Origin of the sequence: Rhizobium sp. Pop5 (assembly GCF_024721175.1) — a bacterium.
GTDB lineage: Bacteria > Pseudomonadota > Alphaproteobacteria > Rhizobiales > Rhizobiaceae > Rhizobium.
Genome location: NZ_CP099399.1, coordinates 1,754,116 through 1,866,317, shown reverse-complemented (window position 1 = coordinate 1,866,317; position 112,202 = coordinate 1,754,116). Strand labels below are relative to the sequence as shown.

Genomic DNA, 112,202 nt, shown 5'->3' with positions numbered 1-112,202 from the left:
ATAACGGTTTTCATGCAGGCATGAGATAGAGGCGCCGCGATCCACTCGCGGCGCCTTTTCGTTTATGCCGGGTCTCCCGTCGCCAGAGGTTTCCACGATTGTTCGCGGTCGGCCTCCCCGGCGAGGTCAGCCACAACAAGAATCCCGTGTTTGATCCGCCGCCGCATGACGTCGGCATGGTGTGGATCCGTTCGAAGCATGCCATCCTCGTGCAGAGCCTGCAGCCTGGAGCGAGAAAGCTTCAGTTCGGAGGCCAGCAGACGATCGAGACGTGTTCTGATCGGAAACGGAACCGAGAGTTCGATTTCCAAATGCGTCCACTCGGCCGTTTCGCGCTCGATCTGCTTGGCGATTTCGAAGTCGGCGAACTCGTCAACGCGCTGCGACCTGCGTCGAAGAGCGTCGAGATTGAAGGTTTCCGCCCTGATCCATTCCAGATCGTTGGATTGCAGCGCGTCGAGCGTCACGGGATCGATGTCGCGAACGTTGCGACGTTCAAGGAGCGGCCGGTTCCATGTCTTGTCGCATGTCAGGCATTTGTAGATAAGCCAGGCATCCAGCTTGCGGCCGTTGGCGTTGAGCCGGATTTTGTCGCTGGATTGGAATGCTTTGAGACCGCCGCATCCCCCGCATGCAATCCAGGGCTGGGGTGGCGTCTTGGCTATGATGGTCCATCGGACCCGAAGCGTCTTGCACATGTCGTCTTGGTCTTCCCTTCGGAAGTCCACCAAGATGGTGCATGAGAAAACCCTCGCGGGCACGGCGTGGCTATGTCTTGGGCGGCTGAAGAGCTGAGGCAGGGGAGCTGCACATGGCACAATAGAACAATGCCAAACCGGTCTCTCGCCACCACCCGATGAACATGGTCATACCCAGACAGCGCATCGCTGTCCTGAAGTACGGGTGAAACTGGAGTGAGACCGGTATTTACTTAGGCAAAGTGAACCTCGGTGCGCCAACGCTCTTCAACTGTAGGGATAGCAAATGAACGGCGCGAGAGGGAGTCCCCGACATATTCAGAGACAGAAAAGCCGCATTCCTGCGGCTTTTATGCAACTTGCAGCTGGAGCGTTGCGGCGAACCGGCGCGCTCCCTTACTTGTCGCGGTTGACACTCATTTCACCGAAGATACGGGCGACTTCTTTTTGCAGCTCGGTATCAGCGCCGGTGATCGGTGCCATCTCGGGGTCGCGGCGCGGCAGGTTGCCCGGCTGCCCCGGCTGCGGTGTCGTTTGGCGAGGCGGCTGATTTGCCGGGGCCGGCACGATGCGTTCGGCAGTCAGGTTATTCGACATCTCCTGTTCCAGCACGCGCTGGAAGTCACGTCGGATCGCTGCCGATTGCGCCGCCGCATCGTCCACGACCTCGGTCGTGCGCGCGGCTGCCGGCATGTCCTGGGAAGGCGGGGCGGAAACCTCAGGCTCGATGCGCTGCTGCGGCAGCACGCGCTGGCGGGCGGCATCGAGGATTTCGGCCGCACTGGCGGCATCCCGGAACGACGCGGGCTGCGGTGCTGGAGGAGCGGCGGGACGCTCCGGCAGACGCGGCTGCGGCGGGGCAGCACGCAGCGGAATGTCACGTTCGATGGAAGGAGAAGTCGCCACAGGGGGAATCACGGGTTCTGCAGGAAGCGGGCTCGTGGCGACGGGCGGTGCGGCGATCGGCTGGACCGGCGGTTCGGGCCGCGGGCGCGGTTCCGGCGAGACCGGCGTAGAGAAGGCAGGTTCTGCGGCCGGCTCGACGCGGGCTACTACCGGCGGACGGGGCGAAGCAAGGGGCAGCGTATCCGGTCGTGCGGCTGTTATCGCCCGCTGCTCTACCGGTTGCTGGCTAAAGACGCTTTCCGGCTGTTGCGCCGCCTCGGGCAGGATGCGGCTTTCAATGACGATGTCTGTGGGGCCACCGATCATGATCAGGTGCTCGACGTCATCGCGGCGCACCAGCACCAGCCGGCGGCGGGTATCGACGGCGGCGGCGTCCAGCACCTGCAGGCGGGGCTGGCGGTTGCGGCCGCCGCGCACGAAGGGCGAGGGCGCGCGGTTGCGGATCACCCAGAGAACGAGGATGAGCAGGAGAAGCGCCAGGCCGACGCCACCGGCCGCAAGCAGGAAACGACCGCCATAAGCTCCGACAACATCCTCGAACATAGTCACTCACTCCATTTCACATTTGGCACATATTGACGACTTTTCCGTTCCTTAGGCAAGGGCCGCCGGTTTTGTCCAGTCACGTGCAAACGCGATTTCGTGTTGTGCCGGGTCGCGCCTGCCGGCCTTATGCCTTTACCGGCAATGGTGGCGGACTCCGGGGCCAGATGGCGCTCTTGCCTGTGAATTCAAGCAGTCTTGCCTGCTACCGCTGTTTTTGCCGGCGTGGCAAATTGCTAAGAAGGAAAGAGTGCCTGATTCCTGCTTCGTCCTCGTGCTAGGACCAAGACGGAAGGGTTTATGTGAGGAATACATGACGAAACCGCGTCAGGCCGACGACTATAACGCACCGCTTGTGGATCGTGGGGGGCGTTCAGGCACGGTTTTGCGCATTCTTCTTCTGGCGCTCGTGCTGATTGCCGCCGCCGGCGGCTTTGTCGTCTTCAAGCGGTCGCTGGACAACGAGGTCGTGCTCGGCGGCCTCGGCGTGCTCGCCATGGTCGGCATCTTCTTCCTGGTATCCTCGGTCATCGGCTTCATCGAGGTGATGCCGCAGCGCCAGTCCGACAGCCTGGCGCGCTCCTTCCTCAACAGCCACCCCGACGGCACGCTGATCACCGACGATAAGGGCCGGATCATCTACGCCAACGCCGCTTATGGCGCGCTGACCGGTGCGCGCAAGGCGACCGAGGTCCAGACGCTGGAAACGCTGCTGTCTCGCCACCGCGAATCCAACGAGGCGCTTTACAGGCTGGTCAACGGCCTGCGGGAGGGCAAGGAGGGCAGCGAGGAATTCCGTCTGCTGCGCGCCGTCGGGCCGGGCAGCAACAATTCCGGCGCGCACTGGTACCGGCTGAAGGCGCGACTGCTGCAGCAGGAAGACAATGGCGGCAAGCCGCTGCAGATCTGGCAGATTACCGACATCACCGCCGAGCGCGACGACCAGGAACGCTTCTTCAAGGAGCTGCAGAACGCGATCGACTATCTCGACCATGCCCCTGCCGGCTTCTTCTCCGCCGGCAGGAAGGGCGAGATCTTCTATCTGAATGCGACGCTTGCCGAGTGGCTGGGTCTCGACCTGACTAAATTCGTCCCCGGCTCGATGACGATCGGCGACGTCGTGGCGGGCGAGGGGCTGGCGCTGATCCAGTCGGTGCAGGCCGAACCAGGCCTGAAGAAGACCGTCACGCTCGATCTCGACTTGCGCAAGACCAACGGCCAGAGCCTGCCGGTGCAGATCATCCACAGCGTCACCTCGATGCGCGACGGTGCGCCCGGCGAAAGCCGGACGATCGTGCTGGCGCGCGAAAAGAGCGACGAAAACGGCCGCTCCGCGTCAGCCGCCGCCATGCGCTTCACCCGCTTCTTCAACAACACGCCGATGGCGATCGCCTCGGTCGATGGCGACGGACGCATCCTGCGCACCAATGCGCCGTTCCTGAAGCTGTTTTCGAGTGTCGTCTCGCGGGACGATCTCGAAAAGCGGCCCCATCTTGAAACCATCGTCCAGGAAAGCGACCGGCCGCAGCTCACCGAAGCGTTGGCGGCGGCGAAAGACCGGCAGGGCGACATCGCGCCGCTCGACACCCGCACGCCGACCGACGAGGCACGTTATTTCCGCTTCTACGTCAATGCGGTCATCGACCAAAGCGATGAGGCACCGGAGGAAGCGGCGATCGTTTATGCCGTCGAGGTGACCGAGCAGAAAGCGCTGGAAGCGCAGATGGCGCAGACGCAGAAGATGAATGCCGTGGGAACGCTCGCCGGCGGCATCGCCCACGACTTCAACAACGTGCTGACGGCGATCCTGCTTTCTTCCGACCATCTGCTGCTGCAAGCGCGTCCCTCCGATGCAAGCTTCGCCGACCTGATGGAGATCAAGCGCAACGCCAACCGCGCCGCGGTGCTGGTGCGCCAGCTGCTCGCCTTCTCGCGCAAGCAGACGATGCGGCCTTCGGTGCTGAACCTGACCGATGTCGTCGGCGACCTGCGCATGCTGGTCGACCGGCTGCTCTCCGGCACGAATGTCAAGCTCGACGTGCAATATGGTCGCGACCTCTGGCCTGTGAAAACGGACCTTTCGCAATTCGAGCAGGTGCTGATCAATCTCTGTGTCAATGCGCGCGACGCCATGCCGGACGGCGGCACGCTGACGCTGCGCACCCGCAATCTCACTGCTGCCGACGTCGCCGCCTTCAACTATTCCTACATGCCGGCCGAAGACATGGTGCTGGTCGAGGTCGCCGATAACGGCACGGGTATCGCGCCCGAGATCATGGACAAGATCTTCGAGCCCTTCTTCACCACCAAGGACGTCGGCAAGGGCACGGGCCTCGGCCTCGCCATGGTCTACGGCATCGTCAAGCAGTCGGGCGGCTACATCCAGCCGGAGTCCGAAGTCGGAAAAGGCACGACCTTCCGCGTCTTCCTGCCGCGCCATATTCCGGAGCCGGCGGTTGCCGCCGAGGCGGGAGCGATTGATAGCGCCATCGCCGAGGTCGGCATGCAGCCCGAGGCGCCGGCAGCGCAGCAGCCGGAGGACCTGACGGGATCGGCCGTCATCCTTCTCGTCGAGGACGAGGAGGCCGTGCGGCGCGGCGGCAAGCGTATGCTGGAAACGCGCGGCTATACCGTGCACGAGGCGGGCTCGGGCGTCGAGGCGCTCAGCATCATGGAAGAGCTTGAAGGCAAGGTCGACATCGTCGTTTCCGACGTCGTCATGCCCGAAATGGATGGCCCGACGCTGTTGGGTGAGCTGCGCAAGACCTATCCCGACCTGAAATTCATCTTCGTGTCGGGCTACGCCGAAGACGCCTTTGCCCGCAATTTGCCGCCGGATTCTGAAGTTCGGATTTTTGCCGAAGCCGTTTTCGCTGAAGCAGCTGGCGGTGGTGGTGAAGGAGACGCTGGACGGGTGAGGGAAGTGGCTGTCGGAGGGCACGCTGTGCCGTGCAGCACCCCCCTCTGCCCTGCCGGGCATCTCCCCCACAAGGAGGGAGATCGGCTGGGCGCAGCGGCTTTCCCCAACGATCAGCATTGCAATTCAGCGAAACAGGAGAGATGTGGAGGAGCACGCCTCTTGTCGATCTCCCCACCTGTGGGGGAGATGCCCGGCAGGGCAGAGGGGGGTGACCCCACTGCAATCCGGTAAAGACAGGGCGGAACTAGCCCGCCCTCAAAAATTACTCACCCAACGCAACCGCAATCTCCGCCGCAAGCCGCGCATTATTCTCCACCAGCGCAATGTTCGTCTTCAGGCTCTGGCCGTCCGTCAGGTCGAAGATGGTCGAGAGCAGATAGGGCGTCACAGCCTTGCCGGTGATTTCATCGCGTTCGGCGCTGTCAAGCGCCCGTTCGATATAGATCTCCATCTCTTCGCGGGCGATCTCGTCGGCCTCGGGCACCGGGTTGGCGACGAGCATGCCGCCGTCGATGCCGAGCTGTTCGCGCACCGTCTGGAAATTGGCGATTGCCGCCGGGCTATTCAGCGACAGCGGGCTTGGTATGCCGGAGGAGCGCGACCAGAAGGCCGGGAATTCCTCGCTCTCATAGGTGACGACAGGCACGCCGCGGGTTTCCAGCACTTCGAGCGTCTTCGGAATGTCGAGGATCGCCTTGGCGCCGGCGCAGACGACGATGACGCCGGTGCGCGCCAGTTCCTCCAGATCGGCTGATATATCGAAGCTCTCCTCGGCACCGCGATGCACGCCGCCGATGCCGCCTGTGGCAAAGACGCGGATACCGGCGCGGGCCGCCGCAATCATCGTTGCCGCGACCGTGGTGGCGCCGGTGCGGCGCTCGGCGATCGCGAATGCGAGATCGGCGCGCGACACTTTCATCACCTCGGTTGCCTTGGCAAGCTGCTCCAGTTCGGCGGATTCAAGGCCGACATGCAGCGTGCCGTGGATGACGGCGATCGTTGCCGGCACCGCACCCTGTTCGCGGATGATCGCCTCGACGCTGCGGGCCATCTCGATATTGCCGGGATAGGGCATGCCGTGGGTGATGATGGTCGATTCGAGCGCCACGATCGGGGCGCCGCGCTGCTTGGCGGCGGCCACTTCCTTCGAGTAGGAAATGGGCAGCAGGGGCGAGAGGGGTTTGGTCATGATCCGTATCCGTTTATCGATGTTGCCGCTTCATTGCAGAATTCTTGCCGCCGGGACAAGCGAAAGCATGTCGCGGAGCAATTCGGGCGAAAGATTTTCGTTCACGGCATGCCGTGACTGGACGGTGAGGGCCGCTGCGGCTGCGCCATGGCGGACGGCCTCCTCGAGCGGGTGGCCAAGCATGAGGGCCGAGAGCGTACCCGATGCCATAGCGTCTCCCGCCCCAGTGACATCGGCGACGGTGTCTGCGATCGGCGGCTGCAGGACAAACGCGCGCCCGTCCTTGAAGGCGACGAGTTCGCGCTGGCCGCGGGTGACAACCGCGCCGCCGATACCGATGTCACCGAGCAGGGACGGCCAGGCCGCGGCCTCCTCCGGCCGGTGGCCGGTCAAAGCTGCCGCCTCGGCTTCGTTGAGAAATAAATAGTCAATGCCATCGAGGCAGGGCAGGAGGCGCACCACCTTGGCCGGCGAAATGGCGATTGCCGCGACCGGCTTGCGGAGCGCCTTTGCCCTTGCGACGATCGCGGCTGCCGTTTCCTCCGGCAGGTTGGCATCGAAGAGAATGAAATCGGTGGCAGCGAAGGCATCGCGCACCCAGCGGATCGACAGCCGCCGCGGCACGAAGAAGCGGTAGAGCTCCATGTCGGCCAGCGCGATGACGAGATTGCCATCCTTCTCGATGATCGCGGTATAGCTCGGCGTCTTGCGGTCGAGGAAGACGAAAGGCCGGTCGTCAATGCCGGCAAAATCGGCGGCTTCGCCGACCATCTCACCGATGGGATCACCGCCGCGCGGCGAAATCATCGTCACCTCGAAGCCGAGCCGTGCAAGATTGCGCGCCGCGTTGAAACCGCCGCCGCCCGGTTCCTCGAACCATGTGCCTGGGTTGCTGGCGCCTGGTGCCGTCTCGCCGGCAATGCGGCCCCGACGATCGATATGGGCGCCGCCGAGAACAAGAATCTTGCCGCTCATTTCTGCACTCCCAGAGCGAATCGAACGGAGCCCAAAGCGGTCGCATTCACTGCGCGAAGCACACTAAGCCGTTGCTTTGCATCGATAAAACAAAAATAGAACACAGGCCGTTTTACCTTATTCTTTCAATTATTTGCAACCCCATTGCGAAACTAGAACAAATAGGGTACAAACTTCGCATCAGCGGCGACATTGCTTGAGCAGCGTCAATAACCTAAAGGTGGATCGAATGTCTCAGAATTCATTGCGGCTCGTAGAGGACAAATCGGTGGACAAAAGCAAGGCGCTCGAAGCGGCACTCTCACAGATCGAGCGGTCGTTCGGCAAGGGCTCGATCATGAAACTCGGCTCGAACGAGAATGTTATCGAGATCGAGACGGTTTCCACAGGTTCGCTCAGTCTCGATATCGCGCTCGGCATCGGTGGCCTGCCGAAGGGCCGCATCATCGAGATCTATGGGCCGGAAAGCTCCGGCAAGACGACGCTTGCCTTGCAGACGATCGCGGAAGCGCAGAAGAAGGGCGGCATCTGCGCCTTCGTCGACGCCGAACACGCTCTTGATCCGGTCTATGCCCGCAAGCTTGGCGTCGATCTTCAGAACCTTCTGATCTCGCAGCCGGATACCGGCGAACAGGCGCTCGAAATCACCGATACGCTGGTGCGTTCCGGCGCTGTCGACGTTCTGGTCGTCGACTCGGTCGCAGCACTTACGCCGCGCGCTGAAATCGAAGGCGAGATGGGCGACAGCCTTCCCGGCCTGCAGGCGCGCCTGATGAGCCAGGCGCTGCGCAAGCTCACCGCTTCGATCTCGAAGTCGAACACCATGGTGATCTTCATCAACCAGATCCGCATGAAAATCGGCGTCATGTTCGGTTCGCCGGAAACGACGACCGGCGGCAATGCGCTGAAATTCTATGCTTCCGTGCGCCTCGACATCCGTCGTATTGGTTCGGTCAAGGAGCGCGAAGAGGTGATCGGCAACCAGACGCGCGTCAAAGTCGTCAAGAACAAGATGGCGCCTCCCTTCAAGCAGGTCGAATTCGACATCATGTATGGCGAGGGCGTATCGAAGACCGGCGAGCTCGTCGATCTTGGCGTTAAGGCCGGCATCGTCGAAAAGTCGGGCGCCTGGTTCTCCTATAATAGCCAGCGTCTCGGCCAGGGCCGCGAAAACGCCAAGACCTTCCTGCGTGACAATCCGGATCTCGCCCGCGAAATCGAGCTGTCGCTGCGCCAGAATGCCGGCCTCATCGCCGACCGTTTCCTGCAGAACGGCGGACCGGATGCCAATGACGGCGACGACGCGGCGGAAATGTAGTTTTCGCGCGCAGTTCGTCTGCCAGTCTATGTGATAGTCAAAGCCGGCCGCATTCTCAGATCAGAATGTGGCCGGTTTTGTTTGTCGGCTGGACAGTGGCTGAGGTGAACGTTAAAAGCCGATGGATTTAGATTTACCTGCCTAGGGCAGCATTGAAGGGCATAGAATGAGCGGCGTGAACGATATCCGGTCGACCTTCCTCGACTATTTCAAGAAGAACGGCCACGAGATCGTTTCCTCGAGCCCGCTCGTGCCGCGTAACGACCCGACGCTGATGTTCACCAATGCCGGCATGGTGCAGTTCAAGAACGTCTTCACCGGCCTGGAAAAGCGTCCTTATTCCACGGCAACGACCTCGCAGAAATGCGTACGCGCCGGTGGCAAACATAACGACCTCGACAATGTCGGCTATACCGCGCGTCACCTGACCTTCTTCGAGATGCTCGGCAACTTCTCCTTTGGCGACTATTTCAAGGAGAATGCGATCGAGCTTGCCTGGAAGCTTGTGACGGAAGGTTTCGATCTGCCGAAACATCGCCTGTTGGTGACCGTCTATTCCGAGGACGAGGAAGCGGCGGCCCTGTGGAAGAAGATCGCCGGCTTCTCCGATGACAAGATCATCCGCATTCCGACCTCCGACAATTTCTGGCAGATGGGCGATACCGGCCCCTGCGGCCCATGCTCCGAAATCTTCATCGACCAGGGCGAGAACGTCTGGGGTGGCCCTCCCGGCTCTCCGGAAGAGGACGGCGACCGGTTCCTGGAGTTCTGGAACCTCGTTTTCATGCAGTTCGAACAGATCGAGCCGGGCGTCCGCAACCCGCTGCCGCGTCCGTCGATCGATACCGGCATGGGCCTGGAGCGCATTTCCTGCATTCTGCAGGGCGTCCAGAGCGTGTTCGACACTGACCTGTTCCGCACGCTGACCGGCACGATCGAAGATGCCGTCGGCGTTAAGGCCGAAGGTAGTGCCAGCCACCGCGTCATCGCCGACCATCTGCGTTCTTCCGCGTTCCTGATCGCCGACGGCGTCCTGCCGTCGAATGAAGGCCGCGGCTATGTGCTGCGCCGCATCATGCGCCGCGCCATGCGCCACGCCCAGCTTCTCGGCGCCAAGGAGCCGCTGATGTACAAGCTGCTGCCGACGCTGGTGCAGGAGATGGGCCGTGCCTATCCGGAGCTGACGCGCGCCGAAGCGCTGATCTCCGAAACGCTGAAGCTCGAAGAAAACCGCTTTCGCAAGACGCTGGAACGCGGTCTGTCGCTTCTGTCCGACGCAACTGCCGACCTTTCCAAGGGCGACATGCTGGATGGCGAGACCGCCTTCAAGCTCTACGACACCTACGGCTTCCCGCTCGACCTGACGCAGGACGCATTGCGCGCCCGCGAAATCGGCGTCGATATCTCCGGCTTCACCGATGCAATGGAGCGCCAGAAGGCCGAGGCCCGTTCGCACTGGGCCGGCTCAGGCGAGAAGGCAACTGAAACCATCTGGTTCGAGCTCAAGGAGAAGCACGGCGCGACCGAATTCCTGGGCTACGACACGGAGACCGCCGAAGGCGTCGTCCAGGCGATCGTTAGGGATGGTGCGGTTGCGGCTGAGGGCAAGGCCGGCGACAAGGTGCAGATCGTCGTCAACCAGACGCCGTTCTATGGCGAGTCCGGCGGCCAGATGGGCGATACCGGCGTGATCTCCTCCGATCACGGCAAGATCGAGATAACGGACACGCAGAAGAAGGGCGAAGGCCTCTTCGTACATTCCGGAACTGTGGTCGAAGGCGTGATCAAGGCTGGTGACGCCGTCGCGCTGACGGTCGATCATGCCCGCCGTTCGCGGCTGCGCGCCAACCATTCTGCAACCCATCTGCTGCACGAGGCGATGCGCGAGGTGCTCGGCACCCATGTTGCCCAGAAGGGTTCGCTGGTCGCGCCCGAGCGCCTGCGCTTCGACGTGTCGCATCCGAAGCCGATGTCGGCCGAAGAACTTAAGGTCGTCGAAGAGATGGCCAACGAGATCGTGCTGCAGAACGCGCCTGTCACGACCCGCCTAATGAGCGTCGACGACGCCATCGCCGAAGGCGCCATGGCGCTGTTCGGCGAGAAGTACGGCGATGAAGTGCGTGTCGTGTCGATGGGCACAGGCCTTCATGGCGCAAAGAGCAACAAGCCTTACTCGGTCGAGCTTTGCGGTGGCACGCATGTGTCGGCCACCGGTCAGATCGGCCTCGTGCGCATCCTCGGCGAAAGCGCCGTCGGCGCCGGCGTCCGCCGTATCGAAGCGGTGACCGGTGAATCGGCGCGTGAATATCTCGCCGAGCAGGATGATCGCGTGAAGACGCTTGCCGCTTCGCTGAAAGTTCAGCCTTCGGAAGTTCTGTCGCGCGTCGAAGCGCTGATGGACGAGCGCCGCAAGCTCGAAAAGGAACTGGCCGACGCCAAGCGCAAGCTCGCCATGGGCGGCGGGCAGGGCGGTTCTGCCGATGCCGTGCGCGAGGTCGCAGGCGTCAAGTTCCTCGGCAAATCGATATCAGGTGTCGATCCCAAGGATCTGAAGGGGCTTGCCGATGACGGCAAGACCAGCATCGGTTCCGGCGTCGTGACGCTGATCGGCGTTTCCGATGATGGCAAGGCCAGTGCCGTCGTCGCCGTGACGCCCGATCTCGTCGATCGTTTCAGCGCCGTCGATCTGGTGCGCGTGGCTTCCGCCGCGCTTGGCGGCAAGGGCGGCGGCGGCCGTCCCGACATGGCGCAGGCCGGCGGCCCGGATGGCGCCAAGGCAGACGAGGCGATTGAGGCGGTTGCCGTGGCGCTCGCCGGCTGACCTGCCGGTTCACGGGAAGATTTTGAAAGGCGGAGGCTTGGCCTCCGCCTTTTTCGTTTTCCAATTCAGACCCGGGCCAAATCAGCAGGATTTGTCAAATCGGGATATGGTTCTCTGCGGTCGATCGATTTGCATGAGGCGTTGACATGAATGGCGAAACGGCATGGGCACTTTATGAAAGCCGTCTGAGACGGGTTTCGGCCTATATTCACGACCATCTCGACGAGGAGCTGGATATGGAGCGCCTTGCCGAGATCGCCTGCATGTCGAGCTATCACTGGCACAGGATCTACCGGGCGATCTATGGCGAGACGCTGGCGGCCACCGTCAAGCGGCTCAGGCTGCATCGCGCGGCGGGCGAGATCGTCCGTACGGAGCTTACCGTCAGCGAAATTGCGAAGCGATCAGGCTATCCCAATCTCCAATCCTTCAATCGCATCTTCAGGTCGGTCTACGGCATGCCGCCGGCCCGCTACCGGAAAGAGGGAAGCCACACAGCCTTCGAACCCTCACGTAACGGAAAGACCAAAGCCATGTTAGACGTTACCATACGCGCGATCGGACCGATCGAGCTGATCGGTGTTCCCCATACCGGTTCCTACATGCAGATCGACAAGGCCTTCGAGACCCTGTTCGGCACGCTTTACGCCCGCGGCCTCGCCAGACCCGACATGCGGATGATCGGCGTCTATCTCGACGATCCCGACGTCGTGCCGGAGGAAAGGCTGCGCTCGATTGCCTGCGTCACGGGCGCTGCCGAAGTACCGGCCGAGGCGCCGTTCGAGCGGCGCGTGATTGACGGCGGCGATTATGCCGTGCTGCGTCACAAGGGGCCCTATGCGAACATGCCGAAGTCCTATCAGTGGCTCTTTGCCGAATGGCTGCCGAAATCCGGCCGGCAATTGAAGGACAGGGTCATGTTCGAAGAATATCTCAACAATCCGCGCGATGTGCCGCCGACGGAATTGATGACGGATATCCACATGCCGCTTGCCTGACGGCTAATATCCGGAGCGGCAGCCTGGCCGCCGCGCCGGGTTGCGGGTCAGGCAGCCTGCATCGTCTTGCCGGCCTCGTCGTCCAGCGCGCTGGCGCGTTTGTAGGCCTCGCGCTCGCTGATGCGGCCGAAATAATCGATGAAGGCTTGGCGCTTCTCGATACTGCCGAAACCGAGGCCCCAGCCGACATGAGCGCCGACATAGACATCGGCGGCGGTAAAGCGCTCACCGGCGATGTAGGTCGATTGGGAGACGGCCATCTCAAGCGTGTTCATGACGTCGCCGAAACTGCCGCAACCGGCCATGCGCAGGCGTTCCGCAGGAATTTCGAAACCGAGAGCCTTCATCGTCACCGCCGATTCAAGCGGGCCGGCTGCAAAGAACATCCAGCGATAATAGGAGGCGCGCTCCTCCGGCTTGGGCGCCAGGCCTTTTTCGGGAAAAGTGTCGGCGAGATATGCGCAGATCGCCGCGCATTCGGTGACGACGGTATCGCCGTGGCGGATTGCCGGCACCTTGCCCATCGGATTGACCCGAAGATATTCCGGCGCCTTCATGGTTTCGCCGAAAGTCAGCAGTTCGGTGCGATAGGGCTGGCCGATTTCCTCCAGCATCCAGCGCGCGATGCGGCCGCGTGACATCGGGTTCGTATAAAATACCAGTTCTTCGGTCATGACGTCTCCTCGTGTTCCCTTGGCTTTTCTATTGCCGTCGCCAGAATCAATAGAGCGATGAGGTCTTTGTGCAAGTCTCGCGCCTAAAGTGCCTTTCGGTACTGAATGAAACCAGAGCGCTCGGCAATCCTGTCGTAGAGGCGCTGCGCGGTGGCGTTGCTTTCGTGCGTCATCCAGTAGAGCCGGCCGGCGCCGTTTTGCCGCGCCAGCCCGGCGACAGCCTCGATCAACGCGGCGCCGGTACCGAGCCCGCGTTGATCGTTCTCGACATAGAGATCCTGCAGATAGCAGGTCCATTGCGGCAGCCAGCAGGAACGATGGAAGATCGCGTGCACGATGCCGACGAGACGGCCGTTGTCGTCGAAGGCGCCGAGCGCTTGCATCATTTCATCAGGATCGTGGAAGCGGGCCCAGGTAAGATCGGTCGTTTCGGCGGGGATCACGACGTCATAGAACCGCTGGTAGGCTGCCCATAGGGGCTCCCAGGCGGCTCGGTCAGAAGGGTCGAGCAGGCGCACGGTCGTCGTCATTTGCCATTCTCCCAAAATGAAAACGGCGGGGAAATCCCCGCCGCGTCAATGCTATATCGAAAGGACAGGCTTACGCCATGGCCTTCTGCAAGTTCTGGTCGATCTTGTCGAGGAAGGCGGTGGTGGAAAGCCACGGCTGATCCGGGCCGATGAGCAGTGCCAGATCCTTGGTCATGAAGCCGGATTCGACGGTATCGACGCAGACCTTTTCGAGCGTCGAGGCGAAGCGGGCGAGCTCGGCATTGTCGTCGAGCTTGGCGCGATGCGCGAGGCCGCGCGTCCAGGCGAAGATCGAAGCGGTCGAGTTCGTCGAGGTTTCCTGGCCCTTCTGATGCTGGCGGTAGTGGCGCGTCACCGTGCCATGGGCGGCTTCGGCTTCGACCGTCTTGCCATCGGGCGTGAGCAGGACCGAGGTCATCAGGCCGAGCGAACCGAAGCCCTGGGCAACCGTGTCGGACTGGACGTCGCCGTCATAGTTCTTGCAGGCCCAGACGTAGCCGCCGGACCACTTCAGCGCCGAGGCGACCATGTCGTCGATCAGGCGGTGTTCGTAGGTGATGCCGGCTTCCTTGAACTGATCCTTGAATTCGGTCTCGTAGACTTCCTCGAAGATGTCCTTGAAGCGGCCGTCATAGGCCTTGAGGATGGTGTTCTTCGTGGACAGGTAGACCGGCCACTTGCGCATCAGGCCGTACATCATCGAGGCGCGGGCGAATTCGCGGATCGATTCGTCGAGGTTGTACATGGCCATGGCGACGCCGGCGCCCGGCGCGTTGAAGACTTCCTTCTCGATGACGGTGCCGTCTTCGCCGACGAACTTGATCGTCAGCTTGCCCTTGCCGGGGAATTTGAAGTCGGTGGCGCGGTACTGGTCGCCGAAAGCGTGACGGCCGACGACGATCGGCTGCGTCCAGCCGGGAACGAGGCGCGGAACGTTGCGGCAGATGATCGGCTCGCGGAAGATGACGCCGCCGAGGATGTTGCGGATCGTGCCGTTCGGGCTCTTCCACATTTCCTTGAGGTTGAATTCCTTCACGCGGGCTTCATCCGGCGTGATCGTCGCGCACTTGATGCCGACGCCGTACTTCTTGATGGCGTTGGCGGCATCGACCGTCACCTGGTCGTTGGTGGCGTCGCGGTTTTCGACGGAGAGGTCGTAATAGTCGATGTCGAGGTCGAGATACGGATGGATCAGCTTGTCCTTGATAAGCTGCCAGATGATGCGCGTCATTTCATCGCCGTCGAGATCGGCGACGGGATTGGCGACCTTGATCTTCTTCATGTATCTGCCTCGTTCAAGCTTGGATGGGGACGGGGTCCCGGTGGGTGATATGATCCGGAGCGCTATAGCATTGTGAACCGGGAACGCAAAGCTGCAACGGGTCCGGCAATGCGATTTTGCCGGCATTGCCAAGCGCGGAAATCTGACTAGTGTCCGGGCTGATTTGCCCCGCCCGGAACATTCGACCATGAAGACAATTGCCCTCATCATCGCCAGTCTTATCGCCTCTTCAGGCATCGGCCACGCCGCCGACGCCACCGCTCCCGTCAAGGAGGTGATGGAGGCGACCAAGAGCAACTGGGCCGACAACAATAGCGACTGGACCGATATCTTCGATGCGAGCCGGCTCGACCATCTCTACAGCAAGGATTTCGTCGCGAGATATCAGGCGGCCGCGCAGTTTCCTGCCGTCGACGACGACGGCATATCGCCGTTCGACTACGACGTCATCGTCAACGGCCAGGATGCGTGCCCTCTGCAGGACCTGACGATGACCGCGGCGGCGCCGGTCAACGGGGCGACCGAGGTGACTGTTCGCTTCCGGAAATCCGCCTGCTCGGACGCGCCCGACGCCAAGGACTATACGACGGTTCGCTTCGAAGTCATCGAGGAGGGTGGCAATCCGGTGATCGACGACATCGTCACCGAGAATATTGAGACGCAGGCCCGCGATTCCCTGAAGGCGACGATGGCACAGATTGCCAAGGGCCAGTAAGCGCGCGACATTCAAGCGGTGTCGGGGAGAATGGTCTCCGGCGATTTGATTTCCGTTCTATCGATGCTTCATGGCATGAGGGGCTCATGCACCTGTTTTCCGGTTTTCAGTTCCGCGACTGGCTGCTTGCCAACGATCCGGCGCTTTCGCGCCTGCGCATGGGCTTGCGGGTGACGCTGACGATCGTTCTTTCATTCCTCATCCTGCTTGCCATCAAGGCCCTTATCGCGCCGTTGCCGACGGCAGCGTTCGGTCTCGGCATCGTATTGTCGATCGAGGGAGGAGTGGCAGTGCGCGACAAAGGGAGTTCGCGCCAGCTGGTAACGCGGCTCTTCGGCTGTGTCGCAAGCCTTGCCGTCGTCGGCATCGCGGCCGGGCTCGAGGATCGCCGCCTGCTCTCTGATCTCGTTTTCCTCCTCATCATCATGCTCGCATCCGCAGGACGCGTGTTCGGGCCGCGCGGCTTTGCGATCGGCATGTTCGCCTTCACTTCATATTTCATGGGCGCCTATTTCAGGCCATCGCTTGCCCAACTGCCGTATGTGGCGATCGGTCCTGTCGTCTCCGTGCTCGTCGGGCATGTTGTGAGGGCGGTGCTCCTGCCCGACGACTGGCGGCGCGACCTGCTGCGCTCGCTCGAGAGCGTCAGGGGACGCATCAGCCAGATCCTCTTCAAGCTCGCGACCCTTGCAGGCAGCACCGAGATCGGAGAAGCCGATCGGCAGGAACTGCGTCAGCTGGAAGAGCGGCTGAAAGAAGTGGTGCTGATGGCCGAGACCTTCATTCCGCGTCCGCCGGGCGGCGTCTTCGACGGTGCTGCGAATCCGGCTGCTGAGCTGGCGATCCAGCTCTTCGATGCGCATCTGGCCGCCGAGAGTGCCATTGTGCTGAGCTTCCAGAGCCCGCCGCCCTTTGCGCTCGTTCATGCGGTGATCGAAGGCGATGCCGGGGAATTCGCAAGATACGAGAACATCGCCGAAGGCATCGCGGATCGGCCGCAAGAGGAAACCGTGCGGGCGCTTCTCTGGCTTGGCGAAGCGCGGCAGCAATTGACGCAGGCGATCGGCGAAGGGCAGGCATCCGGCTTTTCCGCCATCGATGACGTCAAGGACACGGCGAAGCCGCAGCCGATCGACTTTTCGTTTGCCAATCCGCTGCTGCGATCGGCGTTGCAGATCACGCTCGCATCAGCAATCGCGATGAGCTTCGGCCTGCTCTTGTCGCGCGAGCGCTGGTTCTGGGCGGTGCTTTCCTCCTTCCTCGTCTTCACCAACACCAATTCGCGCGGCGACACGGCGATGAAGGCGCTGTCGCGCTCGCTCGGCACCGTATTCGGAATCGCCATCGGGCTCGGGCTTGCGACGCTGATTTCGGGTGAGCCTGAAATCGCCATTCCGGTTGGGGTCGTCTGCATTTTCCTCGCCTTCTATTTTCTGCAGGTTTCCTATGCGACGATGACCTTCTTCATCTCGATCGTGCTTTGCCTGGTTTATGGCATGACAGGCGTGCTGACGCTCGATCTCCTGAGGCTGCGCATCGGGGAGACCATGATCGGGGCGGCAGCGGGGACGGCGGTCGCCTTCGTCGTCTTCCCCACCCGCACGCGCGGCGCGCTCGATGCAGCACTTGCCCACTGGTTCCAGGCGCTGCGCGAGCTGCTCGGTGCGATCGGCGAGGGCAAGCGTGGTTTCGAGCTGATCGCGCTGTCCCAGAAGATCGATGCCTGCTACCGCGACGTGACAGTGGCGGCCCGGCCACTCGGCTCCTCGTGGTCGATGGTGACGCGGCCGGGCCAGATCCGCCAGACGCTGGCGATCTTCCTGTCTTCCACCTATTGGGCGCGCATCCTGGCGAAGAGCCACGATGCGCCTGCTGTCGACGACGACCAAAAGAGACTGATTGCGGCCGATCTGGCGTTGATCGACGATGCGGCTCCGCGCGGCTCGACCTGTTTCTTTATCAAGCGCAAGACATCGCGGACGATGGGGCGACACCTGCCTGTGTCGCGCGAGGGCGCCAGGGTAGGGCTGGAAATGATCGGTTCGGCCTTGGAAAGGCTCTATCCGCGGGCCGACGTCTTGCCGTTTGCGCCGGGCGAGGCTATTGCGCGCTCGAAACAGGGATAAGACCATGGCAGGCACGAACAGCGAGCGTCAACTTCTGGCCGAAGGGCCGGCCATCATTCTGGTCGAGCCGCAGATGGGCGAGAATATCGGGATGGTGGCGCGCGCCATGGCGAATTTTGGCCTTGCGGAACTGCGTCTCGTCAATCCGCGTGACGGCTGGCCGAACGAGAAGGCGCAGGCGACGGCTTCCAAGGCCGACCACGTGATCGAGGCGACGAAGGTCTACGACACGCTGGAGCAGGCGATCGCCGATCTCAATTTCGTCTATGCGACGACGGCGCGCAGCCGCGACAACTATAAGCCGGTGCGCTCCCCGGTCTTTGCCGCTCAAACGCTGCGCACAAGGTTCCGGGCGGGCGAGGCAACGGGCATTCTCTTCGGCCGCGAGCGTTGGGGCCTGACCAATGAGGAAGTGGCGCTGGCCGACGAGATCGTGACCTTCCCGGTCAATCCCGCCTTCGCCTCGCTGAATATTGCTCAGGCCGTGCTTCTGATGTCCTATGAATGGATGAAGTCCGGCATGGAAGATCTGGAAGCCGTACCGTTCCAGGCGCTCGAGCAGCGGCCTTCCACCAAGGAGCAGCTCTTCGGCCTGTTCGACCAACTGGAAGAAGCGCTCGAGTCACGCAACTATTTTCATCCGCCCTCGAAAAAGCCGAAAATGGTAGACAACCTTCGCGCTGTTCTCTCCCGCCGGGCCTTCACGGAACAGGAAATCAGCGTGCTGCGCGGCGTCATCTCCTCCCTCGATCGCTTTTCCCGCAACAGTCCGCGCAAAGGCGGTTTCACCAGATCCGGCAAGGAAGCGCCAACTGATGACAGCACCGACGCATGAGCTGAAACCCGTCCTTGTCTTCGATTCCGGCATTGGCGGGCTGACGGTGCTGCGCGAAGCGCGCGTGCTGATGCCGGAGCGCGGCTTCGTCTATGTCGCCGATGATGCCGGATTCCCCTATGGTGGTTGGGAAGAACAGGCGCTGAAAGAGCGCATCATCGGGCTCTTCGGCAAGCTGCTTCAGGATTACGATCCCGAAGTCTGCATCATCGCCTGCAATACCGCCTTCACGCTCGTCGGCGCCGATCTGCGTGCCGCTTTTCCCCAGATGACCTTCGTCGGCACCGTGCCGGCGATCAAGCCGGCGGCGGAGCGCACGCGCTCGGGCCTGGTTTCGGTGCTGGCGACGCCGGGGACGGTCAAGCGCGCCTATACGCGCGACCTCATCCAGTCCTTCGCGCAGCAATGCCATGTCCGGCTCGTCGGCTCGGAAAACCTTGCGCGCATGGCCGAAGCCTATATTCGCGGCGACACCGTCTCTGACGAAGCGGTGCTTGCCGAGATCGACCAGTGCTTCGTCGAGAAGGACGGCCACAAGACCGATATCGTGGTGCTTGCTTGCACGCATTATCCTTTTATGGCCAATCTTTTCCGCCGGCTTGCCCCTTGGCCGGTCGATTGGCTCGATCCAGCCGAGGCGATTGCCCGGCGCGCCCGGACGCTCGTGCCGCTGGTTGCCGATGCCGTACATCCCGACAATTTCGACTTTGCCGTCTTTACGTCAGGCAATCCCGATTTTGCCACGCGGCGATTGATGCAGGGATTCGGCCTCAGTGCGTGAAGGAATTGTCCTGTGGGTTGGCAAAATCCGGCCCTGAAAAACCGCGCATTCTTTGATAGACGGGGCGATGCCGCTTCGGAAGAATGGCGTTTCGTTCATGTGAGTCTCTTCGCCGCGAGGATCAGCATTGCAGGTTGGCATCGATATGGGATTGGCGTCCGGCAGCCCGGCGACGCTCGATATCGAGGAGCTGCTGGCGACGCGTCTGCTCGTGCAGGGCAATTCGGGATCGGGCAAATCGCATCTCTTGCGCCGGCTGCTCGAGCAATCCGCACAATGGGTGCAGCAGGTCATCATCGATCCCGAGGGTGATTTCGTCACGCTCAGCGACAGGTTCGGCCATGTCGTCGTCGATGGCGAGCGGACCGAGGCGGAATTGGCGGGCATCGCCAATCGTATCCGGCAGCATCGTGTCTCCTGTGTCTTGACGCTTGAAGGCCTCGATATCGAGCAGCAGATGCGTGCCGCTGCCGCCTTCCTCAACGGCATGTTCGATGCCGATCGCGAATATTGGTATCCCGTCCTCGTTGTTGTTGACGAGGCGCAGATGTTTGCGCCATCCGTCGGCGGTGATGTTTCGGAAGATGCGCGCAAGATGTCTTTGGGCGCGATGACCAATCTGATGTGCCGCGGCCGCAAGCGCGGGCTTGCCGGCGTTATTGCGACGCAGCGGCTTGCGAAGCTCGCCAAGAACGTCGCGGCGGAAGCCTCGAACTTCCTGATGGGCCGCACCTTCCTCGATATCGACATGGCGCGTGCTGCCGACCTGCTCGGCATGGACCGGCGCCAGGCGGAAATGTTCCGCGACCTAAAGCGCGGCAATTTCGTTGCTCTCGGGCCGGCTTTGTCGCGCCGACCGCTGCCGATCCAGATCGGCGCGGTGGAGACTTCGGCGCGCTCCTCCAGCCCGAAGCTGATGCCATTGCCAGATGCGCCGCAGGATGTGGAAGACCTGATCTTCACACCCGATCCGGAGGAATTTCAGCGCCCGATCGTGCGTCGCGTACCGCCGGCGCCGCGACCGACGACTGATATCCTGGCCGAGCTGTCGCGCTCGACGCCAGCGGCGTCCCCGGCGCCGGTAGAGGCGAGGGCGAGCCAGGCGGAGATAACGCCAGAGGAGCGGGAAGAGCGCCTGGCCGGGGTGCTTGCAGAGATCCTGGACGATCCTGCTTCCGCTTTCCGCACTGATTCCGTGCTCTATCAGGATTTTCTCGTGCGGCTGCGCATGCGCCGTGTGCCGGGGCCGCCGATAGCGCTTCCGGATTTCCGCAGGCGGGTGGCGATCTCCCGCTCCGGCGTCGATGCGGCAACAGCCGGATCGGAAGCCTGGGCAACGGCACTGTCGCTGTCGTCTGGTGTCACCGATGATCTGCAGGGCGTTTTCCTGATGCTCGCCAAGGCCGCCGTCTGCGGCGAAGCATGCCCGTCGGATGCGCGCATTGCCCGCGCCTATGGCACCCACTCCGCCCGCCGCGCCCGACGGCTCCTCGGCTATTTCGAGGAGCAGGGGATCGTCGTCGTGCATACGGATTTCTCCGGCAAGCGCATCGTGGCCTTCCCCGACATGAACTGCCAGACAGCGCCCGGCGACGCGAACGCGCCGGATACGGGCGATCAGCCTTTGGCTGCGGAATAGTGGCTCTTTCGAGCTTTAGCGCAGTTGACATTTTCATGACGGCCCTCTAAAGACCGCGCCAAGCACCGGGCAGCAATGTCCGGTGTTTCATTTGACATGTCCCGTGGATCGTTTCTGTTCGCGAAACCGAAACATCCTGTCAGGTCTCGGAAGAGATCAGAGGAGGGCGTGTTTCCTTCGTGCGGTTTGGCAACAGACCGTCATAAACCTTTGAAAGGAAATGCGATGAGCAAGCGCGAATCGTCCAAGTACAAAATTGACCGCCGTATGGGCGAAAACATCTGGGGCCGTCCGAAGTCTCCGGTAAACCGCCGCGAATACGGCCCCGGCCAGCACGGCCAGCGCCGCAAGGGCAAGCTTTCGGACTTCGGTGTGCAGCTGCGCGCCAAGCAGAAGCTCAAGGGTTACTACGGTGACCTGCGCGAAAAGCAGTTCCGCGCGATCTTCGCAGAAGCTTCCCGCCGTAAGGGTGACACCTCCGAAAACCTGATCGGTCTTCTGGAATCCCGCCTCGACGCGATCGTCTATCGCGCCAAGTTCGTTCCGACGGTCTTTGCTGCCCGTCAGTTCGTCAACCATGGCCACGTGACCGTCAACGGCGTGCGCGTCAACATCGGTTCCTACCGCTGCAAGGCCGGCGACGTTATCGAAGTTCGCGAGAAGTCGAAGCAGCTCGTGACCGTTCTGGAAGCTGTCAGCCTCGCTGAGCGCGACGTTCCCGACTATATCGAAGTCGATCACAACAAGATGGTCGCCACTTTCGGCCGCGTTCCGACGCTCAGCGACGTTCCGTTCCCGGTCGTCATGGAACCGCATCTGGTCGTAGAATTCTATTCGCGTTAAGAAGCACCAGGCGTTTTCGCATATGGAAAAGCCGCTCTTTCGGGCGGCTTTTTTGTTATCCGGAGAGAAGCGATGGCGGATTTGCAGGCGACCCTCGACAGCATCTACAGCGATATCCTGCCGCGTGTCGGCGAGGGTAAGGTAGCCGACTATATTCCGGAACTCGCCAAGGTCGATCCGCGGCAGTTCGGCATGGCGATCGTCACTGTCGACGGCAAGGTCTACCGGGTCGGCGATGCCGATATTGCCTTTTCGATCCAGAGCATTTCGAAGGTCTTCATGCTGACGCTGGCGCTCGGCAAGGTCGGTGAAGGCTTGTGGAAGCGTGTCGGGCGCGAACCTTCGGGATCGGCTTTCAACTCGATCGTCCAGCTCGAGCATGAGGGCGGCATCCCGCGTAACCCCTTTATCAATGCCGGCGCGATCGCTGTCAGCGATGTCGTCATGGCCGGCCATGCGCCGCGCGAGGCGATCGGTGAGCTGCTGCGCTTCGTGCGTTATCTCGCCGATGACGAATCGATCACCATCGACGACAAGGTGGCGCGCTCGGAAACGCAGACGGGATACCGCAACGTGGCGCTTGCCAATTTCATGCGCGCCTACCGCAATCTCGACCATCCCGTCGACCATGTGCTCGGCGTCTATTTCCATCAATGCGCGCTGGCGATGAGCTGCGAGCAGCTGGCGCGTGCCGGACTGTTTCTGGCGGCGCGCGGCAGCAATCCGATGACCGGCCATTCCGTGGTCTCGCCGAAGCGGGCGCGGCGCATCAATGCGCTGATGCTAACCTGCGGCCACTACGATGGCTCGGGCGACTTCGCCTATCATGTCGGCCTGCCCGGCAAGAGCGGCGTCGGCGGCGGCATCTTCGCGGTGGCGCCCGGCATCGCCTCGATCGCGGTATGGTCGCCGGGGTTGAACAAGGTCGGTAATTCCCAGCTTGGCGCCGTGGCGCTGGAGATGCTGGCAGCGCGCACCGGTTGGTCGGTTTTCGGCGATTGAGACTGTGTTGGCGAAGGGCTTTCTGCTAAGGCAAGGATGAATCTTCGATAGGACGAAGCAATGAATATCGCAGCCGACATCGCCGATGATCTGGAAGCCGGCGAAGCCGATGGCGGCATCGGCCATGCGCTGTTTTCCCAAGCACCGCGTTCGGTCTCCTTCAACAAGCTGCGCAAACGGCTGCTGCGGCAGGTACGCCAGGCCTTCGACGATTTCGACATGCTGAAGGGACAGAAGCGCTGGCTGGTGGGCCTTTCCGGCGGCAAGGATTCCTACGGGCTACTGGCGCTGCTGCTCGATCTGCAATGGCGCGGCCTGCTGCCGGTCGAGCTCATCGCCTGCAACCTCGACCAGGGCCAGCCCAATTTTCCGAAGCACGTGCTGCCGGATTACCTAACTGAGATCGGCGTGCGGCACCGGATCGAATATCGGGATACCTATTCGATCGTGAAGGAGAAAGTGCCGGACGGCGCGACTTATTGTTCGCTCTGTTCACGGCTGCGGCGCGGCAATCTCTACCGTATCGCGCGGGAGGAAGGCTGCGATGCGCTGGTGCTCGGCCACCACCGCGAAGACATTCTCGAAACCTTCTTCATGAACTTCTTTCACGGTGGGCGGCTCGCCTCGATGCCGGCAAAACTTTTGAACGACGAGGGCGACCTGATGGTTCTTAGGCCGCTTGCCTATGCTGCCGAGGATGATCTCGCCAAGTTCGCCGCCGCCATGCAGTTTCCGATCATCCCCTGCGATCTCTGTGGCTCGCAGGACGGGCTGCAGCGCAATGCGATGAAGGACATGCTCGCCGATATCGAGCGGCGCATGCCGGGGCGCAAGGACACGATGCTGCGGGCGCTTTCGCATGTGAACCCGTCGCACCTGCTCGATCCCAAACTCTTCGACTTTTCCAGCCTTGGCGTCACCGATCCTTCATGAAGGGCCGGCTATGCAGGCTCATCATTGCATGAAGGACCGATTTCGCATGACTATTTCTGACACGGATATTCTTTTCCTCGGCGAGTGCGTCAGGCAAGCGGCGCAAGCCGAGATCATGCCGCGTTTCCGCAATCTGGGCGCTGCCGATGTCTCGGAAAAGACCTCGGCCACCGATCTGGTGACGCAAGCCGATCTGCTTGCCGAACACAGGATCACAGCTGCTTTGAAAGAGCGCTTTCCCGCAGCGCTCATCGTCGGGGAGGAGGCCTATGAGGCCGACAAGTCGGTGGTGCCGGCGCTCGCCGATGCCGAGCTTGCCTTCGTCATCGATCCCGTCGACGGCACGTTCAATTTCGCCGCCGGGCTTCCTGTTTTTGGAACAATACTCGCGGTCACCGTCAGGGGCGAGACCGTCGCCGGCATCATTCACGATCCCGTTCTCGGTGACACGGTGACGGCGATCAAAGGGGCGGGGACCTTCCTAACACGACAGGACGGTCAGTCGAGCAAGCTGAAGGTGGCGGAGCCTGGGGCGCTGGACCAGATGGTCGGCGGCATGTCATGGGGCCATATGGACGAGCCCGATCGTTCACGCATCTGCGCCAACATGGCGAAGGCTCGGATGACCTTCGCTTTCAATTGCTCGGCCTACGAATACTGGATGGTCGCCTCCGGCAAGCTGCATTTCATCGGGCATTCGAAGCTGATGCCCTGGGATCATCTGGCGGGCGTGCTCGCGCATCAGGAGGCTGGCGGCCATACGGCAAAATTCGACGGAACGCCCTATCGTCCGGGCGAAACCACGGGCGGCATCATCTCCGCGCCCGACAGGGAAACCTGGCAGCTGATCCGCCGCGAGATCGTCGGCATCTGATTTGAGGCCTTTCTCGAAAGGCCGGACCCGAAAGGATTTGACATGACAGCGACTGTCGACGTGACCGTTCTTGCCGACCTGCTGCGCCGAGCGGCGAAGGCGGAGATTCTCCCACGCTTCCGCCGGCTCGGCCAGGATGATGTGCGGGCAAAGAGCGAGGCAACGGACCTCGTCACTGAGGCCGACGAGCAGGCCGAGCGGATGATCAAGGCGGAAGCGGCAAAGCTCTGGCCGGAAGCCTTGTTCCTCGGCGAAGAATCGGTCGCTGCCGATGCGGCACTGCTTGGCGGGCTTGAACATGCCGATCTCGCTATCGTCGTCGATCCAGTCGACGGCACGTTCAATTTCGCTTCCGGCATTCCCGCTTTCGGCGTCATGGCCTCCGTCGTTTCCAAGGGCGAGACCGTTGCCGGCATCATCTACGATCCGATGGGCGACGACTGGGTGATGGCAGAAAAGGGCGCTGGCGCCTGGCTGCGACGGCCGGACGGCGAGGCGCAGCGGCTGTATTCGGCCGAGCCGGTTGCGCTCGACCAGATGGTCGGCATGGCCTCGACGGGCTACCTGCCGCAGGAGAAGCGTGCCGAGATCCTCGGCAATCTAGCCAAGGTGCGCTTCCTGACCAACTACCGCTGCGCTGCCCACGAATACCGCACCTTTGCCGGCGGTTACGTGCATTACCTCATGTACAACAAGCTGATGCCCTGGGATCATCTGGCCGGCACGTTGATCTCGCAGGAAGCAGGCGCCTATGCCGCGCGCTTCGACGGCTCGCCCTACCTGCCGCATCATCTCGGCGGCGGGCTGTTGATTGCCCCCGACAAGGCGTCATGGGATGTGCTGCGGCGTGAGGTTTTTACCGTCTGAAGACATGAAAATCCGGCCGCAAAGTTCGGATATCGGCCGGAGCCGTTGGAGGAATTCTTTCATGGCCAGGACGCCGGTCTGTTCCCGCTACCGCGGATCAGCCGTAGAGCTTTTCCATGAGGAAATTTTCCAGGCTTTGCCCACGCTTCTCGACGATTTGCTTCGTTATCACGCGAAACCCTCTGCGCTCGAAAAACGGTCGGGCGGTTCGGCTGGCTTCCGTATGAATTCGTCTGAATCCCAGCTTCAGAGCTTCCTCCTCGACCCGGCTCAATAGGCGGCTTGCAATTCCTAGTCCCTGGAGCTCAGGGTGCACGAACATCATGTCCAGGCATCCGTCGCTGGTAAGATCAGAAAAGCCTGCAGGCCTTCCGACGATTTCTGCAATCCAGGCAGGCCTGCTTATCCTGCGCTCCGCCCACAGGCCGCGATCTTCCACCTGCGCCCAAGCCTCTATCTGAGCGCGGGAATAGTCTTTCAAAGAGACCTCGCGAATGGCGCGCAGGAAAATTTCGATCGTCGCGTCCGCGTCGCCCGGTCCATAAGGCCTGATCGAGATTGGCTCATCCATGGGGATGCCTTTCGCACGTGCCTGCGTCAGAAATGGGCCGCACCCGGATCGAGCTGCGGGCTGTCGCCGGGGTGGGTGAAGAGCTTGCCGTTCTCCGCCCAAAGAGTAGCTGCGATCGTCACCAGACCGAAGAGCGCGAAACCGCCGAAGAGCGGCTGTACCGTGCCGTTAAACATCTGGCCGACCAGGCCACCGAGAATGGCGCCTGCCGTCGTCGAGACGAAGCCGGTGACGGCGGTCGCGGTGCCGGCGAGGTTGCCCATCGGCTCGAGGCTGATGGCGGTAAAATTGGTGGCGATGACGGCGAACATCATCAGCACGATGGTGAAGATACCGTAGGCGACGGCGAAGTCCGGCTTAGCGGCCAGCGAAATGAAAAAGCCGACAGCCGACAGCGCCGTGAAGATCAGCAAAGCGGCATGCGAGATGCGGCGCATGCCGAACTTGCGCACGAAGAAACCATTGGCAAAATTGGCGACGGCAATGCCGCCGGCGGTGGCGGCAAAGGCGATCGGCAACCAGTCACCAAGGCCGTAGACCTCGCCGAAGACCTGCTGCACCGAGATCACATAGGCGCTAATGACGCCGGTGAACATGGTGAGGCCGATCATGTAGCCTGTGGTGACGCGGTTGGTGAGAACGGTCCTGAAACCATCCACGACAGAGCTGACCGAAAGCGGCAGGCGCTCTTCCGGCGGCAGCGATTCCTTCAGCCTGAGAAGAGCCCAGACGAACAGGATGGTGGCGACGATGCCGAGCAGGATGAAGATCCAGTGCCAGTTGGCGTAGATGATGATGAGCTGGCCGACTGAGGGAGCGACGATCGGCACGATCATGAAGACGATCATGACATAGGACATAACACGGGCCATTTCGCGGCCGCCGAAGCAATCGCGGACGATGGCCATGGTGGTGATGCGCACGGCCGCGCCGCCCACACCCTGAACGAAACGCATGACGAGCAGCATTTCGAAGCTGCCGGTTGCCGCAGCGGCAAACATGCCGAGGACATAGCAGGCGAGGCCGCCGAGCAGGATATTGCGGCGGCCGAACGTATCTGAAAGGCTGCCGAAGAATATCTGCGAGACGCCGAATCCCAGGAAAAAGACGCCGATGATGAGCTGCGCGTCGTTGGTGTTGGTGACGCCGAGGGAGTGGCCGATATTGGGCAGTGCCGGCAGCATGCTGTCGATCGCCATGGCGATGCTGGCGGTCATGATGGCGATCGTCACGACGAACTCGCCGAAGCCCATGCCGATGCGGCGGGAGCCCTGGTTTTCCTGGTGCGGTTTATGCGGCGGCGTCATGTGGTGAAATCCCGTATGCGGATGAGGCCGGTCGTTCAGACGGCCGGGTTATGCTGTTGGAAGAGCCGGCCCTTCTCGGCAATCAGCACGAAAATCAGGCCGACGATCGACACGGCAAAATAACCGGCGACCATCGGCAGCGCCGTGCCGTCGAAGGCCTGACCGATGCCGGCGCCGATCAAGGCCCCACCGACCGTGCTCATGAAACCGAGGACGGAGGAGGCGGTGCCGGCGACATGGCCGAGCGGTTCCATGGCGAGCGAGTTGAAGTTTGAGCCGATCCAACCGAACTGGAACATGGCAAGGCCGAAGAAGGAGATGAACAGGGCGAAGGGCATCGGCCCAGAACTCATCATCTGTACGATCAGCCAGATGGTGTTGATGGTGATAAAGCCGAGGAGCGAACCATGCGACAGGCGGCGCATGCCGAGTTTGCCGACGAAGCGCGAATTGAAGAAGGACGATATGGACATGAAGATCGCAACACCGGCAAAGGCAAAGGGGAAATAGACCCCGAGGCCGTAGATTCCGACATAGACCTGCTGCGCGGAATTGATGAAGCCGAACAGCGCGCCGAAGATGAAAGTGCTGGCGATGGTGTAGCAGAGTGCGACACGATTGGTCAGCACTAGTTTGAAGGCGCCGAAGATCGAGCGAGCGGTGAAGGGCCTCACATTGGCGGGATGCAGTGTTTCCGGCAAGCGGAGATAGGCCCAGACGGCGATACCAGTCGCCATGGCGGCGATGAAGAGGAAGATCAGGTGCCAGTTGCCGAAGAACATGACCGCTTGGCCGGTGCCGGGTGCAATGACAGGCACGATCATGAAGACCATCATGATCAGCGACATGACCTCGGCCATCTGCCGGCCACCATAGATGTCACGGACGATGGAGATGGTGATCACGCGGGTGGCGGCGGAACCGACGCCCTGGACGAAGCGCAGTACCAACAGGCCAGCGAATGACGGGACGAAAACGATTCCGATAGCCGACGCGATATAGATGAAGAGGCCGATCAAGAGCGGCAGCCGGCGGCCAAAGCGATCGGAGAGCGGGCCATAGAAAAGCTGGGCGCAGCCGAAGCCGAGGAGATAGGTGGAGACGACGAACTGACGGTGATTCTCGCTTTCGACGCCGAGGCTCGCGCCGATCTGCTGCAGGGCAGGGAGCATGATGTCTATCGCCAGCGAATTGACGGCCATCAGGAAAGCGGCAAGCGCGATGAATTCACGCTTGCCCAGGGGCAGGCGGCCCGCGGACACGGCTTGTGATGAATCTGTCACAAGGAAATTCCCATAAACAGGCCAAGGCGCTGCTCAGCGCAGCGCCTCGGACTCGAGAAACAGATTTGGAAACCGGGCGGACGCCCGGTGACCGGTCAGGTCAGGCGGCGCCGCGCACGGCGATGCCATTTTCCTGGAGATGCTGCTGCAGCTCGCCAGCCTGGAACATCTCCCGGACGATGTCGCAGCCCCCGACGAATTCGCCCTTTATGTAAAGCTGCGGGATCGTCGGCCAGTTGGAATAATCCTTGATGCCCTGGCGGATTTCCGAATCGGCGAGCACATTGATGCCCTTGTAGTCGACGCCGATGTAATCGAGAATCTGCACGACCTGCCCGGAGAAACCGCACTGCGGAAACTGCGGCGTGCCCTTCATGAAGAGGACGACGTCGTTGCTCTTGATTTCGTTGTCGATGAATTCGTGAATGCCGCTCATAGGACCTGATCCTTTCAACAGGCGGGTTAAAGGCCCACCGTTTCAATCGTTGTCCTTAGATAGCATGCGGCAGCAGGAATTCCACCCGCCCGAACCAAAAAAAGACCAATCTGGTCGGACCACTTCAGGATTGTTGCCGTCCCGTTACGGTTGCCGGGCGAGATAGGCTTGAATCTGGTCTATTTCGGCATCGGTGAAGTGGTTGAAATCCGATTGCGAAACCTTGGTCATCAACCCGAGATCACGCCCACCGGCAGCTTTGCCGGTACGCAGCAGCGTCTTGAAATCGGCCGGCGAATAGGATTGTGCCAGTGGCCGCAGCGCCGGCGCCACGAGGACTTCCGATCTCTTCTCCGTGTCGAGATTGTGACAGTGGCTGCAGTCGGTTCGAAAGGCATATTCGCCGATATCGGCCGGACGCGCGGCGATGGGCGTGACAGAGGCGGGGACGAGATCGGCTTCAAAGGGGACCTTGCCCAGCGCGAGGCCAATCCGACCGAGCGGCCCCCATTGCGTCGCTCCCTCGACTGCATCGGGAAGTTGTTTGAGACTGCGTAGCCAGGCGATGATCGCCGCCATATCGTCATCGGCAATATTGGCGAAGTTGCTTGCCGGCATGATGAAGACGCCGGTGCCGTCCTTCTTGACGCCATGGCGGATGAGGCGCACGAGTTCGGCATCGCTATACATCGGCGCGAAGCGGGTCAAATTCGGCGCAATGATGCGACCGACACCAGGCTCCTCGACCAGCACATTCCCGGCATCGTGATGGCAGCCGCCGCACATCAACGTGCGGGCGCGGCGTTCTGCTTCCTCAGGTGATAGCGTCGTCCTGACAGTGAAGTCGGTCGCCGCAAGGTCATATGTCCTGGCAAGGCGCCTCTCCGACAGGGCGTAGACGCTGGCGACTGCAATGAGAGAGATGGTGATGACGGCCGCAAAAGTGATTTTCAGAATGCGCTTCACGGTTCTGATCCTTGGCGAGAGTGCGAAGACGCGTAAGCGGGATGCCGGCTCTTTCGTTACCGGAGTCCGACGCGCCTCAAAGCGGTTATATGTTGATTTCGTGATGCCTCAACTGCGGCGCTGACGGCTGCGGCCGGCGGCGGTGCGGCGTTTGCTGACCTGTTTGCGGACAGGTTTGCGTTTGGTGGAGGTTGTCTTGCGAGAAGCCGGGGTCGGCGCAGCAGCGCGCGTCTTGCGTCTGCTCCGCTTCGTCGTCACGCGGCCGGTGGTTTTCTTCAAGATTTCCTTCAGCACACTGTCGACGACGCCCGATATCAATTCTTTAACAAGATCGGCCACAAACCCCTCCGCTCGCGGTGAAAACGACATAGCCGCTATTGAATTCCGGAAGAGTTCGGTTAGCAAGACGGCTTTGAGATCATACCTGCTTTTTCGCGAAGCCACCGCGACCAGCAGCCGGATCGTATCAACATGCCGGCCATTTGCCCGGCCGGAAGAACAGAATGAAATTGATCGAGAAGCGGGTCGTCCTGCATTTCCCGGGCTTCGAGCCGCTGGACGGCGTTGCCCACAGGGCGCGCTACGAACGTTCGGCCAGGCAGAGCGCCTCAGTGTGGGGCTATTCGGTCGAGGCGGGAGCGCCGGATGAGGGAGGAGATCCCCTCAGCTTCGTGGTCACCACCGGCGCCGCGGCAACCGATGAAACGCCGCCCGAGGAGGAGACCGGATCTGCCGGCTGGCAGACGAAGAGCCGCATCCACATGGTCGATCACGACGTCTTCGTGCGCCGGCTGCGCGCCCGCGGCACGCTCGGCCAGATCATGGCAGGTTTCCGAAGCTGTGCGCAGATCATGCTTGAGGGCGGCATGCGGGGATACTTCCGCCATGCATGGCGTTTCGGCCTGTTCTTCCTCTTTCCATTCCTGCTGACGGCGCTCGCGATTGTGTTGACTGCGCAGATCGCCATCCTGCCCTATGCTCTCGGCTTTTCGCCGTGGCACATGCTCTGGAGCGGGCTGCTCGCGCTCTGCTTCTTTGTCTTCGCCTTTCTGCCGTTTTCCGAACGGTTCCATACGCTGCATCTCTTCGCCGATTGGGAGATGGCCGTAGCTCTTGGACGGATGGACCGGACTGAATTCAACGATTGGCTCGAGGATCGGGCGACCGCCGTGCGTAAGGCGCTGGCGGAAGAGGCGGACGAATATGTGATCTCCTCACACAGCATGGGTTCGAGCGTCGCCGCCCACGTTATCGGTATTCTGCTTGAAAGGGAGCCAGAGATCTTCATGGGCAAGCGCGTGGTTTTTGCGACGCTCGGCAGCGCCATCCTGCAATGCGGGCTGATGTCGTCGGCGACGCTGCTTCGCGCTCGCGTTGGCCTCATTGCCCGGTGTCCCGAGATCTTCTGGCTCGACGTCCAGTGCCTGACGGACTCGATCAATTTCTACAAGGTGCCCGTCGTCGCCGTCTCGGGCCATGCTGACGCGCGCCCTGCGGAGATTCTTCTGATCCGCGTCAAGCAGATGCTGACGCCTGAGCATTATCGCAAGATCCGCAAGGACCAGCTGCGCGTCCATCGGCAATATGTGCTTGGGCCTGATCTCAAGGCGTCGTTCGATTTCACGCTGATGACATCAGGACCGATGCCAGCCTCGGTCTTTGCCGGCACCGACGAAAAGAGGATACCCGGTTGAGGCCGGGCTCACCCATTCCTATAGCGGCGAAATCTCATTCCGGTGCCGAAGTCTGCAGGGCTAGGGCGTGCAGGACGCCGCCCATATTGCCCTTCAGCGCCTCGTAGACCATCTGGTGCTGCTGCACGCGGCTCTTGCCGCGGAAGGCTTCGGCGACGACTTCGGCGGCGTAGTGATCGCCGTCGCCCGCCAGATCGCGGATCGTTACCTTGGCACCGGGAATCCCAGCCTTGATCATGTCTTCGATATCGCCGGGTTTCATGGCCATGATCGTTACTCCTTGCGCATCATTCCGCAGCGAGTTCGCCGCGGCCTTCCATGAAATCAGGGAACCACGATTCATGGGCATCGCGCAATTGCTGAATCGGCAGCGAGATGAGATCGCCGACGACGAGCGCCGATCCCCCGACCGTACCGAGACGGCGGAAGGGAACGCCGGCGCCTTCCGCATTGGCGCAGATGAAATCGGCGACATCGCTCGGGATCGTCAGCACGTAGCGGGCCTGATCCTCGCCGAAGAGCAGCGCATGCGGAGCGCCCTTGCATTCACCGAGATCGATCGTCAGGCCCTTGTCCGATGCCATGGCCATTTCGGCAAGCGCGACGGCAAGGCCGCCCGAGGAAATGTCATGGCAGGCGGTCGCCTGGCCATTGCGGATGACGGAACGGACGAAATCGCCGTTACGGCGCTCGGCGAACAGATCGACCTCCGGCGCAGGACCTTCGCGGCTGGAAAGCACGTCTCTCAGATAGACGGACTGGCCGAGATGGCTGCCGTCGACACCAATCATGATCACTTTGTCGCCGTCATTGGCGCCGCCGATGCGGGCCATTTTGCGCCAGTCCGGCAACAGACCGACACCTGCGATCGTCGGCGTCGGCAGGATGGCGATACCGTTGGTCTCGTTGTAGAGCGAGACGTTGCCGGAGACGATCGGGAAGTCGAGCGCGCGGCAGGCTTCGCCGATACCCTTCACCGCCTGAACGAACTGGCCCATGATCTCGGGCTTTTCGGGGTTGCCGAAGTTGAGGTTGTCGGTGGCGGCAAGCGGCTCCGCGCCTGTCGCGGTGATGTTGCGCCAGCATTCGGCAACCGCCTGCTTGCCGCCCTCAAAAGGATCGGCCTCGACATAACGCGGGGTCACGTCGGAGGAGAAGGCGAGCGCCTTGCTGGGATGGCCGTCGACGCGCACGACGCCGGCATCGCCGCCCGGAAGCTGCAGCGAATTGCCCTGGATCAGCGTGTCGTACTGCTCATAGACCCAGCGGCGGCTCGACTGGTTGGCGGAGCCGACGAGTTGCAGCAGCGCCTGGCCATAATCCTGGGGCGCGGTGACGAGATTGGCGGGCAGGGGAGCCTGCTTGCCCGATTCGCGCCAGGGACGGTCATATTCCGGCGCCTGATCGCCGAGATCCTTGATTGGCAGATTGGCAACTTCCTCGCCCTGATGCACGACGCGGAAGCGCAGGTCATCGGTGGTCTTGCCGACGATGGCGAAATCGAGACCCCATTTAACGAAGATCGCCTTGGCTTCCTCTTCCTTCTCCGGCTGCAGGACCATGAGCATGCGCTCCTGGCTTTCCGACAGCATCATTTCGTAGGCGGTCATCCGCTCCTCGCGCACCGGCACCTTGTCAAGCTCGAGCAGGATGCCGAGATCGCCCTTGGCGCCCATTTCGACGGCCGAGCACGTGAGGCCGGCCGCACCCATGTCCTGGATAGCGATGACGGCGCCGGTCTTCATCAGTTCGAGGCAGGCTTCGAGCAGGCACTTTTCGGTGAAGGGGTCGCCGACCTGAACCGTCGGGCGCTTTTCCTCGATCGATTCGTCAAATTCAGCCGAGGCCATCGTCGCGCCGCCGACGCCGTCGCGGCCGGTCTTGGCGCCGAGATAGACGACCGGAAGGCCCACGCCCTTGGCTTCGGAGAGGAAGATGGCGTTGGATTTCGCGATACCGGCGGCAAAGGCGTTGACCAGAATGTTGCCGTTGTAGCGTGCATCGAACTCGACTTCGCCGCCGACCGTCGGCACCCCGAAGGAGTTGCCATAGCCGCCGACGCCCGAGACGACGCCGGAGACGAGATGGCGGGTCTTCGGGTGATCCGGCTCGCCGAAGCGCAGCGCGTTCATCGCGGCGATCGGGCGCGCGCCCATGGTGAAGACGTCGCGCAGGATGCCGCCGACGCCAGTTGCGGCCCCCTGATACGGCTCGATGTAAGAGGGGTGGTTGTGGCTCTCCATCTTGAAGACGACGCAATCGCCGTCATCGATATCGACAACGCCAGCATTCTCACCCGGGCCCTGAATAACACGATGTCCCTTGGTTGGGAGCGTGCGCAGCCATTTCTTCGAGGATTTGTAGGAGCAGTGCTCATTCCACATGGCCGAGAAGATGCCGAGCTCGGTGAAGGTCGGTTCGCGGCCGATCAGATCCAGAATGCGCTGGTACTCGTCCGGCTTCAGGCCGTGGCTTGCAATGAGTTCCGGCGTGATCGGGATGGTGTTTGGAATGGTCATGAGCGGAAAGTCCCTGGCGCGTTTTGCGCTGTCTTTAGCTTATGTAGCGGCGACGCGCGACAGGAAAATGCCCGCCGTCAACAGAGGGCGGGCATAGTTTTTCAATAAAAGAGAAAGCGATCAGAACTTGTAGCCGATCTGCAGGCCGGCGCGCGTCATGCCGTCGTTCGGTCCGTCGCAGAGATTGGCATGCGAGGAGTGGGCAATCTGGGCCATCACGTTCCAATTGCGGGTGAAACGGTAGCCGGCGCCGAGATATTCGTGAAACAGAACGCGGCAGCCGAGCTCCGGACCGTCGCCGTCGCCATCGAGATCACCGGTGTGGATGACGCCGCCGAAGCCGGCCTCGGCAAAGAGCTTCTCGTTGAAATCGACCGTCCAGGTGAAGCCGGTGAAGAATTGTGTGGCCTCGCCTGATGTGCCGATCGAGGTGCCGAGATGGATACGGGGATGCAGCAATTGTTGCTGCCAGCCGACCGCCTGATTGTAGCCGAAGGGATCGAAGAGGGCCGTGATTTCGGGAAAGATCCCATCTTCCTTGGAATGGCCGGATTGTACCGAGGCCGAGGCGCCGAAGCGCAATTCATCGAATATCTGTTCACCCGCACTTGCGGAGCCGGTCATGGCCGAAAAGCCGATAACCGCTGCCACTGACGCAATACCCAAGAAGCGCAAAGCGACTCCGCCGAAGTCGATCTTCATCTGCTGTCCTTTGATTCCCTCAACTGGGGGTAGGACAGAGGTATCATGGGGGAGCGTTGGATAAAGCGCGGTGGCTCAGCGCCCGCGCATTTCTGGAACTATGATGTGTATTTGCAACAGATCATATTTCGCCGTCATAGGCGGAGCCGCCGTTTTCCAGGAGACGGCGCAGGATCATCAGTCCCGCGGTCAGCTCCTGCCCCGTCTTCGGCGAGGAGAAGCCAACGCGGACGCGATAATAGGTTTTTTCGCCGCGCGCCGTCTTGAACTCGTCCTCGTCGTCGACGAGCACGCCGTCGCGATAAGCGGCATTCTTGAAGGTGCCCGACATCCAGGGTTCCGGAAGTTTCAGCCAGAGGAACGGCGCGTGCTGGTGCGATTCGAAATCGAAGCCCGCCAGTTGTTCACGGGCGAGTTGGACACGCCGGGAGAGATCCTTGACGCTCTCCTTGCGGATCTCGTGCGCCTTGCCGCTTTGGACGAGCCGCGCGCAGGTTTCGGCCAGGATGAAGGGCAGGCCGCCGGTGATCATCCTGTGGGTCACCTTGATGCGCTGGGCAAAATGCGGCGGGCAGGCGATCCAGCCGCCGCGCACCCCGGCGGCGACCGATTTCGAAAGGCCGTTGACGAGGAAGGTGCGATCGGGCGCGATCGAGGCAAGCAGCGGCGTCTCGTCGTCGGCCATGCCGCCGTAGAGATCGTCCTCGATCAGCCAGACGCCGTGATTTCTGGCGATTGCGGCGATTGCCGCGCGCCGCTCATAAGGCATGATCGTCAGCGTCGGATTGTGAACGGTCGGCATGAGGAAGGCGAGCTTCGGATGCTGCTGCTGGCAGAGCCGCTCGAAGTCATCCGGGATCACGCCGTATTCGTCGGAATCGACCGTCAGCGTGCGACGGCCGAGAAGACGGACGCTGCGGCTCACCTGCGTATAACTGAGATTCTCGAAAACGATCTTGTCACCCGGCGCCGAAACGGCGGCGATGACAGCGATCGCCGCGGCATGCGCACCGAGCGTCGGCACGATGTTTTCAGCCTCCGGCGTCCAGCCGCTGCGGGCGAGCCAAAGACGGCCGGCATCGAACCAGTTGCGCGGAAAGCTCCGGGAATACGAGGATATCTCGGCGAGATGCTGCTCGCCGATCTCGGCGAGGATGCCTGATATGATCTTGCCCTGGCCGAGGTCAGGAGCGGCTGTCGTATCGAAGCGAATCTTATTCGGCGGCGCATCCTGGAAACGGGTCCCGCCGAGCGAGATTGCCAACGGATCCACCTGCTCGCCGGGCGGCGTCTCGGAACGGTTCAGCACATAAGTTCCGCGCCCGACTTCGCCGGCGACGAGGCCGCGTTCGTGCACCAGCGCATAAGCGCGACCGATCGTGCCGATCGTCACACCGATATCGTAGGCGAGGTTGCGCTGCGGCGGCAATTTGCTGCCGGCGGGCAGGGCGCCGCTCGATATGGCGGATTCAATGCTGTCCGCAAGCCGGAGATAGACCGGCCCGGAGCCGCGAGAAAGGTCAGGAAGCCAATTTGTCATGGTGACAATTACCTATATTGTCACATTGTTCCTGTCAAGATTAAGAATCAATTCCAACGAATTACCGAAAGGATTCCTGGAATGTCTGCCTTGCCCGAAATCAAAATGCCAATTGTACCGATTGTCTCCTACGAGGACAGGAGAATTGTTGCCGTGCCGTCCGCGCCCGTCGAAACGACAACGCGCTTAGGCCGGATCTGGTCGGCTATTCTTCTCTGGCATCAGAAGCGGGAGGGCCGACGTGCGCTGAGAGGCCTGACGGCGGGTGAGCTCAAGGATATCGGGGTGTCGCAGTCGGATGCGGCCCGTGAGGTCGGCAAGTCGTTTTTCTGGGATTGATCGCTGTGATCAATTGCAGGCTTTGCCGCCTGCTGACCAGCGGTTGACGTCAGCGGTGACGCGACCGGCGACCGGCTCCTGCATCATCGGGCCGAAGGCCTGGAGACGTGCCGGGCTTCCCTCGGCCTGGACCACGAGCAGCGGCCGGCTTTCCGGGCTTCCCTTGTGGACGAGCAGGATGCGCGGCCGGCCAGAGAAGGAATTGAGCTCCGGCGCCAATTTATAGGCAGCAAAGGCCGGGTCGCCCGATTTGAACCAGCACGCATTGGCGCCCAGCGCAACACGTTCCATCGTCGGCAGCGCGCCGCGGTTCGGACCGGCTGTCGGCGCCGGCGACTGGCAGGCGGCCAGAATTGCGGCGAGAACGGTCGCCACGGCGGCGTTTGCGACGGAGAGGCGAGGGCGCATTGGTTTGCTCCAGGGATGAGGACTTGCACGTCGTTCCGCGGCACGCTTGCCGGCGACATGCATCAGGGCGCGAGGCTCAGGCAGCGATGACGTCGAGCGCCGAGGCGAAGAGACCGCGGCCGTCCGAACCGCCGTGGGCGGCTTCGATCAGATTCTCGGGATGCGGCATCATGCCGAGCACATTGCCCTTTTCGTTCATCACGCCAGCAATATCGTTGATCGAGCCGTTCGGATTGGTGCCCTCGGCATAACGGAACACCACCTGGCCATTGCCTTCGATCTTCGCCAGAGTCGCCTCGTCAGCGAAATAATTGCCATCGTGATGGGCGACCGGGCTGCGGATGACCTGACCCTGGGCATAGGCGCGGGTGAAATCCGTATCGGCGTTGACGACTTCGAGCTTGATCTCGCGGCAGACGAATTTCAGCGAGGCATTGCGCATCAGCGCGCCGGGCAGCAGGCCGGCCTCGACGAGGATCTGGAAGCCGTTGCAGACGCCCAACACCTTCACGCCCTTTGCCGCCTTATCGGTGATCGCCTGCATGACCGGCATGCGGGCAGCGATCGCGCCGCAGCGCAGGTAGTCGCCATAGGAGAAGCCACCAGGAATGACGATCAGGTCGACATCGGGGATCTCGGTTTCCGTCTGCCAGATCGTGACCGGTTGCTTGCCTGAGATCTTGGTCAGGGCGGCGATCATATCGCGGTCGCGGTTAAGGCCCGGAAGTTGAACGACGGCTGATTTCATGGGGTCCCCGCGTTTCGCAAAAGATATTGAACTGGAACGCTTTCGGTGAGCCATACTCCATTGTCTGAGACAAAGAAAGAATGACCCTCTGAAAACATGCGGGCCGCATTCACCTGCAGAATGACGTATTCACCCTTGCGGCGCATTGCGACGATTTTCGCCGTTTCGACATCCGCCGACAAATGAACGTGGTGCCGCTGCATCTTCTTCAGGCCGTCACGCTCGATCGAGGACCAGCTCGCCAGGGACGTGCCATGGAAAAGAGCGGCAGGCGGCTCAACCTGCTTCAAGGCGAGATCGACTTCGATGCTATGACCTTGATTTGCGCGAATTCTGTTATCGACGAGCGTGAAGCGCTTCTTGGGATTGTTTTCGACGATCTCGACAATATCGGCACGGGAGACGTCATATTTGGACGTCAGCGCTTTTTCGAGCTCATCGAACGATACCCAGCCTTCTCCGTCGAGCGCCAGGCCCGCAGCCTCCGGCGCATGACGCAAAACATAGCTCATATATTTCGAGACTTCCGTCTCCAGCTTTGCTTCCATCATGACGCCAAATCTTCAAGGTCCGCCGGACGGCAGGGCCGGGATCATCAGTCGATTGCGATTGCGAAGTTCTCGATCACCGTGTTGGCGAGCAGCTTTTCGCACATGGCCTTCAGGTCGGCTTCGGCCTTGGCCTTGTCGGAACCATCAAGTTCAAGATCGAAGACCTTGCCCTGTCTTATATGGCCGACGCCCGAGAAGCCCAGGGCGCCGAGCGCCCCTTCGATGGCCTTGCCCTGCGGATCGAGAACGCCGTTTTTCAGCGTGACGGTGACACGAGCCTTGATCACTTTGTCTTTCCTGCCTTACTTGACGAGAACCGGGCCGGTGCCGCGCACAGGCTCGTTTTCATTGATGATGCCGAGACGCCGCGCGACTTCGGAATAGGCTTCGAGCAGCCCGCCGAGATCGCGGCGGAAGCGATCCTTGTCCATCTTCTCGCGGGTTTCGATATCCCAGAGCCGGCAGCTGTCCGGCGAGATCTCATCGGCGAGGATGATGCGCATCAGATCGCCTTCGAAGAGGCGGCCGCATTCGATCTTGAAATCGACGAGTTGGATGCCGACACCAAGGAAGAGGCCGGTCATGAAGTCGTTGACGCGGATGGCGAGCGCCATGATGTCGTCGAGTTCAGCGGGATTGGCCCAGCCGAAAGCGGTGATGTGCTCTTCGGAGACCATCGGATCGTCGAGCGCGTCGGACTTATAATAGAATTCGATGATCGAGCGCGGCAGGACGACGCCTTCCTCGATGCCGAGGCGCTTGGCAAGAGAACCGGCGGCGACATTGCGCACGACGATCTCCAGCGGGATCATCTCCACTTCTTTGATCAGCTGCTCGCGCATGTTGAGCCGGCGGATGAAATGGGTGGGAATGCCGATCTTGTTCAGATGGCTGAAAATATATTCGGAAATGCGATTGTTGAGGACGCCCTTACCGTCGATGACTTCATGTTTCTTCTTGTTGAAGGCAGTAGCATCGTCCTTGAAGAACTGAATCAAAGTGCCCGGCTCCGGGCCCTCATACAAAATCTTTGCCTTGCCCTCGTAGATACGGCGGCGACGGTTCATCGTGGTTATTCTCTGTTGTTGGCGCTCTTGGGATAGCGCGAGTGGATCGATCTCGTGGCGTCCCCTTAAAGGAAAAGAGAGTGTTTCACAATCCGCCTATAGCTCCTTCCCCGGTTTCCGATTTTCATGGTCCCGATTCCGAATTTTACGGAATACCACCAAGAGAATCGAATGAATTCGCCAGATGAGTCTAGCGCCTTTTCCTTTACGGTGAAATGAAGGCGAAATGGCGGGCCGCTTATGCAGGCTTTTATTTGGCGGCTCTGCTTCGTAGCGCGCGGCGAAGCTGCGTCTGCAGGGCGCGGGCGGCAGCTTCTCCATGGCGCCAGCTTCCGGCGCGGATGAAGGAGGGAATCTGCATGGCCGGCATCGGTCGGGCAAGCGCATAGCCCTGCAGCATATCGCAGTCGAGTTCTTCGAGAATGCGGATATGGTCCGCAGTCTCGACGCCCTCGGCGATGACGAGGATATCGAGCGAGCGGCCGATATCGATGATCGAGCCAACGAGTTTGCGCTGCTCGGCCGATTGCGGCAGCATGCGGATCAGCTCCCGGTCGATCTTCAACGTCTTCGGGCTCAAGCGCAGCAGGCTGACGATCGAAGCATGGCCGGTGCCGAAATCGTCGATCTGGATATCGATGCCCAACTTGCGCAACTTTTTGAGGTTTGCGGCAACTGCGTCGTCGCAATCGTCGAGCGAGATCGATTCCAGCAGTTCGAAGGAGATGGTGCCGGGCGGGATCTTCAGGGCGCGGAGCTTCTTGCCGAGATCGGGATCGGCAAGTCGCCTGGCGGAGACGTTGACCGATATCTTCGGGACCGGCAGCCCGTCCTTGATCCAGGCGCTACGGTCGGCCAGCGCGCGCTCCAGGATCAGGGCGTCGATGGTCGAGACGACGTCGAGATCCTCGGCAATATCGAGGAAGCGGTCGGGCGCCAGCAGCCCGTGCACCGGATGCTGCCAGCGGGCAAGCGTTTCGACGCCCGCGACATCGAGCGTGCGGGCATCGAACTGCAGCTGGTAGAAGGGCACGAACTCATTGCGCTCGAGGCCGATAAGGATCTCATCGGCGAGCTGCTTGGCGGAGACGACGTCGCGTCGGTCGGATGCGGAGAAGAATTCGTAGCGATTGCGGCCGAGGCCCTTGGCCCGATAGAGCGCGATATCGGCGTCGAGCAGTATCTGCTTGGCATCGAGCTTCGGACCGCTGTCGAAGGCGATGCCGATGCTGGCGCCGAAACGGCAGTCGTGCCCCTCAAATCTGACGGGTTTGCGCAATTCGCGGATGACGCGCTCCGCAAGGCTGCCGATCTTCTTCGAGCCTGGATCGACGGCGCAGAGGATGACGAATTCATCGCCGCCGATGCGAGCGACGAAATCGGCCGCGCGGACGGAATTCCTCAACACGCCAGCGGCATGCTTCAGCATCGCATCGCCAGCCCGGTGGCCGAGCGTGTCGTTGATCTGCTTGAAGCGATCGAGATCGATATGCAGGACCGCCAGCCCCAGGCCCTTGGCGCGGCATTCGGCCGAGCGGTCGTCCAGCATCTTATCGAGATAGCGGCGGTTCGGAAGGTCGGTGAGGTAGTCGTGCAGGGCCAGGTGCTCGATGCTCTCCTTGGCGGCTTCGAGTTCAAGATTGCGGGCTTCAGCCAGATCCTTGGCGCGCCGCAGCTCGTCGCGAAGCTTGACCTCCTCGGTCACGTCCCAATTGGCGCCGATCAGCTTGCGATGACCATTGACGTCGATGAAGAAGGCCGAGCGTGCACGGATGACCCGTTCAACACCATCGCCGCGGATGATGCGGTATTCCTGCTGGAAATCGCTGCCGCTTTCGACGCTGCGGTCGGCCAGGCCAAGGACGCGCTCGCGATCATCGGGATGCAGGCTTTTCGCCCAGGCGTCGCCGGCGATCCGGCGAGCGGCGCCTTTCAGCCCGTAAATGGCGATCAGCCGGTCGTCCCACTCGACCATATCCTCCTCGAGATCGGCCTCGAAGACGCCGATGCGGGAAATCTCCAGCGCCAGATCAAGCCTGCGGGAGAGGCGTGACAGCGTCTCCTCGGCCTGCTTGCGGTCGGTGATATCGGTATCCGTGCCGACGATGCGCGTCGGCACGCCTGCCTCGTCCCATTCCACGCACGCGCCCCGGCATTCGATCCAGATCCAGCGGCCGTCCCGGTGGCGTTCACGATATTCGAAGATCTGATAATCGGGATCGCCGGCATTCTGCCGATCGATGGCATGCGCGATGAAATCGCGGTCATCGGGATGGACGAGCTGGAGCCAGGCATCGTAATCGCCGGCGACTTCCTCGTCCGGCGTCATGCCGCGCATGGTTTTCCATGTCGGAGAGTAATATTTCCGGCCGAGCCGATAATTGTGATCCCACACGCCGAGGCCCGAGCCGACAAGCGCATTATTCCAGCGGCTCTCCCGCTCGGCCAGATCGTGGCCGTCGGCCGCTGCGGCATCGCCACGCGGATCGTCGGCCTCTGGATGGGCTTTCTTCACGGACATTCTCACTTATTGCATCTCGAGGCAGTCTGCGGTCATTCCATTAAGAAAGACTTAGAAAGCAATCACTCAATTAGCGAGATGTGGATTTTCCTCAATCAGGCGGTGAGTCGGCTGAGGAACTGGGCAAAGACCATCGTGCCTTCGGGCCAGGGCCCGTGACCGGAATCGGCATTGATATGACCGGCCTCACCTGCATCGACGAGGAAGGAGCCCCAGCTGCCGGCGATATCATCGGCATGGTCGTAGCTGCCGAACGGATCGTTGCGGCTCGCCACCGTGATCGAGGGGAAGGGGAGCGGGTCGCGCGGATAAGGACCGAAGGTCATCAAATGCTTCGGGCGGATATCGGGATTGGTGACATCGGGCGGGGCGACGAGGAAGGCGCCCGCCACCCGTTTACGGAAATGCGGGATGGCGTGGATCGCCGAGGGCACACCCAGAGAATGGGCGACGAGAACGACCGGACGGGTCGAGGCGTTCACTTCCTCGGCGATGCGGGCGATCCAGTCCTCGCGGACCGGCTTCGTCCATTCGGCCTGTTCGACGCGCCGCGCCGTGCTGAGCTTTGCCTCCCAGCGGCTCTGCCAATGGCCGGGGCCTGAATTGGTATAGCCGGGGATGATGAGGATATCTGCGTCTGAGGCTTTCATAGTGCCGCCGATGTGAGAAAGCTTGACTGAGATGTCAAGAGGGGGATGTCAAAAGGGGGAGGTCAAGGGAGAGAGCGACACGGGCGCTGAAAGTTGTTATATTGCTCCAGTGCCGGTTGCGGATTTCGTGTCGGCTTGTTCGCCGATGCGCGCCCGCCGCCGATCATGTCTCGGCTGAGGAGGAGAAAGCCATGGCGGCATTTCATGTCATGACGGGTGCGGGTGAAAGCTTCGCACGGCCCGTGGTCAATCGCATCGGCATCGCCGACGTCTTCGATGCGCTAAGGCGCGGGTACGACGATTTCATGGAGAAACCGTCGCATTATGTGTTCCTCTGCCTGATGTACCCGATCGCCGGCGTCTTCCTGACACTATGGACCTCCGGCGCCAACCTTCTGCCAATGGTTTTCCCGTTGATGGCAGGCTTCGTGCTGCTCGGCCCGATCGCCGCGATCGGCCTCTATGAAATCAGCCGCCGGCGCGAGGCTGGCATCGACACGTCGTGGACCCATGCGCTGGAGGTGCGCCATTCGCCGGCGCTGCCGTCGATCGTGGCGGTCGGGCTGATGCTCTTTGCGCTCTTCGTCGTCTGGCTGGTGACGGCGCAGACGCTCTACAGCAACCTGCTCGGCGAAGTATTTCCGCGCACCATGGGCGATTTCACCCGCCAGGTCTTCGGCACGCCCCAGGGCATGCAACTGATCATCTGGGGCAATCTCATCGGCTTCGTCTTCGCGCTCGTCGTGCTGGCGATTTCAGTCATCACCTTTCCGTTGCTGCTCGATCGCGATGTCGGGGCGGTTTCCGCCGTCGTGACCTCGATCCGCGCGACGGTCGCCAATCCGGTGCCGGTGCTGCTCTGGGGCCTGATCGTTGCTGTGCTCCTCGTGATCGGCACGATCCCGGTCTTTGCCGGGCTTGCGCTCGTCATCCCGGTTCTCGGCCATGCGACCTGGCATCTCTATCGCAAGCTGATTGCACGGGAAGCCGCGTAAGCCACCGCTTCCGCCGGGGATCTCGGCTCCGCCCGGGATCCTTTGGAACCTTCGGACCTGCCTCGGAGTTTTTAGCACGGACTTCGAGGAAGGATTTCAGAGGTAACGATGAAGCATCTGTTTGCCCGCTTCGCAACCAAGACATCGGAATGGGCGGGCAAGCCCGTCGTCTTCATCCTGGCGCTGGCGGTCGTCATCATCTGGGCCGTGCTCGGCCCCTTCTTCGACTATTCGGAAACTTGGCAACTGATCATCAATACCGGCACGACGATCATCACCTTCCTGATGGTCTTCGTGCTGCAGAACGCCCAGACCCGCGATACGCGGGCAATCCAGGCCAAGCTCAACGAGATCATCCTGACAAGCCACGCCGAAAACCGCTTCATCGGCATCGAAAACCTCGACGAGGAGGAGTTGAAGCGTCTCGATGAGCTGGTCGCCAAGGCGGCCAAGGGCAGAGGCGAGACGGAGGCTTGCGCGGTGTCGGAATCAATCGAGGAAGCATCGTCGAAAAAGGACGAGGCGAAGAAACGGCGGGTTTCCGCGAAGCCGGTAAAGCAGAGATAAGGAACCGTTGAAGGTTGGCTGCGAGCTCGCTTGGCAGAATATAGCGCTATCTAGCCTCTTTGAGAGACCGGGTCTCTTTCACTTTTCCAGGGTGTTCACAGCGACGGCGTGCCAAGCTGAAAAGAAGCCGAGCTTAAATTTAAAATAAGATGCCAATTCCAACAGAAACAGCATCGTCAATAAAAAAACTGCGGCTACCGGCCATGCAAAATTTAAATTTGCGACAGACGCGGGATCGATATGTTCTTGCTGCACGTATTTAAGCTTTGCTATAAAATACACAACGAGGGCTGGCGCGAACAATGCCCACAGGACGATAAAGAAATATACCTCACCCGGTAGCTTTTTCACCTGCTCCTCCCTCATTGAGTCGGCCAGCGCCACCTCGGAAGCAGACATCAAGCTTGAGCCCGCTTCCATTTGCAGAATACCGATCCCGGTTCGCTCAGGCGTTGCCAAACACCCGCCGGAAGATCGTGTCGACATGCTTCGTATGATAGCCAAGATCGAACTTCTCCCGAATATCCTCCTCCGAAAGCGCCGCACGCACCTCCGCATCCGCCAGCAACTCTTCCAGAAAGTCCTTGCCCTGTTCCCAGACCTTCATGGCGTTGCGCTGCACTAGGCGGTAGGCATCCTCGCGGGAGGTGCCGGCTTGGGTGAGCGCCAGGAGGACGCGCTGGGAGTGGACGAGGCCGCGGAACTTGTTGAGGTTCTTCTCCATGTTCTCCGGGTAGACCAGGAGCTTTTCGATGACGCCGGCGAGACGCGAGAGGGCGAAATCGAGGGTGACCGTGGCGTCCGGGCCGATCATGCGTTCGACCGAGGAGTGGGAGATATCGCGCTCGTGCCAGAGGGCGACGTTTTCCATCGCCGGCAGGGCGTAGGAGCGGACCATGCGGGCAAGGCCGGTCAGGTTTTCGGTCAGCACGGGGTTGCGCTTGTGCGGCATGGCCGACGAGCCCTTCTGGCCGGGCGAGAAATATTCTTCCGCTTCCAGCACCTCGGTGCGCTGCAAATGGCGGATCTCGGTCGCCAGGCGCTCGATCGACGAGGCGACAACGCCGAGCGTGGCGAAATACATGGCGTGGCGGTCGCGCGGGATGACCTGGGTCGAGACCGGCTCGGCCTTCAGGCCAAGGGCTTCGGCGACATGTTCCTCGACGCGCGGATCGATATTGGCGAAGGTGCCGACGGCGCCCGAGATGGCGCAGGTTGCGACTTCCTCGCGTGCGGCGACGAGGCGCTGGCGGCAGCGCTCGAATTCGGCATAGGCGAGTGCCAGCTTGACGCCGAAGGTGGTGGGCTCGGCGTGGATGCCATGCGAGCGGCCGATGGTGACGGTGTCCTTGTGTTCGAAGGCACGGGTCTTCAGCGCCGCCAGCAGCCGGTCGATGTCGGCAATCAGGATGTCGGTGGCGCGCACCAGCTGGACGTTGAAGCAGGTATCGAGCACGTCAGACGAGGTCATGCCCTGGTGGACGAAGCGGGCATCCGGGCCGACGATCTCGGCGAGGTGGGTGAGGAAGGCGATGACGTCATGCTTGGTGACGGCCTCGATCTCATCGATGCGGGCGACGTCGAAAGTGGCGGCGCCGCCTTTTTCCCAGATCGTCTTTGCCGCCGATTTCGGAATGACGCCAAGTTCGGCCAGCGCGTCGCAGGCATGCGCCTCGATCTCGAACCAGATGCGGAACTTGGTTTCGGGAGACCAGATGGCGACCATTTCGGGCCGGGAATAACGCGGGATCATGGGCGGCTGCCTTCACTTCAAGAGGTTTGAGCGTCTGAGACGCAATTCCCGGCAAGATCGCTTCGCGCTTTGCCTGGCAAAACCGCTGGGCACTTTTGCCGAAATTGCTTTAGCGCCCCTGTAGCAAAGACGGGCGGCAATCTCAACGCATGCGTTTGGCAAGATGATAGCTGCTTACGACAAGACAGACGAGCCCGAGCGGCAGGAAAAGCCGCAGGCCGATCACCAGGAACTGGTAGACGGCGCTGACGCTGGTGAAGACGAACTGGAAGGCCCAGACGACACTGCCGAAAGGCGCGTGCCAGCGCGAATAGAAGATCCGGTATTCCATCGCAAAGAGGAAGGCGGTCATCAGGATCGTCGCCGCCGTCAGCGTCACGAAAAAGGCGGCGAATCGCGCTTCCGGCGGCCTGTCATAGGCAAAGAAGCGGGCGACCGGCAGGGCGAAAGGCCAGGAGAGCAGGCCGCCGAGGAAATAGAGGCCGGCGACCTCGCCAAGCCGGCTCGTCTCCAGGCCGTTGCGTAGATAAAGGCCGAGCATGGCGGCAGCGAGCATCTGGATGCCCCAAAGCAATGCGCCGCCAAAGAGATCAGGGTAGGGCGGCTTTGCCGCCCGAAAGCGATCCATGTTCAGGGATGAACGGGAACGGCGATCCAGCGGCCGTTCCTTGCCGCATCAAAGGCGAGGACGAGGGCGATGTGAACCTGGTTTCCGCCTTCGGGCTGGTAAACCATGGCGCCGCCGATCCTGTATTCCACCGAACAGGTGCGCTCGGCCGGAACGGCTGTCGCCTGCCGTGCAGCCTGACGGTTCGGAACGCCTTGCTTTTCGATCATCTGCAGGCTGAAGCCGAGGACCCGCCTGTCGCCCCCCTCACAATCCTTCGACGTCGGCACCGGCATTTCGGCGAGCGAGAGCGTATAGGGTGACTTCGGCGGACCGTCGGTCGCAAGCGTGGTGTAGCGGAGCGTCTTCGAGGGGGAGCCAAGCTCGGTCGGCGGGTTGAAGGCGGCGATCAGGCCGGGATTGGTCAGAAGGTCGTATTTGTCCATCTGGCTGCGCGCCGCCGTCAGGTTCTGACGCCGAGCCTTCGAGAGATTGGCGTCCTTATCGGTCAGCTCGGTGCGGAAGGGCGTGCCCTCGAGATATTCGCCGCTATCGGTGTTGATGAAGTAGGTATCGGAATAGGGAAGGTTACCGTCCTCCTTGATGCCGAATTCCTGAAACGCAAAGACCTTGCCGTCGGCGGAAAAGCCGATCGGCTGGACGCTGGCGATGTCTCCTGCAAGTGATATGCCGGGCAGGCCGGCAAGCGCGGCGACGAGCATGCCAGCGATAATCAGACTTTTCTTCATGCCCGTGCCCCTTCAGCTGCCTGACGCAGATCGGCGACGGTCTTGCGGTAATCCTCGACCGTATCGCCCTTGAAAATTGCCGAGCCGGCGACGAGGACATTGGCGCCAGCGCGGGCGATATCAGGTGCCGTTTCCACCGTGACGCCGCCGTCGACTTCGAGCTCGATCGGGCGGTCACCGATCAGTGACTTTGCCGCGGCGATCTTTGCCGTCATCGCCGGAATGAACTTCTGTCCACCGAAGCCCGGATTGACCGACATGATCAGGATGAGATCGACATCGTCGAGTACGTTCTCGATGGCGCTGAGCGGGGTTGCGGGATTGATCGTCACGCCCACCTTCTTGCCGAGATTGCGGATAGTCTGCAGCGAGCGGTGCAGATGCGGTCCGGATTCGGCATGGACGGTGATACGGTCGCAGCCGGCCTTGGCGAAGGCTTCGAGATAATCGTCAACAGGCGAGATCATCAGATGGCAGTCGAAGGTCGCCGACGTATAGGAGCGCAGCGACTTGATGACGTCGGGTCCGAAGGAAATGTTCGGCACGAAGTGGCCGTCCATCACGTCGAGATGAATCCAGTCGGCGCCGGCGGCCGTCACGTCGCGCACTTCTTCGCCGAGCCTGGCGAAATCCGCCGCGAGGATCGAGGGGGCAATGCGAATGGGCAGCGTCATCAGATCTTACTCCGTATGGGCCGCCATTTGACCGCGACGGCCGGATTCAAGGCTGGCGCGCTGCTTATTGCGTCGGCGCGGCCGGTGGAAAAAAGCCATTGCCCCGCCATTCGAGCAGGCGGTAGGGATTTTGCGAAAGTTCATGCCCGCCAGTGAAGGCGACGGGGCCGACAGGCGTCTGGAATGTCGTGCCGAGAAGAGTCTCCTGCAGCGGTTCGCCTGCCTGAACGGCCGCTTCCGCAGCCTGACCCGCAATGAGGGCGGCCGCCAGCGACGGCAGGACATAACCTTCCGGCTCAGTGCCTTTGGCGCGCAGCGCGTCTGCCGCAGCCGTGCCTTCCCGAAGCAAGGCATATTCGGGCAGAGCGACGGCGCGCACGCCCTCGGCGAGCGCTATGGGCTGATTGGCCGCGCGCATGGCATCGCCGCTGAGGATGGAGAGCGGGATGTTCTCCGCCTTGGCATCGCGGGCGATGACGGCGACGTCATTACGGTCGCCGCCGATGAAGACCCTGGTGGCGCCGGCTCGTTTCAGGCGACGGACGAGGGCAATCTGCTGCTCCTGTCCCGGGCGGTAGGTATCGATGAAAACAGGCTTCAGGCCGTTCTGCTCCAGAGCGTTGCGCACCGCTTCCGTCAGTTCACGGCCGTGGATGGTGCCGTCTTCGATCAGGGCGATCGGATCGGCCGCCCAGTTCTTCAGAATCACCTCGATGACCTTTGCCGCCTCGGCGCCGTCGGCGGGCGCCATGCGAAAGAGCGGCCAGCCGTTTTTCAACGCATCTTCCATCAGGATGCGGGAGCGCACGGAAACGGTGATCGCGGGAATATTGGCGTCCTTCAGCTTCGGCAGCGCGCCTTCCAGCGTTTCGCTGCAGAGAAAGCCGACGGCGACCTGAACTTTCGCATTGACGAGCGCATCGGCAACCGCCGCGCCGCTATTATCCTCGCAGGTCTCATTGATGGCGACGAGGGTATTTCCCGATTGCTGAATCTCGAAACCGGCGCCGGCAGCAATCTGTGCGCCGAGCAAAGCGAGCGGGCCACCCTGGGGAGCGACGACGCCGATCGTAACGCCGGCCGCATGGCCTTGCGCCGCCGCCACCAGCAGCGTCAGGAAGGCTGCTATGCCACGCAGGTTGATCATGAAAGGCGGAGATCCCTAGCCATCGTCCATGCCCTTTTATCCGCAAGGCTGCGATCGTCAAAGAAAAACAAGCATAACGCGGCGCTTTTCGCCGCTCCTATTGTAGAAAAGGTAACCGATGCTCGCCATATTGGCGCGATGGGAAGACGATCCAGGCATATCGGCGAAGGGAGAAGCAGGTGTTGAACAGGCAGCATATCGACCCCGGCCTTTATCGCGACGCCATGAGCCGCTATGCCGGCCATGTACAGCTCGTGACGACGGCGATGGAAGGCATGCGCCGCGGCGTCACCATCACTGCCGCCTGCTCGGTCTCGGACAATCCGGCCTCGGTGCTGATATGCCTCAACAATACCAATCCGAAGAACGAGATCTTTTTCCGCAGCGGCATCTTTGTGCTCAACACGCTCGGCGCCCATCACCAGGGCGTCGCCGACGCCTTTTCCGGGCGCACGGCGCTTGCCAATGACGAGCGCTTCGCCAGCGCCCGTTTCGACACGCTCGTCACAGGCGCACCCGTCCTGGTCGATGCGCTCGCTGCCTTCGATTGCCGGGTGATCGACATCAAGGAAATGCCGACGCACAACGTCATCTTCGGCGAAGTGGCCGCCGTCCGCTTCAGCGAAAAGCATCCGGCGCTCATCTATATGAACCGGGATTATCACACGCTGTGATTGGCGTGGCCGGAATTTCGAGGGAATAGAGCATGGACAATGCCGGGATCGAGGAAATGTTTCAGGGGCTCGGACCGGTCACGGTCAAGCGCATGTTCGGCGGCAAGGGCATCTATCATATGGGGCGCATCATCGCCGTCGAAGTGCGCGACGAAATGCTGCTGAAGGCCGACGAGACGAGCGCGCCGGAATTTGCCGCCGCCGGCGCCACGCAATGGGCCTATGAAGGCAAGAAGGGCAAGCCGGTGAAGATGCCTTACTGGTCGATCCCCGAGGAGGCCTACGACGATCCCGATCTGATGGCGAAATGGGTGCGACTTGCCTATGAGGCAGCGCTGAGAGCCGAATAGCTAAAGACGTTCGACCAAAGGCAAAGCTGCTATCGCCGCCTTCGTGAAGGCAGACAGCGGTTCCGGCAAATCCGTCAGGGGAAACCAGCCGAAATCCGAAAGCTTGTCCGGTTCGGTCAATTGCGGCTCGCCGTCTATGTCGCGGGCGAGATAGAGAATGGAAATCCAGTGCTGGCGGTCGGCATCGATGATCTGTTCGGTCATGCCGATGCGTTCGATTCGGCCGATCATTAGACCGGTTTCCTCTTCGGCCTCACGACGGGCGGCTTGTTCAGCCGGCTCCATGTGGTCGACCTTGCCGCCGACGATATTCCAGTAGCCGGCTTCAGGGGCACGCATGCGCTTGTAGAGAAGGATATTGGCGTCGCGGAGAATCACCACGCCGACGCCGAAGCCCGGGAAATCGAGGCCGGGCTTGCCCATTGGATGCTCAGACCTTGGCGCTGCCGGCGATCAGCATGAAGGCGGGGATATCGTCGCCGAAGCCAACCGGGGTCGGGCCGTCGTCGTGATCGCGATGACGGCGGCGGTCGCGGCTGTCGTCGTTTGCCGGATAAGGCCGATTGTTGCGCGCATTGTTTTGCGGCTTCTGCTCTGCTTTGCGCTCGTTCTTCAAGACTTCGGCCTTTGCTGGTGCTGCTGCGATCACTTGGACGTCATTATCCTGTATGTCGTTATCAGATTTATGACTCGCGGCACCCTGTTTGCCGCGTCCGCGCCCGCGATCCTTCTCGCCACGCTCGCGTCCGCCGCGGCGCGGCCGGTCGCTGTCCTTGCTTTCTTCCACAGCCGGCAGCGAATTCAGGTCGCCGCTCAGCCATTCGACCTTTTCGCCGATCAGCTTCTCAATCGCATCGACGAACTTCGTATCGCGCTTGGTGACGAGGGTAAAGGCCGCACCTGAGCGGCCGGCACGGCCGGTCCGGCCGATGCGGTGGACGTAATCTTCCGAATGGATCGGCACATCGAAGTTAAAGACGTGGCTGACATCGGGGATGTCGAGGCCGCGAGCGGCAACGTCAGAGGCGACCAGAAGCTGAAGGTTGCCGTCACGAAAGTTCTGCAGCATCGTCGTGCGGGAACGCTGGTCCATGTCGCCATGGAGCGCACCGACCGAGAAACCGTGGCGTTCGAGCGAACGGAAGAGATCGGCGACATCCTTCTTGCGATTGCAGAAGATGATGGCGTTCTTGAGTTCGCCCTGGGCCCGGACGAGTTCACGCAGAACCGCGCGCTTCTCATAGTCCTTGCTGTGCGAGGCAACAAAACGCTGCGTCACGGTCTTTGCGGCCGAGGCCGGCTTTGCCACTTCGACGCGCTCGGGATTCTGCAGAAAGCGATCGGCGAGCTTCTGGATCTCCGGCGGCATCGTGGCCGAGAAGAACAGCGTCTGGCGGGTGAAGGGGATGAGCTTGGCAATGCGCTCGATATCGGGGATGAAGCCCATGTCGAGCATGCGGTCGGCCTCATCGATGACAAGGATCTCGACGCCGCTCATCAGCAGCTTGCCGCGCTCGAAATGATCGAGCAGGCGGCCGGGCGTGCAGATCAGCACATCGGCGCCGCGTTCAAGTTTGCGGTCCTGATCCTCGAAGGAAACGCCGCCGATCAGAAGGGCAACGTTGAGACGGTGGTTCTTGCCGTATTTCTCGAAATTCTCGGCGACCTGGGCGGCCAGTTCGCGTGTCGGCTCAAGGATCAGCGTACGGGGCATGCGCGCGCGGGCGCGGCCCTTTTCCAGAAGCGACAGCATCGGCAGAACGAAGGATGCCGTCTTGCCGGTGCCCGTCTGTGCGATGCCGCAAATATCGCGACGCTCGAGCGCAAAGGGAATGGCTCCCGCCTGAATAGGCGTGGGGATCGTATAGCCCGCGTCGGTCACAGCGGATAACACTTTTTGGCTCAAGCCAAGGTCAGCAAATGTCGTCAAAGGGAAAACTGTTTCCGTTCCGGTTCGGCCGAGCTCTGAACGAGTCGGCGGGATTGCATGCCGCAATGCAGCGCGACATAGCCCCGAATGACCGGCAAGTCAAGAAATAGAGAGGCCGCACCCCGTGTAGAGTGAAGCGATGGTTACTTGGTAAGCGTTACTTGATGTAGGTGGCGAGTTTAAGGCCGGCATTCAGGAAATATACTGGATCGACCGCGCGGCCATCCTGGCGAACTTCATAATGCAGATGCGTGCCCGTCGAGCGGCCGGTGCTGCCGGCAAGGCCGATGACATCGCCGCGGTCGACAGTATCGCCAACCCTGACCAGAACCTCGGACATATGCCCGTAGCGCGTCGAGATGCCGTTGCCGTGATCGACCTCGACCATGTTGCCGTAACCGCCGGTCCAGCCGGCTGCTATCACCTTGCCGGGCGCAGTCGGGCGGATCTTCTCGCCCGGCGAAAAGCGGAAGTCGATGCCGGAGTGGAGCGCCAGACGGCCGAGGAAGGGATCGCGGCGGTTGCCGAAGGGGCTGGTCACTTCCCTGCCGATGGCGGGATTGCGGAAAGGCAGGGATTCGGCGGTACTGCGCACGGCCTCGAGCCGGGTCAACGCGCCGTCGAGCGCCACCAGTGAATTGTTGAAGTCGTCCTTGCTCTCCGGTTCGACATAGGGGCCGCCGACGGCATCCTCGTCGTCCTGCTTGGCGGCGGTCTCCGGCATCGGGATCTTGAAGCGGGTCAGCACGCTCTCGATGGCGTTGGCGGCATTGCCGGCATCGCTGGTCAACTGCTCGACGCGGTTGCGCTGGTCCTGTTCGACATCTTTCAGCGACAGCGTCACCTTGGAGAAGATGCGGTCGGCGCGGTCGCCAACGGTCTCAGCTGTCGGCACATAGGCGAGCGTCGAGTTGTCGGGTGTCGCATCGGCGGGTGCGCCGCTCGCCAGTTGTTTCTCGATCGCCTCGATGCCGCCGCCAGTCAGCGAGGCGCGCTTGTCCTTGACATCTGGGGCGTAGGACTGGACGGGAGAAGACGGCGCGGGCAGGGCACCGTCCTTATCGGTCAGGCCGGAGCTTTCAGCCCGGTCGAGCAGGTTGTCGAGCTTGCCGTGGCGCGATGTCAGCGCCATCTGCTGCTCCATCAGCTTGTCGACCTTGTCCTCGACCACTTGCTGATCGAGAAGCTGGCGGGAGGTGATACGATCGACCTGGGCGCGGAGGGCGGCGATACGATCTTCGTAATCGTGCTGCATCCGAGCCTGACGCGCCATGGTGGCGCCGATCAGGTCGTCGCGCAGCACGAGATAGGACGTCGCCAGGAGATAGCCAATCGAGAAGACGCCGACGAAACAGAAGGCAAGTGCAGCCATCCACGGCCGAACCGTCATGTGGCGGACCTTGTCACCGCTGGCCAGGATGAGAATATGTTCCTGCGCCCGCTTACCGAATACCCGGTGCTGATGTCCGCTGTTCACGCAGGCTCTCCCGATTGATGCTCTACGCCTCTTTCGGGAAATTAGACACGGTTATGGTTAATGAATGCTTTCTTTCTCGCCATCCGTGTCGAAAATGCCAGTCATTTCAGGCGTGGCTGATCGACGCCAGCGAGCGGTAGAAGGAGGGCGTCAGCCCGGCCTCGGCGCGGGCGAGATCGTTGAAGGGAGGCTTCAGCGGACCGCGGAAATTGGCTCGCACCAGTTCCTGGAAGGCTTTTGCCGGATCGCGCTTCTCGCGGGCGCAGAGGAAACGGAACCATTTGGCGCCGACGGCGACATGGCCCTTCTCGTCGTTATAGATAACATCAAGAACCGCCGCACTTTCGAGATCGCCGGTCTCGCGCATATTGGCCTGCAGAGACGGGGTGACGTCCAGACCGCGGGCTTCGAGAATCAGCGGCACGACGGCCAGCCTTGCCGTCAGATCGTTGCGTGTGGAGTGGGCGGCCTGCCAGAGCCCGTCATGGGCGGGGAGATCGCCGTAGTCTGCGCCGAGATCGTTCAAACGGGCGCGCACCATGCGGAAATGTTTCGCTTCCTCGAAGGCGACCTGCATCCAGCCGTCGAAAAAGGAGTTCGGCACCTGTTCGCTGGCGAATCGCGCCACGATATCGAGCGCCAGATCGACGGCGTTGAGCTCGATATGGGCGATGGCGTGGAGCAGGGCGATACGGCCTTTCAGCGTATGCAGCGAGCGCTTCTCCACCTGGGTGGGCGGCGTCAGCACCGGCTTGTCAGGACGCCCCGGCCTTTCGGGCAGGGCAGCGTCGAGCGGCGAGCGCAAGGACACCCGTCGGGCAAACCAGCGTGTGGCGCTTTCTTGCGCAAGCGTCGTCTTGCGGTCGAGGTCGGCTGCGCGGATGGCATCGATCGCTCCACCGCGCAGCGAGGTTATCGCGAGATCACCGGTCACGCGGTGAGGTTCCTCACTGCTTGGAGCACGGTTTCGGCATGACCCTGTACCTTCACCTTCTGCCAGATGGTGGCGATGATCCCGTCCCGGCGGATGAGGAAGGTCGTGCGTTCGACCCCCATGAAGTTCCGGCCGTACATGCTCTTTTCCTTCCAGACGCCATAGGCCTGCAGCGTCGTCTTGTCTTCGTCCGAGGCGAGCGCCACCGAAAGGCGGTGTTTCCTGATGAACTTGTCATGGCAGGCGGCCGAATCGGGCGACATGCCGATGACGGCAGCGCCTGCCGCGTCGAAGTCGGGCGCGAGTGCTGTGAAAGCCAGTGATTCGGCCGTACAGCCCGTGGTGTCATCCTTGGGATAGAAGAACAGCACCAGCGGCTTGCCGTGGAAATCGGCAAGCGAGACGCGCCCGCCGCCGTCGCGGGGGAGGCTGAAATCGGGGGCCATGGCACCGATGCCGGGAACCGCCATTATGAAAACCTTTCTTTTGCCGGGTTTGTGGATGACACACTCTCTCCCCGAATTATATATTGGACGGAAACCCGTCCAGCATGGCCGGGTTCAATTCTTCATTTTAAGGGAGAGCCCGAGGGCGCATGTCAGCCATCCGCGGCGAAAAGGTCACGTTTCGCAAGAAGGATATCGTTGCGCTGGACCGCTTGCCGTCCGCCCAGACCGAGGATCCGATCATCGTCCATTGCCCGCCGCCGCGCTCTTCGATGCGGCGCACGGCGAAGCTGACGTCAGGATTTCTGGGGCTGATCCTCCTCATTCTCGCCGCCATCGTCTTTACCGTCGAGAGCGGCATGTTCGACAAACCACTGTCGCAGCAGGCCCAGGCGGCGCTGAACGGCGCGGCCGGGCCGCGCTATCGCGCCGAGGTCGGCTCCACCGCCATCCGCTTCACCTCCGGCTTTCGGCTGGCGCTGGAAGCACGCGACGTCAACATGATCGACCAGGCGAGCGGCCAGCATGTATCGACGACCGGTTCGGTCCGTCTGGCGCTCGATCCGCTGCAGCTTTTCCGCGGCCGGATCGCCGTCACCGATATCGAAGCGGAGGATATTGCCCTCGATACCGCGCTTCTGCCCTCAGGCAATCCCGTCAAGCTCGACGATCTGCGTATCGATGCGCTGCCGGTGGCGATGGAGAGAATATTCTCGCAATTCGATTTGTTCGACGGCATCGTCACCCGTGGTTCGACGAGTTCGGTGCGCATCTCCGGCATAAACATCAAGCTTGCCGACACTGCGAATGGTCCGCTGTCGCTCGTCATCGACAATCTCGTCTTCGCCCATGCCGGCCCAACCTCGCTGCAATTGAGCGGCGAGGTCGCGCTCAACGGCGAGGTGGCGGAACTCGACGTGCTGGCCGAGAAAGAGGACGGCCACGTGTCGAAGGTGGCTGCGACGCTCAAACATGCCGACCTCACGCCCTTCGCGCTGAAACGCAACGATCAAGGCGTGATACGCCAGGGGCTCAATGCCTTCGCAGACTTGACGGTGTCGGCCACCAGGGCGCGGGGCGGTGTTTCACCGCTACTCACGGCGACGATCGATGTCGATCCCGGCCTGATCTATACGGATGGCGATTCGCAGGAGCTTTCGGGCGGGCAAATCAACCTCGCATATGATTTTGCCAAGCAGACGCTCGAGATCGCCAAATCGAACGCCCGGTTCGGCGCGACAACGGTTCCCCTCAACGGCGCACTGATCGATCTCGACAAGCTCGACCCGAAGGCGGGCAAGGGTTTTGGCATCGACCTTCTCGTCAGCGGCGGAACGGCCGCCCCAGGCGGTTCCGGCGAACAACCGCTTTCCTTCGATATTCAGGCCACCGGGCGCTACATGGTCGCCGGCCGGGAATTCCAGTTTCCCAATATGACCGTCTCCAGCCCGCTCGGGGCGCTCTACGGATCGCTGCGGGTCAAACTCGGCGATAAATCGCCCGAGATCAGCTTTGCCGGCCAGTCGTCGCAGTTGCAGACGACGGCGATCAAGCAGCTCTGGCCGTTCTGGATGGCGCCCAAGGTGCGTACCTGGGTGCACGGCAACCTTTTCGGCGGCACAGTCACGGACGCTGCCATCTCGGTCTTCATTCCCTTCGGCCGGCTGGACGAGGCGGCCGGCGGCAAGGGATTGAAGCTCGATGCCAATCAGATCCGCATCGGTTTCGACATCACGGGGGCGCGAATGAATGTCGCCGGCGACATTCCGCCAATCCGTGACACGGCGGCGCATTTCGACCTGACCGGCCCTGTCGCGACGATCGAGATCAAGAGCGGCACGTCCTATTTCCCTTCGGGCCGGTCTGTCGGTCTGGGGCAGGGGACATTCGTTATACCGTCCGCCTACGACAAGCCGCTGATGGCCGATATCGATCTCGCCGTATCAGGCGCGGCGGACGCCATCGGCGAGCTCCTGACCTACAAGCCGATCCGCGTGCTGCAACGCGCGGGCTTTACGCCCGACGATTTAAAGGGGCGCATCGATGCGAATGTGAAGGCGCATTTCGGCCTGCTCTCCTCGCAAAATCCGCCGCCGGCCGACTGGAAGGCGGCGATGAAGCTCACCGACGTCGACCTTGCCAAGCCCTTTTCCGGCCGCACGATCAGCAATGTCACCGGCATGCTGAACGGCGATCCAAAGCAGATCACGCTCGACGCCAAGGGCGAGATCGACGGCATTCCGGCCGATATCGATCTGACTGAGCCGGTCGAGGCAGCCTCCGGCGTGGAGCGGCAGCGGGTGATCACCGCAACGCTCTCCGAGGATCAGCGTAATAAGGTGATGCCCGGGCTTTCCGACATCGTCGGCGGAAGTCTGAAAATGGTGCTGACGCAGATCGACGACGATCGCCAGAACGTCCAGCTCGATCTCACCAAATCGCTGCTAGACCTGCCCTGGATTGGCTGGTCGAAAGGCAGTGGTATTGCCGCCTCCGCCGAATTCGAGATATCCGGCCCGCCCGAGAACACGCAGATCCGAAATTTCCGGCTGAAGGGCGATGGTTTCGGCGCGAGCGGGTCGCTAAACGTCGGCAAGGCCGGCCTGATCTCTGCGGATTTCGACAGCGTCAAACTTTCCTCACTTGACGATTTCGCCCTCTCGGTGAAGCGCGGTAAGGGCAATTTCGACGTTTCCGTCTCCGGCAACAGCGCCGACGCGCGGCCGGTCATCGGGCGGCTGAAATCGGGCTCAGGTGGAGATGACAACGAGGACAGCGGCAGCGACACAAGCGTATCGGTGCGCGCCAAGCTGAAAAACGTGGTCGGCTTCAACGACGAGAAGGTCGGCAATTTCCAGGCTCAGGTGTCACTGCGCGGCGACAAGCTGCAAGCGCTCAGCTTTTCCGGCGTGACAGACAGCGGCGAGGCCGTGGTCAGCCAGATGAAGGATGGCGGCGTCATCAACATCACCAGCGGCGACGCCGGCGCGGTATCGCGTTTTGCCGATCTCTATCAGCACATGCAGGGCGGCCTTCTCAATCTGGCGATCCGGCTGGGAGCGCAGGGCGGATGGGACGGTTCGCTCGACGTGCGCCGTTTCTCGATCGTCAACGAGCAACGCCTTCACTCGATCGTCTCGACCCCGGTCGGCCAGGAGCAGCGCAGCCTCAACGAGGCGGTGAAGCGCGACATCGATACCTCGTCGCAGCGCTTCCAGCGCGGCTTTGCCCGCGTCGTCTCGCGCGACGGCATGGTTGCCATCGAGAACGGCGTGCTGCGCGGCGATCAGATCGGCGCGACCTTCCAGGGCGTTGCGCGTGATCGCAACGGCAACATGGACATGACCGGCACCTTCATGCCGGCTTACGGGCTCAACCGCCTGTTTGCCGAACTGCCGCTGATCGGGGTCATTCTCGGCAATGGCAGCGATCGCGGCCTGATCGGCATTACGTTCAAGCTCACCGGCAAGTTCGATCAGCCCAACCTGCAGATCAATCCGTTGTCGATCATCGCGCCGGGCGTGTTCCGGCAGATATTCGAATTCCAGTGAGGAACCGCAAAGAGCCTAAATCTCCCTACGCTTGAGGAGATAATCGAGGCCGCCGATGCGATACCAGCGGTAACCATATGCGTCGAGGACGACGGTATGAGATCCCTTCTCGTCCGCTTCACTGCTCGCTCCATCGGCAATATCGATCAATTGCCGGCCGTCTTCGCCGATATCGGGATCGAAGGTCACTTCCGCCGGCCGTCCATGCAGATTGTGGAGGATCAGCACGGAATTTCCGCGCCAGTCGTAACGCAGCGCCAGGACGCCGTCATCGCCGGTGTCGATCACCGAATAATCGCCCCAGCCGATCTCGGGAGCTTCCTTGCGCATCCTTATCATCCGCTCGGTCCAGTTCAGCATTGAATTCGGATCGCGTCGCTGGACGGCGACATTGACGTGCTCGAAGCCATAAGGGCCTTCCTTGACGACAGGCGAGACGGGCTTTTCGCTTTTGGTGAAACCGCCTTCCGGTTCCGTCGACCATTGCATCGGGGTGCGCGCGCAATCGCGCTCCGGCAGGCATAGATCATCGCCCATGCCGATTTCGTCGCCGTAGCGGATGACAGGGGTTCCCGGCAGAGAGAACAAAAGGCTATAGGCCATCTCGATCCTGCGACGGTCGCCGCCAAGCATGGGCGCCAGTCGACGGCGGATGCCTCTGTCATAGAGCTGCATGTCCTTGTCCGGCCCGAAGGCGGCAAAGACTGCGTTGCGCTGCTTGTCGCTCAGCCGGCCGAGATCCAGCTCATCGTGATTGCGCAGAAAGAGACCCCATTGCGCGGTCGCTGGGCGCGGCTTGGTAGCCTCCATCGCCTTTTTGAGCGGCCGCGTATCGGCGCTGGCGAAAGCGTAAAACAATGCCTGATTGACCTGGAAGTTGAACATCATCTGCATTCGATCGCCGTCTTCGCCGAAATATTCGAAATTGTCCTTCGGCAGGATGTTGGCCTCCGCCAGCACGATGGAATCTCCCAGGCGCCATTGCAGGAATTCGCGAAACTTTCGCAGCATGTCGAACTGCTCGACGGGTCTGGTGACCTCGGCGCCTTTGGTCGAGATGATGAAAGGCGCGGCATCCATCCGGAAGCCCGAGACGCCGAGCTGGATCCAGAATCCCATGATCTTGAGGATTTCCGCCTGCACCTCGGGGTTGGAGGTATTGAGATCGGGCTGGTGATCGTAGAAGCGATGGAAATAATAGGCTTGGGCCTTTTCGTCGTAGGTCCAGGTGGTTTTCTGGACGCCGGGAAAGACCATGCCATGGTCGGCATTCGCAGGCTTTTTCTCGGACCAGACGTACCAGTCGCGATAGCGCGAGCGCGGATCGCTTCTTGCGTCCCGGAACCAGGAATGGTCCTTCGACGTGTGATTGATCACCAGATCGATCAGCACGCGGATGCCGCGCTGTTTTGCACCATGGGTGAATTCCACGAAATCGCCGAGCGTGCCGTAGCGCGGATCGACATTGTAGTAATCGGAAACGTCATATCCGTCGTCGCGCCCGGGCGAAGCCTGGAAAGGCATCAACCAGATCGCGGTCACACCGAGGCCGGAGAGATAGTCGAGACGCCGCATCAGGCCCTGGAAATCGCCGACACCGTCGCCGTTCGCATCCATGAAGGTTTCGACGGAAAGGCAATAGATGACGGCGTTCTTATACCAGAGGTCGTTGATCATGCCGGTGCTCCAAATCCATCTCGTCGCAAATCCCAGGGAGCGGAAAATGTTCCGAAATAGTGTGTGTGACCTCCTATGGAGGCTCGGCCTGATATTTTAGAAATATTTCATGTAAGATGCAGTTTATGGCCTCGATTAGAGGCCTGCTGCATTGTCGGAGGATGCCATGCAGTGCGCCCGGACTGCTTCTTTCGTATCGGTCGCCATAATTGCCGTTACACTCGGCGATTACGCTTATTCGGCTGAGAAGGGCGAGCGGCTGAAGCCCCGAGAGGTCACCCCTCCGGCCCACGCGCTGATAGTACCTCTCGATGCAACGGTTACGCCTCCAGTGTTCTCGATCAGCTGGTGGTCGCGCGTCACGCCCGCCCAGGGCATCGATCCGCCGAGCCGTCTCCAGAGTGACGCGGGGCGAAATGATGCGGCAGAGTCGCCGCGCGCTGAATGATGTCTTGGCCAGACATGCAAACGCGCCGTTCCCGCATGGAAACGGCGCGCTGCAAAATCAGCCTCGATACGATGTTGGTCAGGCCGCGCGGCGGATCAGGATGTGCTTCTTCTTGCCGAGCGAGAGCTTGATGATGCCGTCGGCTGTGATCTCGCCGCTGCCGATCATCTTGCGCTCGTCGCTGACCGCCTCGTCGTTGATGCGGACAGCGCCGCCCTGGACGTGACGGCGGGCCTCGCCGTTCGATGCGGCGAGGCCGGCGCGTACGATGAGCGACAGAAGGCCAATGCCAGCGTCGAGTTCTGACGCGGGAACGTCGACCGAAGGTAGGTTTTCCGAGAGGCCACCTTCCTCGAAGGTCTTGCGTGCGGTTTCGGCGGCCTGCTCGGCGGCCGGGCGGCCGTGCAGGATCGCGGTCACCTCAGTCGCAAGGATCTTCTTGACCTCGTTCAGCTCCGAGCCGCCGATCGACGAAAGCCGTGCGATCTCGTCCATCGGCAGGGTGGTGAAGAGCTTGAGGAAGCGCGGCACATCGGCGTCCTCGGTATTGCGCCAATATTGCCAGAAGTCATAGACGGGAAGCAGGTCGGCATTCAGCCAGACCGCGCCGGACGCCGACTTGCCCATCTTGGCGCCGGATGACGTTGTCAAGAGCGGCGAGGTCAGGGCGTAAAGCTGCGGCGTCCCCATGCGGTGACCAAGATCGATGCCGTTGACGATATTGCCCCACTGGTCGGAACCGCCCATCTGCAGACGGCAATCGTAACGCTTGGCCAGTTCGACGAAGTCGTAGGCCTGGAGGATCATGTAGTTGAATTCCAGGAAGGACAGCGACTGCTCGCGGTCAAGTCGCGTCTTCACGCTGTCGAAGGACAGCATGCGGTTGACCGAGAAATGGCGGCCGACGTCGCGCAGGAACTCCAGATAATTCAACGAGCGCAGCCATTCCGCGTTGTTGATCATCAGCGCGGCGTTGCCTGATTTGTCGTAATCGAGGTAGTTCGAGAAGCAGCTCTTGATCGAGGCGATATTCTGCTCGATCGTGTCGATCGTCATCAACTGGCGGGCCTCCTCTTTGAAGGAGGGGTCGCCGACCATGCCGGTGCCGCCGCCCATCAGCGAAATCGGGCGGTGGCCCGTCGCCTGCAGCCAGTGCAGCATCATGATCTGGGTGAGATGGCCGACATGGAGGCTGGATGCCGTCGGGTCGTAGCCGATATAGGCCGTCACGGTTTCCTTGGCGAACATATCGTCGAGGCCGCGTTCATCGGAGACCTGATGAATGAAGCCGCGCTCTTTCAGCGTGCGGAGGAAATCGGACTTGAACTCGGACATGGGCCTTCGTCTCTTGATATCTGCGCTCGCCTGCGTGGGTTGGCGCAAGTTCGTTGTTGTTGATCTGTCGCGGCGCGTTTAGCACTGTTTTTACAAAAGTGCATCCGGGAATCGCATGGGAGGCAAGCCTCATGGACGTCATCAGGACTGCGATCGGTCTGATGAGCGGCACGTCGATGGACGGAATCGATGTCGCGCTCATCAGAACCGATGGTCGCGGCTTCATCGAGCGAGGGCCGTTCATGGGCATTCCATATGACGCCGCTTTTCGCGAGCGGCTCAAGCGTGCGCTGGAACTGGCGCGTCCGCTTGAAGACAGGAACGAACGGCCGGCCGAGCTTCGCGAGATCGAGCTTGAACTGACCTTGCGGCATGCAACTGCCGTTACGGCATTCCTGGAGCGTTTCGGGCTTTCTGCCGAGGCCATCGATGTGCTCGGCTTCCACGGCCAGACGGTCCTTCATCGGCCGGATGAAGGATTGACGATTCAGATCGGCGACGGCGAAGAACTGGCGCGTAGAACCGGCATATCGGTAGTCTACGACATGCGCGCCGACGACATGGCTCACGGCGGGCAGGGAGCGCCACTGGTGCCGGCCTATCACGCAGCGCTTGCGGGAAAATTCCAGCAGACAGGAGAGGCGGTCTGTTTCGTCAACATCGGGGGCATTTCCAACCTGACCTATATCGGCGCTGATGGACGGATATCGGCTTTCGACAGCGGGCCGGGCAATACGCTGATCGACCAGTGGGTGGAGATGCAGACCGGCAAGACCTATGATCCCGGCGGCGAGATCGGCGGGCGCGGAAAAGTCGTCGCGGCGTTGGCGGAACGTTATCTGGACAGCCCGTTCTTTCTCGGCAATGTTCGCCGCTCGCTCGATCGCGGCGATTTCGCGCCGCTTGCGTTGGGAGAGGCGAGCCTTGAAGACGGCGCCCGCACGCTGGCGCATATCGCCGCCGCGTCGATCGTCAAATCTGCCGGTTTCCTGCCCGAAACCCCGTCGATCTATATCGTTTGTGGCGGCGGGCGGCTGAACCGAACCCTCATGGCGGAGTTTTCGGCTGTGGTCGAAGGGTTGGGGTCGCGCGTATCGACCGCGGAGGAAGCCGGCTTCGACGGCGACGCGATGGAGGCGGAAGCCTGGGCCTATCTCGCCGTGCGCTCGCTGGACGGTCTGCCATTGACATTTCCCGGTACGACGGGGGTTAGCGCCCCGGTCAGCGGCGGGGTTCTGGCGACGTCATGAGCGAGGAGAGGCTGATCCTTCGGTCCCCGCGGCTGCGCTTCGTCATGTGGGACGAAGGCGATGCGCCTTTGGTGCAGCGGCTACATTCGACGATGGCGACCAGCCGCTATCTCGCCGGCAGCGCGCCATGGAGCCTGGAGAAGGCCGATGAACGGCTGCGGGGCTGGTTCGAGGAAGAGGCGCGAGACGGCACGACCAAATACAAGCTCATCACGGACGATGGCCGCTTCATCGGCCGCGCCGGCATCTCGCGGTTCAGGAATGAGCAGTTCGAACTCGGTTATTCCCTGATCGAGGAAGCGTGGGGCAACGGCCTGGCGACGGAGGCGGCGCGTGCGCTCACCGACTGGTTCTTCGGAAGGAGATTTGCGCCAGGCTTTATCGCCTTCACGCATCCCGAAAACATTGCCTCGCAACGCGTCCTCAGAAAGATCGGCATGCGCGAGCGCCCGCCGATCCTGATCGATGGAGTGCTTGGTGTGGCTTTCGAAATGACCGCCGAAATGCGGCCGGGAAAGCCTAACTTTTGACGGCAAGCGGCCGGACATCGGATTTGTGTCTGGCCTGATGGCCTTCGTCGACGCCCCTGACCTGGGCGATGAACGAGAACTTCTTGCGAAGACCGAGGATCGGCTTCTCGATGAAATGCCATGACAGCACCGCAACGGCGAGGGCCGATGGCAGGCCGACGAGATAGAGCGCTAAGGCCCCATATTTCGGATAGAGAAAGACCGTCGGGAACGAACTGATCCAGATCTGCAGGAACGGGTCGTGGTAGAGATAGACGCCGTAGGAATAGTCGCCCTTTCTGAAGAAGGCGGGGATCGGAACCTCCGACAGGCCTACGAAGACTGTGATGTAAACGAGGGCGGTGATGAGGATCGGCCGGTTGATCACCGATTCGATCGAACGACTATCCAGAGCAAAAACGGCGACAACGCAGATTGCGCAGGCGGCGGCGAACAGCAAACGGGAATGCGGAATGATCGCTTTGAACTGAAAGACGACGATGCCCATCATGAACGCCGTGATCAACTGTGAGCCGCGGCTCATAAACAGGAAGCGCGCGAACGTTTTGATCGAGCCGGGGAACAGATATGGCATCTTCTGAACAATCAGGCCGATGAAGATGTAGCCGATCGTCACAGCGAGCAGCTTGTAGCGCGTCTTGACGATGGCGGTGACCATCAGGAACGACATGATGATGTAGCAGAAGATTTCCCAGGGAACCGTCCAAAGGGCGCCGTTGACACGCTGGCTCGGATTATCCCGGAAGACGCCGGGCAGCTCGTAATGGATCCAGCCGACAATGTTCAGGAAGTATTTGAAAAACCGCGGATCGGTAAAATATTCGGAGTGATAGACGACCGTGATGATCGGCCCGATGATCAGCGAACAAACGACGATATCGACGGCAAGTGCCGGCACGATGCGCAAGCCACGGTTGATCAGGAAGTTCCGCAGGCTAAGACGCTGGGCGCTGCCGGCGATCAGAAATCCGCTCAATGCGAAGAACATCGGAACAAGAGCGTATTCGGCAAACCAGAATATCGATCCTCTGATGAAGGCATCATTCCTGGTCAGCAAAAACGAATGGGTCAAAACGATAGAAAAGGCGAGCCCAATTCGAAGAAAATCAAATCCCGGACCGATTCCCTTATACTTATCCAGGACTTCCCCGAACGACTTGGTCATTTGCGGACCTCGCTTCTGTTTGGATCGCGAGGACCCTATCGCACTGCAATATGGATTGCAACACGCAGGGTGATCTGTTTCGGTACAGTCGGCCCGGTTGTGTCCGGGCCGTTTTTCGCAAGGTTTAACGTTCGGCTATTGGTCTTAGCGGATGCGCTTGGCGGCCGGCTCGGGCACCAGTTCGCCGTTCAGACGGCGATCGAGATAGTCCTCGCATTCGCCCATCAGCGTTTCCACCTGACCGTTGAAGAAGTGGTTGGCGGCAGGCACGGTGCGGTGCGTGATGAGGATGCCTTTCTGGGTCTTCAGCTTCTCGACAAGGCCATTCACATCCTTTTCCGGCGCCACCTTGTCGGCTTCGCCGTTGATGATCAGGCCGGAGGAGGGGCAGGGCGCCAGAAACGAGAAATCGTAAGTGTTCGGCTGCGGGGCGATCGACATGAAGCCTTCGATCTCCGGCCGGCGCATCAGGAGCTGCATGCCGATCCACGAGCCGAAGGAATAGCCCGCGACCCAACAGGTCTTGGAATCGGGATGCAGGCTCTGCACCCAGTCGAGCGCAGAAGCCGCATCCGAGAGTTCGCCTGCGCCGTGGTCGAATTCACCCTGGCTGCGGCCGATGCCCCGGAAGTTGAAGCGCAGCGTCGTAAACCCGCGCTTCTGGAACATGTAGAAGAGCTGGTAGACGATCTGATTGTTCATCGTGCCGCCGAACTGCGGATGCGGATGCAAAATCAGAGCGATGGGCGCGCTTTTTTCCTTGGAGGGCTGGTAGCGGCCTTCAAGACGACCGGCAGGGCCGTTGAAAATAACTTCGGGCATTGGTACTCCGGGTTTTATTTCGCGTTCGCGCTGCGCCGGACGACAACATGACTTGACTAATGTTGTCAGCTTTTCTAAAACGCAGTTTAGAACAATTCGAAACTTGCATGGCGATCCACGCATCGTGGAACGTGTCATAAGGCAAGCCCGGCGGAAATTTCAAGAAAAATGAACCGCGGGTGCTGAAGCAAGCTCGTTAAGCGCAGGACTGAAGATCATGGCGCCGCCACGCCTTTATCTCGACTGGAATGCCACAGCGCCGCTGCACCCGGCTGCGCGCGAGGCGATCATGCGCGCGATCGACATCTTCGGCAATCCAAATAGCGTCCACGGAGAGGGCCGCGCCGCGCGCGCCGCCATCGAAGGCGCGCGGCGCAAGGTGGCGGCACTCGCCGGCACCGATGCCGCCAATGTGGTCTTCACCAGCGGTGCGACGGAAGCTGCCAATCTGGTGCTGACGCCTGAATTCAGCATGGGCCGCACACCGCTGAAACTCGGCCACCTCTACTATTCCGCTATCGAGCATTTGGCGGTGCGGGAAGGGGGACGCTTCCCCAGGGAGAGCACGACCGAAATTCCGGTAACGGACGCCGGGATCGTCGACCTGAATGCGCTCGCCGCACTTCTCGACGCCCATGACAAGTCGACGGGCCTTCCCGTCGTGGCGATCATGCTCGTCAACAACGAGACCGGCATCGTCCAGCCGGTGGAGGAAGCGGCCAGGATCGTGCACGCCCATGGCGGTCTCTTCATCATCGATGCCGTGCAGGCGGCCGGCCGCCTGTCGATCGAGATCGAACGCGTCGGCGCGGATTTCATGATCATCTCCTCCCATAAGATCGGTGGGCCGAAGGGTGCGGGCGCGCTGATCGCCCGTGGTGAGGCGCTGATGCCGAAGGCGCTGATCCGCGGCGGCGGGCAGGAGAGAGGTCACCGATCAGGGACACAGAATTCGCTGGCGCTGATCGGATTCGGAGCAGCGGCGGAAGCCGCACTGGAGAACCTCGGGGAACGTAACGCTGTGATTGGCGCGCTACGCGATCGGCTGGAAGCCGGCATGCGCGCTGTCGCGCCCGATGTCATCATCCACGGGGCCGGCGGTCCGAGGGTCGCCAATACCATTTTCTTCACGCTTCCCTGCCTGAAAGCGGAGACCGGCCAGATCGCCTTCGATCTCGAAGGTGTTGCGCTTTCGGCAGGCTCTGCCTGCTCGTCCGGCAAGGTCGGTGAAAGCCATGTTCTGGCGGCAATGGGACGCGACGCCAAGCTCGGAGCCTTGCGCATCTCGCTCGGCTTTTCCACAACGGACGAGGACATCGATCGGGCAATCGCGGCTTTCGGCAAGATCGCCTGCCGGCGCAGGTCGGCGGGCGAGGCGGCCTGACCGCATCATAAACTTGCGGAAACGCAAATTTCCGCTTGCCAATCGGGCTGAAAAGTCCCTTTTGGCCACTTACATACTGGGCAAGCAATTGCCCGACATGAGGGGCAAGTGAATTGCCCAGACGCTACAAGCTGCCGGACCTTGTATCCGGCGAGATTGGAGAATGAAATGGCTGCGGTGCAGGAAACAATCGACCAGGTTCGCCTGATCGATGTCGACCAGTACAAATACGGTTTCGAGACCGTCATCGAGATGGACAAGGCGCCGAAGGGCCTGTCCGAGGATATCATCCGCTTCATTTCGGCCAAGAAGCAGGAACCGGAATGGATGCTGGAATGGCGTCTGGAAGCCTATCGGCGCTGGCTGACGCTGGAAGAGCCGACCTGGGCGCGCGTCAACTATCCGAAAATCAACTTTAACGACATCCACTATTACGCCGCGCCGAAGAGCACGCCCGGTCCGAAATCGCTCGACGAGGTCGATCCCGAGATCCTCAAGGTCTACGAAAAACTCGGCATTCCGCTGAAGGAGCAAGAGATCCTGGCGGGTGTCGAGAAGCCGAGGATCGCCGTCGACGCCGTCTTCGACAGCGTCTCTGTGGTCACCACCTTCAAGGAGGAGCTGAAGAAGGCCGGCGTGATTTTCATGTCGATCTCGGAAGCGATCCGCGAGCATCCGGACCTGGTGCGGAAGTACCTCGGCTCCGTCGTGCCGACGAGCGACAACTATTATGCGACGCTGAACTCGGCTGTTTTCACCGACGGTTCCTTTGTGTTCGTGCCCAAGGGCGTACGCTGCCCGATGGAGCTGTCCACCTATTTCCGCATCAATGAGAAGAATACCGGCCAGTTCGAGCGCACGCTGATCATCGCGGAAGAAGGCGCCTACGTCTCCTATCTCGAAGGCTGCACCGCACCGCAACGCGATGAAAACCAGCTGCATGCCGCCGTGGTCGAACTCGTCGCCCTCGACGATGCCGAGATCAAATATTCCACCGTCCAGAACTGGTATCCGGGCGACAAGGAAGGCAAGGGCGGCATCTATAACTTCGTCACCAAGCGCGGCGATTGCCGCGGCAACCGGTCGAAGATCTCGTGGACGCAGGTCGAAACCGGCTCGGCGATCACCTGGAAATATCCGTCCTGCATCCTGCGCGGCGACGACAGCCGCGGCGAGTTCTACTCGATCGCGGTTTCCAACGGCCATCAGCAGATCGACAGCGGCACCAAGATGATCCATCTCGGCAAGAACACGTCGAGCCGCATCGTCTCCAAGGGCATCGCCGCCGGTGTTTCCAACAACACCTATCGCGGCCAGGTTTCGGCTCACCGCAAGGCGTCGAACGCCCGCAACTTCACGCAGTGCGATTCGCTCCTGATCGGCGACAAGTGCGGCGCCCATACCGTGCCCTACATCGAGGCGAAAAATTCGACGGCGCAGTTCGAGCACGAAGCGACGACCTCGAAGATCTCCGAGGACCAGCTGTTCTACTGCCTGCAGCGCGGCATCCCCACCGAAGCGGCGATCGCGCTGATCGTCAACGGCTTCGTCAAGGAAGTCCTGCAGGAACTGCCGATGGAATTCGCCGTCGAGGCGCAGAAGCTGATCAGCATCTCGCTTGAGGGGAGCGTGGGTTAAGTACGGCTCCGTCATCCTCGGGCTTGTCCCGAGGATCTGCCGTGGCCAGAGGAGAAGATGAGCGGTTTCGTCTACATGATGTCCGACAAGCCACGTGGCGTGATCTATACCGGCGTCACTAGCGATTTACACGGACGCATTTGGGAACATCGCAACGAAATCCAGAAGGGTTTTACGCAGAAATACAGAGCAAAAAACCTCGTCTGGTTTGAGCACCATCCGAATATCGTGTTGGCGATCCAGCGGGAAAAGTCTCTGAAGCGCTATATGCGTGAATGGAAAATCAAGCTCGTAGAGGAACTCAATCCGACTTGGATGGATCTCTACGAGCGGATCGATGAGATCGAGAATATCTATCGACCGCATCCGAATACGCGGGAGTGGAGCGATTACAATTGACGGCTTAGATCCTCGGGACAAGCCCGAGGATGACGGATCGAGACCGGTGCGAACGGTCAATTAAGCGGCTTTTGAAACCGCTGAATGAATAGGAAAAACGAAATGCTTGAAATCAGAAACCTCCATGCCCGCATCGCCGAAGACGGCACCGAGATCATCCGTGGCCTGAACCTGACGGTGAAGGCTGGCGAAGTTGCCGCGATCATGGGGCCGAACGGCTCCGGCAAGTCGACGCTCTCCTATGTGCTGTCCGGCCGCAGCGACTACGAGGTCACCGAGGGCGACATTCTTTATAATGGCGAGAGCATTCTCGAACTCGATCCGGCCGAGCGTGCCGCCAAGGGCATTTTCCTTGCCTTCCAGTATCCTGTGGAAATTCCGGGTGTCGCCACCATGCAGTTCCTGAAGGTTGCGATGAACGAGCAGCGCAAGGCGCGCGGCGAAGACGAGCTGACGACGCCGGACTTCATGCGCCGTGTCAAGGATGCTGCCGGCAAGCTGCAAATCAATACCGAAATGCTGAAGCGTCCGCTCAACGTCGGCTTCTCCGGCGGCGAGAAGAAGCGCGCCGAAATCCTGCAGATGGCGCTGCTCGAGCCGCAGCTCTGCGTGCTCGACGAAACCGATTCCGGCCTCGATATTGACGCGCTGAAGATCGTCGCCGACGGCGTCAACGCGCTGCGTTCGCCGGATCGCGCCGTGGTCGTCATCACCCACTACCAGCGCCTGCTTGATTACATCGTGCCTGATACCGTCCACGTGCTCTACAAGGGCCAGGTGATCAAGTCGGGCGACAAGACGCTGGCGCATGAGCTTGAGGCCAACGGCTATGCCGACATCATCGGCGCGGCAGCCTAAGTTTCGGGCGGAAAGGACGATGTCCATGAACATGCAGACGACGAGCCGCCTGACCGCGGCCGAGGCGGCGCTGATCGAGGCCTTCAACCAGCAGATCGGCGAGCTGCCGGGCAATGGCGCCGTGACGGCGCTACGCGATCGCCTTCTCGACGACCTGAAGAAGGCCGGCCTGCCGACGCGGCGCATCGAGGCCTGGCATTATACCGACCTCAAGAATCTCCTGCGCACCGTCCCACCGCAGGCGGGTGACGCCGGCTCGGAGGCTTTGGAGCCGCTCGTTACGGGCTCCTCGGTGCTGGCGGTGATCCAGGGCCATTCCAGCCAGAAGGCTGCCGCCGACGGCCTCGGTATTTCGGCCTATTCCGAACATCTGATCAACGGCTCGACCGCGGACGGCCTGGATGCACTCGGTTCCGATGACGCGATCGGCCGTATCAACGGCAGCTTCGTGCGCGACGGCTATGTTGTGGACGTGCCTGCCGAAACCGTGCTCGAAGAGCCGCTCGAAATCCAGTTCATCCATGCCGGCGGCCAGATACATACGCGCCTTCCCGTCTCCTTCGGCCCCGGCGTCAAGGCGACCGTCATTGAACGTCACCGCGCGGTGACTGGCGATGCCGCTTTCGTGTCTCATGTCAGTGACATCACAGTCGGCGAGGGTACGGAGTTGACCTGGATCATCCTGCAGCAGCAGGGCGCCGAGGATACGCATCTCGGCCAGATCCGCGTCGATCTCGGGGCCGATGCCAAGCTTCGTCTGTTCGTCATCAATGCCGGCGGCAAGATGGTGCGCCAGGAGCTGCATATCAAGGTGACGGGCGAGGGCGCGGATCTCACGCTGCGCGGCATCAACCTGCTTGGTGCCGAAAGCCATACCGACGTGACGATGGTGCTCGGCCACGACGTGCCGCATACCGGTTCGACCGAAGTGATCCGCAACGTCGTCTTCGACCGTGCCAAGGGCGTTTTCCAAGGCATGATCCGGGTCGCGCCCGATGCGCAGAAGACCGACGCCAAGATGGCCTGCAACACACTGCTGATGTCTGATGATGCCGAGTTCTCGGTCAAGCCCGAGCTCGAGATCTTCGCCGACGACGTCCAGTGCGGCCACGGTGCGACGGTGACCGATATCGACGCCAATCATCTCTATTACATGATGGCGCGCGGCATTCCGGAGAACAAGGCGCGGGCGATGCTCGTCAACGCCTTCGTCGCCGAAATCGTCGAGGAACTGGAAGACGAGGCCCTGGTCGAAGCGCTGGAAGGCGTGATCTCGGCCTGGCTCGAAAAGCACGCCTGATCGGATATGTCGATGGACAAGACAACAGCGGCCACGCAATACGACGTCGAAGCCATCCGCCGGGATTTTCCAATCCTCGGCGAGAAGGTGTATGGCAAGCCGCTGGTCTATCTCGACAACGGCGCATCAGCTCAAAAGCCGCAGGTGGTGATCGACGCCATCTCGCATGCCTATAGCCACGAATACGCCAATGTGCATCGCGGCCTGCACTATCTGTCCAATGCCGCGACGGACGCATACGAGGCGGCGCGCGAGAAGGTTCGCCGCTTTCTCAATGCTCCTTCTGTGAACGACATCGTCTTCACCAAGAATTCGACGGAAGCGATCAACACGGTCGCCTATGGCTGGGGCATGCCTAAGATCGGCGAGGGCGACGAGGTCGTTCTGACGATCATGGAGCACCACTCCAACATCGTGCCTTGGCACTTCATCCGCGAGCGGCAGGGCGCGAAGCTCGTCTGGGTACCGGTCGATGACGAAGGTGCTTTCCATGTCGAGGATTTCGAGAAGAGCCTGACGGAGCGCACCAAGCTCGTCGCCATCACCCATATGTCGAATGCGCTCGGCACGATCGTTCCCGTCAAGGAAGTCTGCCGCATCGCTCGTGAACGCGGCATTCCGGTTCTGATCGACGGCAGCCAGGGTGCAGTACACCTGCCCGTCGACGTGCAGGACATCGATTGCGACTGGTATGTGATGACCGGCCACAAGCTCTACGGCCCGTCGGGCATCGGCGTGCTTTACGGCAAGAAGGAGCGGCTGCAGGAGATGCGCCCGTTCCAGGGTGGCGGCGAGATGATCTTCGAAGTCGCCGAAGATGTTGTCACCTATAATGATCCACCGCATCGCTTCGAGGCCGGCACGCCGCCGATCGTGCAGGCGATCGGGCTTGGTTACGCCCTCGACTATATGGAAAAGATCGGCCGTGAGGCGATCGCCCGCCATGAGGCCGATCTGGCTGCCTATGCAGCCGAGCGTCTCAGATCGGTCAATTCGCTGCGGATGTTCGGGACGGCGCCCGACAAAGGGAGCATCTTCTCCTTCGAACTCGCCGGCATCCATGCCCACGACGTCTCGATGGTGATCGACCGGCAGGGTGTTGCGGTGCGCGCCGGCACGCATTGCGCCATGCCGCTCTTGAAACGCTTCGGCGTGACATCCACATGCCGTGCATCCTTCGGGATGTATAATACCCGCGCCGAGGTGGATGCCCTGGCCGATGCGCTTGAATATGCGCGCAAGTTCTTTGCTTGAGGAGTGTCCGTGATGAGCCTGGACGACAGCGAACAAAAGATCGACGTGCGCGAAGGCATCGTGCATTCCAGCATCCCGGCCGATGAGCTGGCGCGGCTCAGCGACGACGTCATCAGCGCGTTGAAAACCGTCTACGATCCGGAAATTCCGGCCGACATCTTCGAGCTGGGTCTGGTCTACAAGATCGACATCGAAGACGACCGGATGGTGAAGATCATGATGACATTGACCGCGCCCGGCTGCCCGGTCGCCGGCGAGATGCCCGGCTGGGTCGAAAACGCAGTCGGTGCCGTCGAAGGCGTATCGGGCGTCGAGGTTGCCATGACCTTCGATCCGCCATGGACGCCGGACCGCATGTCCGAAGAAGCGCAGGTCGCCGTCGGCTGGTATTGAGGGAGCCGGTATTGATCCGTTTACCTCGGAAGACTACATTTTGAATCACGAAGCGCCGGATCTTGACCCCGGTTGCGGAAGGAGAATGAGCCGATGGGCTTTGCAGTGATGAGCATGACGGACGGCGCTGCGGCGCGCGTCAAGGCGATCGTCGAGAATTCGGGGCCTGGAGCCAAGGGTGTGCGCGTCGGCATCAAGAAGGGCGGTTGCGCCGGGATGGAATATACCATCGACCTGGTGACCGAGCCCAATGCCAAGGACGATCTGATCGAGCGCGACGGCGCGAAAGTCTGGGTCGAACCCTCAGCCGTGCTCTATCTGCTTGGAACCGAAATGGGTTTCGAGCAGACGACACTGCGCTCCGGCTTCACCTTTACCAATCCGAACCAGACATCGGCTTGCGGTTGCGGCGAATCGGTCGAGCTGAAACCCGCCGATCTCGCGGCCCTTGCCGCACAGCGCCAAAGCGAGCCGGTACATTCCTAGATCATGAGTTGGCGGGGGACACTCCGCCTGAGCTACACATATCGGTACAACAACCTGCCGAAGGGTGCTCAGTCGCGCTTGATGCTCATGAGCATTTCCCACATATCGGCGCCGGTCTCGAAGACTGCGGCGTTCGCCTGATAGCTCTGCTCGGCTTCTGTCATGTCGGTCAGCTCGGTGGTGGGATCGACATCCGATGCCGTCGGCTCGACGATGGCCTGAACGCCGGTCGGCTCTGTTGATGTGAGGCTGGTGTTCAGCCTCGCATAGCCTGGCGTGCTGATGTTTGCGACGTTATTGGCAATCGCACCGATCCGCGTGCTCTGTGCTCGCATTCCCGAAAGCGCCGTGCTGGTAATGCCCGATATACTCATCAGCCGTTTTCCCTGAACTGGACGAAATTCTTGTACATGCAAGGGCTTAGGGAATGCTGAAGCCGTTGCGTTAGCAAAGGCCTACAGGCTGCGCCTTTTACTGCTGCGCCTGTATCGGCTTGGCACGGAACAGGATCGGTGGGGCCGCTTTCGCTATCGCGTGGCCACCCAGTCGTGCCAGTCGCTTTCATTGCCGTTGAACACATTGAGATCGATCTTGCCGTCGACGCCGTCGGAGAGGCCGGAGCCGGAATACTGCCAGAAGAGCCATTTGCGGCCCGGATAGACCTTGGAAGGGTGGGCAGCGACCGAGCGCAGCCAGAAGGGATAATTGAGCAGTTCGCCCTTCAGATTGTCGCGGTAGAAATCCGGAGCGGTGTAGATGATCGGGCGTTGGCCGTAATGGCGCTCCACCTTGTCCAGGAATACCTGCATCTTCTCGAGAACGCGTGCGCGGGAGATCCTTTGCTTGCAGCTCGATTCGCCGTTCCATTCGACGTCGATGACGGGCGGAAGCGCGTTGGCTTCCTTGGGAACATTGCGAATGAACCAATCGGCCTGTTCGCCGGCGGTCCGGCACCAGTAGAAGAAGTGATAGGCGCCGTGCTTCATGCCGGCTTCCTTGGCGCGGCCCCAGTTCTTCTTGAACATCGGGTCGAGGTGGTCACCGCCGTCGGTCGCCTTGATGTAGACGAAGTTCGCACCCTGCTTTCGCAGCGTCTCCCAGTCGATCTCGCCCTGCCAGCGCGACACGTCGACGCCATGCACGGCAAGCTTTCTCGGTGAAGTCCTGCCGAAGTTGATCGGCTTTGCATCGCGGAAACGGTGGCTGTAGATTCGTGAGCGTGTCGGCGATTTCGTGTCCGCATCGGGATCGACATCCGGGGCATCGGGCATCAGCATCGCAACCGGCCGTTCCGTCGGCATCGGCATTCCAACCGGCCTGTCCGCGGGCACAAGCGCTTGCGGCTCCGGAACCGGCCCTGTCCAGCTCGGCGCCTGCTGCGGCGGGCTTGCCTGCGGCGCAGGCCCGCCCACGGCTGCCGCTGGTATCGGGCCGTTCGGCTTGCTGATGGCATTGGTGGTTTCCGACGACGCTACAGGGGTGAGCACATCTTCGGCGCCGGAGCTTGTGGAGCATCCCGACAGAATCAGGGCGGCGAGGAGAATTGCTGGCACAGCCGATGGACGCATGAGAACCTGCACGCAAAACAAAGATCGATGGCAACATCCATGCTGAATGGAGACCGCCTATTCTGAATTGCTAACAGAGACTTGCTAAGAAAGGTTAAATTTGAATCCAACGCCCTGAAACGGGGATTGTCGTGTCCGTCAGGCCCCGCTCGCGGGCCAAGGGACATATGCCGCAGCTTTGCGATTCCCTCTTCTCCCCGATGGGGAGAAGAGAATATGACGCATCGTTTCCGTTCCTCGCTGGCTCCTGCAGGGCACTAGTCGCGAACCGGACAGCCCTGACTCAAGGGCGAGAGTGACGCGGGAGTAAAGACGAGGTTTGTCAAAAGCCGAGCCGAATGTTACTCCGCGGCCTCCGCATAGCTTTCGACCGGCGGGCAGGTGCAGATGAGGTTGCGGTCGCCGTAGACGTTGTCGACGCGGTTGACCGGGGACCAGTATTTGTCAACGCGGAAGGCACCGGGCGGGAAGCAGGCCTGCTCCCGGCTGTAGGGCCGGTTCCATTCGCCGACGAGGTCTTCCACCGTGTGCGGTGCGTTCTTCAGCGGATTGTCGAGCTTGTCCATGCGGCCCTCTTCGATGGCGCGGGCTTCTTCGCGGATCGCCAGCATCGCATCGCAGAAACGATCGAGTTCCGCCTTGGTCTCGCTCTCCGTCGGCTCGATCATCAGCGTGCCGGCGACCGGCCAGCTCATGGTCGGCGCGTGGAAACCGCAGTCGATCAGCCGCTTGGCGACGTCGTCGACGGTGACGCCGGCGCTGTCGACCAGCGGGCGCGTGTCGATGATGCATTCATGCGCCACACGGCCGGTCTTCGACTTATAGAGCACGTCATAGGCGCCCTTCAGCCGGGCGGCGATATAGTTGGCATTGAGGATCGCCACCTTGGTCGCCTGCGTCAGGCCTTCGCCGCCCATCATCAGGCAGTAGCTCCAGGAGATCGGCAGGATCGAAGCCGAGCCGAAGGCGGCGGCTGACACCGCGCCCGGACGGCCGTCCGTCTCGGGATGGCCGGGCAAGTGGGGCGCCAGATGCGCCTTGACGCCGATCGGGCCCATGCCGGGGCCGCCGCCGCCATGCGGAATGCAGAAGGTCTTGTGCAGGTTGAGGTGGGAAACGTCGGAGCCGATGTCACCGGGGCGGGACAGGCCCACCATGGCGTTCATGTTGGCGCCGTCAAGATAGACCTGTCCACCATTGGCATGGACGAGATCGCAGATTTCCTTGACGGTTTCCTCGAACACGCCGTGTGTTGAGGGGTAGGTGATCATGCAGCAGGAGAGGTTTGCCGCATGCTCCTCAGTCTTGGCGCGGAAATCGTCGAGATCGATGTCGCCATTCTCGCGCACCTTCACGACCACGACCTTCATGCCGACCATCTGGGCCGAAGCCGGATTGGTGCCGTGCGCCGAGGTCGGGATCAGGCAAACGTCGCGGTGACCCTGGCCGTTCGCAATGTGGTAATTGCGGATCGTCAGCAGGCCTGCATATTCACCCTGCGCGCCGGAATTCGGCTGCATGGAGAAAGCATCATAGCCGGTGACGGCGCAGAGCTTCGCCGTCAGATCGTCGATCATCTCGCGATAACCGAGCGCCTGGTCTGATGGTACGAAGGGATGGATATCCGAAAATTCCGGCCATGTGATCGGCAGCATTTCCGCCGTCGCATTGAGCTTCATCGTGCAGGAGCCGAGCGGAATCATCGAGCGGTCGAGCGCGAGATCGCGGTCGGAGAGCCGGCGGATGTACCGCGTCATCTCGCTTTCGGCGCGGTTCATGTGGAAGATCGGATGCGAGAGGTAGTCGCTGGTGCGCAGGAGACCCTTCGGCAACCGATAGGACGGCTCGAAGTTGGCGACGGCGAAATTGCCGCCGAAGGCGCGCCAGACGGCTTCCAGCGTTGCGGGGCGCGTGCGCTCATCGAGCGACATGCTGATCTTCGTTTCGCCGACCTTGCGCAGATTGACGCCTTCGGCGACGGCGGCGCGCAGGATGAGACCCTGCATATGGCCGACATCGACGGTGATCGTGTCGAAGAAGCTCTCCGGTTCAACCTTATAGCCAAGCTTTTCCAGGCCCTTGGCCATTAGCACGGCTTTCTGGTGGACCTGCTGGGCAATTGCCTTGATGCCGTTCGGGCCATGGAAGACGGCATACATCGAGGCCATGACGGCGAGCAGCACCTGGGCGGTGCAGATGTTCGACGTCGCCTTTTCGCGGCGGATGTGCTGTTCGCGCGTCTGCAGCGACAGGCGGTAGGCGCGGTTGCCGCGGGCATCGACGGAAACGCCGACGAGGCGCCCGGGCATGGAGCGCTTGTAGGCGTCCTTGACAGCCATATAGGCCGCGTGCGGGCCGCCGTAGCCAACGGGAACGCCGAAACGCTGCGACGAGCCGATGGCGATATCGGCGCCCATTTCGCCCGGTGACTTCAGCAGCGTCAGCGCCAGGATGTCGGCGGCGACGACCGATATGGCGCCGGCCTGGTGCAGGCGCGCGATCAGGCCGGTGAAATCATGCACGTGACCGTGCGTACCGGGATACTGGAAGATCGCGCCGAAGACGTCGACCGGATCGAGATCGGTAAAGGGATTGCCGACGATGACGCTCCAGCCGAGGGGCTCGGCGCGGGTGCGGATGAGGGCGATGCTCTGCGGATGGCAGTCGGCATCAACGAAGAAGGCCTTGGCCTTCGACTTGGCGACGCGCTCGGCGATCGCCATGCCTTCGGCGGCGGCGGTCGCCTCGTCGAGCAGTGAGGCGTTGGCGACGTCGAGTCCCGTGAGGTCACAGATCATCGTCTGGTAGTTCAGCAGCGCCTCGAGACGGCCCTGGCTGATCTCCGGCTGATACGGCGTATAGGCCGTATACCAGGCGGGGTTTTCCAGGATGTTGCGCTGGATCACAGGCGGCGTGATCGTGCCGTAGTAACCTTGGCCGATCAGGGAGACCAGCACTTTGTTCTTGTTGGCTGTCTCGCGCAGCTTGTCGAGCGCCTCGCGCTCGGTCATCGGTGCGCCCCAGGCGAGCGGCGCCTTCTGGCGGATGGCGGGCGGCAGCGTCGCGTCGATCAGCCCGTCGAGGCTCTTATAGCCGATCACCTTCAGCATATCGGTCATCTCAGTCGGCGAAGGGCCGATGTGACGGCGATTGGCGAAATCGTAGGGCTGATAATCGGTGAACTGGAATTCTGTCGGCGTCGTCATTACGCGGTGAGCTCCTTGTAAGCGGCCTCATCGAGCAAAGCGTCGGCATCGGAAAGGTTCTTGAGCTTGAGCTTGAAGAACCAGCCGGCGCCCTGAGGATCGGAATTGACGAGCGAGGGATCGGCGACGATCGCCTCGTTGACAGCGGTAATTTCGCCATCGAGCGGACAATAGACTTCGGAGGCTGCCTTGACGGATTCGACGGTCGCCGCGTCATCGTTCTTGGCGAAGCTCTTGCCGACTTCCGGCAGTTCGACGAAGACGAGATCGCCGAGCTGTTCGACGGCATAGGTGGTGATGCCGACGGTCGCGACATCGCCGTCGAGTTCAAGCCATTCATGTTCAGCGGTAAATTTCAGCATGGAAATATCCTCTCGGGAAACTGGGTTTCAGCGTTTGTAGGTCGGCGTAACGAAGGGCAGGGCGGAGACGGTGACGGGCAAAAACTTGCCGCGCACCTCGGCATAGACAAGGCTTCCGACTGCGGAATGGGAGACGGGGACGTAACCCATGGCGACGGGGCCTTCGACACTCGGGCCGAAGCCGCCTGAGGTGACTTCGCCGATTTCGACCTTGCCCTCGGCATCAGCATAAAGCTTGGCATGGCCGCGCACCGGTGCCTTGCCTTCCGGCTTCAGGCCGACACGGCGGCGCGCAGCACCGTTTTCGAGTTCGGAGAGGATGCGGCCGGAGCCGGGGAAGCCGCCGGCGCGTGCGCCATTGCCGCGCCGCGCCTTCTGCATCGCCCATTCCAGTGCCGCCTCGACCGGCGAGGTCGTGGTGTCGATATCGTTGCCGTAGAGGCAGAGGCCGGCTTCCAGGCGCAGGGAGTCGCGAGCGCCGAGGCCGATCGCCTGAACGTCGGGATGTTCGAGCAACCGCATGGTGACATCCACCGCCTTGTCCGACGGAACGGAGATTTCGAAGCCGTCCTCACCACTGTAGCCGGAGCGCGAGACCAGGCAGGAAACATCGTGTAGCCGGCAGTGGCGCACATCCATGAATTTCATCGCGGCGACGTCGGCCCAGAGTTCGGCAAGAACCTCGACCGCGCGTGGTCCCTGCAGCGCAATCAGGGCGCGGTCGAGAACGGTGATGTCGCACTGGTCGCCGATATGGGCCTGGAGATGAGCGACATCCGCCGCCTTGCAGGCGGCGTTGACGACGACGAAGAGGTGGTCGTCAAGATGAGTGATCATCAGGTCGTCGAGAATACAGCCGCTATCGTCAGTGAAGAAGCCGTAGCGCTGGCGGCCTTCGGCAAGGCCCAATATGTCGACGGGAACCAGGCTTTCGAGCGCAAGTGCTGCGTCCTCGTAGCGGCCCGACTTCGCCTTCACGATGACCTGACCCATGTGGGAGACATCGAAGACACCGGCTTCGGCGCGGGTGTGAAGATGCTCCTTCATGACGCCGGCGGGATATTGCACCGGCATGTCGTAACCTGCGAACGGCACCATGCGGGCGCCGAGCGAAAGATGCAGGGCATGCAGCGGGGTTTTCTTCAGGGCAGCGGTATCGTCCAAAAGACGCCTCCGGGGTTTGCGCCTTCTCAATAGGGCGCGGGCTCAAATCTGAAGGCGCGGCTGCGCACTTCTCTCCTGAGCCCCCTCTGTCCTTGGCGCCTGAGATTGTTATCCCTTCGGCGAGCGTTTCGAGAACGCTTCTCTCCAGAGTTCCGTCTGCCCCTTGCTGGTCCTTTTGCCTGAGAGTTTCCGGGGCGGTTGCTCCTTCGGCACCGGTGGCGAAAGCACCGGATTCTCCCAACAAGGTTGGCGCAATTATCCGGCGAGCGCGGCACTTGGCAAGGCCAAATGTCGTGACCTGACAAATTTTTGTCGCCATACTGAGGGGCAAGCCCGATCCGCGGCAAATCTGCTTTTGCATTCAGCGGGGAAACCGGCTATCGCGACATGCTGTTGAAGGGGATCTCATGCGGCAGACTGAACTAAAAGCGAAGCTCTTCCTGCGCATGCTTTGCGCATTGAGCCTGCTTTTGCTCGGCTTTGCCCACCAGGCGCCGCAGGCCGTCGCCGGCGAGGGCTACCATGCCGCCGCCTATATGCTGCCGGACGGCACCTTTGCCTCGCTTTGCGTGACGATCAAGGATGAGGGCGGCAAGACCGTCGGGTTCAAGCCGAATTGCGAAGCATGCCGGCTATCGGCCTCAGTCATCCTGCCGACGCCGGATGCAGGCTCGTGGCTTGAGCGCAAGCTCGCCTCGCTCACCAATTCACCGATCGAAACCGCCGCGATCGTCGGCGCAAGCGCCGTCAGCCGGCCGAATTCCCGCGCGCCTCCGATTCTCGCCTGATCTTTCTCCGCAATCCGAACGCAACATGCCGGTCCGCCTGAGAAAAGTGCCGCGGCCGGCGAGGAGATATCCGATGAAAACGATCAAGACCGAGACTATCAAGACCCTGGGATTCGCCGTCCTCTTTTCCGCCACCGCCGTTGCCGGTGCCGAGGCGCATGTCAGCTTCCTCGACAAGCAGGCGAAACAGGAAACCACCATTCTCGCCACGCTGCAGATGCCACATGGCTGCGACGGTAAGGCGACGACGGAAGTGCGGGTCAAGCTGCCGGAAGGCTTCGTCTTCGCCAAACCGCAGCCGAAGGCCGGCTGGGAGCTCGAGGTGATCAAGGGCGATTACCAGAAGACCTACGACAATCACGGCGACAAGGTGAAAACAGGCGCGATCGAAATCCGCTGGAAGAACGGCAATCTCTCCGACGATTTCTACGATACCTTCGTCATCCAGGGGAAGGTTTCCGGCGTCGAGGCAGGCACCTCGCTCGCCTTTCCGGTGACCCAAATGTGCGGCGATACGGTCCAGCCCTGGGATCAGGTGGCGCCGGAGGGAGGCGACGCGCATAGCCTCAAGAGCCCGGCGCCGCTGTTGAAGGTCGTGGCCGGCGAAGATCATGGCCACGATCACGACGACATGGCCGGCATGGTAATGACCGGTAAAACCGGCATGGACATGACCGGTAAAACCGGCATGGATATGAGCGGTATGCCGGGGATGGCGGCGGCAGTGCCGGCTGGCGACACGGTCAAGGCCGGCGACCTCGAAATCTCCGGCGGCTTCGCCAAGGCGATGCTGCCCGGTCAGCCGGTCGGCGGCGGCTTTTTCACGGTGAAGAACAATGGCAAGGCGGATGACCGCCTGATCTCGGTGACATCACCCGCAGCGGGTGAGGTTCAGATCCATGAAATGGTGACGAAGGACAATGTCATGCGGATGCGCCAGTTGAAGGACGGCATCGCCATTGCCGCCGGCCAGACGGTCAAACTGGAGCCCGGCAACCTGCATCTGATGTTCCAGAAGGTGACGACGCCGTTCAAGCAGGGCGCCACCGTGCCGGTGACGCTGACCTTCGAGAAGGCAGGCAAGGTCGACCTCGTGTTGCAGGTGCTGTCGGCCCAGGGCAAGTAACAGTCATTCGATCCATATAGAAAGGCCCGCGGTTGCGATTGCAGCCGCGGGCCTTTTACTGAAAAGGCGATCGTCTCAGAAGTCTTCGTAGGATTGCAGCGCCTGCTTCAGGCCGGCCTGCGGCTGGCGGTTGCCCTTCGCCATCAGGTCCAGCGCCACTTCGGTCGATTGGATGATGCTGGAGGGCTCGTCGGCCTCCTCGGTGCCTTCTGCCTTCAATTGCCGGTCGGCGAGGCGGCGAGCATCGCGCGCGGCGGTGCTCGTCGCGATACGCTGGGGGATTCTCAGCGATTCGAAGGCAATGGCGGCGGTGTTCGCCGATATCGACAGGAGCTGGGTCATGTCATTGTGATAAAGGCATGATCTTGGCGCCTGCATAAGAAAATCATTCACATTTTACCGGATGGTAAGAATTCTCGGAGACGTGATTGGAATCGCTTTCGAACTTCGGTAAATCCAGCTCATGATCCAGGCTCTCCTCGTCGCCGTCGGCGGCGCTATCGGTTCCGTCCTCAGATATTATGTCGGCCAGTGGGCATTAAAGCTGATGGGCCCGGCCTTTCCTTGGGGCACACTCGCCGTCAATGTCGTCGGCTGCTTCGTCATCGGCGTCTTCGCCGAACTGATCGCACGGAAATTCAATGCCTCGATGGAACTGCGCCTGCTGTTGATCACCGGCTTTCTCGGCGGTTTCACCACTTTCTCGGCCTTCTCGCTCGATGCCATCTCGCTGTTTGAGCGCGGCGAGGCCGTCGCCGGCGGCGCCTATATCGTCGCCAGCGTCGGGCTTTCGATGGCGGCGGTGTTTGCCGGGCTCGCCATCATGCGCGCTTCGGTCTGATTCCGGTTTCCGTTTTGCATGAAAATGCTCTAAGGCTGCGGCAAGAACGCCGGCTTGGCCCGCGCTGCAATTTCCGAGAGACTATTCATGGCTGGCATAGAACATATCAAGGTTGAACCTGACGAGGCGGGCATGCGGCTCGATCGCTGGTTCAAAGTGCATTTTCCCGGGCTCGGCTTCGGGCCGCTCCAGAAGCTCCTGCGCTCCGGCCAGGTGCGTGTCGACGGCGGACGGGTGAAATCGGATGCGCGCGTGCAGCCCGGCCAGACGGTGCGCGTGCCGCCGCTCGATGTCGATGCGAAACTGAAATCCGGACCGATCGCCGGCAAGGATCTCAAGCATTCCACAGATTTCGACCTGCTGTCGCGCATGGTGCTGCACGAGGATGAAAAGGTAATCGTGCTCAACAAGCCGCCCGGCCTAGCCGTACAAGGCGGCTCCGGCGTCGCCAGGCATATCGATCAGATGCTCGAAGCCTGGACCAGCCCGAAGGGCGAGAAGCCGCGGCTCGTCCACCGCCTCGACCGCGATACATCGGGCGTTCTCGTCATCGCCCGCACCCGCGGCGCCGCGCAGAAGCTGACGGCCGCTTTCCGCGAACGCGACACGAAGAAGACCTACTGGTCACTGGTCAGGGGCGTGCCGCGCAAGCACGAGGACAAGATTTCGACCTGGCTCGTGAAGGAACCCACTGCCGATGGCGACCGCATGCGCATCGCCAAGCACGGCGAAGAAGGCGCCGATCACGCCGTCTCCTTCTACCGCGTGCTCGAAACCGCCGCCCAGAACCTCGCCTGGCTCGAGATGGAGCCCTATACCGGCCGCACCCACCAGCTGCGTGTGCACGCGCTGCACATCGGCCATCCGATCATCGGCGATCCGAAATATTTCATCGACGATCCGAACTGGGATTTTCCGGGCGGCATCCAAAAGCGCCTGCATCTGCATGCGCGTCACATCGATATTCCGCACCCTTCCGGTGGGCGCCTGCGCGTCAGCGCGCCGCTGCCGCCGCATATGGTGCAGACCTGGAATCTCCTCGGCTTCGATCTTTCCAACGCTGAAATGGACGACGAATGAAACTGGTCCTCTTCGATTGCGACGGCACGCTGGTCGACAGTGCCGGGCTGATCCACGAAACCATGCGCCGCACCTTCGAGAAATTCGGCAAGCCGGAGCCTCGATTTGAGGACACCAAGGCCATTATCGGCCTGTCCCTCGATATCGCAATCGCCCGCATGCAAGGAAGGCCGCATATCGAGCAGGACGATATCGACATGACGGCGCACTACAAATCGCTGTTTTCGGTCGTGCGTAGCGATCTCGATTATAGGGAGCCGCTGTTTCCCGGCATTCGCGAGATGATCGACGCGATCAGCGGGCGCGAGGATCTGCTGATCGGCGCGGTCACGGGCAAATCGCGGCGCGGGCTAAACCTCGTGATGGAGACGCATGGCTTCGACGAGCATTTCATCGTTGCGCGTACCGCCGACGATTGCCCCTCCAAGCCTCATCCGGCCATGGTGACGGAATGCTGCGACGAAACGGGCATGAATGCCGCCGACACCATTGTCATCGGCGATGCGGTTTACGATATGCAGATGGCAAAGGCTGCCGGCGCAAAGGCGATCGGCGTTGCCTGGGGCTATGCCAGTGTGGATGAGCTGATCGCCAACGGCGCCGACGCGATCGCCTATCATCCGAATGAGATATTGCGCCATTTTACCTGAGGTGAGCCCATGCGCGACCTGCTGAACGACCTTTCCGAAGGCCTGAGCCATCCCGATCCCATCCGCCGTGCGCAGATCCAGATGAAGAAGCCGCTGCCGAAGCGCTTCTATACCGAGGTCGGCATTGCCGAGCATGAGGGCGGTTTTGCGATCACGCTCGACGGCAAGATGGTGCGCACGCCGGCCCGGCAGGTTCTCGCCGTGCCGACCGCGGCGCTTGCCCGGCTCGTAGCAGCCGAATGGGAGGCGCAGGCCGAAGTCATCGACCCCGTCACCATGCCTGTAACGAGGCTGGTCAACACAGCGCTCGACGGTATCGTTTCCAACACGCAGGCGATCTTCGAGGATATTCTGCGCTTTTCCTCGAGCGACCTGCTCTGCTATCGCGCCGACGGGCCGGAACGGCTGGTGGAGCGCCAGGCAGAGCGCTGGGATCCGATCATCGACTGGGCCGCGAACGATCTCGGCGCCCGCTTCATCCTCGTCGAAGGCGTGATGCACCACGAACAACCGCGTGAAGCGACCGCCGCCTTCGCCGTCACGCTGGCGCGGCATGAGAGCCCGCTGGCGCTCGCCTCGCTGCACACGATCACAACGCTGACCGGCTCGGCGATCCTGGCGCTCGCTTTTGCCGAAGGCAGGTTGGACATGGAAGAGGTATGGTCGCTGGCTCATCTCGATGAGGACTGGACAATCGAGCATTGGGGAAGCGACGAGGAGGCCGAAGAACGGCGGGCGACGCGCTTTGCAGAGTTCAAGGCGGCGACGGACGTTTTTTTCGCCCTAAGCGCCTGAAACATATTGCCTTCCCAGACATTATGACGAAATCTGCGACTCCAATGGGGAATGCGGGATTTTGTAATGAATTGGCTGAGGTCGTGTTTTTGCCGAGCCGCACTCGTCTGTGTCATGCTCACGGCCTGCGTCAGCCTCTCGGCCAATAAACCTGAGGCGCCGGTCTACGATGTGCGAAGCGCCGTCGTCCTTTCCGGCCCAAACATGCCGGCCGAATTGCTTTCCGGCATCAACGACCGCGTCAATGCCGCAATCAACGCCACCGTGCGCGACACCGTGCTGCCGCGGGTGGTGTTGACGATCCGCGTGGTTTCCATCCAAAAGGGGCTCGGCTTCCAGAACGATCGCAACGTCACCAAGATCAGCATCGACGCGGCCTCGGTCGAAGACGGCTCGGTCATCGCGGTCAGCGCTTTCGACGTGACCAGCATTGCCGCCGATCCGAAGCTTGCCGACGAGATCATGGCCGAGGATGTCGCGGCCCGGATCCGTTCTGTATTTTCGCTCAGCGGACGTGGCCGCTAGCGCATTAGCGGCGAGGAGGGATCGCATGAAGGAAATTCTCGAAGAACTGGAACGCCGCCGCGGCGTCGCTCGCCTCGGCGGCGGCAAAGAGCGTATCGACGCTCAGCACAAGCGCGGCAAGCTGACGGCGCGCGAGCGTATCGACCTCTTCCTCGACGAAGGCTCCTTCGAGGAGTTCGACATGTTCGTCGAACACCGCTCCACCGATTTCGGCATGGACAAGAGCCGTATTGCCGGCGACGGCGTTGTCACCGGCTGGGGCACGGTCAACGGCCGTACCGTCTTCGTCTTCGCCAAGGACTTCACCGTCTTCGGCGGCTCGCTTTCGGAAGCGCATGCCGAAAAGATCATGAAGGTGCAGGACATGGCGCTGAAGAACCGCGCGCCGATCGTCGGCATCTACGATGCGGGGGGCGCCCGCATCCAGGAGGGCGTGGCGGCGCTCGGCGGCTATGCCGAGGTATTCCAGCGCAATGTGCTCGCCTCCGGCGTCATCCCGCAAATCTCGGTCATCATGGGCCCGTGCGCCGGCGGCGACGTCTATTCGCCTGCCATGACCGATTTCATCTTCATGGTGCGCGACAGCTCCTATATGTTCGTCACCGGTCCCGACGTGGTGAAGACGGTCACCAACGAAACCGTCACGGCCGAGGAACTTGGCGGTGCGACCGTGCATACGACGCGCTCCTCGATTGCCGACGGCGCTTATGACAATGATGTCGATACACTGTTGCAGGTGCGCCGGCTCATCGATTTCCTGCCGCAATCGAACACATCGCCGGTGCCCGAGATCGAATGTTACCAGTCGGTGACCGATATCGACAATTCGCTCGATACGCTGGTGCCGGCCAGCGCCAACAAGCCTTACGACATCAAGGAACTGATCCGGAAGGTGGCGGACGAGGGGGATTTCTTCGAGATCCAGGAAAGCTTCGCCAAGAACATCGTCTGCGGTTTCGGCCGCGTCGAAGGCTCCACCGTTGGTTTCGTCGCCAACCAGCCGATGGTGCTCGCAGGCGTGCTCGACAGCGACGCCTCGCGCAAGGCGGCCCGCTTCGTGCGCTTCTGCGACTGCTTCAACATTCCGATCGTGACCTTCGTCGACGTGCCGGGTTTCCTGCCGGGCACGGCGCAGGAATATGGCGGTCTGATCAAGCACGGCGCCAAGTTGCTCTTCGCCTATGCGGAGGCGACGGTGCCGAAGCTTACCGTCATCACCCGCAAGGCCTTCGGCGGCGCCTATGACGTGATGGCGTCGAAGCATCTGCGCGGCGATCTCAACTATGCCTGGCCGACGGCGCAGATCGCGGTGATGGGCGCCAAGGGCGCGGTCGAGATCATATTCCGCAAGGATATCGCCGATCCCGAGAAAATCGCCGCACATACGAAAATGTACGAAGACCGTTTTCTCTCGCCCTTCGTCGCCGCCGAGCGCGGCTATGTCGACGAGGTGATCATGCCGCATTCGACCCGGCGGCGGCTGGCGCGCGGGCTAAAGATGCTACGCAACAAGGACCTCGCCAATCCCTGGAAGAAACACGACAACATTCCGCTCTGACATTGCCGCCGAATAAAGCCGCGCGGTCAGGTGTTTGCCCACTGTCGAAAAAGTGAACGGCCGTCAGCGATCCGTGTGTTCAATCCCTGACGCGGACGGGCTAACGGTCGGCTCTTATTCTTTTAAAGGAGAGGTTTAATGTCAACTTTCGAGCGTCTTGCTGCCTATCGCCCCTATGGGCTGGCCGCTCTCAGAATCATCACCGCGCTGCTGTTCATCGAGCATGGCACGATGAAGCTTTTCGGCTTCCCGGCTTCGCAGATGTCTGGCTCGCTACCGCCGCTGATGCTTTTCGCAGCACTTCTCGAGTTGGTCGGCGGCATCCTCATTCTCGTCGGTCTGCTGACGCGGCCTATCGCCTTCCTGCTGGCGGGTGAAATGGCGGTCGCCTATTTCATGGCGCATGCTCCGAGCAGCTTCTTTCCGGCCGTCAATCAGGGCGACGCCGCAATCCTGTTCTGCTTCGTTTTCCTCTACCTGTTCTTCTCGGGTCCCGGCGCTTTTGCCGTCGACAATCGCAAGACGGCCTGATGCAAATCGGCTGCGGGGCGATTTAGCCCCGCAGCGTTTTCCTGCTCAAGCGGTGAGCTTGAGACCGGCGATTCCGGCGACAATCAACGTGATGCAGGCAAGGCGGGAGACACTTGCCGAATCGCCGAGCAGCCAGACGCCGAGAAGCACGGTGCCGACCGTGCCGATGCCGGTCCAGATCGCGTAAGCAGTGCCGATCGGCAGGTGCTTAACGGCAAGACCGAGCAACACGACGCTGACCACCATTGAAATAACGGTCAACGCGGTCGGCAGCGGCCGCGTGAAGCCCTCGGTATATTTAAGGCCGATGGCCCACCCACATTCGAAAAGACCAGCGAGAAAAAGCAGAAACCAGGCCATACGCCTCTCCTTGTTCAAGAGCGAGGCCGTCCCCGCGACGTTGCATCCCCAGGACGCCGCAGTCGTCTGCGATAGCGCCTATATGCGTTGGAGAACGGTCTTGTTCAAGGTAGGAATCGGCGTGGCTGCCATGCCACCCGTATCTTGCCGGCCTCTGAGGAAGATTACGGCTGGCTGCCGGCCTCAGCGGAAAGGTTCTTGGCGCGGCGGCAGAGGCGATCGAAGGTTTCGAGGAATCGCGAGCGGTCCTTCGGGCTGAAGGCGGCATTGTAGCCCTTGCTCTCGCCCGTCTCACGCAGATGCGCACCGAGATCCCGCATGGCGCTCGCCATGCCGATATTGGTCTCATCGAAGACGCGTCCGGTCGGACCGCTGACGAAGGCGCCGGCAGCGACGCAGCGCACCGCGAGCGGCACGTCGGCGGTGACGACGACATCGCCCGTCCCGGCATGCTCGGCGATCCAGTTGTCGGCGGCATCGAAGGCGTTGGAGACGATGACGTTGTGGACCATCGGGTCACGCGAGGGACGCAGGCCGGAATTGGCAACGAAGGTGACCTCCAGGCCATGGCGCTCCGCGACCTTCAGGACTTCCGGCTTTACCGGGCAGGCATCGGCATCGACGTAGATCATGGCGATACCCTCATGCCGGCTGCGTGACCGGCTGGCGGACCATATCGATATGGGAAATGCCGTCTTCCAGATATTCCTCAGACGTGCCGATAAAGCTGAAAGATTTCGTAGAAACGTCGCAGATGAGCCTGCGCCGACAAGGCGATCGGGTTTGCCGGAAAAAGCCGCTCGCAGGCGGTAATCGCTTCGCTCATCAATGCATCGCCAAGCCGCTTTCCGCGATGGGCGGGCGAGACGACGACGCGGCCGATCTTTGACGGATCCTGCGGTTCATGTGGCTTCAAAATCCGCGCCGAGGCCAGCAGTTCGCCGTCGTCCAGCAGGCGTAGATGCAGGGCATCGACATCCTTGCCATCAAGTTCCGGATAAGGGCAGTTCTGCTCGACGACGAAGACGTCGACGCGCATTCTCAGAAGGTCGTAAAGTTCGCGCGCGGAGAACTCGTCGAAACCCTTGAGGTCGGTCGTGTAAATCGTCGGAGCCATCGATAGAACCACGCTGCGGATGTCCTCGCCGGAACACATGGGCCGAGGTTGTTCGTATATGTACGACGGGACCGCTGACTTCAAGCGAGGAATGCTGGGGCTGACCCGCGCCTTGCCTCGGGGCGAACTCGTTCTGGCTCAGGCGAACTCCATGATCACGGCATCGACGGCCAGGCTTTCGCCGGGCGCTGCATTGATCTTCGAGACGACGAGATCGCGTTCGGCGCGCAGCACGTTTTCCATCTTCATCGCCTCGACGACCGCCAGCGTCTCACCAGCCTTGACCTCCTGGCCCTCGGCAACAGCGATGGCAACAACAAGGCCTGGCATCGGGCACAGCAGGAGCTTGGACGTGTCGGGCGGAAGCTTCACCGGCATCAACCTGTCGAGCTCCGCATGACGCGGCGAAAAGACCTTGGCGGTCACCGAAAGCCCCTGCCAGTCAATGCGCAAGCCGTTAAGAACGGGACGGATCTGCGCGGTGACATCGAGGCCGCCGACCTTGCCGTTCCAGACCGGGTCGCCTGGTCTCCAATCGGTGACGACACCTGAATGTTCGCCCTCTATCGCCATGTCCATGTCGAAGGGGATGGTGACGAGGCCGTCGAGCAGCTTGGCGGCGACATATCTTTCCCCTAACTTGATCACCCATTCCTCGTGCAGCGCGGCGGATGCGGCGCGCAGACGATCGGCGAAACGTTCCCGGCGGTTCGTCTCGATCAGGAGGGCGGAGAGGGCGACGGCTGCAAGTACCGCCTCTTCCGCTTTGTCCGGCTTCATCGGCGCGAAGCCCTCGGGATATTCCTCGGCAATGAAGCCGGTCGACAGTCGTCCCTCACGCCAGCGCGGATGTTTCATCAGCGCCGAGAGGAAGGGAACATTGTGCTCGATTCCATCGACGACGAAACCGTCGAGCGCACGGCCCATGGCGTCGATCGCCTCGCTTCGCGTCGGCGCCCACGTGCAGAGCTTGGCGATCATCGGGTCGTAATACATCGAGATTTCCGCACCTTCGAAGACGCCGGTATCGTTGCGGACGACGACATTGCCTGTCCTGCCTTCCGCCGGCGGGCGATAGCGCGTCAGGCGGCCGATCGACGGCAGGAAGTTGCGGTAAGGGTCTTCGGCGTAGAGCCGGCTTTCGATCGCCCAGCCATCGAGCCGGATATCCTCTTGCCCGAAAGGAAGCGGTTCGCCAGCGGCGACGCGAATCATCTGCTCGACGAGATCGATGCCGGTGACGAGCTCGGTCACGGGATGCTCGACCTGCAGGCGGGTATTCATTTCGAGGAAATAGAAATTGCGGTCGCGGTCGACGATGAATTCGACGGTGCCGGCGCTCTGGTAGTCAACCGCTCTCGCAAGCGCCACCGATTGCTCACCCATGGCTCTGCGGGTCCTTTCGTCGAGGAAGGGCGAGGGCGCCTCTTCGGCCACCTTCTGGTTCCGTCGCTGGATCGAGCATTCGCGCTCGCCGAGATAGACGACGTTGCCATGCGAATCGGCCAGCACCTGGATCTCGATGTGGCGCGGCTCGACGACGAACTTCTCGATGAAGACGCGGTCGTCGCCGAAGGAGCTTTTCGCTTCCGAGCGGGCGCGCTCGAATCCATCACGCACTTCCGCCTCGTTCCAGGCGATGCGCATGCCCTTGCCACCACCGCCGGCGGAGGCCTTGATCATGACGGGATAGCCGATGCCGCCGGCGATCGTTTCCGCATGGGCGGCGTCCTCGATGACGCCGAGATGGCCGGGCACCGTCGAGACACCGGCGGCATTGGCGAATTTCTTTGATTCGATCTTGTCGCCCATCGCCATGATGGCCTTGGGCTTGGGGCCGATGAAGACGATGCCCTGCTTTTCCAGTTCGGCGCAGAAGGAAGCACGCTCGGAGAGGAAACCATAACCGGGATGCACCGCCTCGGCGCCCGTCGCCTTGCAGGCGGCGATGATCTTCTCGGCAACGAGATAGCTTTCAGAGGCGGCGGCAGGGCCGATATGAACGGCTTCGTCGGCCATCTCGACATGCAGCGCGTCCCGATCGGCGTCCGAATAGACCGCAACGGTCGAAATGCCCATGCGGCGCGCAGTCTTGATCACGCGGCAGGCGATCTCGCCGCGATTCGCGATCAGGATTTTCTTGAACATCGAGACTCCACCCAGAAATGCGTTCCGAAGTTTTACGCACAAAACACCGGAACGCACAATCAGGCTTGAGGCGGGTCACGTTTCGAGGCGTCAGGCGACGGCGGCTTCCACGACGGGTTCCTCGTCGACGATGCGCAGCCAGCGGCTGCGCCGCGGCTCGGGACGGTCGCGCAGCTCAACGGCGGTCATGATGCCGTCCCAGTGCGGATGATTCGCACCGGACAGCGTTGCCTGCTCGATCTGTTGGAGCACACCATATTCGGCCGGCGAGACGGCGATGACGCCGCCGACGGAGGTGCGTCTGAAGACGCGCATCGCAAAGTCGACGTCCTGGCGGGTGATGTTTCTGCGGTCTGCGGCGCGCGACAGCTTGTAGCCACCGATGCTATCGGTGATCGCCAGTCGAAGCTGATCGAGGACAAGAGCTCTCAGTTCACCCGGGACATCGGCCGAAATCTCTGTGATGTGGAGAATGAGCTCGAGTTCCAGCGCCGAGTTGACGACGCCGTCGGTCGTGAACATGCGCATGATCCAGGCGACGTTGATTTCATCAAGCGAGCCCTGGGGATAGGTGTGATTGACGATAAAACCGGCGAGTTGCTCCACGAAGAAAGCATTCCACTCGACACATTTTTCAGGGCAGGAATTGTTGAGCGCCAACATCGCCACGACATCCTGGGATGTCCGGATACCTTCCTGAAAGGCATGTTTGCGCAGCAGCACTATATCTTCGGCCGTCAGCCGATGCTTACCGGCCACGACACAGGCCGGAAAAGCGAGACGGAATTCGCTCATGTTTTAACTCCAGGCTTCATCATGAAGCCGGAGATTGTTTTACCTTCTGCGAATTTACGATCCCTCAAGAAGGTGAGTTAATCCCGCATTTGCCGGTTCAGGAAGATTTTAGTGATCGTGCCTGCAGCCGCTCGCGCCAGATGATGAAGAGGCCGGATGCAACGATGATGAAGATGCCAATCCATTTGGAGAAGTTCGGGAAATCGTTGAACACGGCATAGCCGAGCACGGTCGCGGAGATGATCTCGAAATATTGGAACGGCGCAAGCAGCGACAGCGGCGCGAGCCGGAAAGCCCTCACCACCAACAGATGCGCATATCCCGAAATCGAGCCGAGGATGACAAGCAGAACGAGGCCGAGAACGGAGGAGGGCAGAGAGACGGCAAAATCGGCGCTGCCGGAACTGCTTCCGATCATAAGGGCAGCCGCCATGAAGACCGCTCCGCCGATGCCGGACATCGTCTGCATGGTCAGCGGCGAATCGGCTTCACCGATCGCGCGGTTGAGGAAAAGATAAAGCGCGAAGAGAAAGGCGCAGGCGACCGGCAGCAGGGCCTTCAGGCCGAAAATCTCGTAGCTCGGCTGAATGACGATCATCGCGCCGCCGAAACCGACGACGATCGCCATCCAGCGGCGCCAGCCGACCTTGTCTCCGAGAAACAGCGCGGACATGGCGGTCAGCATGAAAGGTTCGACAAAATAGATGGCGAAGACATCGGCGAGCGGCATGTATTTGACGGCGACGAAGAACAGCAGGCTTGCGGCACCATGGAGCACGCCGCGCAGCAGGTTCATCCATGGCCGTTTGGCCGAAAGCGCCTTCAGCCCGAAAAGGGCGAACAGAAACGGCAGCGTACAGACGAGCTGAAAGAAGAATCGATAGAAGGTGACCTGGCCCGGCGACATCGCCTCGAAGGTCGCCATGTATTTGGCGATAGCATCCATGGTCGGCAGGATGAGCATGGCGCCGGACATGATGGCCATGCCCTGCAGGGAATCTTGATGGGCTGAATGCTCTGACATGGCTGCCGATTCTTAAGGGGACCACGCCATCAATCACGCGAGAGCCGGGCAGATCAAGCCACGGTTTCGCCAAAAACGGCCTCGAAAGCGGCGCGTAGCAGGATATCGACATCCGACATCATTACCGGCAGGCCGAGATCGACGAGGCTGGTCACGCCATAGGCCGATATACCGCAGGGCACGATGCCGCTGAAATGATCGAGATCGGGATCGACGTTGAGCGACAAGCCATGGAAGGTCACCCATTTGCGCAGCCTGATTCCCAAGGCGGCGATCTTGTCTTCGGCCATCGTTCCATCGGGATGCAGCGGCTTCTCAGGGCGACGCACCCAGACGCCGACGCGATCCTCGCGCCGCTCGCCGCGGACATTCATCATGTCGAGCGTGCGGATGACGACCTCCTCCAGGGCGGCGACGAAGGCGCGCACGTCCTGGCGCCTGCGCCTCAGGTCGAGCATGACATAGGCGACGCGCTGGCCGGGGCCATGATAGGTATATTCACCGCCACGGCCCGTCGCAAAGACCGGAAACCGGTCCGGCTGGACGAGGTCGCTCGCATCGGCGCTGGTGCCGGCCGTGTAGACCGGCGGATGCTCGACGAGCCAGACGAGCTCATCGCCGCCATCCGAGATCGCTGCCACCTCGCGCTCCATCGTCTCCACCGCCTGCTCATAGGGAACGAGGCCATCGGCGATGCGCCAGCGCACAGGGCGGGAGCCGTGTTTCGGAAGCATGGAGAATTCGAGATCGGTGCGTAGCATGGGCATTCCTTGCCGTTCTCCCCGTATTGCCTGTGAAAAGGGGGGCGGCGGAGACCTATATGGACCCGTTTGGAGGGCAATTCAAATGCTGTGAAAGGTTTTGAAAAAAACTGTCACATCGCCCTTGTGCACCCCAAATGCTTTTGCTACATGCTGCCCCGCCGACGCAAATCGGCACCTACCACGATGCGGTCGTGGCGGAATTGGTAGACGCGCAGCGTTGAGGTCGCTGTGGGGCAACCCGTGGAAGTTCGAGTCTTCTCGACCGCACCATCTCCCTTCAAGGGGGAGCGCTCGCCGCGCGATGAAAGCGGCCCACCCTGAGTGAATCGATTGCTTGTGACAGTTGCCTGCCTGCCGGCCTGTCACTGCTGCTGCTTCGTGCGGCCGGATCGGGAACAGATAGCATCTGTCTCCCGAGATTTCAGCAGGCGCCTTAACGCATAATTAGCGACGGAAAATATAGAGATAGTTTGGGATCTGCGCATGCGAAAGCGATTGGGGACAATGAAAAAGCAGGTATCAAGCTGGTCGTTCCTCGACGTTCACTTTGCTCTCGATATCGTCGAGAAAGTCCTGATCGGCTATTTTTTCGTCGCCATTGTCATGCGTGTCGTGCCTCAGATGCAGGACAACCGGGCGATCATCGATTGCCTGCTGATAATTTCAGAGGGCGCCGCGGCCTTCCTCATTCTGACACGCCGTCCGACAAGAAATGCGTCGCTGCGCCTTTTCGACTGGATGGTCACCGCCGTCGGCACTCTCTTCCCGCTGCTCGTCTCGCCTTCCGCGCCACAGCCGCTTGCTCCCATCGCGCTCTGCGTCATGGTAATGGCGTTCGGTTTCGGCCTGCAAATTTCGGCAAAGCTGACATTGCTGCGAAGCTTCGGGCTGGTGCCGGCCAATCGCGGCGTGAAGATCGGCGGACCTTACAAGTTTGTCCGCCATCCGATGTATGCCGGATATCTGATGACGCATATCGGCTTCTTCCTGGCCCATCCGAGCTTTTGGAACTTTGCCATCTATGCAACGGCCCTTACGGCACAATGTTTTCGCCTACTGGCCGAAGAGCGCCTGCTCAAGCAGGATCCCGCATACGTCGCCTTCATGGCCACGACCCGATACCGGCTTGTTCCGTTCGTCTTCTGAGACTGCGAAGCGAATTTAAGTAAAAAGGGCCGACTTCCGGCCCTTTCCTTCAGCCAATCATCATTGCCGCATCAGTGCATTGCACGGCATGCGTCGGTGCGGGAAGCCCCACTGTCGGCGCCCTTTGTGTGGGAGCCGCTCGGGCCGATCATGCTGTGGCATGGGGGCAGGGGCTTGATGCTGGCGGTCGCCATCTTGTCGACCGCCGGGGCGGGCATGGCGCTCGGAGCGAAACCGTCGCTGTCATTGGTGTAATCGCTCGAATAGGCCGGAGCCTTGCGGTTGCTGTAATGCACAGGGGCGGGCTTTGACATCGGGCTCGGGGCGAAGCCGTCGCTGTCGTTGGTGTAGTCGTCGGAATATGTCGGCTGAGCGAAGGCAGCGCCTGCGAGGCTGACGGCGAACAGGGAGGCGGCGAGAGCAAATTTGATACGCATGGGTCTATCTCCTCAATCTGTTGTTGAATTCAACAACATAGGCCATCCCCGGCGAAGAGAAGTTCGCGCCCCAATTCTGGCAATTTTGTGAAATCAAAAAGGCTTGCTTCCGGGCTTTTGTTCAAATGAAATCACAGTCTTGTCAACGAATGTGACGCCTTCGTTACGGAAGCCACCTAAGAAAATGGGCGTGAAGTTGGCATGCACAAAACAATATTCTATACAATCGGAAATTGATGAACTTTTGGTAATATTGCGGTGGCCACTCGGGAGGCGCCAATCGGCCTCCCGCGCTGTGTTTCGGCCAAGTGCACTCAATCTTCGTTCGGGATATGCGCATCGACGCCGGTCAGCTGCAGCCTGTTGCGCACGTGGTGGACGCCGTCGACGGAAAGGGCACTGAGCTCGACCTTACGGGCAATGCCGATCGTTTCCACGGAGCCTTGCAGGGTGACGACGTGGCCGTCGGCATGGACATCGATGCTGTTTACGTCGACGTCGGGAATGTTTTCGAGGTTGTCGGTCACCCGCGCTTCCAGATCATCGCTTTCATCCCGATCGATCGTGTCGGCGCGTAGCGAATCCTTCAGACGGTTCTCGTTTCCGTCCCTGTCGATGCCGTCGAGCCGGAAGCCCTTGTTGGGATCAGTATCGAAATTGGCCGTGGTTTCGCCATAGGGGCGGTTCTCCGGGCCTTCCGTGCCGCTGCCGTCGGCATAGGGCCAGCCATCGTCGAGATTGCGTTCATCGAGGTCGCGATAATCCTCTTCGCGGGAGAGTTCCATATTGTTTCGGGAAACCCTGGGCTTCCCTGTAAGCGGTGTCTTGTCATCGGTCCTTGCCATTGCAGTCGCTCCTTGTTTTCTCTTTTGAGAACGCAAGCAGCGGCGAATGGTTCGGGCGCGGCGCGATTTGTCAGTCTTGCGTCTTCTCCCATTTCTTCACGAGACGTTCGCGCTTCAGCCGTGAGAGACGCTGCAGCCAGAAAATACCATCGAGCTGATCGATCTCGTGCTGGAGGCAGATTGCAAGAAAACCTTCGGCGGCATCCTTATGCACCGCCCCTTCGCCATCCTGATAACGGAAGCGGATCGCCCGTGGGCGTGTCACCTCATCGGTCGCACCGGGCATGGAAACGCTGCCTTCGGCATGGCTCATCGTCTCCTTCGAAACCCACGTGATCTCCGGGTTGACATAGAGGCGCATGCCGGCGGCCCTGTCGAGCTCCAACACCGTCACTCGGCTGAGGACGCCGATATGGGCGGCGGTGATGCCGACGCCGGGAGCGGCGCGCATTGTCGCAAGCAGGTCTTCGGCGAGCTCGGCGAGCGACGAATCGAAGGCCGTCACCGGCGCGCAGACGGCCTTCAGACCAGGATGCGGATAGCGCAGAATCGGACGGATGGGCATGGGACAGGCTTCCTCTGCTTGGACGGCTGCGGAAACTATCGCCGGCGGCAGGCATTGTCATCACGAAGCATGGTTTGCGGCTTTACGGCAAGGATGCTTTGGGCTAGCAGGAGCAGGAATTCCGGCTGCGGGAAGCTCGCTCGGGATTGACTTATCCGCTTGTTGACAATGTGTTTTTGGCCGACATTTGCGAATGGCGGCGCCAGTCGTTGAAATTCGAACCAATTGCGAGGCGGCAGATGACGACGACCGATGGCGAAGACCGCATTCGCAGGCGCCCCGATGACGAGGAAGCCGACATCTATGACGAGGACGGTAATGTCCGCAGCGATTTCCTGGCGCTCGTCGGCGCCGCGATCGCCGACCGGGACACGCTGTTCCTACGCCAGAACGTTGCCCGCCTGCATGAATCCGAAATAGGCGATCTGCTGGAGTCGATCCAGCCGGACCAGCGCCTGGCGCTGGTGCGCCTGCTCGGCGACGATTTCGACATGACGGCGCTGACCGAGGTCGACGAGGCGATCCGCCGCGAAATCGTCGACCAGATGCCGAACGAACAGATCGCCGCGGCGATCGGCGAACTCGATTCGGACGACGCGGTCTACATTCTCGAAGACCTCGACAAGGAGGATCGGGAAGAGATCCTCGCCCAGCTGCCGTTCACCGAGCGGGTGCGGCTTCGCCGGGCACTCGATTATCCCGAAAGTTCGGCCGGGCGCCGCATGCAGACGGAATTCGTCGCCGTGCCGCCGTTCTGGACGGTGGGACAGACGATCGATTATATGCGCGACGAAGAGGATCTGCCCTATTCCTTTTCGCAGATCTTCGTCATCGATCCGACCTTCAAGCTGCTCGGCGCCGTCGATCTCGACCAGATCCTGCGCACCAAGCGGCAGACGAAGATCGAACAGATCATGCGCGAGACCAACCATCCGATCCCGGCCGAAATGGACCAGGAGGAGGCGGCCCAGCTGTTCGAGCAATATGACCTTCTCTCCGCCGCCGTCGTCGACGAGAACGGCCGACTGGTTGGCGTATTGACCATTGACGACGTCGTTGACGTCATCCACGAAGAAGCGGACGAGGATATCAAGCGCTTGGGCGGCGTCGGCGACGAAGAACTGTCCGACAACGTGCTCTCGACGGCGCGCTCGCGTTTTCTGTGGCTTCTGATCAACCTCGGCACGGCGATGCTGTCGGCAAGCGTTATCGGCCTGTTCGACGCTTCGATCGAGAAGATGATCGCGCTTGCCGTGCTGATGCCGATCGTCGCCTCGATGGGCGGCAACGCCGGCACGCAGACGATGACGGTGACCGTGCGCGCGCTCGCCACCCGCGATCTCGATATCTACAATGCCGGCCGTATCATCCGCAGGGAGGCTGGTGTCGGCATCCTGAACGGGATCATTTTCGCGACGATTATGGGTGCCATCGCCGGCATATGGTTTCACGACTACCAGCTCGGCGGCGTGATCGGGGCCGCTATGATCATCAACCTGATGGCGGCGGCTCTTGCCGGTATCCTTCTGCCGCTGCTGCTCGACAAGATGGGGGCCGATCCCGCGATTGCCTCATCGGTCTTCGTCACGACGGTCACCGACTGTACCGGCTTCTTCGCCTTTCTCGGCATCGCTACGTGGTGGTTCGGCATCTGACCGGCCGCCGAAATTGACTATTACGTAAAAGTCAATATGATGACCCCGCAGATGGGGAAGGCATGCCGGTGAACAAATATTATAGCATCACGGAGCTGACGCGCGAATTCGGTGTATCCACGCGCACGCTCCGCTTCTACGAAGACGAGGGACTGATCCATCCGGAGCGGCGAGGACGCACCCGGCTCTTCCGGCCTGCCGACCGGCGACTGATCGCGGAAATCCTCCGCGGCCGGCGCATCGGCTTCACCATCGCGGAAATCCGCGAGATCATCCAGGTCTATAAGGAGCCGCCGGGTGAGCTCGGCCAGCTGAAGCTCCTGATGAAGCGCGTCGACGAGAAGCGCGAGGACCTGCGCCAGAAGCGCAAGGATATCGACGACACGCTGACCGAACTCGACAACATCGAAGAGGCCTGCCTCGGCCGCCTCGCCGAAATCGGCGTCACCACCTGAAAAACTGCCGCCGAGCGGCGGCGGCCTTTATTGCGCCTCGGCGCTGCATTCGGCCGCGATCGTCTGGACTCGCTCATCGTTTTGTACGTCGATCTCGCGCGCCTGCAAGGGCGCAAGCAGAGCCTGGGACTGCAATTTGCTCAAGGTGCACTGGCAGAAGCTTTGGCAGAGCGCTTCGCCCTGCTGCATCACGCAAGCGGCATTGCATTGCTTTAGGTAAGTTTCGACCGGATCAGGCTTCGGCGGCGGTACCACAAGGGAAAGTCCGTAGGCGATGGCAATCAGAACCGGCTGGTGAATGAGGTAGAAGGCGAGGCTGTGACGTCCGAGCCTGGCCGTCCACCAGGAGCCGGTGCCGATAGCGGCAAGCCGGTGGACAATCCCGGTTCTGAGGGCGATCGAGGCAAAGCTCAATCCTGCGAAAAAGGGCGTTGCCCAGGGAGAGAGCGGAACGTAGTCGTTGGAGCGCTCCGGCATCTCGGCAAGGCCGATCCAGGCAAGATATCTGGGATCGAAGAACGACGATCGAAGCAGCCCCGGTGTTCCGAAATTGTCGGTGATCCACGCGGCCAGTAGCGCAATCGTGACGATCAGCGTGCAAGCAAGCGGCAGCCTGACAAAGACAACGCCGATGAGCGTGAGCACCGCAATGCAATGCAGGATGCCGAAATAGATCCACTCGTTCGGCATTGCGATGCGCGTGGCGATCGAGATGAGCGCGGCCGCGGCGGCAATCATGCCGAAACGCTTCCAGAAAGCGGGCCAGCGCACTTCGGGCGTGCTCGAGAGCGCCAGGCTGATGCCGACGATGAAGACAAAGGTCGTGGCGATCGCCCGGGCATAGATTTTCAGCCAGCCGGTCTCGGCCGAGCCCGGCGCGAGATAGCCCATGAACTCCATGTCCCAGCTGAAATGGTAGGTCGCCATGGCGATCAGCGCGACGCCGCGCGCGGTATCCAATAGACCGATGCGCGGGGGTCTTGCCGCCGCATCGGCTTCAATTGCCAGCAATTTCATCAGAGGCCCTCAGGCAAATCGTTTCCGTCGCGCGACGGCATGTCGCGGCGAATAGCAGAAAGGTGGAGATTTGATGGCGAACCGGCATCCATGATCGCAAGACGCGCTTCGGAGAAGAATTGCCGACGGGCCAGCACGAAGATAACGATCGCCGTCGTCCCCATGAAGACATAGGGGTTGATGAACCAGCCGAGATAGCCGATCGACAGGAAGATCGCCCTCAGGCCCTCGTTGAAATTGCTGCCGGCGATGACGTTCATGCGGATGACGCGCTCGGCCGCCCGCTCGGCAGCGATAACGTCGTTTTCGGTGTCCCGCATCATCGGGATCGAGCCGAAGAGAATGGTGCAATAGTTGAAGAGCCGATAGGACCACCCGAACTTGAAGAAGGCATAACCGAAAAGCGCTGCCAGCCCGCCGACCTTCAGCTCGAAGGCGGCATGGCCGCCGTGGAAGACGAAGGGCAGGTCGGCGAAGACGGCATCGACCTTTTCTGTGGCGCCGAGCAGCGCGAAGCAGCTGCCGATCGCAAAGATCGAGGTCGAGGCGAAGAAGGCCGTGCCGTTCTGCAGGCCGGCCATGATCTGCGTGTCGATCATCTTCAGGTCGCGGCGCAGCGAATTGTAGATCCAATCCCGGCGCCGTTCGATCATCGCATGCGTCAGGCTGGTGCGCCCGAAGAAGGTGCGGCCCTTCAGCAGCCAGGAATAGCCCGCCCAGGCACAGGCAAAGAAGGCCAGTGCGATGTAGTCCGCCGTCGTCATCAGTGATTCAGTCTCCGCATGAATGCGCGCCACTCTACATATGCATTGAAATGCTGCAATGACTGGTAAGGCGGGTCACTTGGTTTTAGTCTGCTGTGTGGATGTCGCATCGACTCCATGCGATGTCGGTCAACCGCACAGGTTCGGAGCCGGCATCACTTAAGCTTGCATACTCGTGTTCAAAAGGCGCATCCATGTTTCTTTCGGTATTCGATGTCTTCAAGATCGGTGTCGGGCCGTCGAGCTCGCACACGATGGGTCCGATGTCCGCCGCCAACAGGTTTCTCGAGCTGATCCTGTCGAACGAATGGCCACGTCCGTCGTCGGGCGCGCAGGTCGCTGCGATCAAGGTCAGCCTGCACGGCTCGCTTGCCCATACCGGAATCGGCCACGGCACGGGCAGGGCGGTCATCCTGGGGCTGATGGGCGAGGCTCCCGACAGCGTCGATCCGGACAAGATGGACGGCATCATCGATACGGTGGAGCGCACCGGCAGCATCGCGCCGGCGGGCCATCCTTCCTATCAGTTCCAGCCGAAGACCGACCTGATCTTCGACAAGAAGCAGCCGTTGCCCGGCCATGCCAACGGCATGAGTTTTTCCGCCTATGACAAAGACGGCCGGTTGCTCCTCAAGCGCATCTATTATTCGGTCGGCGGCGGCTTCGTCGTCACCGACACCGAACTGGAGCAGATGCGGGCGAAGAAGAACTCGGCCAGTGGAACGCGCGTTCCCTATCCCTTCTCGACCGCCAAGCAGATGCTTGACATGGCGGAGCGCTCCGGGCTTTCGATCGCGCAGATGAAACGGGCAAACGAGGAGAGCCAGCGCTCGCGCGAGGAACTCGACCAGGGGCTCGACCGCATCTGGGAGGCAATGCGCTCCTGCATCGAGCGCGGCCTCAAGGTGGAAGGCATCATGCCCGGCGGCCTCAACGTCAAGCGCCGGGCGCGCAAGATCCACGACAAGCTGGAAGAGGAGTGGCGCAGCAACCGCATCAATCCGCTTCTCGCCAACGACTGGCTGAGCGTTTATGCGATGGCCGTCAACGAGGAGAATGCTGCCGGCGGGCGTGTCGTGACGGCGCCGACCAACGGGGCGGCAGGCGTCATTCCGGCGACGATCCGCTACTACGAGCATTTCCACGAGGACTGGGACCAGGAAGGTATCCGCGATTACCTCCTGACCGCCGCCGCGATCGGCGGCATCATCAAGCACAATGCCTCGATTTCGGGCGCCGAAGTCGGCTGTCAGGGCGAGGTCGGTTCGGCGGCCGCCATGGCCGCCGCCGGCCTTGCGGCCGTCATGGGCGGCACGCCGGAGCAGATCGAGAACGCGGCCGAAATCGCGCTCGAGCATCATCTCGGCATGACCTGCGATCCGGTCGCCGGCCTCGTGCAGGTGCCCTGCATCGAGCGCAACGCGCTCGGCGCGGTCAAGGCGGTCACCGCGGCATCGCTCGCAGTCAAGGGCGACGGTCAGCATTTCGTGCCGCTCGACGCCTGCATCGAGACGATGCGCCAGACCGGTCACGACATGAGCGAAAAATACAAGGAAACCTCGACCGGCGGCCTTGCCGTCAACGTCGTCGAATGCTGAGTTTGCACTGAGATCTTTGGTTCGTGGATGTGGTGATCGCAAAACCGCTGCACACTTTTGTGCGACATGCTTTAGACGCTTGACGCTCGCTGCCAAAAGGATTTCAACGGCAGCATGGCATTGCATCTCATCAAGCTCTGTGTCGGGGCCGACTCGATCGAGGATCTGCGCGAATGGGTGGCGGAGCGATCGCTGCGGGCCATCGCCGCCGGTCTTGAGCCGCATTCGGTGCACACGACCCGCATGGTACCGAAACGGACGGAGGAGTTGCTTGCCGGAGGCTCGCTCTACTGGGTGATCAAGGGCCAGGTGCAGGCCCGGCAGAAGCTGCTCGACATCGAGACCTTTACGGACGGCGACGGGATTTCTCGCTGCCAGCTGGTGCTGGGTCCCGAGGTCATCGAGACGGCCGTGCAGCCGAAGCGCCCCTTCCAGGGCTGGCGTTATTACACCCAGGACGACGTGCCGCGCGACCTGACGAGCCTTGGCGACGGTATTACCGAAATGCCGGCCGATCTTCGCCGCGAACTTACGGAACTCGGACTGCTCTAACGGAAGACCCCGAAAACCGGAATCGATCTTCGGGGTCTCGCATGCATTGAAAGCGATAGTGCGGCCGGTCGGACGCTCTGCGGTTCAACGCAGACGCAACTGCACCGGCGCACTGCCATCAGGCGAGGTCACGTGCAGGTGGATGCGCGCCTCAGGCTGAGAATAGCGCCAGGCGCGGGCGCCATGGCAAAGCAGCAGATTGATGAGATCCCGGGTCTTCGCAGACTTCGCCTTCGGCCGCTGCAGACCGAGTTCGGCGAGGCGCAAAGCGGCCTCGTGCAACGGATGCAAGGAGGAGCGCATCTTGGCCGCGGCGCGGCGCTCTGAAGGCGTTCCCGGAACATTCTCATTGATCGCCATTGTTTTCCCCGTAAGCAATACTGATCGAGTTCAAAAATGGTGACCGGAAACGCAAACACCGATTCCGGTCGTCACCGATGCCGCCAGCACTTGCGTGAGCAGCATCGAATAGGTCATTGGGCGGCGGCCCAGCACTTGACGCCGGCCTTCTTCAAGGCCTTGCAGGCGTTGACGGCGTCGCGCTGATCGTCGAAGCCACCGAAGCGAGCGCGGTACACCTGATCATTGCCGGCCCCATAGGCGACTGCGAAGGGTTTCGCCGAGGCCAGCGCCTTGCCGCCCTTGTTCTTGGCGCTATCCAGGAGGTCCATGGCCATCTGCCGGCTCGGCGAAACGCCGACCTGCACGACCCAGCCGGCCGGCCCGTCTTTGGCCGTGGTCGGGCTGGTCGACGCGGTCGTGACGTTGTCGACGGCGTTATCGCTGTCTTCGGCTGGGGCCGCGGCAGCAGCCTGCGGCTTGAAGGTCTTGGTCTTGACTTTGGTCGGCGCGGGCATTGCCTGGGTCACCAGCGGATTGTCGGTCTTCGGCGCAGCGGTTTCGGTGTAGGCCACCTCGGTCTCGGCGACCTGATAGCGCGCATCCGGCTGCGGTCCCTTGTGCGGCAGGCTTAGATCAGCGACGGCGGCCGAAACCGGCGGCTGTGCTGGTGTGATCGTTTTTGCGACCTGCTGCGGAGCCTTCGGCGGCTCGACCGGAGCGGGCGTTTCAATGATCGCCGGCGCCGGGGCAGGGGCTGCCTGGGCGATCAGCGCCGAGGAGCCGCCGCGGCTCGAAGCCTTCGGCAGGTAGGTCGCAATCAGGTTGCGCATCTGGGTGTCGCGGGCGGGCGTCGATGCGCCGCCGAGGACAACACCGACGATCGACTTGCCGTCCACCTGCACCGAGCTCACAAGATTGAAGCCGGCAGCCCGGGTATAACCGGTCTTGATGCCGTCGACGCCGCGCACGGAACCGACCAGGCGGTTATGGCTGCGGATCGTGCGGGTGCCGAACTTGAAGGCGCGGGTGGAGAAATAACCGTAATATTGCGGAAAATGCTGGCGAAGAGCGATGCCGAGACGCGCCTGATCGCGCGCCGTCGTCATCTGCGCCGTGTTCGGCAGACCGTTGGCATTGCGGTAGGTGGTGCGCGTCATACCGAGCGCATGCGCCTTGGCGGTCATCAACTGGCCAAAGCGATCCTCGCTGCCGCCGCCGAGCATCTCGCCGAGAGCGGTAGCGGCATCATTGGCCGAAAGCGTGACGAGACCGAGAATACCTTGTTCGACGGTGATTGTGCCGCCGGCGCGCACACCAAGCTTGGTCGGCGCCTGGGCTGCAGCATGAGCGGAGAAGGGGACCGGCGTATCGAGACGGATGCGACCCTGCTCCAGCGCCTCGAAGGTCATATAAAGGGTCATCATCTTGGTCAGCGAGGCCGGATATTGCAGCCGGTCGGCATTCTCGCTGTAGAGAACGTTACCGGTCTTGGCGTCGACGACGATGCCCGCATATTTCGGATTTGCCGCTTCCGCTTCGGCACTAATCGAATCGACCAGCACGATGCTGACGGCCACCGAAAGGACCGCTAACAGCCTTGCGAAAACGCTGCCAGATCGGGACGATGATACGGAGGAGACTGACCTTGACACTATTCCACTCTTCGCTTTGCATTTCAGATATTTGGCACTTCAGATATTCGGCCGGAACCGCACACCTCCCGCCGCACAGTCCGTCGTTCAAAACTAACGGTTGGGCGTTACCAATCCGTTTATGATGAATCGTTTATTTCGCCGCTTAGCTGCATTTTAGGAACCCGTCGCGGAACGGTTCACCAGACGCGCCTCCACAAAGGTGCGGATAGCGGCATCAATATGTTCCCAGTCATCGAGATGGCTGCTGGAGAAGCGGTAGAGAACGCTGAGATCCCTGCCGACCTTGATATCGCGCTGACAATCTCCGCTTGCCGCCTTGTCCGGGGCTGAAGGCAATATGCAGCGCACGACGTAGTCCGGTCCGCCTTTCACGGGTGCCGTCAGCAGCACCTCGTCGCCGTAGCCCGCGTCGGCGCGAAGACGATGCAGCGTCAAGCCGTCGCGAAAGGGCTCGGGCGTTCCTTCCAGCAGATGCGAATAGATCGGCTCCAGCCGCCCGGACATGTCGCGCGACATGGTGCTCTGGGTGACCTGCAGAAAGATCAGACCGGAGGATTGTGCAATATCGTCGAATCGAAGGTGGTTGGCCTTGCCATAACCCTGCAGATCAGGCCAGGCGAGGTAGAGATCGACGCGCTCGGCGGCACCTTCATGTCTCTGGCTCGGGAAGCGGATGGCATTCTCGGGAAATTTCACCGTATCGCGGCCGATGGTCAGGGTGATTTCAGCAGTGCTGTCGGTATTGCCGGCGAGCGAGATATGCCGGCCGAACCAGCGCCCGCCAATGCTGATCGCGACGGTCAGAACCGCAAGGACGGCGATCACCGTCATTGTGCGGAGCAGGAAACCCATGGAAAGGAGCGGTTGCTCCTCCGGTGCGCTGTGCACGGCGTGGCTCATGGCGGTTCTTCGCGTTTCGGTCCGCCGCAAGATGAACATGAGCCGCCGGTGCCGGTGATGAATCTGGTCGTCATCATCGGGCCGGTAGGGTTAATAATTCACTAAAAATATAGCCGGTGTGCTGTCCTGGGACAGCGTCACCGAGAGGTGAGCTAACGCTTGCCCAGGCTAAAAATGGGCGAGCCGTTCCCGGGACAGCGGGAACGGCTCTTGGGCACCGGTCGGGGACGGGATGCGGGGACTGACCGGGCCGAGGCCTGTTGCCGGCAAGGCCGGCGGGCCATTTTACTTGACGCTACCAACCGCGACAGCGCGGCCGTCCTGAAGCTTCGACCAGCGAGCCGGATCGTCGGCGGACTGGCGCTTCAGAAAGGTGTATTCGGTATCCGACCACAGCAGCACCTTGTTGCGCATGTTGTCGAGGATGAAGTCGCCGTGATCGGTGCGAACCGTCAGCACGGCATGACCTTCGCCGTTTGGCTGCAGCACGACCGTCATCAGCGTATCGGACGGCGAGAAGCCGTCGTCGATCAGCATCTTGCGCTTCAAGAGGGCATAGTCCTCACAATCGCCGACGGTTGTGGGATAGGCCCAGCGCTCTTCGACGCCGTAGATCTGTTCATCCGTCTCCGGTTGAATCGTCGAATTGACAGTGTAGTTGACCTTGAGGATTTCCTTCCAGCGATCCTCGGTAAGAATGGCCGGACCGGCATCGCCGCCGGCATAGGCGCATTCTTTCGGATTCGCCTTGCAGAATTCGTAGTGTCCGATCGGCGGGCTGGCATTGCCTGCCAGTGCCATGCTGGCGGGCATCGCCTGTCCCGAACCCGCCATCGCCATCATGATGGCACCGGCCATAAGGCCGCCTTTCAGGATATTCGCAGTTGTCATTGCCGTCTCCCCGTGAGATGGAGCGACAATGGCATAGACGTTTTTATCTCACGCAAAATTACGTAATAGAATTAAAGGCTTAGTTGATTCAAATGCCGATAAAATTTGACTCAAAACAATCTCGAATGCGCATAAAATTTGACGCGGATTTGTCTCGAAATCGATTAAAATTATAATTCACGCAACAAGCCTTTCGCCCGCAAAAGGCTTGGGCTGCCGTCCTGGCGTTAAGGATTTTCGTTGAGCCGGATAAATTCCGCTGCACCAGCTACGGCGAGCCGCGGCGCGTAACCGACGGGCGATGCCCCAGAAGTCGGCCTATTCGACCGGTTCAGAACCAGAATATCGCTCACATCCGCGGGTTCGGCGGAAAAATTATTTTTGAGGAAAGTCGCGAAATCGGTCGGTGGCGGCAACGATCGCCGCGCTCATATCGGGATTTGAAGTGGAATGGGCGGCGCGCGCGATGATCCTGAGTTCGCTTTGCGGCCAGGCGCGAGCCAGTTCCCAGGCGGTGACAAGCGGCGCCTCGATGTCGAACCTGCCCTGCAGCAGGACACCGGGAATACCGCTGAGTCGCGCTGCATTCTTCAACAGCACGCCTTCCTCAAGCCAGGCGCCGTGTACGAAATAGTGGTTAATGATGCGGGCGCGCGTCAGCAGATAGCCGGGATCGGACCAGCGGCGCGGCAGGCCTACGGGATCGGCGAGCAGGATCGAGGCCGCCTCCCAATCATGCCAGTCGCGTGCCGCCTTGAGGCGCGTTTCCGGATCCGGATCGTTGAGAAGACGATGATACGCGGTGACGATATCCTCGTCCTCGGTGTGCATGCCAGACGGAATCGCCTGACGGAAACGGTGCCATTCCTCGGGAAAGAGAGGCGCCATGCCACGATAGAGCCAGTCGATCTCCGAGCGGCGCGTGGTAGTCACGCCAGCGATGACGATTGCGCGGACCCGATTCGGATGGGTTTCGGCATAGGCGAGCGCCAGCGTGGAACCCCAGGAATTACCGAGAAGGAGCCAGCTGTTGATGCCGAGATGGGTCCGCAGCCGTTCGATATCGGCGATGAGATGCCAGGTGGTGTTGAGGGAAAGATCGGTTTCTCGATTGGCTGCGCTCGGCAGGCTGCGGCCGCAATTGCGCTGATCGAACAGAATGATCCGGTAAGCATCGGGATCGAACTGGCGCCTGGCGGCGGTCGAACAACCGGAACCCGGCCCGCCATGCAGCACAAGCGCCGGCAGGCCAGCCGGGTTGCCGCAGGCCTCCCAATAGATCATGTTGCCGTCGCCCGTATCGAGCAGGCCATGATCATAGGGTTCGATTTCAGGATAAAGAGGTGACATCGGCGCACCCGCGACAGATGCGGGTCATATCCGATACTTTGATGACGAATGGAAGACGGCCTAAAGAAATTCGCGCAGCGTCTCGCGGGACTGGATCGAGAGGAATTCGATCGCGACACCTTCGACGAAGTGGCGAACGACACGGCCGCGCATATTGCCGAGACGCACCGCCGTTCCGATGGAGGGACGCATTTCGACGTCGATGGCAGCGCCCGACAGCGAAAGGTCCATGATGCGGCAGGAATAGCGCGTGCCATCCTCGAGCGTGAGTTCGGTCTTGACGTCTCGCGGTGTCAGGCGGTCGTGGCGGCGATCTTCGGGCAGGCCGAGCTCGTGTTTATTGGCAAGCCAGGTGAGTTGAGCGGCAAGCTTCTCGCGTTTGCGGTCGGTGGCGTTGATCGACATGGTGAAGCCGCGGCCGTCAATCGTCTGAACGTAACCTTCGACGCGACCGAGATGATCGATATAGGCGACCACCCGTTCGCTGGCGCGGGGTCGGCCGAGGCAGGTGACGTACATGTCGCCAGGCGACATGTCGATCACCATGCATTCGAATTCCTCGTAATTGGCAAGCATCAGCCGGCCCTGCATATTGATGGGCACACGCTGGAACACGCCCTGTTCAGGGCGCGGCGCAGGTCTTTGCGTCTGAGCTGACTGGAACGAGTGCATCAAAGGGCTTCTTCATGAAAATGGCAGAGCTCGATCTTTACCCGCAATCCATTAACAGAAGGTTGTTCCGCCCCATCCCAGCCTAGCCGAAAACGAGTATCCCTGTTGTCTCAAAACGGGACCGTCAGCGCGCCTCCACGCTCGTCAGCAACTGCGACACCATACGGCGCATGATCTCGCCAAAACGGGCGCCTCTGCCGGCGACGACCTCGTTGATCGGGCGCGGGACGGCCGGCACGGCCTTGCCGAAATGTGTCGGCAGCAGGCGGCTGCGGTCCAGCGCCAGGAATTCGAGCGGCACGATCTCCAGCCAGCTCGCGGCCGCCGCTGGTGCGATCGCGCCGAGCAGCCGATCGCAGGCGCCATCTCGTGAGCGTAGCGGCATCATAACGATCTCGAAAGAAGCCTGATGGCCGACGGTGCTGTAGCCGGTGGCATTGAACAGCGCCGGCATTGCATGGTCCATCACGCCCATCGCCGTGCGTTCGATATCGGTATGCTGGCCATTCGCCCAGAGCGAGGAAAAGCGTTCGCCGCGCAGATCTCGCCCGAAGAGATCGCAGATGCGGGTGCCGGCAAGCCGGAAACCGATGTCTCCGCCGTCGCGTGTCTCCAGAATAAAGAGACTCTGGAGAAGATGGGGGACTGCAGAAGGTTCGACCTGGGATTTCAACGGTGCATCCGCGGTGCCGCGGATACGGTTCCAGTAGTCAAATATTTCGATGGTCGTCTGTAAACGCATTTCACACCAGCCTGTCCCATTCCGGAGCAATTTCAGGCCGTCATGGCCCTCACAGGCTTTACCTTGCGGATTTCATGCCAAATCCCGGCGGTTAAGGTTAAGAAATGGTTTCGGTTGAGATGGGGCGTCTCTCATGACACTGTCCCTCCATCGCTTCGACTTTCGAAGTTCAGCACAACCTCCCCGGGCCAGGTCTTTCCAGGAGTTCCGGGTTACGCCGCCCGACACTGCGGGCGGCTTTTTTTTTGCCGGGCGCTCCTGTATGGCTGTGGCCTCAACGAGGCAAAACACAGATGAACGAGCAGACGGCCGAGCCGAACAAGGCGCCCGAACCTCCCGAGGTCCAGCCGCCGGCACGGCCACCGCGTGTACCGGTCTTCAACCTTCCGCCTGCGCTGTTCTTCAGCCTTTGCCTGCTGGTCCTCATCTATGCGGTGCAGACGCTGGTGCTGTCCGACGATGCGGTAAGCTGGCTGCTCTTCACCTTCGGCTTCGTTCCCGCCCGCTACGTGATTCCGCTGTCGCAGCAGGGGTGGGAATTGTTCTGGACGCCCGTCACCTATTCGCTGCTGCATGGCAGCGTCCAGCACATCGTCTTCAACGGATTCTGGCTCATGGCTTTCGGCGCACCGGTCGTGCGCCGGATCGGAACGCTGCGTTTCGTTCTCTTCTGGATTCTCTCCTCCGTCGCATCCGCCGCCGTGCACACCGCGCTCAACTGGGGCGACATATCGCTGCTCATCGGCGCATCTGGCGTCATCTCCGGGTTGATGGGGGCTGCCTGCCGATTCGCCTTTCCGGCCGACCAGCGGCTGATGCTGTCCATGCCGACACATCTCAATGCGCGGCTTTCCATCTTCGAAGCGCTGAAGAGCCGGACTGTCGTGATTTTCATGCTGCTCTGGCTCATCGGCAACGCGCTGATCGCCGTCGGCATACCGCTCGCGGGCGATAGCGATCAGGCGATCGCCTGGGACGCGCATATCGGCGGCTTCGTCTTCGGCTTCCTGCTTTTTTCGCTTTTCGACCGGGCGCCGCGCCCGCCTGTGGAACCGGCCATTACCGGGAAGGATATATTGCAATCCTGAGCCGGGCGGTGCACCATCGACCTATATTCGCGCTGGGGGGAGAAAACCGCCGCGGATGCCTGTGACAAGTGTTACACGGACATAGGAGGTTCGAATGACCAGTTCAGTCAAAGCAATCCTCGACCTGAAGGGCAGGGACGTCGTCACCGTCGGGCCGAACACCACGGTCGCCGAGGCGGCCAACGTCCTGAGCAAGAAGAAGATCGGCGCCATCGTCGTCGTCGGGATGGAAAACCGGATTTCGGGCATGTTCACCGAGCGCGATCTCGTCCACGCCATCGCCAAACATGGTAAGGAGGGCCTCGATCAGCCGCTCTCTCAGGTGATGACGTCAAAAGTCTATCGCTGCCACGAAGAAACGACCGTCAATGAGTTGATGGAACTGATGACCAGCCGCCGTTTCCGTCACGTACCGGTGGAAAGCCACGGCAAACTCGCCGGCATCATCTCGATCGGTGACGTGGTGAAATCGCGTATCGCCGAAGTCGAGCGCGAAGCCGAGGACATCAAGGCCTATATTGCCGGCTGAGGTTTTCGCCGGCCTTGTTTGAGGCATGTCGCCGTTCGAAAACCTCGATATGCATCAGGGAGGGCTCGCGTAGACTTCCTGCATACGCTGGATTTCGGGGAGCCGGGCTCTGGCTTCCTCGTAGCCGCGTTCGATCGCTTCGCCGGCCCGGTGGAATTCGGAAAGGCCGATATAGCTGAGACGCGGCTGCAGCGAAATATCAGGGGGATCGCCGGCAAGGCGGGCGCGGGCAATCCGGTCCTGGATGATATTGAAGGCCTGGACCATGACGCCGGTCATGCCGAGGCGCGCATAAGGCGCCTCTTCCTGCTTCTGCACCTCCTGTGGCGAGAGGCTGGCATTGTGCCGGACGACGGCGGAGCGGCCGTAGAGGTCGTAGTTGAGATTGACGGCGACGACGAGCGGCTGCTCGTAGGCGCGGCAGACGGAGACGGGCACCGGATTGACCAGCGCACCGTCGACCAGCGTGCGGTGGTTGCTGCGCACCGGCTCGAAAATGCCGGGCAGGGCATAGGAAGCGCGCAGCGCCGTGATCAGCGAACCATTGGCGATCCAGACCTCGTGGCCGGTATTGACCTCGGCTGCAACGGCGACGAACGGCCGGTCGAGGTCTTCGACGTTCAGGCCTTCGAGATGCTCCTGCATGCGCTTGGTCAGCCGCATGCCACCGAAGAGGCCGCTGCCGCCGATGGTGAGATCGAGAAGGCTTGCGATGCGGCGCATGGTCAGCGAGCGCGCGAAGCTTTCGAGTTCATCGAGCTTGCCGGCGAGATAACAACCGCCGACCAGCGCGCCGATCGAGGTGCCGGCAATCATGCCGATCTCGATTTTTGCCTCGTCAAGGGCGCGCAGCACCCCGATGTGAGCCCATCCTCGGGCGGCACCGCCGCCGAGCGCGAGAGCGATCTTGATCTTATTGGCAGGCGCCGGAGGAGGGATTGTTTCAAGTGTGGTAGATATGCCGGAACCGGAACCCTCGCCCTCAGAGCTTTGACGATGCAGACTCCAGCTCAGCATGGCGCTCTCCCCTCCC

General features: G+C 61.3%; 112 protein-coding genes, 1 tRNA gene, 2 pseudogenes and 2 riboswitches (1 of these 117 running past the window's edge). Of the genes and pseudogenes, 50 read left to right on the top strand and 65 right to left on the bottom strand.

Features of this window, described 5'->3' with window-relative positions; all coding sequences use genetic code 11:
• Positions 1–4, top strand: the end of a protein-coding gene (gene dksA / locus NE852_RS11425) for an RNA polymerase-binding protein DksA (RefSeq protein ID WP_008525884.1). It extends 416 nt beyond the left edge of the window; only the last 4 of its 420 coding nucleotides appear in the window; the start codon falls outside the window, past its left edge; it ends in the stop codon at positions 2–4.
• 58 nt (positions 5–62) lie between these two features.
• Here dksA and NE852_RS11420 read toward each other — a convergent pair whose 3' ends face one another.
• Entirely contained in the window at positions 63–698 is a 636-nt protein-coding gene (locus NE852_RS11420) for a DUF1062 domain-containing protein (protein ID WP_008525887.1), read from the bottom strand.
• A gap of 396 nt (positions 699–1,094) precedes the next feature.
• On the bottom strand, positions 1,095–2,153 hold the full coding sequence (locus NE852_RS11415; RefSeq protein WP_258156528.1) for a flagellar biosynthetic protein FliO: 1,059 nt from the start codon (positions 2,151–2,153) through the stop codon (positions 1,095–1,097).
• A gap of 307 nt (positions 2,154–2,460) precedes the next feature.
• Between NE852_RS11415 and cckA the strand changes: the two are divergent.
• Positions 2,461–5,065: pseudogene (cckA, locus tag NE852_RS11410) on the top strand (cell cycle histidine kinase CckA).
• Between the two features lie 264 nt (positions 5,066–5,329).
• On the opposite strand, the gene NE852_RS11405 reads toward cckA, so the two are convergent.
• Positions 5,330–6,256, bottom strand: coding sequence for a pseudouridine-5'-phosphate glycosidase (locus NE852_RS11405; protein ID WP_008536859.1), 927 nt, complete (start codon positions 6,254–6,256; stop codon positions 5,330–5,332).
• A 30-nt stretch (positions 6,257–6,286) separates the two neighbouring features.
• A complete protein-coding gene (locus NE852_RS11400; protein WP_258156527.1) occupies positions 6,287–7,231 on the bottom strand; it encodes a carbohydrate kinase family protein in 945 nt (314 codons plus the stop codon).
• A gap of 229 nt (positions 7,232–7,460) precedes the next feature.
• Between NE852_RS11400 and recA the strand changes: the two genes are divergently transcribed.
• The 3 genes from recA to NE852_RS11385 all read left to right on the top strand — a co-directional run bounded on the left by recA (position 7,461) and on the right by NE852_RS11385 (position 12,368).
• The gene (gene recA, locus NE852_RS11395; protein WP_008525920.1) at positions 7,461–8,549 is read left to right on the top strand and encodes a recombinase RecA; all 1,089 of its coding nucleotides are present in this window, start codon (positions 7,461–7,463) and stop codon (positions 8,547–8,549) included.
• A gap of 166 nt (positions 8,550–8,715) precedes the next feature.
• The gene (gene alaS / locus NE852_RS11390) at positions 8,716–11,370 is read left to right on the top strand and encodes an alanine--tRNA ligase (RefSeq protein WP_258156526.1); all 2,655 of its coding nucleotides are present in this window, start codon (positions 8,716–8,718) and stop codon (positions 11,368–11,370) included.
• A 146-nt stretch (positions 11,371–11,516) separates the two neighbouring features.
• Entirely contained in the window at positions 11,517–12,368 is an 852-nt protein-coding gene (locus NE852_RS11385) for a GyrI-like domain-containing protein (RefSeq protein WP_258156525.1), read from the top strand.
• Between the two features lie 47 nt (positions 12,369–12,415).
• On the opposite strand, the gene NE852_RS11380 is transcribed toward NE852_RS11385, so the two are convergent.
• From NE852_RS11380 to NE852_RS11370, 3 genes are all read right to left on the bottom strand, one after another.
• On the bottom strand, positions 12,416–13,042 hold the full coding sequence (locus tag NE852_RS11380) for a glutathione S-transferase family protein (protein ID WP_008525934.1): 627 nt from the start codon (positions 13,040–13,042) through the stop codon (positions 12,416–12,418).
• A gap of 83 nt (positions 13,043–13,125) precedes the next feature.
• On the bottom strand, positions 13,126–13,572 hold the full coding sequence (locus NE852_RS11375) for a GNAT family N-acetyltransferase (RefSeq protein WP_008525936.1): 447 nt from the start codon (positions 13,570–13,572) through the stop codon (positions 13,126–13,128).
• 70 nt (positions 13,573–13,642) lie between these two features.
• Positions 13,643–14,854 carry an NADP-dependent isocitrate dehydrogenase gene (locus NE852_RS11370; protein ID WP_008525938.1) on the bottom strand — a complete coding sequence of 404 codons (1,212 nt, stop codon included), beginning with the start codon at positions 14,852–14,854 and terminating at the stop codon, positions 13,643–13,645.
• Between the two features lie 187 nt (positions 14,855–15,041).
• On the opposite strand from NE852_RS11370, the gene NE852_RS11365 reads away from it, so the two are divergent.
• The 10 genes from NE852_RS11365 (at position 15,042) to NE852_RS11320 (ending at position 25,469) form a co-directional block, all read left to right on the top strand.
• Entirely contained in the window at positions 15,042–15,569 is a 528-nt protein-coding gene (locus NE852_RS11365) for a hypothetical protein (RefSeq protein WP_008525940.1), read from the top strand.
• A gap of 86 nt (positions 15,570–15,655) precedes the next feature.
• Entirely contained in the window at positions 15,656–17,695 is a 2,040-nt protein-coding gene (locus NE852_RS11360) for an FUSC family protein (RefSeq protein WP_258156524.1), read from the top strand.
• 4 nt (positions 17,696–17,699) lie between these two features.
• On the top strand, positions 17,700–18,530 hold the full coding sequence (locus tag NE852_RS11355) for an RNA methyltransferase (RefSeq protein ID WP_008536916.1): 831 nt from the start codon (positions 17,700–17,702) through the stop codon (positions 18,528–18,530).
• A complete protein-coding gene (gene murI / locus NE852_RS11350; protein ID WP_258156523.1) occupies positions 18,511–19,311 on the top strand; it encodes a glutamate racemase in 801 nt (266 codons plus the stop codon). Before NE852_RS11355 ends, murI begins: the two co-directional genes overlap by 20 nt.
• Before the next feature lie 127 nt (positions 19,312–19,438).
• A complete protein-coding gene (locus NE852_RS11345; RefSeq protein WP_258156522.1) occupies positions 19,439–20,950 on the top strand; it encodes an ATP-binding protein in 1,512 nt (503 codons plus the stop codon).
• 225 nt (positions 20,951–21,175) lie between these two features.
• On the top strand, positions 21,176–21,793 hold the full coding sequence (gene rpsD, locus NE852_RS11340; RefSeq protein WP_008525955.1) for a 30S ribosomal protein S4: 618 nt from the start codon (positions 21,176–21,178) through the stop codon (positions 21,791–21,793).
• Between the two features lie 72 nt (positions 21,794–21,865).
• Positions 21,866–22,795 (top strand): glutaminase, encoded by a 930-nt coding sequence (locus tag NE852_RS11335; protein WP_008525956.1) that lies wholly within the window; start codon positions 21,866–21,868, stop codon positions 22,793–22,795.
• A 60-nt stretch (positions 22,796–22,855) separates the two neighbouring features.
• Positions 22,856–23,728, top strand: a complete 873-nt coding sequence (gene ttcA, locus NE852_RS11330) for a tRNA 2-thiocytidine(32) synthetase TtcA (protein ID WP_008525957.1) — start codon at positions 22,856–22,858, stop codon at positions 23,726–23,728.
• Positions 23,729–23,774: 46 nt separating this feature from the next.
• Complete coding sequence (locus tag NE852_RS11325) at positions 23,775–24,602, top strand: inositol monophosphatase family protein (protein WP_008525958.1); 828 nt, start codon at positions 23,775–23,777, stop codon at positions 24,600–24,602.
• 42 nt (positions 24,603–24,644) lie between these two features.
• Positions 24,645–25,469, top strand: coding sequence for an inositol monophosphatase family protein (locus NE852_RS11320; RefSeq protein ID WP_008525959.1), 825 nt, complete (start codon positions 24,645–24,647; stop codon positions 25,467–25,469).
• A 97-nt stretch (positions 25,470–25,566) separates the two neighbouring features.
• On the opposite strand, the gene NE852_RS11315 is transcribed toward NE852_RS11320, so the two are convergent.
• The 6 genes from NE852_RS11315 to NE852_RS11290 all read right to left on the bottom strand — a co-directional run bounded on the left by NE852_RS11315 (position 25,567) and on the right by NE852_RS11290 (position 30,371).
• Complete coding sequence (locus NE852_RS11315; protein WP_008525960.1) at positions 25,567–26,040, bottom strand: GNAT family N-acetyltransferase; 474 nt, start codon at positions 26,038–26,040, stop codon at positions 25,567–25,569.
• Positions 26,041–26,066: 26 nt separating this feature from the next.
• Positions 26,067–27,347, bottom strand: coding sequence for a multidrug effflux MFS transporter (locus NE852_RS11310; RefSeq protein WP_008525961.1), 1,281 nt, complete (start codon positions 27,345–27,347; stop codon positions 26,067–26,069).
• Between the two features lie 35 nt (positions 27,348–27,382).
• Positions 27,383–28,630, bottom strand: a complete 1,248-nt coding sequence (locus tag NE852_RS11305; protein ID WP_008525962.1) for a multidrug effflux MFS transporter — start codon at positions 28,628–28,630, stop codon at positions 27,383–27,385.
• Between the two features lie 100 nt (positions 28,631–28,730).
• Positions 28,731–29,066: a Grx4 family monothiol glutaredoxin gene (gene grxD / locus NE852_RS11300; protein WP_008525963.1), complete on the bottom strand. Its 336-nt coding sequence runs from the start codon at positions 29,064–29,066 to the stop codon at positions 28,731–28,733.
• A 144-nt stretch (positions 29,067–29,210) separates the two neighbouring features.
• Positions 29,211–30,032 (bottom strand): c-type cytochrome, encoded by an 822-nt coding sequence (locus NE852_RS11295; RefSeq protein ID WP_008525965.1) that lies wholly within the window; start codon positions 30,030–30,032, stop codon positions 29,211–29,213.
• A 108-nt stretch (positions 30,033–30,140) separates the two neighbouring features.
• Positions 30,141–30,371, bottom strand: a complete 231-nt coding sequence (locus NE852_RS11290; RefSeq protein WP_008525966.1) for a hypothetical protein — start codon at positions 30,369–30,371, stop codon at positions 30,141–30,143.
• Positions 30,372–30,535: 164 nt separating this feature from the next.
• On the opposite strand from NE852_RS11290, the gene NE852_RS11285 reads away from it, so the two are divergent.
• Positions 30,536–31,726, top strand: a complete 1,191-nt coding sequence (locus tag NE852_RS11285; RefSeq protein WP_008525968.1) for a hypothetical protein — start codon at positions 30,536–30,538, stop codon at positions 31,724–31,726.
• A gap of 34 nt (positions 31,727–31,760) precedes the next feature.
• On the opposite strand, the gene NE852_RS11280 is transcribed toward NE852_RS11285, so the two are convergent.
• The 4 genes from NE852_RS11280 to NE852_RS11265 all read right to left on the bottom strand — a co-directional run bounded on the left by NE852_RS11280 (position 31,761) and on the right by NE852_RS11265 (position 36,487).
• Complete coding sequence (locus NE852_RS11280; protein WP_003540079.1) at positions 31,761–31,994, bottom strand: BolA/IbaG family iron-sulfur metabolism protein; 234 nt, start codon at positions 31,992–31,994, stop codon at positions 31,761–31,763.
• Between the two features lie 19 nt (positions 31,995–32,013).
• The gene (gene purL / locus NE852_RS11275; RefSeq protein ID WP_258156521.1) at positions 32,014–34,245 is read right to left on the bottom strand and encodes a phosphoribosylformylglycinamidine synthase subunit PurL; all 2,232 of its coding nucleotides are present in this window, start codon (positions 34,243–34,245) and stop codon (positions 32,014–32,016) included.
• Between the two features lie 120 nt (positions 34,246–34,365).
• Positions 34,366–34,947 carry an acyloxyacyl hydrolase gene (locus NE852_RS11270; protein WP_008525987.1) on the bottom strand — a complete coding sequence of 194 codons (582 nt, stop codon included), beginning with the start codon at positions 34,945–34,947 and terminating at the stop codon, positions 34,366–34,368.
• 121 nt (positions 34,948–35,068) lie between these two features.
• Complete coding sequence (locus tag NE852_RS11265; protein ID WP_258156520.1) at positions 35,069–36,487, bottom strand: PLP-dependent aminotransferase family protein; 1,419 nt, start codon at positions 36,485–36,487, stop codon at positions 35,069–35,071.
• An 81-nt stretch (positions 36,488–36,568) separates the two neighbouring features.
• Here NE852_RS11265 and NE852_RS11260 point away from each other — a divergent pair, with 81 nt between their 5' ends.
• Entirely contained in the window at positions 36,569–36,826 is a 258-nt protein-coding gene (locus NE852_RS11260) for a DUF1127 domain-containing protein (protein WP_008525992.1), read from the top strand.
• Between the two features lie 9 nt (positions 36,827–36,835).
• On the opposite strand, the gene NE852_RS11255 is transcribed toward NE852_RS11260, so the two are convergent.
• The 7 genes from NE852_RS11255 to NE852_RS11225 form a co-directional block, all read right to left on the bottom strand.
• Positions 36,836–37,234 carry a hypothetical protein gene (locus tag NE852_RS11255; RefSeq protein ID WP_008525993.1) on the bottom strand — a complete coding sequence of 133 codons (399 nt, stop codon included), beginning with the start codon at positions 37,232–37,234 and terminating at the stop codon, positions 36,836–36,838.
• A gap of 76 nt (positions 37,235–37,310) precedes the next feature.
• Positions 37,311–37,982 (bottom strand): phosphoribosylformylglycinamidine synthase subunit PurQ, encoded by a 672-nt coding sequence (gene purQ, locus NE852_RS11250; RefSeq protein ID WP_008525995.1) that lies wholly within the window; start codon positions 37,980–37,982, stop codon positions 37,311–37,313.
• Positions 37,979–38,533, bottom strand: a complete 555-nt coding sequence (locus NE852_RS11245; protein ID WP_008525997.1) for an RNA 2'-phosphotransferase — start codon at positions 38,531–38,533, stop codon at positions 37,979–37,981. The genes purQ and NE852_RS11245 overlap by 4 nt, the downstream gene beginning before the upstream one ends.
• Positions 38,534–38,577: 44 nt before the next feature.
• A complete protein-coding gene (gene purS / locus NE852_RS11240; RefSeq protein ID WP_008526000.1) occupies positions 38,578–38,820 on the bottom strand; it encodes a phosphoribosylformylglycinamidine synthase subunit PurS in 243 nt (80 codons plus the stop codon).
• Positions 38,821–38,835: 15 nt separating this feature from the next.
• Positions 38,836–39,600 carry a phosphoribosylaminoimidazolesuccinocarboxamide synthase gene (purC, locus tag NE852_RS11235; RefSeq protein ID WP_008526002.1) on the bottom strand — a complete coding sequence of 255 codons (765 nt, stop codon included), beginning with the start codon at positions 39,598–39,600 and terminating at the stop codon, positions 38,836–38,838.
• 250 nt (positions 39,601–39,850) lie between these two features.
• A complete protein-coding gene (locus NE852_RS11230) occupies positions 39,851–42,121 on the bottom strand; it encodes a bifunctional diguanylate cyclase/phosphodiesterase (RefSeq protein ID WP_008526004.1) in 2,271 nt (756 codons plus the stop codon).
• Between the two features lie 95 nt (positions 42,122–42,216).
• Complete coding sequence (locus tag NE852_RS11225) at positions 42,217–42,771, bottom strand: alpha/beta hydrolase (RefSeq protein ID WP_008526005.1); 555 nt, start codon at positions 42,769–42,771, stop codon at positions 42,217–42,219.
• 191 nt (positions 42,772–42,962) lie between these two features.
• Here NE852_RS11225 and NE852_RS11220 point away from each other — a divergent pair, with 191 nt between their 5' ends.
• Together NE852_RS11220 and NE852_RS11215 are read left to right on the top strand one after the other, a co-directional pair.
• A complete protein-coding gene (locus NE852_RS11220) occupies positions 42,963–43,766 on the top strand; it encodes a DUF2189 domain-containing protein (RefSeq protein ID WP_008526006.1) in 804 nt (267 codons plus the stop codon).
• Positions 43,767–43,874: 108 nt separating this feature from the next.
• The gene (locus tag NE852_RS11215) at positions 43,875–44,333 is read left to right on the top strand and encodes a low affinity iron permease family protein (protein ID WP_008526007.1); all 459 of its coding nucleotides are present in this window, start codon (positions 43,875–43,877) and stop codon (positions 44,331–44,333) included.
• 78 nt (positions 44,334–44,411) lie between these two features.
• Here NE852_RS11215 and NE852_RS11210 read toward each other — a convergent pair whose 3' ends face one another.
• The 6 genes from NE852_RS11210 to NE852_RS11185 all read right to left on the bottom strand — a co-directional run bounded on the left by NE852_RS11210 (position 44,412) and on the right by NE852_RS11185 (position 49,263).
• The gene (locus tag NE852_RS11210; protein WP_128623536.1) at positions 44,412–44,792 is read right to left on the bottom strand and encodes a hypothetical protein; all 381 of its coding nucleotides are present in this window, start codon (positions 44,790–44,792) and stop codon (positions 44,412–44,414) included.
• Complete coding sequence (gene purB / locus NE852_RS11205) at positions 44,779–46,086, bottom strand: adenylosuccinate lyase (protein WP_008526009.1); 1,308 nt, start codon at positions 46,084–46,086, stop codon at positions 44,779–44,781. Before purB ends, NE852_RS11210 begins: the two co-directional genes overlap by 14 nt.
• 142 nt (positions 46,087–46,228) lie before the next feature.
• Entirely contained in the window at positions 46,229–46,714 is a 486-nt protein-coding gene (locus NE852_RS11200) for a hypothetical protein (RefSeq protein WP_008526010.1), read from the bottom strand.
• Between the two features lie 2 nt (positions 46,715–46,716).
• Positions 46,717–47,442 carry a DUF2259 domain-containing protein gene (locus NE852_RS11195; protein ID WP_008526011.1) on the bottom strand — a complete coding sequence of 242 codons (726 nt, stop codon included), beginning with the start codon at positions 47,440–47,442 and terminating at the stop codon, positions 46,717–46,719.
• Complete coding sequence (gene rpe / locus NE852_RS11190) at positions 47,439–48,116, bottom strand: ribulose-phosphate 3-epimerase (RefSeq protein ID WP_008526013.1); 678 nt, start codon at positions 48,114–48,116, stop codon at positions 47,439–47,441. Before rpe ends, NE852_RS11195 begins: the two co-directional genes overlap by 4 nt.
• 64 nt (positions 48,117–48,180) lie before the next feature.
• Positions 48,181–49,263, bottom strand: a complete 1,083-nt coding sequence (locus tag NE852_RS11185; RefSeq protein WP_258156519.1) for a branched-chain amino acid ABC transporter substrate-binding protein — start codon at positions 49,261–49,263, stop codon at positions 48,181–48,183.
• Between the two features lie 179 nt (positions 49,264–49,442).
• Between NE852_RS11185 and NE852_RS11180 the strand changes: the two genes are divergently transcribed.
• Positions 49,443–49,937 (top strand): flavin reductase, encoded by a 495-nt coding sequence (locus NE852_RS11180; RefSeq protein WP_037171228.1) that lies wholly within the window; start codon positions 49,443–49,445, stop codon positions 49,935–49,937.
• Between the two features lie 32 nt (positions 49,938–49,969).
• On the top strand, positions 49,970–50,287 hold the full coding sequence (locus NE852_RS11175) for a TfoX/Sxy family protein (protein WP_008526029.1): 318 nt from the start codon (positions 49,970–49,972) through the stop codon (positions 50,285–50,287).
• Here NE852_RS11175 and NE852_RS11170 read toward each other — a convergent pair whose 3' ends face one another.
• The 5 genes from NE852_RS11170 to NE852_RS11150 all read right to left on the bottom strand — a co-directional run bounded on the left by NE852_RS11170 (position 50,288) and on the right by NE852_RS11150 (position 55,098).
• Positions 50,288–50,710: an NUDIX domain-containing protein gene (locus NE852_RS11170; protein ID WP_008526031.1), complete on the bottom strand. Its 423-nt coding sequence runs from the start codon at positions 50,708–50,710 to the stop codon at positions 50,288–50,290. It lies immediately after the preceding gene.
• A 7-nt stretch (positions 50,711–50,717) separates the two neighbouring features.
• Positions 50,718–52,217: a DEAD/DEAH box helicase gene (locus tag NE852_RS11165; protein WP_008526033.1), complete on the bottom strand. Its 1,500-nt coding sequence runs from the start codon at positions 52,215–52,217 to the stop codon at positions 50,718–50,720.
• Between the two features lie 157 nt (positions 52,218–52,374).
• Complete coding sequence (locus NE852_RS11160) at positions 52,375–53,694, bottom strand: peptidoglycan DD-metalloendopeptidase family protein (RefSeq protein WP_008526035.1); 1,320 nt, start codon at positions 53,692–53,694, stop codon at positions 52,375–52,377.
• Positions 53,695–53,800: 106 nt separating this feature from the next.
• Complete coding sequence (locus NE852_RS11155; protein WP_258156518.1) at positions 53,801–54,628, bottom strand: ferritin-like domain-containing protein; 828 nt, start codon at positions 54,626–54,628, stop codon at positions 53,801–53,803.
• Positions 54,625–55,098, bottom strand: coding sequence for a peroxiredoxin (locus tag NE852_RS11150; protein WP_008526044.1), 474 nt, complete (start codon positions 55,096–55,098; stop codon positions 54,625–54,627). The genes NE852_RS11155 and NE852_RS11150 overlap by 4 nt, the downstream gene beginning before the upstream one ends.
• A 125-nt stretch (positions 55,099–55,223) precedes the next feature.
• Here NE852_RS11150 and NE852_RS11145 point away from each other — a divergent pair, with 125 nt between their 5' ends.
• On the top strand, positions 55,224–58,625 hold the full coding sequence (locus NE852_RS11145; protein WP_258156517.1) for a DUF3971 domain-containing protein: 3,402 nt from the start codon (positions 55,224–55,226) through the stop codon (positions 58,623–58,625).
• Positions 58,626–58,640: 15 nt separating this feature from the next.
• Here the strand turns inward: NE852_RS11145 and NE852_RS11140 are convergent, their stop codons facing one another.
• Positions 58,641–60,302: an alpha-amylase family protein gene (locus tag NE852_RS11140; RefSeq protein ID WP_008526045.1), complete on the bottom strand. Its 1,662-nt coding sequence runs from the start codon at positions 60,300–60,302 to the stop codon at positions 58,641–58,643.
• 166 nt (positions 60,303–60,468) lie between these two features.
• Between NE852_RS11140 and NE852_RS11135 the strand changes: the two genes are divergently transcribed.
• Positions 60,469–60,750 (top strand): hypothetical protein, encoded by a 282-nt coding sequence (locus tag NE852_RS11135; protein WP_008526047.1) that lies wholly within the window; start codon positions 60,469–60,471, stop codon positions 60,748–60,750.
• Between the two features lie 78 nt (positions 60,751–60,828).
• Here the strand turns inward: NE852_RS11135 and tyrS are convergent, their stop codons facing one another.
• Complete coding sequence (tyrS, locus tag NE852_RS11130) at positions 60,829–62,085, bottom strand: tyrosine--tRNA ligase (RefSeq protein WP_258156516.1); 1,257 nt, start codon at positions 62,083–62,085, stop codon at positions 60,829–60,831.
• 131 nt (positions 62,086–62,216) lie between these two features.
• Here tyrS and NE852_RS11125 point away from each other — a divergent pair, with 131 nt between their 5' ends.
• Entirely contained in the window at positions 62,217–63,335 is a 1,119-nt protein-coding gene (locus tag NE852_RS11125; RefSeq protein ID WP_008526060.1) for an anhydro-N-acetylmuramic acid kinase, read from the top strand.
• Entirely contained in the window at positions 63,332–63,865 is a 534-nt protein-coding gene (locus NE852_RS11120) for a GNAT family N-acetyltransferase (RefSeq protein WP_008526062.1), read from the top strand. Before NE852_RS11125 ends, NE852_RS11120 begins: the two co-directional genes overlap by 4 nt.
• Here the strand turns inward: NE852_RS11120 and NE852_RS11115 are convergent.
• Positions 63,855–65,030: an acyltransferase gene (locus NE852_RS11115; protein ID WP_258156515.1), complete on the bottom strand. Its 1,176-nt coding sequence runs from the start codon at positions 65,028–65,030 to the stop codon at positions 63,855–63,857. The two genes, NE852_RS11120 and NE852_RS11115, sit on opposite strands and share 11 nt — an antisense overlap.
• Before the next feature lie 144 nt (positions 65,031–65,174).
• Complete coding sequence (locus NE852_RS11110; RefSeq protein WP_008526071.1) at positions 65,175–65,852, bottom strand: alpha/beta hydrolase; 678 nt, start codon at positions 65,850–65,852, stop codon at positions 65,175–65,177.
• A gap of 217 nt (positions 65,853–66,069) precedes the next feature.
• On the opposite strand from NE852_RS11110, the gene NE852_RS11105 reads away from it, so the two are divergent.
• The 8 genes from NE852_RS11105 (at position 66,070) to sufA (ending at position 73,564) form a co-directional block, all read left to right on the top strand.
• Positions 66,070–67,236, top strand: coding sequence for a cysteine desulfurase family protein (locus NE852_RS11105; RefSeq protein WP_008526072.1), 1,167 nt, complete (start codon positions 66,070–66,072; stop codon positions 67,234–67,236).
• A gap of 168 nt (positions 67,237–67,404) precedes the next feature.
• Positions 67,405–68,874, top strand: a complete 1,470-nt coding sequence (sufB, locus tag NE852_RS11100; protein ID WP_008526074.1) for a Fe-S cluster assembly protein SufB — start codon at positions 67,405–67,407, stop codon at positions 68,872–68,874.
• Positions 68,875–68,931: 57 nt separating this feature from the next.
• Positions 68,932–69,273 carry a GIY-YIG nuclease family protein gene (locus NE852_RS11095; protein WP_008526076.1) on the top strand — a complete coding sequence of 114 codons (342 nt, stop codon included), beginning with the start codon at positions 68,932–68,934 and terminating at the stop codon, positions 69,271–69,273.
• A 102-nt stretch (positions 69,274–69,375) separates the two neighbouring features.
• On the top strand, positions 69,376–70,131 hold the full coding sequence (gene sufC / locus NE852_RS11090; RefSeq protein ID WP_008526078.1) for a Fe-S cluster assembly ATPase SufC: 756 nt from the start codon (positions 69,376–69,378) through the stop codon (positions 70,129–70,131).
• A 25-nt stretch (positions 70,132–70,156) separates the two neighbouring features.
• A complete protein-coding gene (gene sufD / locus NE852_RS11085) occupies positions 70,157–71,431 on the top strand; it encodes a Fe-S cluster assembly protein SufD (RefSeq protein WP_008526080.1) in 1,275 nt (424 codons plus the stop codon).
• A 12-nt stretch (positions 71,432–71,443) separates the two neighbouring features.
• Positions 71,444–72,685 (top strand): cysteine desulfurase, encoded by a 1,242-nt coding sequence (locus NE852_RS11080; protein WP_008526082.1) that lies wholly within the window; start codon positions 71,444–71,446, stop codon positions 72,683–72,685.
• Positions 72,686–72,697: 12 nt separating this feature from the next.
• Entirely contained in the window at positions 72,698–73,078 is a 381-nt protein-coding gene (locus tag NE852_RS11075; RefSeq protein WP_008526084.1) for an SUF system Fe-S cluster assembly protein, read from the top strand.
• A 93-nt stretch (positions 73,079–73,171) separates the two neighbouring features.
• The gene (gene sufA, locus NE852_RS11070) at positions 73,172–73,564 is read left to right on the top strand and encodes a Fe-S cluster assembly scaffold SufA (RefSeq protein WP_008526086.1); all 393 of its coding nucleotides are present in this window, start codon (positions 73,172–73,174) and stop codon (positions 73,562–73,564) included.
• 68 nt (positions 73,565–73,632) lie between these two features.
• Here sufA and NE852_RS11065 read toward each other — a convergent pair whose 3' ends face one another.
• The 5 genes from NE852_RS11065 to gcvT all read right to left on the bottom strand — a co-directional run bounded on the left by NE852_RS11065 (position 73,633) and on the right by gcvT (position 79,864).
• Positions 73,633–73,938: a flagellar basal body rod protein FlgC gene (locus tag NE852_RS11065; protein ID WP_008526087.1), complete on the bottom strand. Its 306-nt coding sequence runs from the start codon at positions 73,936–73,938 to the stop codon at positions 73,633–73,635.
• A gap of 153 nt (positions 73,939–74,091) precedes the next feature.
• Complete coding sequence (locus tag NE852_RS11060) at positions 74,092–75,132, bottom strand: GH25 family lysozyme (protein WP_008526088.1); 1,041 nt, start codon at positions 75,130–75,132, stop codon at positions 74,092–74,094.
• 341 nt (positions 75,133–75,473) lie between these two features.
• The gene (gene gcvP / locus NE852_RS11055) at positions 75,474–78,338 is read right to left on the bottom strand and encodes an aminomethyl-transferring glycine dehydrogenase (protein ID WP_008526089.1); all 2,865 of its coding nucleotides are present in this window, start codon (positions 78,336–78,338) and stop codon (positions 75,474–75,476) included.
• The gene (gene gcvH / locus NE852_RS11050; protein ID WP_008526090.1) at positions 78,338–78,700 is read right to left on the bottom strand and encodes a glycine cleavage system protein GcvH; all 363 of its coding nucleotides are present in this window, start codon (positions 78,698–78,700) and stop codon (positions 78,338–78,340) included. Before gcvH ends, gcvP begins: the two co-directional genes overlap by 1 nt.
• Positions 78,701–78,727: 27 nt before the next feature.
• A complete protein-coding gene (gcvT, locus tag NE852_RS11045) occupies positions 78,728–79,864 on the bottom strand; it encodes a glycine cleavage system aminomethyltransferase GcvT (RefSeq protein ID WP_008526091.1) in 1,137 nt (378 codons plus the stop codon).
• Between the two features lie 76 nt (positions 79,865–79,940).
• Positions 79,941–80,022: riboswitch (glycine riboswitch) on the bottom strand.
• Positions 80,023–80,025: 3 nt separating this feature from the next.
• Positions 80,026–80,114: riboswitch (glycine riboswitch) on the bottom strand.
• 157 nt (positions 80,115–80,271) lie between these two features.
• Between gcvT and NE852_RS11040 the strand changes: the two genes are divergently transcribed.
• Together NE852_RS11040 and NE852_RS11035 are read left to right on the top strand one after the other, a co-directional pair.
• Entirely contained in the window at positions 80,272–80,652 is a 381-nt protein-coding gene (locus NE852_RS11040; RefSeq protein ID WP_258156514.1) for a hypothetical protein, read from the top strand.
• A gap of 73 nt (positions 80,653–80,725) precedes the next feature.
• Positions 80,726–81,778, top strand: a complete 1,053-nt coding sequence (locus NE852_RS11035; RefSeq protein ID WP_258156513.1) for a copper chaperone PCu(A)C — start codon at positions 80,726–80,728, stop codon at positions 81,776–81,778.
• Positions 81,779–81,853: 75 nt separating this feature from the next.
• On the opposite strand, the gene NE852_RS11030 is transcribed toward NE852_RS11035, so the two are convergent.
• A complete protein-coding gene (locus NE852_RS11030) occupies positions 81,854–82,120 on the bottom strand; it encodes a hypothetical protein (protein ID WP_037171257.1) in 267 nt (88 codons plus the stop codon).
• 121 nt (positions 82,121–82,241) lie between these two features.
• Here NE852_RS11030 and crcB point away from each other — a divergent pair, with 121 nt between their 5' ends.
• The 7 genes from crcB (at position 82,242) to NE852_RS10995 (ending at position 87,758) form a co-directional block, all read left to right on the top strand.
• Positions 82,242–82,619, top strand: a complete 378-nt coding sequence (gene crcB / locus NE852_RS11025) for a fluoride efflux transporter CrcB (RefSeq protein WP_008526101.1) — start codon at positions 82,242–82,244, stop codon at positions 82,617–82,619.
• Positions 82,620–82,706: 87 nt separating this feature from the next.
• Positions 82,707–83,699: an RluA family pseudouridine synthase gene (locus NE852_RS11020; RefSeq protein WP_008526103.1), complete on the top strand. Its 993-nt coding sequence runs from the start codon at positions 82,707–82,709 to the stop codon at positions 83,697–83,699.
• Entirely contained in the window at positions 83,696–84,349 is a 654-nt protein-coding gene (locus NE852_RS11015; protein ID WP_008526105.1) for an HAD-IA family hydrolase, read from the top strand. Before NE852_RS11020 ends, NE852_RS11015 begins: the two co-directional genes overlap by 4 nt.
• Positions 84,350–84,358: 9 nt before the next feature.
• A complete protein-coding gene (locus NE852_RS11010; protein WP_258156512.1) occupies positions 84,359–85,144 on the top strand; it encodes an ATP12 family chaperone protein in 786 nt (261 codons plus the stop codon).
• Positions 85,145–85,210: 66 nt separating this feature from the next.
• Positions 85,211–85,669 (top strand): hypothetical protein, encoded by a 459-nt coding sequence (locus tag NE852_RS11005; protein ID WP_258156511.1) that lies wholly within the window; start codon positions 85,211–85,213, stop codon positions 85,667–85,669.
• 25 nt (positions 85,670–85,694) lie between these two features.
• Positions 85,695–87,227 (top strand): acyl-CoA carboxylase subunit beta, encoded by a 1,533-nt coding sequence (locus NE852_RS11000; protein WP_008526123.1) that lies wholly within the window; start codon positions 85,695–85,697, stop codon positions 87,225–87,227.
• A 138-nt stretch (positions 87,228–87,365) separates the two neighbouring features.
• Positions 87,366–87,758 carry a DoxX family protein gene (locus NE852_RS10995; RefSeq protein ID WP_008526126.1) on the top strand — a complete coding sequence of 131 codons (393 nt, stop codon included), beginning with the start codon at positions 87,366–87,368 and terminating at the stop codon, positions 87,756–87,758.
• A gap of 45 nt (positions 87,759–87,803) precedes the next feature.
• Here NE852_RS10995 and sugE read toward each other — a convergent pair whose 3' ends face one another.
• From sugE to lipB, 7 genes and pseudogenes are all read right to left on the bottom strand, one after another.
• A complete protein-coding gene (gene sugE / locus NE852_RS10990; protein WP_008526128.1) occupies positions 87,804–88,118 on the bottom strand; it encodes a quaternary ammonium compound efflux SMR transporter SugE in 315 nt (104 codons plus the stop codon).
• A 164-nt stretch (positions 88,119–88,282) separates the two neighbouring features.
• Complete coding sequence (locus tag NE852_RS10985) at positions 88,283–88,750, bottom strand: YaiI/YqxD family protein (protein ID WP_008526130.1); 468 nt, start codon at positions 88,748–88,750, stop codon at positions 88,283–88,285.
• Between the two features lie 10 nt (positions 88,751–88,760).
• Positions 88,761–89,235, bottom strand: a pseudogene (locus NE852_RS10980) (GNAT family N-acetyltransferase).
• 138 nt (positions 89,236–89,373) lie between these two features.
• Complete coding sequence (locus tag NE852_RS10975) at positions 89,374–91,383, bottom strand: acetyl/propionyl/methylcrotonyl-CoA carboxylase subunit alpha (protein WP_008526135.1); 2,010 nt, start codon at positions 91,381–91,383, stop codon at positions 89,374–89,376.
• Positions 91,384–91,473: 90 nt separating this feature from the next.
• Entirely contained in the window at positions 91,474–92,178 is a 705-nt protein-coding gene (locus NE852_RS10970; protein ID WP_008526136.1) for a hypothetical protein, read from the bottom strand.
• A 97-nt stretch (positions 92,179–92,275) separates the two neighbouring features.
• Positions 92,276–93,202, bottom strand: coding sequence for a DMT family transporter (locus tag NE852_RS10965; RefSeq protein ID WP_008526137.1), 927 nt, complete (start codon positions 93,200–93,202; stop codon positions 92,276–92,278).
• A gap of 53 nt (positions 93,203–93,255) precedes the next feature.
• Positions 93,256–93,969: a lipoyl(octanoyl) transferase LipB gene (lipB, locus tag NE852_RS10960; RefSeq protein WP_008526138.1), complete on the bottom strand. Its 714-nt coding sequence runs from the start codon at positions 93,967–93,969 to the stop codon at positions 93,256–93,258.
• Positions 93,970–94,151: 182 nt separating this feature from the next.
• On the opposite strand from lipB, the gene NE852_RS10955 reads away from it, so the two are divergent.
• Together NE852_RS10955 and NE852_RS10950 are read left to right on the top strand one after the other, a co-directional pair.
• A tRNA-Leu gene (locus NE852_RS10955) sits at positions 94,152–94,236 on the top strand.
• Positions 94,237–94,470: 234 nt separating this feature from the next.
• Positions 94,471–95,112, top strand: a complete 642-nt coding sequence (locus tag NE852_RS10950) for an isoprenylcysteine carboxylmethyltransferase family protein (RefSeq protein WP_008526139.1) — start codon at positions 94,471–94,473, stop codon at positions 95,110–95,112.
• 71 nt (positions 95,113–95,183) lie between these two features.
• Here the strand turns inward: NE852_RS10950 and NE852_RS10945 are convergent, their stop codons facing one another.
• The 3 genes from NE852_RS10945 to NE852_RS10935 form a co-directional block, all read right to left on the bottom strand.
• Positions 95,184–95,549, bottom strand: coding sequence for a hypothetical protein (locus NE852_RS10945; protein WP_008526141.1), 366 nt, complete (start codon positions 95,547–95,549; stop codon positions 95,184–95,186).
• A 314-nt stretch (positions 95,550–95,863) separates the two neighbouring features.
• Positions 95,864–96,394, bottom strand: coding sequence for a BON domain-containing protein (locus tag NE852_RS10940; protein ID WP_037171271.1), 531 nt, complete (start codon positions 96,392–96,394; stop codon positions 95,864–95,866).
• 70 nt (positions 96,395–96,464) lie between these two features.
• Entirely contained in the window at positions 96,465–96,959 is a 495-nt protein-coding gene (locus tag NE852_RS10935) for a peptide deformylase (RefSeq protein WP_008526145.1), read from the bottom strand.
• 239 nt (positions 96,960–97,198) lie between these two features.
• Here NE852_RS10935 and mgtE point away from each other — a divergent pair, with 239 nt between their 5' ends.
• Together mgtE and NE852_RS10925 are read left to right on the top strand one after the other, a co-directional pair.
• On the top strand, positions 97,199–98,614 hold the full coding sequence (gene mgtE, locus NE852_RS10930; protein ID WP_258156510.1) for a magnesium transporter: 1,416 nt from the start codon (positions 97,199–97,201) through the stop codon (positions 98,612–98,614).
• 62 nt (positions 98,615–98,676) lie between these two features.
• Positions 98,677–99,069 (top strand): MerR family DNA-binding transcriptional regulator, encoded by a 393-nt coding sequence (locus NE852_RS10925; RefSeq protein WP_037171273.1) that lies wholly within the window; start codon positions 98,677–98,679, stop codon positions 99,067–99,069.
• Between the two features lie 27 nt (positions 99,070–99,096).
• On the opposite strand, the gene NE852_RS10920 is transcribed toward NE852_RS10925, so the two are convergent.
• Together NE852_RS10920 and NE852_RS10915 are read right to left on the bottom strand one after the other, a co-directional pair.
• On the bottom strand, positions 99,097–100,086 hold the full coding sequence (locus NE852_RS10920; RefSeq protein ID WP_008526151.1) for a heparan-alpha-glucosaminide N-acetyltransferase: 990 nt from the start codon (positions 100,084–100,086) through the stop codon (positions 99,097–99,099).
• Positions 100,086–100,850: a DUF599 domain-containing protein gene (locus tag NE852_RS10915; protein WP_008526153.1), complete on the bottom strand. Its 765-nt coding sequence runs from the start codon at positions 100,848–100,850 to the stop codon at positions 100,086–100,088. Before NE852_RS10915 ends, NE852_RS10920 begins: the two co-directional genes overlap by 1 nt.
• A gap of 194 nt (positions 100,851–101,044) precedes the next feature.
• Between NE852_RS10915 and NE852_RS10910 the strand changes: the two genes are divergently transcribed.
• Together NE852_RS10910 and NE852_RS10905 are read left to right on the top strand one after the other, a co-directional pair.
• Positions 101,045–102,448 carry an L-serine ammonia-lyase gene (locus tag NE852_RS10910; protein ID WP_258156509.1) on the top strand — a complete coding sequence of 468 codons (1,404 nt, stop codon included), beginning with the start codon at positions 101,045–101,047 and terminating at the stop codon, positions 102,446–102,448.
• 114 nt (positions 102,449–102,562) lie between these two features.
• Positions 102,563–103,000, top strand: a complete 438-nt coding sequence (locus NE852_RS10905; protein WP_008526169.1) for a DUF1489 family protein — start codon at positions 102,563–102,565, stop codon at positions 102,998–103,000.
• A gap of 84 nt (positions 103,001–103,084) precedes the next feature.
• Here NE852_RS10905 and NE852_RS10900 read toward each other — a convergent pair whose 3' ends face one another.
• From NE852_RS10900 to NE852_RS10870, 7 genes are all read right to left on the bottom strand, one after another.
• The gene (locus NE852_RS10900; RefSeq protein ID WP_008526171.1) at positions 103,085–103,360 is read right to left on the bottom strand and encodes a hypothetical protein; all 276 of its coding nucleotides are present in this window, start codon (positions 103,358–103,360) and stop codon (positions 103,085–103,087) included.
• A 113-nt stretch (positions 103,361–103,473) separates the two neighbouring features.
• The gene (locus NE852_RS10895; protein ID WP_037171285.1) at positions 103,474–104,994 is read right to left on the bottom strand and encodes a D-alanyl-D-alanine carboxypeptidase; all 1,521 of its coding nucleotides are present in this window, start codon (positions 104,992–104,994) and stop codon (positions 103,474–103,476) included.
• 156 nt (positions 104,995–105,150) lie between these two features.
• Positions 105,151–105,936, bottom strand: coding sequence for a hypothetical protein (locus NE852_RS10890; RefSeq protein WP_037171296.1), 786 nt, complete (start codon positions 105,934–105,936; stop codon positions 105,151–105,153).
• Between the two features lie 246 nt (positions 105,937–106,182).
• On the bottom strand, positions 106,183–106,788 hold the full coding sequence (locus tag NE852_RS10885; RefSeq protein WP_008526185.1) for a transglutaminase-like cysteine peptidase: 606 nt from the start codon (positions 106,786–106,788) through the stop codon (positions 106,183–106,185).
• A gap of 375 nt (positions 106,789–107,163) precedes the next feature.
• Complete coding sequence (gene pip, locus NE852_RS10880) at positions 107,164–108,138, bottom strand: prolyl aminopeptidase (RefSeq protein ID WP_008526187.1); 975 nt, start codon at positions 108,136–108,138, stop codon at positions 107,164–107,166.
• Between the two features lie 60 nt (positions 108,139–108,198).
• Entirely contained in the window at positions 108,199–108,810 is a 612-nt protein-coding gene (locus NE852_RS10875; RefSeq protein ID WP_008526188.1) for a PilZ domain-containing protein, read from the bottom strand.
• Positions 108,811–108,934: 124 nt separating this feature from the next.
• A complete protein-coding gene (locus NE852_RS10870) occupies positions 108,935–109,552 on the bottom strand; it encodes a PAS domain-containing protein (protein WP_008526190.1) in 618 nt (205 codons plus the stop codon).
• 293 nt (positions 109,553–109,845) lie between these two features.
• On the opposite strand from NE852_RS10870, the gene NE852_RS10865 reads away from it, so the two are divergent.
• Both NE852_RS10865 and NE852_RS10860 read left to right on the top strand, forming a co-directional pair.
• Positions 109,846–110,640 carry a rhomboid family intramembrane serine protease gene (locus NE852_RS10865; protein ID WP_258156508.1) on the top strand — a complete coding sequence of 265 codons (795 nt, stop codon included), beginning with the start codon at positions 109,846–109,848 and terminating at the stop codon, positions 110,638–110,640.
• A gap of 94 nt (positions 110,641–110,734) precedes the next feature.
• Complete coding sequence (locus tag NE852_RS10860; RefSeq protein ID WP_008526202.1) at positions 110,735–111,169, top strand: CBS domain-containing protein; 435 nt, start codon at positions 110,735–110,737, stop codon at positions 111,167–111,169.
• 54 nt (positions 111,170–111,223) lie between these two features.
• On the opposite strand, the gene NE852_RS10855 is transcribed toward NE852_RS10860, so the two are convergent.
• Positions 111,224–112,186 (bottom strand): patatin-like phospholipase family protein, encoded by a 963-nt coding sequence (locus tag NE852_RS10855; protein WP_008526206.1) that lies wholly within the window; start codon positions 112,184–112,186, stop codon positions 111,224–111,226.
• Positions 112,187–112,202 lie beyond the last annotated feature (16 nt).

What these genes read in the sequence shown, in the direction of transcription:
- NE852_RS11420 (WP_008525887.1), bottom strand. Translation starts at nt 698, where the DNA reads ATGTGCAAGACGCTTCGGGTCCGATGGACCATCATAGCCAAGACGCCA.
- NE852_RS11405 (WP_008536859.1), bottom strand. Translation starts at nt 6,256, where the DNA reads ATGACCAAACCCCTCTCGCCCCTGCTGCCCATTTCCTACTCGAAGGAA.
- NE852_RS11400 (WP_258156527.1), bottom strand. Translation starts at nt 7,231, where the DNA reads ATGAGCGGCAAGATTCTTGTTCTCGGCGGCGCCCATATCGATCGTCGG.
- recA (WP_008525920.1), top strand. Translation starts at nt 7,461, where the DNA reads ATGTCTCAGAATTCATTGCGGCTCGTAGAGGACAAATCGGTGGACAAA.
- alaS (WP_258156526.1), top strand. Translation starts at nt 8,716, where the DNA reads ATGAGCGGCGTGAACGATATCCGGTCGACCTTCCTCGACTATTTCAAG.
- NE852_RS11385 (WP_258156525.1), top strand. Translation starts at nt 11,517, where the DNA reads ATGAATGGCGAAACGGCATGGGCACTTTATGAAAGCCGTCTGAGACGG.
- NE852_RS11380 (WP_008525934.1), bottom strand. Translation starts at nt 13,042, where the DNA reads ATGACCGAAGAACTGGTATTTTATACGAACCCGATGTCACGCGGCCGC.
- NE852_RS11375 (WP_008525936.1), bottom strand. Translation starts at nt 13,572, where the DNA reads ATGACGACGACCGTGCGCCTGCTCGACCCTTCTGACCGAGCCGCCTGG.
- NE852_RS11370 (WP_008525938.1), bottom strand. Translation starts at nt 14,854, where the DNA reads ATGAAGAAGATCAAGGTCGCCAATCCCGTCGCCGATCTCGACGGCGAT.
- NE852_RS11365 (WP_008525940.1), top strand. Translation starts at nt 15,042, where the DNA reads ATGAAGACAATTGCCCTCATCATCGCCAGTCTTATCGCCTCTTCAGGC.
- NE852_RS11360 (WP_258156524.1), top strand. Translation starts at nt 15,656, where the DNA reads ATGCACCTGTTTTCCGGTTTTCAGTTCCGCGACTGGCTGCTTGCCAAC.
- NE852_RS11355 (WP_008536916.1), top strand. Translation starts at nt 17,700, where the DNA reads ATGGCAGGCACGAACAGCGAGCGTCAACTTCTGGCCGAAGGGCCGGCC.
- murI (WP_258156523.1), top strand. Translation starts at nt 18,511, where the DNA reads ATGACAGCACCGACGCATGAGCTGAAACCCGTCCTTGTCTTCGATTCC.
- rpsD (WP_008525955.1), top strand. Translation starts at nt 21,176, where the DNA reads ATGAGCAAGCGCGAATCGTCCAAGTACAAAATTGACCGCCGTATGGGC.
- NE852_RS11335 (WP_008525956.1), top strand. Translation starts at nt 21,866, where the DNA reads ATGGCGGATTTGCAGGCGACCCTCGACAGCATCTACAGCGATATCCTG.
- ttcA (WP_008525957.1), top strand. Translation starts at nt 22,856, where the DNA reads ATGAATATCGCAGCCGACATCGCCGATGATCTGGAAGCCGGCGAAGCC.
- NE852_RS11325 (WP_008525958.1), top strand. Translation starts at nt 23,775, where the DNA reads ATGACTATTTCTGACACGGATATTCTTTTCCTCGGCGAGTGCGTCAGG.
- NE852_RS11320 (WP_008525959.1), top strand. Translation starts at nt 24,645, where the DNA reads ATGACAGCGACTGTCGACGTGACCGTTCTTGCCGACCTGCTGCGCCGA.
- NE852_RS11315 (WP_008525960.1), bottom strand. Translation starts at nt 26,040, where the DNA reads ATGGATGAGCCAATCTCGATCAGGCCTTATGGACCGGGCGACGCGGAC.
- NE852_RS11310 (WP_008525961.1), bottom strand. Translation starts at nt 27,347, where the DNA reads ATGACGCCGCCGCATAAACCGCACCAGGAAAACCAGGGCTCCCGCCGC.
- grxD (WP_008525963.1), bottom strand. Translation starts at nt 29,066, where the DNA reads ATGAGCGGCATTCACGAATTCATCGACAACGAAATCAAGAGCAACGAC.
- NE852_RS11285 (WP_008525968.1), top strand. Translation starts at nt 30,536, where the DNA reads ATGAAATTGATCGAGAAGCGGGTCGTCCTGCATTTCCCGGGCTTCGAG.
- NE852_RS11280 (WP_003540079.1), bottom strand. Translation starts at nt 31,994, where the DNA reads ATGGCCATGAAACCCGGCGATATCGAAGACATGATCAAGGCTGGGATT.
- purL (WP_258156521.1), bottom strand. Translation starts at nt 34,245, where the DNA reads ATGACCATTCCAAACACCATCCCGATCACGCCGGAACTCATTGCAAGC.
- NE852_RS11270 (WP_008525987.1), bottom strand. Translation starts at nt 34,947, where the DNA reads ATGAAGATCGACTTCGGCGGAGTCGCTTTGCGCTTCTTGGGTATTGCG.
- NE852_RS11265 (WP_258156520.1), bottom strand. Translation starts at nt 36,487, where the DNA reads ATGACAAATTGGCTTCCTGACCTTTCTCGCGGCTCCGGGCCGGTCTAT.
- NE852_RS11260 (WP_008525992.1), top strand. Translation starts at nt 36,569, where the DNA reads ATGTCTGCCTTGCCCGAAATCAAAATGCCAATTGTACCGATTGTCTCC.
- NE852_RS11255 (WP_008525993.1), bottom strand. Translation starts at nt 37,234, where the DNA reads ATGCGCCCTCGCCTCTCCGTCGCAAACGCCGCCGTGGCGACCGTTCTC.
- purQ (WP_008525995.1), bottom strand. Translation starts at nt 37,982, where the DNA reads ATGAAATCAGCCGTCGTTCAACTTCCGGGCCTTAACCGCGACCGCGAT.
- NE852_RS11245 (WP_008525997.1), bottom strand. Translation starts at nt 38,533, where the DNA reads ATGATGGAAGCAAAGCTGGAGACGGAAGTCTCGAAATATATGAGCTAT.
- purC (WP_008526002.1), bottom strand. Translation starts at nt 39,600, where the DNA reads ATGAACCGTCGCCGCCGTATCTACGAGGGCAAGGCAAAGATTTTGTAT.
- NE852_RS11230 (WP_008526004.1), bottom strand. Translation starts at nt 42,121, where the DNA reads ATGTCCGTGAAGAAAGCCCATCCAGAGGCCGACGATCCGCGTGGCGAT.
- NE852_RS11225 (WP_008526005.1), bottom strand. Translation starts at nt 42,771, where the DNA reads ATGAAAGCCTCAGACGCAGATATCCTCATCATCCCCGGCTATACCAAT.
- NE852_RS11220 (WP_008526006.1), top strand. Translation starts at nt 42,963, where the DNA reads ATGGCGGCATTTCATGTCATGACGGGTGCGGGTGAAAGCTTCGCACGG.
- NE852_RS11215 (WP_008526007.1), top strand. Translation starts at nt 43,875, where the DNA reads ATGAAGCATCTGTTTGCCCGCTTCGCAACCAAGACATCGGAATGGGCG.
- purB (WP_008526009.1), bottom strand. Translation starts at nt 46,086, where the DNA reads ATGATCCCGCGTTATTCCCGGCCCGAAATGGTCGCCATCTGGTCTCCC.
- NE852_RS11200 (WP_008526010.1), bottom strand. Translation starts at nt 46,714, where the DNA reads ATGGATCGCTTTCGGGCGGCAAAGCCGCCCTACCCTGATCTCTTTGGC.
- NE852_RS11195 (WP_008526011.1), bottom strand. Translation starts at nt 47,442, where the DNA reads ATGAAGAAAAGTCTGATTATCGCTGGCATGCTCGTCGCCGCGCTTGCC.
- rpe (WP_008526013.1), bottom strand. Translation starts at nt 48,116, where the DNA reads ATGACGCTGCCCATTCGCATTGCCCCCTCGATCCTCGCGGCGGATTTC.
- NE852_RS11185 (WP_258156519.1), bottom strand. Translation starts at nt 49,263, where the DNA reads ATGATCAACCTGCGTGGCATAGCAGCCTTCCTGACGCTGCTGGTGGCG.
- NE852_RS11175 (WP_008526029.1), top strand. Translation starts at nt 49,970, where the DNA reads ATGGACAATGCCGGGATCGAGGAAATGTTTCAGGGGCTCGGACCGGTC.
- NE852_RS11170 (WP_008526031.1), bottom strand. Translation starts at nt 50,710, where the DNA reads ATGGGCAAGCCCGGCCTCGATTTCCCGGGCTTCGGCGTCGGCGTGGTG.
- NE852_RS11150 (WP_008526044.1), bottom strand. Translation starts at nt 55,098, where the DNA reads ATGGCGGTTCCCGGCATCGGTGCCATGGCCCCCGATTTCAGCCTCCCC.
- NE852_RS11145 (WP_258156517.1), top strand. Translation starts at nt 55,224, where the DNA reads ATGTCAGCCATCCGCGGCGAAAAGGTCACGTTTCGCAAGAAGGATATC.
- NE852_RS11140 (WP_008526045.1), bottom strand. Translation starts at nt 60,302, where the DNA reads ATGATCAACGACCTCTGGTATAAGAACGCCGTCATCTATTGCCTTTCC.
- NE852_RS11135 (WP_008526047.1), top strand. Translation starts at nt 60,469, where the DNA reads ATGCAGTGCGCCCGGACTGCTTCTTTCGTATCGGTCGCCATAATTGCC.
- tyrS (WP_258156516.1), bottom strand. Translation starts at nt 62,085, where the DNA reads ATGTCCGAGTTCAAGTCCGATTTCCTCCGCACGCTGAAAGAGCGCGGC.
- NE852_RS11125 (WP_008526060.1), top strand. Translation starts at nt 62,217, where the DNA reads ATGGACGTCATCAGGACTGCGATCGGTCTGATGAGCGGCACGTCGATG.
- NE852_RS11120 (WP_008526062.1), top strand. Translation starts at nt 63,332, where the DNA reads ATGAGCGAGGAGAGGCTGATCCTTCGGTCCCCGCGGCTGCGCTTCGTC.
- NE852_RS11115 (WP_258156515.1), bottom strand. Translation starts at nt 65,030, where the DNA reads ATGACCAAGTCGTTCGGGGAAGTCCTGGATAAGTATAAGGGAATCGGT.
- NE852_RS11110 (WP_008526071.1), bottom strand. Translation starts at nt 65,852, where the DNA reads ATGCCCGAAGTTATTTTCAACGGCCCTGCCGGTCGTCTTGAAGGCCGC.
- NE852_RS11105 (WP_008526072.1), top strand. Translation starts at nt 66,070, where the DNA reads ATGGCGCCGCCACGCCTTTATCTCGACTGGAATGCCACAGCGCCGCTG.
- sufB (WP_008526074.1), top strand. Translation starts at nt 67,405, where the DNA reads ATGGCTGCGGTGCAGGAAACAATCGACCAGGTTCGCCTGATCGATGTC.
- NE852_RS11095 (WP_008526076.1), top strand. Translation starts at nt 68,932, where the DNA reads ATGAGCGGTTTCGTCTACATGATGTCCGACAAGCCACGTGGCGTGATC.
- sufC (WP_008526078.1), top strand. Translation starts at nt 69,376, where the DNA reads ATGCTTGAAATCAGAAACCTCCATGCCCGCATCGCCGAAGACGGCACC.
- sufD (WP_008526080.1), top strand. Translation starts at nt 70,157, where the DNA reads ATGAACATGCAGACGACGAGCCGCCTGACCGCGGCCGAGGCGGCGCTG.
- NE852_RS11080 (WP_008526082.1), top strand. Translation starts at nt 71,444, where the DNA reads ATGGACAAGACAACAGCGGCCACGCAATACGACGTCGAAGCCATCCGC.
- NE852_RS11075 (WP_008526084.1), top strand. Translation starts at nt 72,698, where the DNA reads ATGAGCCTGGACGACAGCGAACAAAAGATCGACGTGCGCGAAGGCATC.
- sufA (WP_008526086.1), top strand. Translation starts at nt 73,172, where the DNA reads ATGGGCTTTGCAGTGATGAGCATGACGGACGGCGCTGCGGCGCGCGTC.
- NE852_RS11065 (WP_008526087.1), bottom strand. Translation starts at nt 73,938, where the DNA reads ATGAGTATATCGGGCATTACCAGCACGGCGCTTTCGGGAATGCGAGCA.
- NE852_RS11060 (WP_008526088.1), bottom strand. Translation starts at nt 75,132, where the DNA reads ATGCGTCCATCGGCTGTGCCAGCAATTCTCCTCGCCGCCCTGATTCTG.
- gcvP (WP_008526089.1), bottom strand. Translation starts at nt 78,338, where the DNA reads ATGACGACGCCGACAGAATTCCAGTTCACCGATTATCAGCCCTACGAT.
- gcvH (WP_008526090.1), bottom strand. Translation starts at nt 78,700, where the DNA reads ATGCTGAAATTTACCGCTGAACATGAATGGCTTGAACTCGACGGCGAT.
- NE852_RS11040 (WP_258156514.1), top strand. Translation starts at nt 80,272, where the DNA reads ATGCGGCAGACTGAACTAAAAGCGAAGCTCTTCCTGCGCATGCTTTGC.
- NE852_RS11035 (WP_258156513.1), top strand. Translation starts at nt 80,726, where the DNA reads ATGAAAACGATCAAGACCGAGACTATCAAGACCCTGGGATTCGCCGTC.
- NE852_RS11030 (WP_037171257.1), bottom strand. Translation starts at nt 82,120, where the DNA reads ATGACCCAGCTCCTGTCGATATCGGCGAACACCGCCGCCATTGCCTTC.
- crcB (WP_008526101.1), top strand. Translation starts at nt 82,242, where the DNA reads ATGATCCAGGCTCTCCTCGTCGCCGTCGGCGGCGCTATCGGTTCCGTC.
- NE852_RS11020 (WP_008526103.1), top strand. Translation starts at nt 82,707, where the DNA reads ATGGCTGGCATAGAACATATCAAGGTTGAACCTGACGAGGCGGGCATG.
- NE852_RS11015 (WP_008526105.1), top strand. Translation starts at nt 83,696, where the DNA reads ATGAAACTGGTCCTCTTCGATTGCGACGGCACGCTGGTCGACAGTGCC.
- NE852_RS11010 (WP_258156512.1), top strand. Translation starts at nt 84,359, where the DNA reads ATGCGCGACCTGCTGAACGACCTTTCCGAAGGCCTGAGCCATCCCGAT.
- NE852_RS11005 (WP_258156511.1), top strand. Translation starts at nt 85,211, where the DNA reads ATGAATTGGCTGAGGTCGTGTTTTTGCCGAGCCGCACTCGTCTGTGTC.
- NE852_RS11000 (WP_008526123.1), top strand. Translation starts at nt 85,695, where the DNA reads ATGAAGGAAATTCTCGAAGAACTGGAACGCCGCCGCGGCGTCGCTCGC.
- NE852_RS10995 (WP_008526126.1), top strand. Translation starts at nt 87,366, where the DNA reads ATGTCAACTTTCGAGCGTCTTGCTGCCTATCGCCCCTATGGGCTGGCC.
- sugE (WP_008526128.1), bottom strand. Translation starts at nt 88,118, where the DNA reads ATGGCCTGGTTTCTGCTTTTTCTCGCTGGTCTTTTCGAATGTGGGTGG.
- NE852_RS10985 (WP_008526130.1), bottom strand. Translation starts at nt 88,750, where the DNA reads ATGATCTACGTCGATGCCGATGCCTGCCCGGTAAAGCCGGAAGTCCTG.
- NE852_RS10975 (WP_008526135.1), bottom strand. Translation starts at nt 91,383, where the DNA reads ATGTTCAAGAAAATCCTGATCGCGAATCGCGGCGAGATCGCCTGCCGC.
- NE852_RS10970 (WP_008526136.1), bottom strand. Translation starts at nt 92,178, where the DNA reads ATGAGCGAATTCCGTCTCGCTTTTCCGGCCTGTGTCGTGGCCGGTAAG.
- NE852_RS10965 (WP_008526137.1), bottom strand. Translation starts at nt 93,202, where the DNA reads ATGTCAGAGCATTCAGCCCATCAAGATTCCCTGCAGGGCATGGCCATC.
- lipB (WP_008526138.1), bottom strand. Translation starts at nt 93,969, where the DNA reads ATGCCCATGCTACGCACCGATCTCGAATTCTCCATGCTTCCGAAACAC.
- NE852_RS10950 (WP_008526139.1), top strand. Translation starts at nt 94,471, where the DNA reads ATGAAAAAGCAGGTATCAAGCTGGTCGTTCCTCGACGTTCACTTTGCT.
- NE852_RS10945 (WP_008526141.1), bottom strand. Translation starts at nt 95,549, where the DNA reads ATGCGTATCAAATTTGCTCTCGCCGCCTCCCTGTTCGCCGTCAGCCTC.
- NE852_RS10940 (WP_037171271.1), bottom strand. Translation starts at nt 96,394, where the DNA reads ATGGCAAGGACCGATGACAAGACACCGCTTACAGGGAAGCCCAGGGTT.
- NE852_RS10935 (WP_008526145.1), bottom strand. Translation starts at nt 96,959, where the DNA reads ATGCCCATCCGTCCGATTCTGCGCTATCCGCATCCTGGTCTGAAGGCC.
- mgtE (WP_258156510.1), top strand. Translation starts at nt 97,199, where the DNA reads ATGACGACGACCGATGGCGAAGACCGCATTCGCAGGCGCCCCGATGAC.
- NE852_RS10925 (WP_037171273.1), top strand. Translation starts at nt 98,677, where the DNA reads ATGCCGGTGAACAAATATTATAGCATCACGGAGCTGACGCGCGAATTC.
- NE852_RS10920 (WP_008526151.1), bottom strand. Translation starts at nt 100,086, where the DNA reads ATGAAATTGCTGGCAATTGAAGCCGATGCGGCGGCAAGACCCCCGCGC.
- NE852_RS10915 (WP_008526153.1), bottom strand. Translation starts at nt 100,850, where the DNA reads ATGACGACGGCGGACTACATCGCACTGGCCTTCTTTGCCTGTGCCTGG.
- NE852_RS10910 (WP_258156509.1), top strand. Translation starts at nt 101,045, where the DNA reads ATGTTTCTTTCGGTATTCGATGTCTTCAAGATCGGTGTCGGGCCGTCG.
- NE852_RS10905 (WP_008526169.1), top strand. Translation starts at nt 102,563, where the DNA reads ATGGCATTGCATCTCATCAAGCTCTGTGTCGGGGCCGACTCGATCGAG.
- NE852_RS10900 (WP_008526171.1), bottom strand. Translation starts at nt 103,360, where the DNA reads ATGGCGATCAATGAGAATGTTCCGGGAACGCCTTCAGAGCGCCGCGCC.
- NE852_RS10890 (WP_037171296.1), bottom strand. Translation starts at nt 105,936, where the DNA reads ATGTTCATCTTGCGGCGGACCGAAACGCGAAGAACCGCCATGAGCCAC.
- NE852_RS10885 (WP_008526185.1), bottom strand. Translation starts at nt 106,788, where the DNA reads ATGACAACTGCGAATATCCTGAAAGGCGGCCTTATGGCCGGTGCCATC.
- pip (WP_008526187.1), bottom strand. Translation starts at nt 108,138, where the DNA reads ATGTCACCTCTTTATCCTGAAATCGAACCCTATGATCATGGCCTGCTC.
- NE852_RS10875 (WP_008526188.1), bottom strand. Translation starts at nt 108,810, where the DNA reads ATGCACTCGTTCCAGTCAGCTCAGACGCAAAGACCTGCGCCGCGCCCT.
- NE852_RS10870 (WP_008526190.1), bottom strand. Translation starts at nt 109,552, where the DNA reads ATGCGTTTACAGACGACCATCGAAATATTTGACTACTGGAACCGTATC.
- NE852_RS10865 (WP_258156508.1), top strand. Translation starts at nt 109,846, where the DNA reads ATGAACGAGCAGACGGCCGAGCCGAACAAGGCGCCCGAACCTCCCGAG.
- NE852_RS10860 (WP_008526202.1), top strand. Translation starts at nt 110,735, where the DNA reads ATGACCAGTTCAGTCAAAGCAATCCTCGACCTGAAGGGCAGGGACGTC.
- NE852_RS10855 (WP_008526206.1), bottom strand. Translation starts at nt 112,186, where the DNA reads ATGCTGAGCTGGAGTCTGCATCGTCAAAGCTCTGAGGGCGAGGGTTCC.